Here is a 111178-nt window from a genome sequence, read left to right on the forward strand (position 1 = left end):
ACCCGGATTGCCCCTGCAACGCGGAGACCGACGCGCACCTGCGCTACCTGATCGGTCTTCATCGCAATGCCGATGTGGTGTTCTACAGCGTGCAGAAGCCGGGCAGCACAGGTGAGATCGCGCCGTTCCTGCGTGGGCGGATGCAGCCCTTGCCGGGTATCGAGGGCATGGAGTCGTTGCCGGCCAGCCCGGCGCTGGCGATCTGGGATCGCGACGGCAATCTGGCCTATGCCGGCCCTTACAGCGAAGGGCTGGTATGCAACTCAAGCAACAGCTTCGTCGAGCCGGTGCTCGAGGCACTGACTCAGGGGCGTCATGTCTCCCTGGCCAGCGGCCTGGCGGTGGGGTGTTATTGCACCTGGAAGTAGTGGCGTAGGCTGGTTGCGGGCGAGCTGGGAAAAGGCATTGCCGCGTGAAAATAGGGCGTCTTTTACAGCGTAAGAACGGATTTATCCGCGATGCTTTTCGCGGCTAAAACTCCCCACAGAAGGCGTTGCCGGCGGCAATTGCTTAGCGCATGCGGAGGCGCCTTGGATAGCAGGCGGCTACGGAAGCTGTGGGAGCGAATTTATTCTTGATCCTGGTAAGGAGCCGAACCCTATCGTGGATAAATCCGCTCCCACGGGGTTATGGCGCGGCTGTAGAACGGGTGCACGGCTCTGAATCTGTAGGAGCGAATTTATTCGCGATCATGGCCGAGGGGCGAACCCTATCGCGAATAAATTCGCTCCTACAGAAATGTTTGCCGGCCGTCATTGCGTCCTGCAGGACGCAAGGCTTCGCGGACGAGTCCGCTCCCACAAGTACAACTGTGTCAGCGCTGCGAGCGCTGTGCTTCTGTGGAGCGGACTTGTCCGCGATAACGCTTTGGATCGAGAGGTATTTGCGGGCGCAATCGCGTAGCCCGGATGCAATCCGGGGCGGACTGCGGTGAAGCCAAAGCAATCGCGGCTGAAGCGGAATGCCGCCCAGCCGCTCCTGCAGACACTGTTGCCGGCTGCCATTGCGCCTTGCAGGACGCAAGGCTTCGCGGACGAGTCCGCTCCCACAAGAATAACTATGTCAGCGCAGCGAGCGCTGTGCTTCTGTGGGAGCGGACTTGTCCGCGATAACGCTTTGGATCGAGAGGTGTCTGCGGGCGCAATCGCGTAGCCCGGATGCAATCCGGGGCGGATTGCGGTGAAGCCAAAGCAATCGCGGCTGAAGCCGCTCTTACAGAAACTAATGCCGGCCGCCATTGCGCCTTGCAGGACGCAAGGCTTCGCGGACAAGTCCGCTCCCACAAGAACAACTATGTCAACGCTGCGAGCGCTGTGCTTCTGTGGGAGCGGCTTCAGCCGCGATGCTTTTAGCCGCGCTCCAATTGCCCCGGATTGCATCCGGGCTACAACACTGTAGGAGCGAATTTATTCGCGATCATGGTCAGGAGCCGAACTCTATCTCGGATAAATCCGCTCCTACATGATCGGCCTTGGGGTCGGCTCATCCGCTTAACGAGGCGCGCTCGTATTCGGGCTGACGCCGTCTCGCTAGAGAATCGCGAATTCTCGACTCTATTTCAGTGTCAAGGGAAACCTTGCGCCGGTTGGCCGCATCTTCCGTGTCATTGATTCCTGTCAATTAGCTGACAAAAAGCGCTAAACCGGGGCTGTGGTCTTTTGTCGCACCCGTTCGTTTCTTTGCCGGCTTCTCCCGGCAAAGTGTTTCAAATCTTTGCGTATATGTTGCGAAATATGTCGAGCGAGTGCGGAAAAACGCCCCTTAAGTAGGCTGCTAACTAATTGTGCGAGGCGGTCATAGCCTGCAACATCCGCGCTTCCCACGGTTTACCGCTTCGCTTGCACGGATGCTCAAGCTCTGAGTTCTCGCTGCTGGCCTTTTACTCGATGGGCCGCACGGCAACTGAAGCCGATTGTGGGGCTCACTCAGTTGAAGGTCGTGACATGAAAGAAGAGAAATACCATCGTTGTGTGCGCTGGCTGGTGATGGCGATTGCCTTCTCGGCGCTCGGTGGATGTGACTGGGCACTGTTCAACTCGAAAGGGCAGATCGGTGTCGAGCAGGGCAACCTCATCCTGATCTCCATCGGACTCATGCTGATCGTGGTGGTACCCGTGATCATCATGACCTTCCTGTTTGGCTGGCGTTATCGCGAGTCGAACGAGAAGGCCACCTACATGCCCGACTGGGCACATTCGCACAAGATCGAGCTGGTCGTCTGGGGCGTTCCCCTGATCATCGTCGCCGTTCTGGCAGTCATCATCTGGCAAACCTCGCACTCGCTCGACCCCTATCGCCCGATCGAATCGGACAAGCCGGCGCTGAACATCGAAGTCGTCTCGCTCGACTGGAAATGGCTGTTCATCTACCCGGATCAGGGCGTGGCCGTGGTCAACGAGCTGGTGATTCCGGAGAAGACCCCGGTGACCTTCCACATCACCTCCGACACGGTGATGAACGCGCTGTCGATCCCGCAGCTCGGTGGGATGATCTACGCCATGGGCGGCCAGCATACCCAGCTCAACCTGATCGCCAACGAACAGGGTGAGTTCTTCGGCCAGTCCGGCAACTTCAGCGGCGAAGGCTTTTCGGCCATGCGCTTCACCACCCACTCGGTCAGCGACGATGCCTTCGCGCAGTGGGTCGACAAGGTCAAGCAGTCGCCCGAGGTCATGGACTTCGCCACCTTCAAGCAGGTGGGCGAGCCCGGCGAGATGGTCAACCACCGCTATCCGATCTACCCGATCCGTTACTTCGGCCAGGTCGAACCGAACCTGTTCAACAAGGTGATCGGGCAGTACGTGACCCTGAAAGATTCCCACAGCACGGCCATGCACGAAGCAGCGGAGGTGCAGGAGTGAATATGTTTGGAAAACTGACTCTGGACGCGATTCCGTACCACGAGCCAATCATCATGATCACCCTGGCCATTGTGGCGCTGGGCGGTCTGGGGCTGTTCGCGGCGGTGACCTACTTCAAGAAGTGGGGCTACCTGTGGAGCGAGTGGCTCACCTCGGTGGACCACAAGAAAATCGGCGTGATGTACATCCTCGTCGCGCTGGTCATGCTGGTGCGTGGCTTCGCCGACGCCATCATGATGCGTACCCACCTGGCGATGGCCCACGGTGACGGGCAGGGCTACCTGCCGCCCGAGCACTACGACCAGATCTTCACCGCGCACGGCATCATCATGCTGATCTTCGTGGCCATGCCACTGGTCACCGGCCTGATGAACATCGTCGTGCCGCTGCAGATTGGCGCGCGTGACGTGGCCTTCCCCTACCTGAACTCGCTGAGCTTCTGGCTGTTCGTCGGCGGCGCGCTGCTGATCAACCTGTCGCTGGGCCTGGGCGAGTTCGCCAAGACCGGCTGGGTGGCTTATCCGCCGTTATCGGGGATTCAGTACAGTCCCGGCGTGGGGATGGATTACTACATCTGGAGCATGCAGCTATCGGGCTTGGGCACGACGCTGACGGGGGTCAACTTCATCGCCACCATCCTCAAGATGCGTGCACCGGGCATGAGCCTGATGAAGATGCCGATCTTCACCTGGACCATCCTCGTTACCTGCGTGCTGATCTGCGGCGCCTTCCCTCCGCTGACCGCGACCCTGGCGATGCTGTCGCTGGACCGCTACCTGGATTTCCACTTCTTCACCAATGAACTGGGCGGCAACCCGATGATGTACGCCAACCTGTTCTGGATCTGGGGTCACCCGGAGGTGTACATCCTCATCCTGCCGGCGTTCGGCGTGTTCTCCGAAGTGGTGGCGACCTTCTCGCGCAAGACCCTGTTCGGTTATGCCTCGATGGTCTGGGCGACCGCGGCCATCGGTGTGCTGTCGTTCGTGGTGTGGCTGCACCACTTCTTCACCATGGGCTCGGGGGCCAGCGTCAACGCCTTCTTCGGCATCATGACCTCGATCATCGCCATCCCCACCGGGGTGAAGATCTTCACCTGGCTGTTCACCATCTTCCGTGGCCGTCTGCAGCTCAACGCCATGACCTGGATGACCCTGGGCTTCCTCGTGACCTTCTCCATCGGCGGCATGACCGGCGTGCTGATGGCGGTGCCAGCGGCGGACTTCGTGCTGCACAACAGCCTGTTTTTGATCGCCCACTTCCACAACGTGATCATCGGCGGTGCGGTGTTCGGCTACCTGGCCGGCATCATCTACTGGTTCCCGAAAGCCTTCGGCTTCAAGTTGCTCGATCGCTTCGGCCGTTACTCCTTCTGGTGCTGGCTGATCGGCTTCTACTTCGCCTTCATGCCGCTGTACGTGCTGGGCTTCATGGGCATGACCCGTCGTCTGAACCACTTCGACAACCCGGCCTGGGTACCTTGGGTTCAGGTTGCTGTGGTCGGTGCCGTGCTGATCGGTATCGGCATCGTCTTCACCGTCGTGCAGTTCGTTACCAGCTACATCAAGCGCAAGGAAAACGTCGACGTCACTGGCGACCCGTGGGATGGCCGTACCCTGGAGTGGGCCACTTCCTCGCCGCCGCCGTTCTACAACTTCGCCGTCATTCCGACTGCGGACAAGATCGACGCCTTCTACGAGGCGAAGAAGAACGGTGTCGAGCTGATGCCTGCGCCCGAGCACTACGAGCCGATCCACATGCCGAAGAACACCGGCAATGGCCTGATCGTGTCGATTCTCATCTTTGCCTTTGGCTTCGCCATGATCTGGCACATCTGGTGGCTGGCCATCGTTGGTCTGGTCGGTGCGGTAGCCAGCTTCATCGTGCGTTCCTACGACGATGACATCGACTACTACGTGCAGCCCGAAGAGATCGCACGCATCGAGCAGGCGCATCACCAAACCAAAGCCAACGCAGTCGTACAGGCCTGATCATGACCGCTTACGAACCTCACTATCCTCACGACGCTCATGGTCACGGCCATGAGCACCACCACGACACCAGTGGTATCAAGCTGTTCGGCTTCTGGGTCTACCTGATGACCGACCTGCTGATCTTCGCCACGGTGTTCGCCACCTTCGCGGTACTCAGCAACTCCTTCGCCGGTGGCCCCACCGCCAAGGAAATGCTCAGCCCGGGCCTGCACCTGGTGCTGGTGGAAACCTTCGCGCTGCTGTTTTCCAGTATCACCTACGGCATGGCCATGCTCGCCACCTACCGTGGTGACAAGGGCGCGGTGCTGCGCTGGCTGGGCATCACCTTCCTGTTCGGTGCGGCCTTCATCAGCATCGAGCTGTACGAGTTCCGCCACCTGATCCATGAAGGTGCTGGGCCGCAGGTCAGTGCCTACTGGTCGGCGTTCTTCACCCTGGTCGGCACCCACGGCCTGCACGTCAGTGCCGGCTTGCTGTGGATGCTGGTGCTGATGTTCCAGGTTGGCAGCCGTGGCCTGACCGACACCAACAAGACCCGTGTGGGGCTGCTCAGCCTGTTCTGGCACTTCCTCGACGTGGTGTGGATCTGCGTGTTTACCGTCGTCTACCTGATGGGGGTGCTGTAAATGGCTCACCAAGACAATCACGCCGCCCACGCCGTGGGCTTCAAGGACTACCTGACCGGTTTCATCCTGTCGGTGATCCTCACCGTGATCCCTTTCCTGCTGGTCATGCACCCTGAAGTGCTGGGCCTGAGCCGTGGCGCGACGCTGATCACCGTGGTGCTGTTCGGCCTGGTGCAGGTGCTCGTCCACCTCGTGTACTTCCTGCACATGAAGACCGACGCGGAAGGCCGCTGGAACGTCGTTTCGATGATCTTCACCGTGCTGATCATCGCGTTCGTGGTCGGCCTGTCGGTCTGGATCATGTGGAGCATGCACTATCACATGATGATCAACTGATGCTGGCGCTCCTGAAGCAGTACCTCAACCTCGCCAAGCCGGGCATCGTTTTCGGCAATCTGATTTCCGTGACGGGCGGTTTCTTCCTGGCTTCGCGCGGCGATGCGAACCTGGCGCTGTACTTCGCGACAGCGCTGGGGGTTTCGCTGGTGATCGCCTCAGGCTGCGTGTTCAACAACTACATCGATAGGGACATCGACCAGAAGATGGAGCGCACCCGTAACCGGGTGCTGGCGCAGGGGCTGGTGTCCCCTGTGCACGCCATCGTCTATGCCTGCATGCTCGGGGTGGCGGGGGTGGCGTTGCTCTACGCCGCCACCAACACCCTGGCGGTGATGCTGGTGCTGATGGGCTTCGTGGTCTACGTCGGCCTCTACAGCCTGTGGCTCAAGCGTGGCTCGGTGTATGGCACCCTGGTCGGTAGCCTGTCGGGGGCGGCACCGCCCGTGGTCGGCTACTGCGCGGTGAGCAACGAGTTCGACGCTGGCGCCGCCATCCTGTTGTTGATCTTCAGCCTGTGGCAGATGCCGCATTCCTATGCCATCGCCATCTTCCGTTTCAATGACTACCAGGCCGCGAACATCCCGGTGCTGCCCGTCATCAAGGGGATTTCGGCGGCCAAGCGGCAGATCGTGCTGTACATCGCCGCCTTCGTGGTCGCGACCCTGATGCTGACGCTCAGCGGCTACGCCGGCTACAGCTACTTCGTGGTCGCCGCGCTGAGCGGTGCCTACTGGCTGTGGATGGGCGTATCGGGCTACAAGGCTGTCGATGATCGAGTGTGGGCGCGCAAGCTGTTCACCTTCTCCATCATCAGCATCACCATGCTCAGCGTGATGATGTCGGTGGATTTCATCTCCTCGCCCGAACAGGTATTGGTGACCTCCATCAATCACCTGTGCAGCCAGTTCGCCGGCAGCGCGCAGGGCATCTGCGCGGTGGTCGCCGGTATCTGACCTCGGCCCTGTGGGAGGGGCTTCAGCCGCGACTGTCGCCGCTGAATCGCCTCCCACGGGGACTGTAATACCGCTCTTTACATTCACCACAGGTGGATCGATGAAGCGTGATCCACCCTGTGGTTGAGCGTAAGCGTGGATGGCCTTCGGGCTGTCCATGTATCTCCCTTTCTTTTCCCTTCCCCAAACCGGCAGCATTTGCATTTGTTGTGGCGACTCTGTGAGTTAGTTCGCCAGAGATGGTCTTGCTGGCAGATTGCATCTGAACTACGGTGCTCGCTCCTCGTAGGGACAGAGGCGTGCTATCTGCAAGCATGGAAAAACCATGCGTAGCGGAAGGTGCTCAGTAGATTGACAGGGAGGTTCCATGGCGTTGTTGCGTTCATTGTTGGTTGCGTTGTTGATAGTCAGCCTGATGGGCTGTGCTCAGCGACAGAACGAGCAAAAGCCGGAAGCTGTGCAGACATGCCATGAGGTAGAGAGCTGCCAGCAAGACACGCCAAAGTCAGAGCCCGGTGTGGGCGAGCAACTTGCTCTTGGCGCTGTCTCTGTGGTGGTTGCAGTTGTAGCCATTCCTGTATTTCTTATTTCCTACATGGTCATCTGTCCGTTCTCTGATGGAGGATTGTGCGGCAGCTAGGTTGATGCTTTTGGGCATCCAGGCACGAGGCTGTTTGTATGCCTCTTCATGGTAAATCGGGGTGCATTGGTTCAAGCTTTGCGGTTGATCCTCGCCAGCATAGGGAACATGTAATGGACGATCGTGGCCATCAGTATCGGCGCGAAACGGTGTGGCAGACCCAGAATGGGAGCATGCTCTGTGGCTAACCGTGATCTCGGCCGTTTTCCGCGCTTGAAGACGCTGTGCAATCTGGCATTGCTCCTGCTGCAGTTGATCACCTTGGCAGCCTACTGGGGCATGGCCAGCGCCAGGCCCAGCTACATGGCGATCAGTCAGGAGCTCTACCCGAGCAGCGAGCGACTGATGAACAGCTGGCTGGCCGACACGCTGGTCTCCATGCCGGCCATGCTCGTGGTAGGCGCCATCTTCGTGTTGAGCGTCGCCAAGGAGTTTGCCGGCCTGAGCAAGGTCCGGCGAATTCAACTCAATGCGCTGATCCTGAGCGTGCTGCTGGTCGTGCTGTATTTGGCCGCCTCGCCACTCTACGTCGCGGCCGCCTGATCAGCCTGCACTCGATTCCGTAGGAGCGGCTTTAGCCGCGATTGTCGCCGCTAAAGCGCCTCCTACCGTCTCAGATACTGTTCTGATTGACCCGCTGCATCAGCTCCTCGGCCGACTCCTTGCGTTCTGAGTAGCGATCCACCAGTTCCGGGTGGTCGCGCAGCAGCCAGGTGAAGCGCATCAGCTCTTCCATCACATCCACCAGGCGGTCGTAGTAGGGCGAGGGTTTCATGCGGTTGTCGTCGCCGAATTCGAGGAAGGCCTTCGGTACCGAGGACTGGTTGGGGATGGTGAACATGCGCATCCAGCGGCCGAGCACGCGCAGCTGGTTGACCACGTTGAACGACTGCGAGCCGCCGCACACCTGCAGCACGGCGAGGGTCTTGCCCTGGGTCGGACGCACCGCGCCCATGGCCAGCGGCACCCAGTCGATCTGCGCCTTGAACACCGCCGACATGGCGCCGTGGCGTTCCGGTGAGCACCACACCTGGCCTTCCGACCACTGCATCAGCTCGCGCAGTTCATGCACCTTGGGGTGCTCCACCGGGGCATCGTCCGGCAGGGGCAGGCCGGACGGGTCGAAGATGCGTGTCTCGGCGCCCAGGTGCTGGAGCAGGAGCGCGGCTTCTTCGATCAGCAGGCGGCTGAACGAGCGCTCGCGGTTGGAGCCGTACAGCAGCAGGATGCGCGGCGCCGGGGCGTCGCTGGGGGCGGCCGCTGGCAGCAGGTCGCTGTCGAGGTTGGGCAGATCGCTCATGCGATTCTCCTTACAATTCGCCGATCTGGTTCAGTGCCTGCTGCAGCTCGGCGCGGCTCAGGTTGCGCAACGGCAGGGCGAGGAAGGCGCGGCAGCGCCGCTCGATATGCGCCAGGGTGGCGTGGAAGGCTGCGTCGATGGTGGTCTCATCGCCTTCCACGTGGGAAGGATCTTCCAGGCCCCAGTGCGCCTTCAGCGCCGGGCCGAAATACACCGGGCAGGCCTCGCCGGCGGCCTTGTCGCAGACGGTGATGACAATGTCCGGCGGGCTATCTTCGAAGGCCTCGTTGCCCTTGCTCGACAGGCCGGCGGTGGAGATGCCGGCCGCCTCCAGGGTGCTCAGGCTGCGCGGCAGTACCTGGCCGCGGGGGAAACTGCCGGAGCTGACGGCCTGATAGCCGGGCGGGGCAATATGGTTGAACAGCGCCTCGGAGAGAATGCTGCGGCAGCTGTTGGCCGTGCACATGAACAAGACTTTCATCAGGAAGGCTCCGGGTCAGAGGCTCAGGCGCAGGGCCAGAGCGGCAAGAGTCAGCAGGAGGATCGGCAGGGTGAGGATGATGCCGACCCTGAAGTAATAGCCCCAGGTAATACGGATGCCCTTGCGGGCCAACACGTGCAGCCAGAGCAGGGTGGCCAGGCTGCCAATGGGGGTGATCTTGGGGCCGAGGTCGCAGCCAATCACATTGGCGTAGACCATTGCCTCACGTACCAGGCCGCTGGCCTGGCTGGCGTCGATGGCCAGAGCGCCGATCAGTACGCTGGGCATGTTGTTCATGATCGAGGAGAGCAGGGCGCTGAGCAGGCCGGTGCCGATGGCGGCGGCCCAGATGCCTTGCGCAGCCAGCGCGTCGAGCAGGGTGGTGAGGTCCGCCGTGAGGCCGGCGTTGCTCAGGCCGTAGACCACCAGATACATGCCCAGCGAGAACACCACCACCTGCCATGGCGCACCGCGCAGCACCTTGGCCGTGGCGATGTGATGGCCGCGCACGGCCACGCCGAACAGCACCGCCGCGCACACTGCAGCAATCGCGCTGATCGGGATGCCCAGCGGCTCCAGCGCGAACAGACCGAGCAGCAGCACCAGCAGGACGATCCAGCCGGCGATGAAGGTGTGTGGATCGCGGATCGCCTCACGCGGCGCCGGTAGGCTGCCTACGGCATAGCGCGCAGGAATGTCGCGGCGGAAGAACAGCCAGAGCATGCCCAGGGTGGCGGTCACGCTGACCAGATTCACTGGCACCATCACCGCGGCGTAGGCGCCGAAGCCTATGCCGAAGTAGTCGGCCGAGACGATGTTGACCAGGTTCGACACCACCAGTGGCAGGCTGGCGGTATCGGCAATGAAGCCGGCGGCCATGACGAAGGCCAGGGTCGAGGCCGGCGAGAAGCGCAGCGCCAGCAGCATGGAAATGACGATGGGCGTGAGGATCAGCGCGGCGCCGTCGTTGGCGAACAGCGCCGATACCGCTGCGCCGAGCAGAATGCACAGGGCGAACAGGCGTGCGCCATGGCCGCCGGCCCAGCGCGCCATGTGCAGCGCAGCCCACTCGAAGAAGCCGGCCTCATCCAGCAGCAGGCTGATGATGATCAGGGCGATGAAGGTGAAGGTCGCGTTCCACACGATGTCCCACACGGTGGGAATGTCGCCGGGGCTGACCACTCCGGTGAGCAGGGCCAGCACCGCGCCGAGCGAGGCACTCCAGCCGACGCCAAGGCCGCGCGGTTGCCAGATGACCAGAATCAGAGTGAAGACGAAGATGGCGGCGGCGATAAGCATGTGGGCTTCTCAACAGCAAGTGGCGAGGCGGGCAGGGCGGTCGCCCATGTTGGCGAGACGGCTGGCATCCTGCTGCAGCCAGGTGCGGTTGGCAGCTAGGGTGGCGGCCAGCACGTCACGCACCCATTGCGGCAGATCCGGCGCCAGGCGGTAGTACACCCATTGGCCCTGGCGGCGGTCCTGCAGCAGGCCGCTCGTGCGCAGTTGCGCCAGGTGACGTGAGATCTTCGGCTGGCTGTCGGCCAATGCGCAGACCAGCTCGCATACGCATAGCTCACCTTGCTCGACGATCAGCAGTACGGCACGTGCGCGGGTTTCGTCGGCCAGGGATTTGAACAGTGCGGGTGGGGACAGTTGATCGGACATTGGCGGAGCCCAAATATGTGGTTTGCCGAATATACGAAAATCCATATGTGTAAGGCAAACCCGGTGGAGCTCGTCGGGGCTTTGCACTACAGTCCCCGAGCCGGTCGCCGGGACGGATTTTCCCGGCCAGAGATTTCAAGGGAGGCGCTTGATGCGTTTACCGCGCATGCGCAACGTGATGGCCTGGACGCTGGTGGTGCTGTTGTTGATCCTGGTGGCCTTGCTCGGCATTCGTATCGCCGGGCTGTCGGCATTGCCCGAGTTGGAGCCCTGGCACCGCCTGGTGCCGCAGGAGCTGGAGGTCAGCGAGCTGGATGAGGGCGACTGGCAGGCCTACCTGGCTGCCGAGGCGGCCCTTTTCGAGCGCCTGCAACGTCATCTGATCGAGCCGGTCACGGTCTCCGGCACGGCGCCATACAGCCGTTATGCCAGCGACAGCCCGGTCTACCCCGGCAATCTGCCGCATGACTGGAACCGTTCCTTCATCCTGCCGCCTTCGGGCCCGGCGCGAGGCGTGGTGGTGTTGCTGCACGGCCTGACCGACTCGCCCTACAGCCTGCGCCATATCGCGCGGCATCTGAGCGAGCGGGGGCTGCTCGCCGTGGTGCCGCGCATGCCCGGCCATGGCACGGTGCCGGCGGCGCTCACCGCTGCGCATTGGGAGCAATGGCTGGCCACCACGCGCCTGGCTGTGCGCGAGGCGCGGCGTCAGGTACCGGACGGGCCGCTGTATCTGGTCGGCTACTCCAATGGCGGGGCTCTGGCGCTGCGCTACAGTCTGGCGGCGCTGGAGGATGAGCGTCTGGCCATGCCGCAACGCCTGGTACTGATCTCGCCGATGATCGGTGTCACCAGTTACGCGCGTTACGCCGGCTTGGCGGCTCTGCCAGCGGTGCTACCGGCCTTCGCCAAGTCGGCGTGGATGAACGTGCTGCCGGAGTTCAATCCGTTCAAGTACAACTCCTTCCCGGTGCAGGCGGCGCGGCAGACCTACGAGTTGACCCGCGAGGTGCAGAGCGCCTTCGATGCTGCCGAGGCCGATGGCCGTCTGTCGCGGCTGCCACCGGTGCTGGCCCTGCAATCACTGGCCGACAGCACCGTGAGCACGCCCGCGGTGGTGCGCCAGCTGTTCGCGCGCCTGCCGGCCAACGACAGCGAGCTGGTGGTGTTCGATATCAATCGCTCGCAGGCAGCCAGCTCCCTGTTGCGAGCCGATATGAGCGGATTGCTGGAGCAACTGTTGCCAACGGCTCGGCGTGACTACGACCTGACCGTGGTCGGCGTGGTCACCGAGCGGGGCCGTGCAGTCGAGGCCCGACGTATCGCCGCAGGTAGCCAGCAGGTTCAGCGTCAGCCGCTGGGCGTGGACTATCCGAGTCAGCTGTTCTCGCTGTCGCATGTGGCCTTGCCTTTCCCGCCGAGCGATCCGTTGTACGGAAGCGACCCGGCATCGGATGAATCCTATGGCGTATCGCTCGGCACCCTGGCGCCGCGTGGTGAACATGGCGTGCTGGTGGTGGGGTTGGACAGTCTGCAACGGGCAACTTCCAACCCCTTCTACGACTACCTGCTGCAGCGCATCGACGAGCACTTGGAGTGAGCGCCGAGGTGGGCGGCCAGCATGCGTTCCTGCCCCTTTTATGGGTGCGAACACCGGCCGCGGGGCGTGCCTGCCGATCGCTGCTGGCCATCGCGGCAACAGGCGCGCGTTGATAGCGGCGACCAGCGGGGCGGTGGCCGCCCACCAGGCCGGCCGTCAGCGCTCAGTCTTGCAGCAGCGCGTCCAGCTTGCCTGCACGCTCTAGCGCGGCCAGATCATCGAAGCCACCGACATGCTGCTCGCCGATGAAGATCTGCGGCACGCTGCGGCGCTTGCTGCGCTGCAGCATTTGCGCCATCAGCTCGGGCGAGCGGCTCACATCGATCTCCTCGTAGGTCACGCCCTTGCGCGTCAGCAGCGCCTTGGCATTGATGCAGTAGGGGCAGTACGCAGTGGTGTAGAGGGTGACGGCTTGCATGGTGGACCTCCGGCGTCATCAGACGGCTACTGGTGGAAAGTCGACAACGGTTTCGGCCAGGTTGTTGAGGTAATTGGTCAGCGTCATCAGGGCGACGTTGGCTACCACCTCGACGATAGCGGCCTCGCTCAGCCCGGCATCGCGCGCGGCTTGCAGCTGCGCATCGCTGATGCGGCCACGGCTGTCGATGACCTGCCGGGCCAGGCGCGCCACGGCATCGAACTCGCCATTGCGGGCGCTGCGAATGTCTGCCTCGCTCAAACCGGCCTTGCCGGCGAACAGGGTGTGTGCGGCCAGGCAGTAGTCGCAGCCGTTGACCTGCGAGCTGGCCAGCGCCACCACTTCGCGCGCCCTGGCGTTCAATGTGCCTTTGCCGAGGGCCTGGGACAGCGCCAGGTAGCCGCTCAGCGCGGCCGGGGCATTGGCCAGGGTGGCGAAGGTGTTGGGGATGAAACCGAGGCCCTTGCGGATGCCTTCCAGTTGCGCCTGGGCGCTGGCAGCGGTTTGTTCGAAGGGCAGTGCGGCGATGCGAGTCATGGTGAGTCTCCAGTCTTGATGGTGAGCTTGTCGTTCAAGCCTGGAGCCAGATTATTGAAGCGAGCTGGCCTTTCGGATTCAGATCGTCGATGTTATGCGACAGATCGTCCAAGAGTGCGAAATGACCATGGATCGCCTGTCCAGCCTGCTGCATCACTTCAATCTGCACGCCAGCACCTTCCACCGTGGTGGCTTCTGCGGCACCAGCAGCCATGGCGAGCATGAGCCGCACGGTTACATCCACCTGCTGCGTGCCGGGCGCATGAGCTTTCGCGAGGGCGATGGCCGCGAACTGCATCTGGCCGAGCCGAGCCTGATGCTGGTGGCCAGGCCGCGCCTGCACCAGATGAGCGCCAGCGAGGCCGACGGCGCCGAACTGGTCTGCGCCACCCTGGCCTTCGATGGTGGCATCGACAATCCGCTGTCGCGGTCGCTGCCCGGGGCCATCGTCAAACCCTTGCGCGAACTGCCGAGTCTGAGCGGTTGCCTGGACTGGCTGTTCGCCGAGGCGGCGGGGGAGGATTGCGGGCGTGAACTGGTGCTGAACCGCCTTTTCGAGCTGATGGTAATCCAGCTGCTGCGCCATCTGATGAACAATCGCGAACTGGCCTCGGGGATGATCGCGGGCCTTGCCGAACCGCGCCTGGCGCGCGCGCTCAATCGGATGCATGAGAAGCCGCAACATGGCTGGTCGGTGGCCGAGTTGGCTGCGCTGGCCGGCATGTCGCGGGCCAGTTTCGCTGCGTATTTTCACCAGGTGGTAGGCGCTACGCCGGCCGATTATCTGGTGGGCTGGCGTGTCAGCCTGGCGCAGAAGCGCCTGCGTGAAGGCAGGCCCATGGCACTGATCGCCGATGAGGTCGGCTACGAAAGCCCCTCGGCCCTGGCCCGCGCGTTTCGCCGCAAGGTGGGAACGAGCCCCAGTGAGTGGCTGAAGCAGGGCGGTTGAGTATCACGCGGCAGCTTTGATCTGCGGCAATCGGGCTGCTGATCGGGCTCGACCACAGTGCCCCGATAGTGCATGGTGGCGCCCCACGCTGCCTGCTTCGAGAGTCGCGCCATGTTCGAAATCCAAGCCATCGACCCCGCCTATTACCGCCAGCAGACACGCCGCAGCACGATGGTGATCGCGGTCGTCTTCGTGGCGCTGGCCATGCTCTGCGCCACGCTGAGTACGCAGGTGTTCGGCACGCCCGGTGGCGACAACTTCAAGTGGAACCTGCTCGGTGTGGCAGCGGGTCTGATGCTTACCGTCGCCCTGGTGCGCCAGCAGCTATGGTCGCGGCCATTCATGGCACCGGCCGTTTATGGCTGGCGGCTCAAACGCAGCCTGATGCGCATCACCAACGTCATGCATCACGTCAAGGCGGGTGTGGCGCAGGGGGATGAAAGCGCGATGAAACTGCTGCGTTTCTATCACCTGGGGGTCACCCAGATGCACCAGCTCGACGGCAATTCCAGTGAGCTGAGCCAGATGGTGCGCGAGATCGACGACCACCGCGAGGCGATGCAGCAGCGTGGGCTGGATATCCAGCAGACGCGGTTCGATCCTGCCTCGTTGGAGTGGGTAAAGTCCTTCAACTGAACACTTCGTTATCGAGTCACAATGACTTATTTGCTGTTATTTTGACTTTTCTTTTCTGCTGTCATTAGTACCTTTATTTTTCTATCTATTTGTTTTTAAAGATAAAAATATGTGGCACGAGATCTGACTATCTCCGGGTGCAATGCCTATTACAGGAGAAAATCAGATGAAACCCCTTGCCTTGCTCGCTTTTTCCCTTGGCCTTGCGGCCACCAGTGTCTTGCAGGCTGCCGAAGTGGTCGCCGAGCGTGAGGAAAACTCCATCGGCGCCGGCTTCGGTGGCCTGTCCGGCCTGATGCTCGGCGCTGCGGCTGGCGGCCCCGTCGGTGCGCTGGTTGGCGCTGCCGCCGGGCTTTGGTCCGGAGCTCAGGTTCAGTCCGCCAGTGGCAACAGCGGTACTGCCTATGTCGTGCGTCATGAAGACGGTCGCGAACAGTGGGTGCGCTCGCCTAATGAGCGCTTCGAGTTGGGCCAGCAAGTGGAAATGAACGGTATCCGTCTGCTGGCTCAGTAAACCGATTTGGCTGGGAGGTTACTCAGCCACCGCATTCACTTTTTCGCTTCGAGGACTTTTCATGAATACGAATTTTCAGGGCCGTCTGGCGGTCGTGACCGGGGCCAGCTCGGGTATTGGGCTGGCTGTGTGCGATCTGTTGCTGCAGCGCAGTGCGCGAGTGCTTGCCTTCTCGCGGCGCCTCGGTGCACTGGCCGCGTTGCAGGCGTCTTACCCCGAGCAGCTGCACTGGTGCGCCGGCGACGTCACCGATATCGACTCTCTGCACGCACTGGCCGAGCGGGCCGGGCGACTCGGTGCCGTGGATTATCTGGTGCCCAATGCCGGTATCGCGCGGCTCGCGCCGGGCGGCGACATGCAGGCATTCGAGCAGCAGTGGCGGATCAACGGCGCTGGCGCGGTGAATACCTTCGAGGTGATCAAGCCGCATCTGGCGCGGCCGGCGTCCGTGGTGTTCATCAGTACGTTCCTGCGCCAGCTTGGTTTCGCCGGGCTCGGTGGATACATCGCCAGCAAGGCAGCGTTGTCGGCGCTGGTGCGCAGCCTGGCACTGGAACATGCCGGCGAAGGGCTGCGGCTCAATCTGGTTTCGCCGGGACCGACGGCGACGCCGATTTGGAGCAGTCTGGGCTTGGCCGAGGATGCTCTGGCGGGTGTCGCCAGTGAAGTGAACAAGCGCCTGGTCAATGGTGAGTTCCTCGAACCGCAGGCGATCGCCGAAGTGGTGCTGTTCCAGCTGGGCAACGGAGCACGCGGCGTCTATGGTCAGGATTGGGTGGTGGACAAGGGCTATACCCTGCAGTGAGCGGTTCAGGGGCGGGCATGGCTGCCGCCCCGACTGCGCGACATATCCCCTGACATTTGCTCAACCTCGTGGCCAACGCTTAAAGGTTATTGAAAGGTTCGCCTCTTAGCCTCCCCACGCGCCTTTCGCGTGCTTACAAGAAAAAGAGGAGAAAGCGGTTTGTTGACCCTGATTGGCCTGTTGACCATTTGCAGCCTGGTTGTGCTGTTGCTCATCGGGCGCATGTCGCCTGTTCTGCCGTTGATCGTGGTGCCGCTGCTCGGCGCCTTGGCCGCGGGTTTCGGCCCGGAGGCAATTTCCGGTTTCTTCACCGATGGCATCGGCCGCGTGACGGCGATCGCCACCATGTTCGTGTTTGCCATCACCTTTTTCGGCGTGCTGCAGGACACCGGGCTGTTCCGCCCATTGATCGGCGGCATGGTGCGACTGACCCGCGGCAACGTCATCGCCGTCACCGTGGCCACGGCCATCATCGGCATGCTGGCGCACCTCGATGGCGCTGGCGCCACCACCTTCCTGCTTACCGTTCCCGCGCTGTTGCCGCTATACAAGCAGCTGCGCATGAGCCCCTATCTGATGCTGCTGTTGTTGGCGCTGGGCGCCGGTATCTTCAATATGGTGCCCTGGGCCGGGCCGTTGGGGCGCGCCGCGGCGGTTACGGGTATCGACGTCACCGAATTGTGGCGTCCGCTGATCGTCATTCAGGGCATCGGCGTGGTGCTGTTGATCGCCCTGGCTGCCTTGCTGGGCGTACGTGAACAACGCCGCATCGCCGCTGGCAACAGCAGCGACGAGGGCGTGCTGGTGGATACCAGTGGCGACCTGCATACCACGCCCAGCGACGAGGAGCGTGAACTGGAGCGCCCGCAACTGCTGTGGGTCAACGCGGCGCTGTTCCTGCTGGTACTGGTGGCGCTGTTCACCGGAATCCTGCCGGCCGGCTATGTATTCATGATCGGGCTGTCGCTGGCGCTGTTGCTCAACTACCGTGGCGGCAAGGCGCAGATGCAGCGCATCGCCGCGCATGCGCCGGCCGCCCTGAGCATGGGCATGATCATTCTGGCGGCGGGGTCGATGCTCGGCATTTTCACCGGCACCGGCATGCTCACTTCCATCGCCCAGGATCTCGCCGGCGTGCTGCCAGCCTCTCTGGTGGGCCAGATGCATATCGTGCTCGGCCTGTTCGGCCTGCCGATGGAGCTACTGCTTAGCACCGACGCCTATTACTTCGGCCTGCTGCCGGTGACCCTGGAAGTGGTTGCGGGACATGGTGTGGAGCCGGCCAGCGTGGTCTATGCGCTGATCATCGGCAATATCATCGGCACCTTCATCAGTCCGTTCTCGCCGGCGTTGTGGCTGGCTCTGGGCCTGGCCGGGCTGGATCTGGGCCGGCACATCCGTTACTCGCTGTGGTGGATGTGGGGCTTCTCACTGGTGCTGTTCGGCGCCGCCTGGGCGCTGGGCATGTTCTAGACCAAACTCAGCGTGTACTGCACGCGCCCGGGTTTGCTCGTAATGCTGTTCACTTAAGGTTGCACACGTTTGGCTCCCCTCTCCCATTTATGGGAGAGGGGTTGGGGGAGAGGGCCGCTCGGGCGTGTTGCATCTGGCGGACGGGAGGCGTTAGCTGATTTCCACCTGGTAGCGGAAGTTTTCCGCTGCCGCGCGTGACAGGCGATATTCCAGCGGGGCGCGGTCATAGCCCAGTGCGGTTCGTTCGATCACCACGCTCGGGCTGGCTTCGGCGACATCGAGAATGGCCGCGAGCTCGGCATCGGCGGCAGAAACCGTGAGGGTCTCCTTCGCCGAAGCGATGCGCTGGCCGCAGTGCTGCTCGTAAAAGGGATAGAGCAACTGCGGGAATTCATCCGGCGTGAGCTCCAGCAGCGCGCCGAAACGCGAAGCGGGTAGCCAGATGCGCTCGTGGAACAGCGGACGGCCGTCGATCAGGCGCAGGCGCTGGAGGAAGACGCAGCGTTCGCCTTCCGCCAGTTGCAATGCCTGGCGTGCTGCCGCGTCCGCAGGCTCGAGGCGGCATTCGAGGATGCGGCTCTGCGGCACCTGCGACTGGCCGCTGGCGCTGACCTGACGGAAGAAGCGAAACAGCGATCCATCGAAGTTCGGCCGCCGCACGAAGGTGCCGCGGCCCTGGGCGCGCAGCAGCAGCCCCTCCGCAACCAGGGTTTCCACCGCCTTACGCACCGTGCCCACGGCCACGCCGTACTGGCGGGTCAACTCCGCTTCGGTGGGGATGGCTTCGCCGGGTAGCCATTCGCCTGCGGCAATCTTGCCCAGCATTTCGTCTCGTAGCCGCTGATACAGCGGCAGGCGTTCATCCTGTCCCAGTGCCGTGGTGCTCATAAATCTCAAATCCGCAATTCGACCGGCCGTCACTTTACCACCGGCGGGTGCGTTGACAGCACTGGAACTCTATCTATACAGTCATCTATTCATATATATGACTATATGTGCAGAGATGGCTGCCTCACGAGCGGCCCGAACAAGAACGACAGAGGTATTGCTTCGTGACGCCCATGCCTTATGCCGGTATCACCGGCATCGACACCCATGCCCACATATTCCGTCAGGACCTGCCCATGGTCCCGGGGCGCCGCTACAGCCCCAGCTACGACGCCACCGTAGAGCAGTACCTGGCTCACCTGGATGCCTGCGGCCTGTCTCATGGCGTGCTCATCCAGCCAAGCTTTCTCGGCACCGATAACCAATTCATGGTCGAGGCGTTGCAGCGCTTCCCCGAGCGCTTGCGCGGCATAGCGGTAGTCGAGGCGCAGATCAGCGATAGCGAACTGGACGAACTGGCCGCGGCCGGGGTAGTGGGTGTGCGCCTGAACCTCATCGGCAAGGTGCTGGAGGACTACACCGGGCCGGCCTGGAATGGCCTGTTCCGGCGCCTGGCGCAACGTGGCTGGCAGGTGGAGATCCAGCGCGGCTTCGGCGATCTGGCGCTGATCCTGCCGGCGATTCTCGAGTCCGGCTTCACCGTGGTGATCGATCACTTTGGCCTGCCGGCGCCGAGCGTGCAGCTGGACGATGGCCAGCATGACGCCTTCTTCGATCTGCTCGGCCAGGCGCCGGTGTGGATCAAGCTGTCGGCAGCCTACCGCAGCCAGTCCGACCTGGCCCGAGCCCAGGCCATCGAGGCGCGCCTGCGCGAGGCCTGTGGTGGTATCGGCCGCTTCCTCTGGGGCAGCGACTGGCCCAACACTCAGTTCGAGTCGCAGACCCGCTACGATCAGCAGTTCGCGCTGCTCGAGGCCCTCTTACCCGACCCCGAGGAGCGCCGTCGCGTTCTGGTGGACAACCCCGCAACCCTGTTCGGTATCGCCTCGGCGTAAGCGCCGCTCACATCAGAACAACAAAAGGAGTCAAATCATCATGATGAGCTTGCTCGTCGTCGTCGCGATCGTTCTTGCCGTCGCGCTGGGTTACACCACCAAGATCAACATCGGCCTGTTCGCCATCGCCTTCGCCTACCTGCTCGGCTGTTTCGGCATGGGCATGAGCCCGGGTGAGATCATCAACATGTGGCCGCTGAAGATCTTCTTCGTGATCTTCTCGGTCTGCCTGTTCTACAGCTTCGCCACCGTCAACGGCACCCTGGAAAAGCTCGCTGGGCATCTGCTGTATCGCTGCCGTGGCGTGCCGCACCTGCTGCCCTATGCCATTTTGCTGACTTCGGGGGTGATCGCTGCCATGGGCGCCGGTTACTACACCGTGCTGGCCTTCATGGCACCGCTGACCCTGCTGTTGTGCCAGCGTACCGGCATGAGCCTGATTCTCGGCGGCATGGCGGTGAACTACGGTGCGCTGGCCGGGGCCAACTTCGTCTCCAGCCAGAGCGGCATCATCTTCCGCGGCCTGATGACCGGCGCCGGCATGCCCGAGAGCGAAGCCTTCGTCAATGCCCTGGCGATCTTCGCCAGCACGGCGATCATCCCGGTGCTGGTGATTTCCGCCTTCGTCTTCCTCGGTGGCCATGGCCGCAACCTGAAGAACGCGGTACTCACCGCCGATCTGCCGGAAGCCTTCAATCGCGAGCAGAAACTGACCCTGCTGCTGACTCTGCTGATGATGGTGCTGGTACTCGCTGCGCCGCTGGCGTTGCTGGCCTTCCCGGACAACGCGACGGTCAGGTTCATCAACAGCAAGGTAGACATCGGTCTGATCGCCAGCGTCTTCTCGGTCATTGCGTTGCTGCTCAAGCTCGGTGACGAGCGCAAGGCGATCGCCTCCGTGCCCTGGGCCACGCTGATCATGATCTGCGGCGTCGGCATGCTGATCTCGATCGCGATCAAGGCCGGCACCATCGATGCGCTGGCGTCCTGGATCGGCGGCAACATCCCGCCGCTGATGGTTCCAGTGGCATTCGGTGTGGTGGCGGCGCTGATGTCGATCTTCGCCAGCACCCTGGGCGTGGTAACGCCGGCATTGTTCCCGATGGTGCTGCCACTGGCGGCTTCGATGTCGATCGATCCGATGATCATCTTCGTCGCCATCGTGGTCGGTGCGCAGGCCACCTCGATCTCGCCGTTCTCTTCGGGCGGCAGCCTGCTGCTGGGCTCGTGCACCGATGACAAGGCGCGCTCGACGCTGTTCTCGCAACTGCTGCTGCGCGCTGCGCCCATCGGCTTCGTCGCCGCCATGCTGTTCAACCTGGCGCTGACCTTCCTGTTTTGATGAAAAAGGTTCTTCGCATAGTTTGGGGCTAGTGTGAGCCGATACCGGATTGGCAAGTTTGTGTGCTTACCGCTTACTGACTTAGCACTATCCATTACCGCGTGTACTGAACGTTTGGGTTGCGCCCCTTACGGGCGCCACACCTTTCTTGCTTGCCCAAGAAAGGTGTGCCAAAGAAGGGCACCCCGACATCCGGGTTTCGCTTCGCTCAACTCCCCTCGCTCCGGCGCCGCTCCGGGGGCCGGCTTACAAGGGCCGTCCATGGCCCTTTAAGCCTTTCGCCGCATCCATGCGGCTCATCCCCCTACGCAACACCTCCACTCGGCCTCCTGAAGGGGACCAGGTCGCGAGCTTGCGACATCTCCGGAAGACCAACGTCGGCAGCGTTTGGCTTTTGCTCTTGAAGCGCGATCTCACAGACGACGCCCAAGTCCCCTTCAGGAGGCCGAGTGGAATCACCGTGGAAGGGGTTGAGCGACATGGATGTCGCGAGAGCCGTGATGGGCCAGGGATGGCCCTTCGCGGCGTACCCCTGGAGCGGTGATGGAACGAGGGGACCCCGGCGCAGCCGGGGCCGTATGCAGGGGTGTGTTTCTTTGCTTACTTTCTTTGCACAAGCAAAGAAAGTGAGTCGCCCGTAAGGGGCGAAACCCATCAGGCCAGGCGGCGTGCTAATGGATAGTGCCAAGTCATCGACAGCTGACACTTAATTGCCAGTCTGGTGCCAAGCGTATCCCCCGCGAGAATGCGAAGAACCTGAAAAAAACCGGCATCGCGTGATGCCGGGGTTCTATCCCCGCAAGTCCGTATCGCTATTTCAGCCGATAACGCGCCAGTTCATCCTGGCCCAGCAGACGCAAGCGCCCCGGCTCTAGCTGATAGATGTCTTCCGCCAGACGCACGTCGACACCCATGTCGCGAAAGTACTTGGCCGGGCTGAACGACTGGCGGCCGTGGGCAGCCTGAGCCTGAGCTGAGTCCCCGGCGGGGAAGGGTGGGCGGCGCAGGGCGACGTGGCCGTTGATGGTGCGCTTGGTGCCGGCAGCGAGCAGGTAGATGCAGCTGCCCTGGCACATACCACCTGAAGGCACCAGCGCCTCGAAGCCGGTTTCGCGCAGCAGGCGGCCCATGCGTATGGCTTCCGGAGCGCTGCCGCCGATGCTGTCGAGCAGCACGACCTTGCGCTTGTGCTTACCCGGATTGGCGCGCAGGCCAGCCAGCAGTTTCTCGTAGTCGCCTGGAACGATCTCTTCGGAAATCTTCGCAGCCAGCATGCCGGCATTGGCCTCGACTTCCACCTGTGCCTGGACGCTCAGGGCGGTGAAAAGGGTGGTGGCGATCAGGGCGAAGCGTAAACGCTGAACAATCATCGGGCGGGTTCGTCGGTGGCTCGGGAGGTAGAAGATACCTTGCCCGAGTCACCTCACGCACCTGTTCAGATCGCTGCGTTTTTCTGCTGCACCTGCCACGCCCAGACGAACAACAGCAGGCCGCCGATGGCGGTCGCGGCGCCGATGTAGCCGGTCACCGTCCAGCCCATGCCGGCGCTGATGGCCAGGCCGCCGAGCCAGGGGCCGAGCGCGTTGGCGACATTGAACGCGGCGTGATTGGAAGCGGCAGCGAGGGTCTGCGCGCCAGTGGCGACGTCCATCAGGTGGGTCTGCAATGCCGGGCCGAGGGCGATCATGGTGCCGAGAGCGAAGATCGCCGGCAGGATCGTCCACAGGCTGTGCGCCGCGAACGGGAAGACCAGCAGCACCAGCGTGCTCCAGGCCAGAATCCAGGCCACGGCGCGCAGACGCAGGCGGTCGAACAACCAGCCGCCGGCGCTGTTGCCGACGATGCAGCCGGCGCCGAACACGCCCATGGCCAGCGGAATCCAGCCGGGGCCGACCTGGGTGACGTGCAGCAGGGTCGGCGCCATGTAGCTGAACACGCAGAACATCCCGGCAAAACCGATGGCGCCGATGCCCAGGGCCAGCCAGATCGGCGCGCGGTTGAATGCGCGCAGCTCGCCCGACGGGCTGCTGCGCTGCTCGTTGGGGTCTGCCGGGAGGAAGATCGCCACCATGGCGATGGTGGTGATGGCAATCACCCCGACCAGGGCGAAGGCGTAGCGCCAGCTCATGAACTGGCCGAGCCAGGTGGCCAGCGGGTTGCCGATCAGGATCGCCACGGTCAGGCCGGCCAGCACCCGGCTCACCGCCTTGGCACGTTTGTGCGGCGGCGCCATGGACGCCGCCACCAGCATGGCGATGCCGAAGTACGCGCCGTGCGGCAGGCCGGCGATGAAGCGGAAGATCAGCAGCGGCTCGTAGCTCGGCGCCAGTGCGCTGGCGAAGTTGCCGAGGGCGAAGCAGCCCATCAGCAGCAGAAGCAGGATGCGCCGTGGCAAACGCGCGCCGAGCAGGGCCAGCACCGGTGCGCCGACCACCACGCCGAGGGCGTAAGCGCTGATCACGTGGCCGACTTGCGGCTCGCTGACGCCAAGGTCGGCGGCGACGTTGGGCATCAGCCCCATGATGGCGAACTCGCCGGTGCCGATGGCGAAGCCGCCGAGGGCCAGGGCGAGTTGAATGAGAAGGATCGCGCCCGGCGACAGATGCGTCGCAGCGCTGGGGGAAGGCGTGTTCATGAGTGACCTGGAAGGGGGAAAGCAAGCGCGGAATTATAATCTCCGAGTGTCGTGCCTGGATATTGCCGCCCGCTCTATATCGGGCTTTGAGACGAATGGTCGGCGTTGTTCAGGGCTTTCACGTAATCGACGAAGGCGCGCAGCGGCGCCGGCACGTTGCGCCTGCTGTGGTAGTACAGATAGGGCCCTTCGAAGTGCTGCCACCAATCATGCAGGATGGGTTGCAACTGGCCGCTGGCGAGATGCGCGGCGATGTATTCCTCGAAGGTGTAGAGAATGCCGTGGCCGGCGCAAGCCGCGGCGATCAGCAGATCCTGCGATGAGCTGACCAACCTGCCCTCCGGGGCGATGCGCAAGGTGCGTCCATCCTGTTCGAACTCCCAGACGCCGAGCTTGCCACTGGCGAAACGGTAGCCTAGCAGGCGGTGCTCGCTCAGTTCGCAGGGATGCTGTGGCGTGCCGTGCCGCTGCAGATAGCTGGGCCCAGCGACTGCCATGAAACACTGCCGGCGCGGCCCGATGGGGATGGCGATCATGTCCTTGGCCAGGCTTTCCTCGTAGCGAATGCCGGCATCGTAACCGGCGCCGATGACGTCGATGAAGGTGTTGTCCATGTTCACCTCCAGCGCGATGCCGGGGTAACGCGCGAGAAAACCGTCTAGCAGTTGCGGCAGGATGTGCCGGGCGATCACGCCAGGCACATGCAGGCGCAGCGAGCCAACCGGATGCTGCGGGTCTTCCTGCAGGTCGTTGAGTGCGGTGTTGATTTCGTCCAGCGCCGGGCGCAGGCGCTCCAGCAGGCGCGCGCCGATTTCCGTCGGCGTCAGGCCGCGCGTGGTGCGGTTGAGCAGGCGCACGCCCAGTTCCTTTTCCAGGCGGCGGATGCAGTCGCTGAGTGACGAGGCTGACGTGCCGCGGCGCTGCGCTGCGGCACGGAAACCACCGGCCTCGACCACGGCGGCGAACAGAGCGATATCGGACAGATTCGGTTGGCGCATGGCGGCGACCGGCTAATGGCGAAGCCTTCGATAATGCGGCGCAGCGCCCGCTTTGCCAATCCTGACACGGTGCTGGGTGGCAAGCGTGGGAGCGGCTTCAGCCGCGATCTTCGCCGTAGCCGGATTGCATCCGGGCTACGGTTCGCGCCTTTGAAACCTCCGGTAACTGTACGCCTGACCGTACACCCTGTGCGGTCGTGACCGGCTTATCGAACAGTCTCTTTGCTTTCACCCTATGTCCTGCGCCGTTGCTTGCTTTGGCGCATCGAGCTAACGGACAGGAGGAAGCTGTAATGAGCAAGAGAAACGAAGCGCGGCTGGGCCATACACGCCGTGAAGCATTGAAACTGTTCGGCATGGTGGGCGGCAGTCTTGCCTTGCAAGGTGTCTTAGGCGGTGCGCCGACGTTCGCCTGGGCCGACCCTGCAACGGGCTGGCAGGCGACGGACATGCCGCCTTTGACCGGCAAGCGCATGCTGGTCACCGGTGGCACCAGCGGTATGGGCTTCGAGGATGCCCTGGCCCTGAGCGGGGCCGGAGCGCAGGTGATCATTGCCGCGCGTAACGCGCAGCGTGGCGCCGAGAGCATCGAACGCATTCGTACCCAGGTGCCGAATGCGCGGGTGCGTTTCGAACAACTAGACCTGGCCGATCTGGCCTCGGTACGCAGCCTGGCCCAGCGCGTGAATGCCGAGGGCGAGGTGCTGGATGTGCTGATCAACAACGCCGCGATCATGGCGCCGCCGCAGCGCGGCGTGTCTCGCGACGGTTTCGAGATGCAGCTGGCGACCAACTTTCTCGGCCATTTCGCCTTGACCGGTTTGCTGCTGCCATCGCTGCGCAAGTCATCCGATCCCCGCGTGGTGACGCTGGCGAGCATCGCGGTCAATCGTGGTCGGATCAATTTCGACGACCTGCAGTCCGAGCGCAGCTACGACCCCTATGCGGCTTACGCCCAGTCGAAGCTGGCCTGCCTGCTGATGGCCTTCGAGCTGCAGCGGCGCAGCCTGGCCAACAACTGGGGCGTGCGCAGCATCGCCGCGCATCCTGGTGTGGCCGTTACCGAACTGGTCGAGCGCGGTCCCGGACTGGAAAGCGAGTTCGCCCACGAGTGGGCGAAGGATCGCGAGGTCTATCACTCGGCGGCGCATGGGGCGCTGTCGTCACTGTTCGCGGCGACGGCGGCTGAAGCCGAGGGTGGTCGTTACTACGGGCCGACCGGCGAAGAGGAAAAACGCGGCCCAGTGGGGCTGGCAAGAGTGCCGGCTGCCGCGGCGGATGCCGATGATGCGGCGCGCCTGTGGTCGGTGGCCGAGCGCCTGACGGGCGTGAAATACGGCTGAATCTTGGCGCGCCTCGAGGCGCGCGCCCTTCGAGGATTTTCCCATGTCATCTTCAACGATGGCGCAGCGCGTGGCCGTGGCCATCAACGCGCAGCGCAGCGAGCTGTGGCCGGCGCTGGCCGGTTTCACTCTGTTCTTCTGCCTGTTCTCGGGCTACTTCATGCTGCGGCCGATCCGCGAAGCAATGGGCATCGTCTCCGGCGTAGAGAACCTGCAGTGGCTGTTCACCGCCACCTTCGTGGTGATGCTGATCGCAGTGCCGTTGTTCGCCTGGCTGAGTTCGCGGGTGCCGCGGCTCCATTTCATCGACTGGGTGTATGGTTTCTTCACCCTGAACCTGGCGTTGTTCGCCCTGTTGTTCTTCAGTGCGGATGAAAGCGTGTGGCTGGCGCGCAGCTTCTATGTATGGATTTCGGTCTACAACCTCTTCGTCGTCTCGGTAGCCTGGAGCCTGATGGCCGACGTGTTCGACAGCGAACAGGCCAAACGCCTGTTCGCCTTCATCGCCGCTGGTGCCAGTGTCGGCGGCTTGGTCGGCCCGGCGCTGAGTGCCTTGCTGGTGAGCACGCTCGGCCAAAGTGGCTTGATTTTGCTGGCCGCGGTGCTGCTGGCCGTGGCGCTTTCGCTCAAGCAGGTGCTGATGCGCTGGCGCGAGGAGGGTGGTGCGGGGCGTGCCGGCGCCGTGCAGGCGGAGAGCACACGGCGCCCGGTGCCGGGCAATCCGTTCAGCGGTCTGATGCGCGTGCTGTCTTCGCCCTACCTGTTTGGTATCGCCGGTTTCGTCATCCTGCTCGCGACGGCCAGCACCTTTCTCTACTTCGAGCAGGCCCGCCTGGTGGCCGAGCTGTTTCCGGATCGCGCTGCGCAGGTGCGGGTGTTCGGGGTGATCGATTTCGTGGTGCAGGCCGGTGCGCTGATCTCCCAGCTGTTCATCACCGGGCGCATCGCGCGACGCCTGGGTGTGCGCGTGCTGCTGGCCTGCGTACCGCTGCTGGTGTGCGTCGGCTTCATCGGTCTGGCCTTGATGCCGACCTTCGCCATGCTCGCAGCGCTGATGATCGTACGGCGCATCGGCGAATACGCCTTCGTGCGGCCAGGACGGGAGATGCTCTTCGCGCCGCTGGATGCCGAGAGTAAGTACAAGGCGAAGAACTTCATCGACACCGTGGTCTATCGCGCCGGCGATGCCATCAGTGGCTGGCTCAAGAGCCTGCTGGACATGCTCGCCCAAGGCGCCTTGCTGGTGGCGCTGGTGGGCGCGGCCAGTGCGGCGCTGTGGGGGCTGCTCGGCTGGTATCTGGGGACCCAGGCGGACCGCAAGGCCGCCGAGCGGCGGGAACTGGTGACCACATAGACCGAACTTGGCAGGAGCCGCAAGCACGGCTCCTGCAAGCTCGTCAGCTGCGCGCGGGGATGTTCAGGCCGCGCTGCACGGCCGGGCGCGCGAGGAAGGCGTCGAGCACGCGGCGCACGTTGCCAAAGCGTTCGAACTGCACCAGGTCGCCGGCCTCGTAGAAACCCACCAGGTTGCGAATCCAGGGGAACACGGCGATGTCGGCGATGCTGTACTCGCCGGCGATCCAGTTACGCCCCTGCAGGTGCTGGTCGAGCACGCCGAGCAGGCGAACGGACTCGGCGACGTAGCGATCACGCGGGCGCTTGTCCTCGTACTCGGCACCGGCGAACTTATGGAAGAAGCCGAGCTGGCCGAACATCGGCCCCAGGCCGCCCATTTGCCACATCAGCCATTGAATGGTCTCGTAGCGTGCGGCGGCGTCCTGTGGCAGCAACTTGCCGGTCTTTTCCGCCAGGTAGATCAGAATCGCCCCGGACTCGAACAGCGGCAGCGGGTGGCCATTCGGCCCGTCGGGATCGAGGATCGCCGGAATCTTGTTGTTCGGCGCCAGCGAAAGGAACTCGGCGCTGAACTGGTCGTTGCTCTCGAAGCTGACCAGGTGCGGCTCGTAGGGCAGGCCGATCTCCTCCAGCATGATCGAGGCCTTGACGCCGTTGGGCGTGGGCAGCGAATAGAGCTGCAGGCGCTCGGGATGCTGCGCGGGCCATTTGCGAGTGATGTGGAAGGGGCTGAGGTCGGTCATGTGCAGTTCCATGTCGAATGGGCCTAAGAGCCTGTTCACGATCTGCTGCGCGTCGGCGCTACTGCGTTAAAAACAAGCTCGGAATGCTCATGTACAAAAGTACACTCTGCTTCCTCGCTTGTTCTTGCCTTGTATCGCTCTAGCTCGCGAGATCCTGAACAGCCTCTACGAAAGGGGCGATCAGAACACGAGTGGCAGGTACGCAGGAAATCGATCCAGCAGCTACTAGTCATCGACTCGGACGATTCTGCCTGGTTCCCTGTGCGCGACCGAGGCGGTATGGTGCGGGTTTTCATCCACCCGGCACGGAGCCCATCGGCATGAGCCTGCACGGTACCTACGATTCCCAGAACATCTTCGCCCAGATCATTCGTGGCGACCTGCCTTGCTACAAACTCTACGAGGACGACGATGTGCTGGCGTTTCTCGATCTGTTCCCGCAATCCAAGGGCCACAGCCTGGTCATCCCCAAGCGCGCCGCCGCCCGCAATATCCTGGAAATCGACGAAGCCAGCCTGGCCAAGGTCATGGCCGTGGTGAAGAAAGTTACCCAGGCTGTCGTGGATGAATTGCAGCCGGCTGGCGTACAGGTGGCGCAGTTCAACGGCGCGCCTGCCGGGCAGACGGTGTTCCATATCCACATGCACGTGATCCCGCGCTTCGAGGGCGAGGGGCTGGGGATTCACGCGGCCACCAAGGCCGATCCGGCCGAGCTGGAAGCGCTGCAGGCGCGTCTGGCGAAACGTCTGCAAGGCTGAAACGACATCGCCCCGGACGAGCGTCTCGACCGGGGCATCAGGCGGGCGGTGATTTAGCCGTTCTGGCTGCTCAGACCGCCCCATTCGACGAAACGCACCGCGTGCACCTCACCCTGGCTGTCGCGGTAGACCAGTACACTCGGAACCACGCCGCTCTTCTGACTGTTGTCGGTGCGCTGCAGTACCTGGTCGATATCCAGATGCATGCCGTACTGGTACTGCTGTACTTCCACGTTGCTGATTTCAGAAGCCTTCTCACTGGCGAAAGCGATAGGAGCGAAGGCGGCGAGGAGGGTGGCGTTGAGGGCTGCGAATTTCATCTTGATAGTCTCCGATAGGTGGCGCCGGGAAGGTTGGCGCTGGGCTCGAGAGAGATGAAAACACTGTGCCCTTCATTGCAGAAATCGATGCTTCTGCTAGCGAAAATCGCCGCCATCGATACCTTGCTCACAGACGCGCCAAGCCCAATACTCAGCCGGCACTCATTTGCCCATGGAGGGCTTCATGCGTTCGATCCTCATCGCTCTACCCCTGGTGTTGCTGGCTGGCTGTTCGTCGTTTCGAGGTAACCCCGAGGATATCAAGCCGGTGCCGGAGGACCGCCTGCTGGCCTTTCAGGATGCGCAGCAAAATGGCGCGCAGATCGTGGTCAACCGCGATTTCGGCATGATGGGCGGCGGCTGCTACGTAGCCATCGAGGTGGATCGCAAGGTCGCCGCGCGCATCGGCGTCGGTGAGGTCGCAACCTTCCAGGTACGCCCGGGCACTCGCGTGGTCGGTATCACGCCGGATCGCATGGACGACACCCTGTGCGGCATGGGCCGCCTGCTGCGCGAAGTGGCCGTGCCGGTGAAAAGCGGGGAAGTCCAGCACCTGCGCATCGTCAGCCAGAACAAGGGCGGCTTCGATATACGCCCGGACAAACCTTGATGACCGCGCTGGCGCTGTGCGGGCGGTCATACCGCCAGTGATGCCAGACGGTTAGTATTCCCTGCAGCCAATCAGGGAGCACGAACGTGAATGGATTGCCAACCGCGATAGTAGGCGCAGGGACTGCCGGCCTCGCCACTGCCATATTCCTCGCCCGTCAGGGCTATGCAGTGCGGCTGCTGGAGCGGGTCGAACAGCTGCAACCGGTGGGGGCCGGTATCCTGCTGCAGCCTTCCGGCCTGGCCGTGTTGCAGCGCCTGGGCCTGCTCGCCGAATGCACCGCACTCGGCGCACCGGTCAGCCGACTGTACGGCACCAGCTGCCAGGGGCGGGTGATCCTCGATACCCGTTATCACGACTGGCAGCCCGGCAGCTTTGGCCTTGGCATTCACCGCGGTGTGCTGATGACGGCGCTGCTCAATGCGGCGCAGCGCATTGGCGTGCAGGTGCAGACCGGGGTGAGCGTCAGCCGGTTCGAACAGGCAAGCGGTCATGTCCGCCTGTTGCATCAGGACGAAGAGGGTGTTGAGCGACCTCTGGGGGATTTTGCCGCGCTGATCCTGGCCGATGGCACCCGTTCGACCCTGCGCGCGCAGATGCAGGTGCGCCAGTGGTCGCGGCCGTATCCCTGGGGCGCTTTGTGGAGCATGTTGCCGACCTCACCGGCGGCCGAAAGTGGTGAGCTGCGCCAGTGGTATCGCGGCTGCCGGGAAATGTTCGGGCTGATGCCCACCGGCTGCACCCATCAGGCGCGCGAATGTTCGCTGACCAGCCTGTTCTGGAGCCTGCCGCTCAGTGAGCACGAGAGTTGGCGAACGAGTGGCCTGGATGCCTGGAAAACCCGTGTGCGCAACCTGGCTGGCGAAGCGTCGGAGGCCTATCTGCAGCAGATCAATGATCCCGCGCAATTAACCCTGGCGGCCTATGCCGACGTGCGCATGCAGCACTGGAGCGATGGTCGCGTCCTGGCCATCGGCGACTGTGCCCACGCCATGAGTCCGCAATTGGGCCAGGGCGCCAACATGGCGCTGGTGGATGCTGCCGCGCTGGCCGATGCGCTCGACAATGCGGGTGATGAACAGCAGCATGCGCTCGACTGGAGCGCCATCTTCGTCCGTTATGGCGAAGCTCGACGGGACCACCTGCGTTACTACCGCCAGGCCAGCCGGCTGTTGACGCCTCTGTTCCAGTCCAACAGCAACACTCTCGCTGTGCTGCGCGATATCGCCCTGATGCTCGCCCGGCATAACCGCTTCGGGCGCCAGCATGCGGTCAGCACGCTGGTCGGTGCGCGCAGCGGCTGGCTATGGTCCGGCGCGCAGAAGCGCGAGCTGCATGCCTGGACCGGTGAGCGGGAGGCGTGGGAATAACCCCACGCTGTTCAGTTGCGCTGCAGATCGAGCAGCGCCTTCTGGCTCAGATCCAGCCACTCCTTGTGCAGAATCCGGTAATGCCGAGCGGAGCGGCGGGCGTGGGTATGGATCTGCTGCAACAGTTCGATGGCTTCGCGCTGGCGCCCCTGTCGGCGCAGCAGCAGGGCATAGCGATAGTTGGCTTCCGGGCCGGCGCTGTAGCTGCCAAGCGCGCGGTATTCCTCCTCAGCCTTGAGAACGTTGCCCTGGCCTTCCAGCGCACGGGCATACAGCAGGTGGCCCTCGGTGGAGCGGAAGTCCGGGTTGTGCGCGATCAGTTGGTCGAGGCTTGCCTGGCAACCGGCGAAATCGCTTAGGGCGAAACGCGCCCTGGCCAGGCCGAGGAGGATGTCCGGGGCATCGCTGTGGATACCCCGCAGAGCCGCCTGATAGTGCTGGGCCGCCTCTTCGGCCTGCCCCATGCGCAGCAGCTCGTCGGCCAGGTTGACGCGGGTATCGCGCGTGTCGCGGATTTCCAGCTCATCGCGCAGGGTGCGTAGATGGCGCTGCGGGTCGATGCTGTCGTGCAGGCGGTTGAGCGTGCGGCGCCCGCGGCGGCTGCCGAGCAGCTCAGGCAGCATGATGCCGAGAAAGTAGATCAGGCAACCAAGGCCCGGCAGGGCGATGATCAGGTACAGCCAGTAGCGATCCTGGCCGCTGCGAACCACATGCAGGCCGCAGGTAACTTGGCAGGCGATGACGAGGAGGGCGAGCAGGGGCATGGTGCGGTCCAGTCCTTTGGAGTGCGAAGGGCGCCCATGAGAGCACGGATCGGCCTGCTTGTCAGGTGAGCCATGCACGGCTGTGGCATGCGTCACGTGATAGGCTGCGCGGCTGATTCCATGTTCATCAGGATGCGTGCATGCCGTCGTCGCTGGAGATCTTCGCCAACCTTTTCTATCTGGTTTCGGTGCTGCTGGCGGCGCGCAACTCGGTGCACACCTGGGCGGTCGGGCTGGTCGGTTGCGTGCTGTTCGGCTGGTTGTTCTTCAGCGTGCAGCTGTATGCCGACGTGACCCTGCAGGGCTTCTTCATCCTAACCAGTCTGATCGGCTGGTGGAGCTGGATGCATGGCCGTGGCGGCGACGCCATGCCGATCAGCCGTACGGCCTGGCCAGGATTGTCCCTGGCACTCGCCGTGGCGGTATTGGTGGCGCTGGCCTACGGCGCGCTGCTGCACCATTTCACCGACGCCTACGCGCCCTTCATCGACTCGCTGGTGCTGACCTTCAGCGTACTGGCGCAGCTACTGCTGATGCGCCGCAAGCTGGAAACCTGGTACGGCTGGCTGCTGGTCAACACCCTCGCGGTGCCGTTGTTCGCCTCGCGTGAGCTGTACCTGACCGCCTTCATCTACCTGCTGTTCTGGTGCAATGCCTGGTATGGCCTGTACCGCTGGCGCCAGGAACTGAAGGCTGAGATGGCCTGACATGAGCAAGCGATTCGCCGCCGGCCTGGTGGTGGGCAAGTTCGCGCCGTTGCATCTGGGTCATGAATGGCTGATCCAGCAGGCTCAGGCCCAGTGCGAGCAAGTAGTGCTGCTCAGTTGGGCGCACCCCGAACTGGCAGGTTGTGAACCTGAACGGCGGGCGAACTGGCTGCGGATACGCTTTCCTGAGCTGCGCAGCTGGGTGGTGACGCCTGAGTGGGTGGCTGCCCAGCGGCAGGCGGGGCTAAGGCTGCCGGACCTACCGCACGAGTCCGAGGCGGATGCCGTGCAGCGCGAATTCGTCGCCGCGTTCTGCCTCGCCGTGCTGGGCCAGCCAGTGGATGCGGTGTTCACCAGCGAGGCCTATGGCGACGGTTTCGCTGCGCACCTGGCGGCGCGCTTTCAGCGCCCAGTGGCGCATGTCGAGGTGGACCGGGCGCGCCAGCAGGTGCCGATCTCGGCCACGCGCTTGCGCGCCGATATCCATGGCCTGCGTCACTACCTGGCGCCACAGGTCTACGGCGATTTCGTCGAGCGCATCGCCTTGCTCGGCGGTGAGTCCACTGGCAAGAGCAGCCTCGCCCTGGCGCTGGCCGAGGCACTGGGCACGCGACATGCCGCGGAATATGGCCGTGAGCTCTGGGAGGAGCAGGGCGGCGTGCTTGCCTATGACGATCTGCTGCGCATCGGCTGCACTCAGGTCGCACGTGAGCAGGCGTTGGCCGGGCAGTGCCGGCGTTACCTGGTTTGCGACACCACGCCGCTGACCACGTTGTTCTACTGCCGCGAATCTTTCGGCCGCGCCGAGGCCGAGTTGGAACAGTTGGCCGAGCGGCGTTATCACCACCTGTTCCTGTGCGCCGACGACTTCCCCTTCGTGCAGGACGGCACCCGCCAAGACGAGACCTTCCGCCGCCGGCAGAACCAGTGGTACGAGCAGCAGCTGCAGCGTCGAGGTCTGGCCTTCACCCGCCTGACCGGCTCGCTGGCGCAGCGCGTCGAGCAGGTGCTGCTGCGCTTGAGCAGTTAGTCGCGCGCAGTGGGCTCAACGATAGCGGGCGAGAATGGCGTCGAACTCGCCGTCCTCCTTCATCTGCACCAAGGCACGCAGCAACGCCTGGGTTGGTATGTCCGGTCCGTCGCGGACGAGGCAGGAGATTGGGTCGGCGCTGACCTCGGCGAGCGCATGCAGCTGTTTCTCGCGCGGTTGGTTGCGATTGAACCAGTCCAGGCTGAGCTGGCTGCTGATTGCATAGTGATAACGGCCGGCCCCGAGCTTTTCCAGGGTCAGCTGTTGGGTGCGGGCATCCTCACGCTGGATTTCGCCGCTGGCCAGTTGTGGCTCCAGGCTGGGGTAGCTAAACCCTAATACGGTACCCAGGCGCTTGCCGTGCAAACGCTCCAGGGTGAAGTCAGCTTCGGCGCTGCGCCCGACGATCAGGTCGCGTTGCACCATGAAAGGCAGGCTCCAGATGTACTGGTGATGGGGTTCGCTCAGCCAGTCCGGATTGACGTAACAGCGCACGTCGAGTTCGCCGCTGGTCAGCAGGCGCTGTACGCGCAGGCGCGGCAACACCAGCATCTCGGCGCGGCGGCCGACCTTCTGCGCCAGACGCAGCTGCAAGTCGTAGAGAATCCCGCCGCGTGCCTGGCCGTCGACGATGCTGACCATCGGCATGGCCCAGCTCTCGTTCACCGAGAAACGCAAAGGGCGTTGCTCCTGTGCTGCGCTTGTCAGACTGAGCAGAACTAACAGAAGGCAGAGCGAGAGACGCATGTAATTACCGAGTTGAAGGCGTTTGCTGTTCAGCCTAGACGACCAGCGTTCAGGCTGGCGCCGGCTCGAAACTGTCGGCGCGGGCCATGCGCCACATGCGCTGGTAGAACTCGCCGCTGACCTCACCGTTGAGCAGCTCGCCCGGTGCAAGGAATACGTGCTGCTGCGAGAACAACTTGATCTCGGTGGCCGACAGGCGCTGCACCAGGTGCTTGGCATCGATCTGCGAGGGGTGGTCGAGGCCGGCGGCGGCGAGCATCTCGGCCAGCGCTCTGAGCGTGTTGCGGTGGAAGTTGTAGACGCGCTGGGCCTTGTCCTCGACTACCAGGGCGCGCTGGCGCAGCGGGTCCTGCGTGGCGACGCCAGTGGGGCACTTGTTGGTATGGCACGACTGCGACTGGATGCAGCCGATGGCGAACATGAAACCGCGCGCCGAGTTGGCCCAGTCGGCGCCGATGGCCAGCACGCGGGCGATATCGAAGGCACTGACGATCTTGCCGCTGGCGCCGAGCTTGATCTTATCGCGCAGGCCGCTGCCGACCAGGGTGTTGTGGACGAACATCAGGCCCTCGCGCAGCGGCACGCCCAAGTGATCTGTGAACTCCAGCGGCGCCGCACCGGTGCCGCCTTCCTTGCCGTCGACGACGATGAAGTCGGGCAGGATGCCGGTCTCCAGCATGGCCTTGACGATACCCATGAACTCCCAGGGGTGACCCAGGCAGAACTTGAACCCCACCGGCTTGCCGCCGGAGAGCTCGCGCAGCTGGGCGATGAACTGCAGTAGCCCGGTCGGCGTGGAGAAGGCGCTGTGGCGTGACGGCGAGATGCAGTCCTCGCCCATGGGCACGCCACGGGTGTTGGCGATTTCCTCGGTGACCTTGTGCTTGGGCAGGATGCCGCCGTGGCCCGGCTTGGCGCCCTGGCTCAGCTTGATCTCGATCATCTTCACCTGCGGGCTGGCCGCCTGCGCGGCGAAGCGCTCGGGGTCGAAGCGGCCGTCCGAGGCGCGGCAGCCGAAGTAGCCGCTGCCCAGTTCCCAGACCAGATCGCCGCCGTGCTCGCGGTGGTAAGGGCTGATGCTGCCTTCGCCGGTGTCATGGTAGAACTCGCCGAGTTTCGCCCCTTCGTTGAGGGCGCGAATGGCGTTGGCACTGAGTGAGCCGAAGCTCATCGCCGAGATGTTGAACAGCGAGGCCGAGTACGGTTGGCTGCATTGCGGCCCGCCGATCTCCACGCGAAAGCTGCAAGGGTCGCTGAGCGGCGCCGGGCGCATCGAGTGGCTGATGAACTCGAAGCCGTTCTGGTACACGTCGCTCAGGGTGCCGAAGGGCTTGTCCGAGCCTTCGTTCTTGGCGCGGGCGTAGACCAGCGAGCGCTGGGCGCGGGAGAAGGGCAGCTGTTCGGCATCACCTTCGAGCAGGTACTGGCGGATTTCCGGGCGGATGCCTTCGACCAGATAGCGGATATTGCCCAGGATCGGGTAATTACGCCGCACTGCATGGCGGGTTTGCAGCAGATCGCCGATACCGATCAGGCTGAGCACGCCGCCGATTAGGGTTAGCGGCCATATCCATTCATGAGCGAGGAAGGGCAGGCTGGCCAGGGTGAACAGCACGCAGAACGCGAAGAATGCATAGCGGCTGAGCAAAGAGAGGTTCATGAAGATTCCCGGAACGTGAGTCAGGTGGAGATTTTAGACTAAACGGCTATAACGGGTCACGTTCTGTCCGTACAGACACTCTCAAGGGCTAAGGACGAACACCGATGCCCTGTGGCACACTCAGTGGCCCGGAGCCAACCATCGCCAGAGCTTGGCCCGCGTCTCCCGATTTTTCGGCCTGCGCCCCATTGTCGCCGGCCTACTGCCTGAGGCCGCCAGCGGCCAAGAAGAGGAATGAGCGTGCATAACGTCGTGATCAGTGGTACCGGCCTCTACACCCCGGCCAACAGCATTTCCAACGACGAGCTGGTGGCATCCTTCAATGCCTACGTGCAGCAGTTCAACGCCGATAATGCTGAAGCCATCGCCCGTGGTGAAATCGAGGCACTGAGCGAATCCAGCAGCGGCTTCATCGAGAAGGCCTCGGGTATCAAAAGCCGCTTCGTCATCGACAAGGACGGCATTCTTGATCCGCAGCGCATGGTGCCGCGCATCCCTGAGCGTTCCAACGACGAGTGGGGCATTCTCTGCCAAATGTCCGTCGCGGCGGCCCATCAGGCGCTGGAGCGTGCCGGCAAGACCGTCGCCGACATCGACGGGGTGATCGTCGCCTGCTCGAATCTGCAGCGCGCCTATCCGGCGGTAGCCATCGAAGTGCAGGCCGCGCTGGGCATCGACGGCTGGGGCTACGACATGAACGTGGCCTGCTCCTCTGCCACCTTCGGCATCCAGGCCGCGACCACCGCGATCCAGACCGGGCAGGCCCGCGCCATCCTCATGGTCAACCCGGAAATCTGCACCGGTCACCTCAACTTCCGCGACCGCGACAGCCACTTCATCTTCGGCGACGCCGCTACTGCGGTGATCATCGAGCGTGCCGACCAGGCCACCTCCAAGCACCAGTTCGATGTGGTCGGCACCAAGCTGCTGACCCAGTTCTCCAACAACATCCGCAACAACTTCGGCTTCCTCAACCGCGCCGCGGAAGAGGGCGTGGGCGCCCGTGACAAGCTGTTCGTGCAGGAAGGCCGCAAGGTGTTCAAGGACGTCTGCCCGATGGTCGCCGAACTGATCGCCGCGCACTTGGCCGAGCACCAGCTCAATGTCGCTGACATCAAGCGCTTCTGGCTGCATCAGGCCAACCTCAACATGAACCTGCTGATCGCGCGCAAGTTGCTCGGTCGCGACGCCGAGCCGCACGAAGCGCCGGTGATTCTCGACACCTACGCCAACACCAGCTCGGCCGGCTCGGTGATCGCTCTGCACAAGAACCAGGACGACCTGCCGGCGGGCAGCCTGGGTGTTCTAAGCTCCTTTGGTGCCGGTTATTCCATCGGCAGTGTAATTTTGCGCAAGCGTTGAACTCTCTGTAGGAATGCCTGACGTGCACGGGGTGTTCGGCTTCGTGCGCAGGCCTGACCTACGGGAGTTCCATGTCCGATTCCGATCTCTTGGGGCGCCTGCTCGCCGGCGAGCAGAAGGCCTACCGCGAGCTGGTGGCTCGCTATCAGGGTGCGATGCGGGCGGTGGCCTACGCCATCGTCGGCAGCCGCCATGCCGATGAGGTGGTGCAGGATGCCTGGTTCGCCGTGGTGCGCAACCTGGCAGGTTTTCAACGCCGCGCCAGCCTCAAGACCTGGCTGCTGACCATTACCGCCAACACCGCCAAGACCCGACTCAAGCACAACCGCCGCGAGGTGCTGCTCGACGACCTGCCCGCGCCCCATGGCACGGTGGGTGACGGGCGTTTCGCCGATGACGGCCACTGGCTGCTGGCGCCGCATGCCTGGCATCAGGACAGCCCCGAAGCGCTGCTGACCGAAGACGAATTGCGCCAATGCCTGGAACACACATTGGCCAGCCTGTCCGAACTGCAGGCCAGCGTGCTGGTGCTGCGTGAGCGTCAGGGGCTGGAGTTGGAGGCGATCTGTAATCTTCTCGACATCTCCCTCTCCAATGCCCGTGTGCTGCTGCACCGGGCACGCCTGAAAGTCTTCGCCACCCTGGAACATTTCGAGGAGACAGGCCAATGCTGACCTGCAAGGAACTGGTCGCTCACTCCAGCGATTATCTCGACGGCCAACTGACCCTACGCCAGCGCCTGGCCGTACGCGCCCACCTGGCCATGTGCGGCAACTGCCGACGTTTTATCCGCCAGATGAAATTGACCCAGGCGGTGATCCGGCAGATGCCGGATGAGGAGCTACCCGCGCTCGACGCCCTGGCCGAGCGCCTGGCGCAGGTTCGGCGCAATCAGGGGTAAGCCATGTGCTTGCTGGACGGCTTGGTTGCGTCCTCAGGCGTAGGGTGGATGACGCTTTTTTTCATCCACCGTTTGCGGTGGCTGTCCGGGCTACTTGCTAGCGCCCCGCAGCCAAGTTACCGCTTTTGGAGACTTGTTCCTTAAGGCCAATTTTCAACCACAAACTACCACCTGACTGTATTGAAAGCTTTTTCATCTTTTTTGCTTTGCGCTTCAATATGGATGGTTTTTCGTAATAACCAAATCTTCGCTTGTGCCAGCGCCGATCTGTCTCGTGCTTCACCTTTTTCTTGAAATTGCGTAATGCAATCTCAATTGATTCATTATCTTCTATGTTGACTGTAATTGTCATTTTTTTGCATTTTAAGGACCGACGCCTGTCCATATTTGCTTTCTAACGTTTGGTTAAGGGGCGGGCTTTAGCCCGTCCCAGTGAGCGCAGTGAACGGTTTGAACCTCTTGTTAGATTTTGCATGGCGAGTTTTCAAACATTCTTTTAATTGTTTTGGTGTGCTCATTTTTGCTGGCTGAATAAAATATTTTTCTGTCCAGAAGAATGCGTTTCATTGAGATGTTTGAAGTTAAGTGACCGGGTTTCACCTGAAGTGTAATGGCTTCTTCGATTGGCTCGCCAGTAACCTCTATCTCGTAAGCTTCAATTTCACCGTTTTCCTTTCGCATTGTGCTTTTGTGAAGGAAATGTATTTTCTGCTCTTTAATCATATGGAATATCCAACGATTGAGATAGCTGGCGGCCAAAAGCGTAACTATTACTGACCAGTAAGGGAGGCGAGGAAAAGTTGACGCATTATGAGTTCTTCAGTAGACCCTCTACCAGTTTTACCGCCTGTAAGGTTTCAGGTGGAAAATAACTGTTGTCTCGGATGTTTGCGTACATTTCCTGGAGGCTCTGCTCAAATGCGAAAATAAACTCTGGGTTCTTCTTGCCTATGGTTTGCACGAGACAGGCTGTCAAAACTGCAATTGTTTGAGTTGCTTGGTCTGGAAGCGGGTTGGACATACGTATTTCTCCGAATTAAAAAACCTAACGTTTAGTTAGGGGGCGGGCTTCAGCCTGCCCCAGTGAGCGAAGCGAGCGACTTGAACCAATTATTAGGCATGGCTATTACTCAGTGCCACCATAATTTTTCATTGCCCCAAGCTGTACTGCGGTGACTACCGATAATAGGCTAGTTCCAATCATCAGGCCTTTTCTTTCTTTATACGTATGAAATATTCCTACTAAGCGAGTAAGAGACCAGTCGTTTGAAAGTTCATGGCCGGCAGGCCAAGAAAATATCCCGCCACCGCTGACGCCACGGGGACTAAGCGGGTTCATCTTTTTGCCATCGATTGGGGAGATGGCGTTTTTCTTACGAAATCGAACGATAATACTGGAGTCACTAGTTAAATTCAGTTCATTGTATGTTTCTTTCGTAGCCGAGAGGCCACGATAGGATGCAAATTCTGAACTAAAAACATCGCCTTTTTGACGCGATTTGCTTGCTGGGTAGCCGCAAATTGAGTACATTTTTAATTAATTTGCGTTATGGGTTATTTCACATCTTGATTGATGTAAAGGCTTGAAGTGAGCAAGCAGGCTTCTAGCAAAGGTTTTGTCGAGCCTGAAGTAAGCTATATCTACGGTGTCTTCCGATCTTTTGCTTTCAGGCAACAAGTCCACATATGCCATGTATCCATCAATTTCGGATATTCCGTTTGCGGTTGGGGTCAACAAGCTCCCGTACTCAGTTATGTCTGTAACGTGCGCTGCGGTAAAAAGAAAAGGAGCTCCTTGGAACTCGATAAATATACCGGTTCCAACCTGCTCAACTTTTCCTGAGCTTAGGTGTTCTACAAATATCGGCACAAGAGAATCGTGTGGATCGATAGCGTACATATAGAGCCTAACGTTTGGTTAAGGGGCGGGCTTTAGCCCGTCCCAGTGAGCGAAGCGAACGGTTTGAACTAGTTGTTAAGCGTTTTCGCTCAGCTGAATTCTGTTCATTAGCTTTTTATATTCTCTAAATTCTTGAAGGTATCGCTTATTTTTTACTAGGTGCTCAAAGTGTAATTTTAGCCTGGCGATTTGTTGCTTTGACAGTGCTTGAGGTTTTAAAAGCCTGGCAATTCTTTCTTTTATAAAGCCTGAGTAAGAGTCAAAGTAGTCCATCTCAATATATCTTATTGCTAGTTCTATACAGGCATTGTCGCCTTTCTTGATTCCGTTGCCTATTTCATATAGTGATTTTCTATACTGTAGCCAGTTGTAGCGATCAGGCATCCAGGACGGCGCACCGGGTTCAGATGCCTCGCCAGAATCAATTTCAAAAGAGCCGCCCAGCGACTTATGCAGCGAAACGATTTCAGCTTTGGACCAGCCACTGGGAACGCCGTGATAAATGTCTAATGGCGTATTTTGTGAAGACTGACGATCCATGTTTTGCCTAACGTTTGGTTAAGGCGCGGGCTTTAGCCCGTCCCAGTGAGCGAAGCGAACGATTTGAACCATTTGTTATGTGCCTTACTCAATAGTTGTGGTGGACTTCCCATTTGGCAGGCGCACTGTATGTATGGTGTGTGGGTAGTTTTTCCCCACTGAGCGATAAATGTCAACCACATCAAATAGTGTTATCAGGTAAAGTCCAGATTTCCTTTTGTGGTCAGAGCAAAAGAAAAAGCCTATTAGATTTTTCCCATTTGGGATGAAGGGTACAAAATGGTGGCTGTGAATGAACTGATTGCAGAGGTCGTATATTGATATTTCTGTATATTTCAAATTTCTGAATTCGTACTCAGGCTCTTTAATGCGTGTGATTATGGATTCAGGATTTCCGCGATAAGGAATTTCTTGGATATTGTATTTCTTTTTCGAGATGTGATCGGATACTTTCTTTGACTCGATTAGCTTTCTGATTGAATAGAAGCCGATAAATATTTCTTTCTCTACAGTATAAAAATTTTTCTCGTCCCAGCGTGTTTGAATAAGTCTGCGCTCAAGCCTGCTTGCAAGTTTGAGGAGATCATCTTTCCAATAGCTGGATTCGTGAATCATGAGGCCCCTCAATAAGCACATAACGTTTGGTTAAGGGGCGGGCATTAGCCCGTCCTAGTGAGCGAAGCGAACGGCTTGAACCAGGTGTTAGCCGAACGCACGGAAGATATCCCCCAAATCACTAAGTCCCTCGTGGACGCGCTTTAGCTTCCCGTCTCTTAAGTAAACAGCTGCTACCAGAAACGGCACATTGATGCAGCAGAACGAGAGTATGCCCCAGAAGCCCTTGGGAAGCAGAAAGACTGCGGTAACGATAAGCACGAGCGCAGAGATGGACATATACACAACTCTGAGAGGAATAAAGCTTCTACGGTCTGTATCAATACTGCGCATTGCGAGCCTTAAGCTAACAGTGATTAGATGGATGGCGGTACTAATCCGATAGTAGAGCCTTCCATCTAGCTCCGCACCATCCCGTTTCGCTTCGCACGAAAATTCCCTTCCAATCATGGCCTTATCGCTGTGCTCCGGCAGTCCGCTGTATTCGCTTGACCTCTTCTTTTTGCTCCAGCATTGCGCTTGGCACACCGCGAGGTGGATGTTCAGGCTACTGGCTATCGAAAGCATCGCCGCTGAAGCGCCTCCCACGGTGTGGTGGATATTCCTGTCCCTGGGGGAGGGGCTTTCGGCTCTGGCATCCTGCTTCGCTCTACCTACTGCATCCATGCAGTCGTAGCCGCGACTGTAGCGGGCAAAGCGCCCCCGGATTTCATCCGGGCTACGAAAACTTTTTTCGCCCGCTGTAACGCCCGCATCCCTGCCTCGTCAATTGCTGCGAGGGCGCCAACCTGGCCCCGCATTCGAAACCGATGGAGAGATGCCATGAAACAACTCAATACCCTGACTGCCACCCTCGGCGCTGCGCTGCTTACTTCCATGGCGTTCAGTGCTCACGCGGCCAGCAACCCCTTCGCTGCGCAGGAGCTGGCCAGCGGCTACAGCCTGGCCGCTGCCGAGAAGGCGCAGGAGGGTTCCTGTGGCGAAGGCAAATGCGGTGGCGAGATGAAAGCCGACAAGGAAGGCAAGTGCGGCGAGGGCAAGTGTGGTGGCGAGAAAAAAGCCGACGCCGAAGGTAAATGCGGCGAAGGCAAGTGCGGCGGCGAGAAGAGCGAGTAAGGGCAAGGGGAGGACGGATCATGCGACTCGCAAACCTCACTGGCGCCGGTCTCGGTCTGCGTCGCGGGCTGCTCGCCGAGCTGATCGGCGATGAGGCCAGCGGCGCCGACTTTCTCGAAGTGGCGCCGGAGAACTGGATCGGTGTCGGTGGCCGGTTGGGCAAGCAGTTGCGCGCCCTGAGCGAGCGCCGGCCGTTGCTGTGTCATGGTCTGTCCCTCAACCTCGGCGGCTTCGCGCCGCTGAACCTAGAGTTGCTGCACGCCATCAAGGGCTTTCTCGACGAGCACGGCGTGCTGGCTTACAGCGAACATCTGTCGGCCTGCGCCGACGTTGGCCAGCTGTATGACCTGATGCCGCTACCGTTTTCCGACGAGTCGGTGGTGCGCATCGCCGAGCGCGTGCGCATCGTGCAGGACCTGCTGGAAAGGCCGCTGATCATCGAGAACGTCTCGGCCTACGCGCGCATGCCTGGCGAACTGGATGAGGCGGATTTCGTTCGCGCCGTGCTGGAGCGTGCCGACTGCCAGCTGCTGCTGGACGTCAACAATGTCTACGTCAACAGCCTGAACTTCGGCTTCGATGCCGAAGCCTACATCGCCGCGATGCACAGTGAGCGCATCGCCTATCTGCACGTCGCCGGTCATTACGACCAGGCGGCAGACCTGAAGATCGACACCCACGGTGCGCCGGTGATCGACCCGGTGTGGGCGCTGCTGAGCAGCGCCTACGCGCAGCATGGCGTGCGCCCGACGCTGCTGGAGCGCGACTTCAACTTCCCGCCGCTGGCCGAGCTGTATGCCGAGCTGGCGCATATCCGCAGCCTGCAACAGGCCGTGCAACCGCTGAGCAGGTACGGTACATGAGCGGCATTCAGCAGCAGCGCGATTTCGCTGCACGTATTCGCCAGCCTGAGGCGCAGTCTTTGCTGCCGGGCATCACGGCCGAGCGCATGGCGGTCTACGAGGAGCTGTTCTTCAACAACGTCGCCAGCCTGGTGGGCGGCGCCTTTCCGGTGCTGCGTGGGGTTCTCGGAGCCGAGCGCTGGCAGCGGTTGCTGCGCGCGTTCTTCGCCGAGCACCGGGCGAGCACGCCGTACTTCCTCGAGATCAGTCAGGAGTTCATTGCCTGGCTGCAGCAGGGCTATCGCGCCGAGCCTGACGACCCTGCGTTCATGCTGGAGCTGGCCCATTACGAGTGGGTCGAGCTGGCGCTGGATGTCAGCGACGCGCAGTTGCCCGAGCGCGGCTGGTCGCCACTGGCCTGGCCGCTGGCCTATCGCTGGCCGGTGCAGAGGATCGGTGCTGATCACCACCCCACGCAGCCACCGGCCGAGCCGACCTGCCTGCTGGTCTGGCGCGACCGCCAGGATCAGGTGCGCTTCATGCAACTGGCGCCGTTTGCTTATCAACTGGCGCTGCGGCTGCAGGCTGGCGAGCCGCCCGTGCAGGCGCAACAGGCGCTGGCCATCGAGCACGGCCTGGCCGCTGATCGCGCCTATTTCGCTAACGCTCGCGCGCTGCTGGATGACTGGCAGACGCGCGATATCTGGTTTCCGTATCCCGAGGACTGACCACCATGATCGCTTTACTCAATCGCTGCCAGGACGCGCTGGAGGCTTCCCGGCGCCTGGATTTTCTCGGCCCGCTGCTGCTGCGCCTGTATCTGGTGCCGGTGTTCTGGATGGCCGGCACGCAGAAGCTCAAGGACATCGACGCCACTGCCGCCTGGTTCGGCAATCCGGATTGGGGGCTCGGCCTGCCGTTTCCCGAGCTGCTGGCCTGGGCAGCGGCGCTGACCGAGGCCGGTGGCGCTATTCTGCTGCTGTTCGGATTTGCCGTGCGCTGGATCAGCATCCCGCTGATCGTCACCATGCTGGTGGCGATTTTCGCCGTGCACTGGCCCTATGGTTGGCAGGCGATTGCCGACCCGTCCGCGCCGTTCGCCAACGAGCGCGTGCTAGCGGCGGCGGAAAAGCTCGAACGGGCGCGCAGCATCCTGCGTGAGCACGGCAATTACGACTGGCTGACCGCCAGCGGCAAGTTCGTGGTGCTGAACAATGGCATCGAGTTCGCCGCCACCTACCTGGTGATGCTCGTGGCGTTGTTCTTCAGTGGGGCAGGGCGCTGGTTGAGCATCGATTACTGGTTGGCGCGACGTTTCCGAATTTCCCGTTAGCCCAATGGGTTGTCCCTGCGCCGGCTCTCGCGAAATTCGCCGGGCGTCTGCCCGGTCCAGCCCTTGAAGCTGCGGTGGAACGAGCGTGACTCGGTGAAGCCCAGGTAACAGGCGATGTCCTGGATCGCCAGGTCGCTGCGCAGCAGGTAATGCTCGGCCAGTTCCTGGCGCAGCTCGTCGAGTATCTGCTGGTAGCTGGTGCCGGCCTGCTGCAGGTGGCGCTGCAGGGTGCGCACGGTCATGTCGAACTTCTCCGCGACCCGTTCCTTGCGCGGCAGGCCGTCCTTGAGCAGCAGGCGCAGGGCGTTCTTTACCCGGCGGGGCAGCGGCTCGTTGTCGTCCAGTCCTGCCATCAGGGTCAGGGCATGTTCTTCCAGCGTGCGCAGCAGGTTGGCGTCGGCCTGGCGCAGCGGCACGCCGAGGTAGTCCAGCGGCACCAGCAGGGCGTTGCAGGGCTGTTCGAACCGCACCGGGCAGCCGAACAGCTGCTGGTATTCGGCCAGGTCGGTGGTGGCCGGTTGCGCGTGTTCGAACCAGACCTCGCGCGGCGAATGATCGGAGTCGGCGATCCAGCGGGCGTACAGCAGCCAGGAGGCGAGTACGTTCTCGACCATATGGCGGCGAACGTCCGGCGCCTGATGGCGGCAGCTCCAGATCAGCCGCACGTGATCCTCGGCTGCCTCGATACGGCTGGTGCCCATGTCGCCCACCAGTTTCTCGTAGGGCACGATGCGGCCCATGGCTTCGCCGAGGGTGGCGCAGTTCATGGCGATATAGCCAAGTACGCTCCACGAGCCGGGCTGGACGAAACGCGCCGAGTGCAGGCCGAACAAGGGATCGCCGGAAACCTCCATCAGATGCGCCAGCAGGCGTTCGTGCACCTCGCTGGGCATGCGCTTGCCATTGTCGGCCAGGTCCTGCGCGGCAATCCCGGCGGCGGCCAGGGCGCGGTCGATATCCAGGCCGAGCTGTTCGGCCTGGCGCAGGTACTTGAGCAGGGCGGGAACCGAGGTATAGCCGAGGTTTTCCATGGATTCTTCTTGTTCTGCGATGCCTGTCTTGATTGGCGATAGCGCCTGTCCCGATTCGACAGTGACGGAAATCGGCGGCTGGCTAGTATAGGCAGCCATAAGTGCTGATCGGAATGGGGGATGCGATGCGACGCTGGAACGGATGGGGTGACGAAGCGACCGAGGTGGAACTGCCGGCCCATGGCGAGGCCTTTCTCGCCGAACTGGTCGGGCCGGGCCAGCGTCTGGCCGATGCCAGCTTGCAGGATGTCCTGGCGCGTGTGCCGGCCTCGCGTCTGGCCCCGCATCCGCTGATCAGCGTTGATGCCGAAGTGCGCGTGCGCCATGCCCGTGGCCAGAGCCTGCCGGACTGGCTGGCCATGCGCTCCGGCGAGTTCGGCCTCTTCCCCGATGGCGTCGCCTGCCCGGAGAGTGCCGAGCAGATCCGCGAGCTGCTGGCCTGGGCACAGCAGCATGACGTCAGCCTGATCCCCTACGGTGGCGGCACTTCGGTGGCCGGCCACATCAACCCGCAGGCCGGGCGGCGCCCGGTGCTGACCCTGTCGCTGGAGCGCATGACGCGCCTGCTGGATATCGACGAGGACAGCCTGATCGCCACCTTCGGCCCTGGCGCCAACGGCCCGCAGGTGGAAAGCCAGCTGCGCGCGCGCGGCTATACGCTGGGCCACTTCCCGCAGTCCTGGGAGCTGTCGACCCTCGGCGGCTGGGTCGCCAGCCGCTCCAGCGGTCAGCAGTCGCTGCGCTACGGGCGCATCGAGCAACTGTTCGCCGGCGGTAAGCTGGAAACCTTCGCCGGCACTCTGGAGATTCCCACCTTCCCGGCGTCGGCCGCCGGCCCCGATCTGCGCGAGCTGGTGCTGGGTTCGGAAGGGCGCTTCGGGGTGATCTCCGAGGTGCGCGTGCGCATCAGTCGCCTGGCCGAGCAGGAGCGCTTCTATGCGGTGTTCCTGCCCAACTGGCAGCAGGCGCTGAGTGCCATTCGCAGCCTTGCGCAGGCGCGCGTGCCGCTGTCCATGCTGCGTCTGTCCAATGCCATCGAAACCCGCACCCAACTGGCCCTGGCCGGTCACCCGCAACAGATCGCGCTGCTGGAGAAATACCTGGCCCTGCGCGGCGCTCGCGATGAGAAGTGCATGCTGACCTTCGGCGTCACTGGCAGCCGGGTGCAGAACGCCGCTTCGCTGAAACAGACGCGGCGCCTGCTCAAAGGTTTTGGCGGCGTGTTCACCGGCACCCTGCTGGGCAAGAAATGGGAGCACAACCGCTTCCGCTTCCCCTATCTGCGTCACGGTCTGTGGGAGCGCGGCTATCTGGTGGACACCCTGGAAACCGCCACCGACTGGTCCAACGTCGACAACCTGTTGAACAAGGTCGAGGCAAGCCTGCGTGACGAGCTGGCCGGGGAGGGCGAGCGGGTGCACGTGTTCACCCACCTGTCGCACGTCTACGGCGAAGGTTCGAGCATCTACACCACCTACGTATTCCGCCCCGGCAGCGACTACGCCACCGCCATGGCGCGTTGGCAGCGGCTCAAGGCAGCGGCCAGTCGCACCATCGCCGGAAATCGCGGCACCATCAGCCACCAGCACGGCGTGGGGCGCGACCACGCGTCTTATCTGGCGGCGGAGAAGGGCGAGCTGGGCATGGCCACGCTGCGCAGCCTGGCCACGCACTTCGACCCGGAGCAGCGCCTGGCTCCCGGCGTGCTGTTGCAGGATTGAGCATGGAACTGTGGAACGCCCGCTGGCGCGAGCGTGCGCTGCCTGAACTGGCCGCGCGCGACTGGGATTTGCTGGTGATCGGCGGCGGCATCTGCGGCGCCGGCATCCTGCGTGAGGCGGCGCGGCGTGACTGGCGCTGCCTGTTGCTGGAGCAGCGCGACTTCGCCTGGGGCACCTCTAGCCGCTCGTCGAAGATGGTGCACGGTGGCCTGCGTTACGTTGCCAAGGGCCAGATTGGGCTAACCCGCGACTCGGTACGCGAACGCCAGCGCCTGCTCGGCGAGGCGCCGGGGCTGGTGGAACCCTTGAGTTTCGTCATGCCGCATTACCGCGGCGGCTTCCCTGGTCCCAAGGTATTTGGCGGTCTGCTCAGCCTCTACGACGCTCTGGCCGGTAAGCGCAATCATCTGTTCTATCCGCTGCAACAGCTGCGCTACCTGGCGCCGGGCATCCGCGAGGACGGCCTGCTCGGCGGCACGCGCTTCTTCGACGCAGTGACCGACGATGCCCGTCTGGTGCAGCGCGTGCTGGGCGAGGCGCGCGCCGAAGGTGCAGAGGCGCTCAATGGCATGCGCGTGGTCGAGCTGCTGCGCGAGGTGGGGCAGGTGGTTGGTGTGCTCGCCGAGGATGTGGAAACGGGCAAACAGTACCGCCTGCGCAGCCGCGCCGTGGCGCAAGCCACTGGTGCCTGGGCCGATCGTCTGCGCCAGCCCGGTAATGGCCGGGTTCGACCGCTACGCGGCAGCCACCTGCTGCTGCCGAGCTGGCGCCTGCCGGTGGCGCATGCCTTCAGTTTTATGCACGCCGCCGATGGGCGGCCGGTATTCGTTTTCCCTTGGGAGGGCGCGACGGTTATCGGCACCACTGATCTGGATCATGCGGACGATCTGGATACCGAGGCGGCGATCAGCAAGGAGGAGGTCGACTACCTGCTGGCCGCCTGCGCCCAGCAGTTCCCGTGCGCCGAAGTGACGTGCGGCGATGTGTTGTCGGCCTGGGCCGGCGTGCGCCCGGTGGTGGGCGATGGCAGCGCCGGGCTGAAACCCTCGGACGAAAAGCGCGAGCATGCGCTGTGGATCGAACCGGGCAGCGTAACCCTGGCCGGCGGCAAGCTGACCACCTTCCGCCTGCTGGCGCTGGAGGTACTGCGCGCCTGCGCAGGCTTCGTCGGCAAAGCGGTGGACCATCAGGGCGGCGCGGTCTTCGCTGCGAATACGCCGACACCGGTGCCGGCATTAAGCCCGGCGCAGCAACGCCGTCTGGCCGGTCGCCAGGGCCGCCAGCTGGGCGAGGTGCTGCGCCTGATCGACGAGGTGGGCGGCGATTGCGTCGCGGGTACAAACACCCTGTGGGCCGAACTGGCCTGGGCCGCCGAGGGCGAGCTGGTGCTGCACCTGGACGACCTGCTGTTGCGGCGCACGCGCCTGGGTTTGCTGCTGGCTGAAGGCGGCCGCGCCGAGTTGCCGCGTATCCGCGCGCTATGCCAGCCGCGCCTGGGTTGGAACGATGCGCGCTGGCAGCAGGAGGAGGCGGATTACCTGGCGCTTTGGCAGCGCTGTTACAGCCTGCCAGAGACTTAATGATGGCGCTGCCGACTTTCCGTAGGAGCGAGCTCTGCTCGCGAATGCGGTTAGCGCAAAAGCTTCGCGAGCAGAGCTCGCTCCTACACGGATTCCGCGTACAGGTTGTAGCCCGGATGCAATCCGGGGATGAACGACGATGCAGCTCCCGGATTTCATCCGGGCTACGTAGCTAGATTGCGGTAACTCCGATCAGCTCCCTCTCCCGCTTGCGGGAGAGGGTTGGGGAGAGGGAAAGCGTTTATTCGCAGGCCACCTGGCTCAGACGGAACACCCTCTCCCCCGGCCCCTCTCCCATAAATGGGAGAGGGGAGACATAACAGAAGGACCACACCTTGAGCGAACCAAGCTACCTGCTGAGCATCGACAACGGCACCCAGAGCGTCCGAGCGCTGCTGTTCGATACCAACGGCAACCTGCTCGCCAAGGGCAAGGTCGAGCTCGATCCCTATTTCTCCAGACAGCCTGGCTGGGCCGAACAGGACCCGGAGTACTACTGGGCCAGCCTCGGCGAGGCCTGCCGCTTGCTGTGGCAACAGGTGGATATCGACCGCCGCCTGATCCGCGGCGTCGCCGTTACCACCCAGCGCGGCAGCATCATTCATGTCGATGAGCAGGGCACGCCGCTGCGCCCGGCGATTCTCTGGCTCGATCAGCGTCGTGCCGAGGTGGCGGGGCGCATCAAGGGCCTGTGGGGCTGGCTGTTCAAGCTGGCACGTGCCGAGGAGGCGGTCGATCACTTTCGTGGCCAGGCCGAGGTCAACTGGGTGGCTCAGCATCAGCCGGACAACGCGGATCGCACGCACAAGGTGCTGTTGCTATCCGGGTTTCTCACCCATCGCCTGTGCGGCCGCTTCGTTGATTCCACCAGCAGTTGCGTGGCTTATCTGCCGTTCGACTACAAACGCCTGCGCTGGGCCGCGCCCGGCGACTGGAAGTGGCAGGCGCTGAAGGTACGCCGTGAGCAACTGCCCGAGTTGTTCAAGCCAGGGGAGCGACTGGGCTGCATCACGGCCGAGGCCAGCCGCCACTCCGGTATTCCCGAGGGCCTGCCGCTGATCGCTGCCGGCGCAGACAAGGCGTGCGAGGTACTGGGTTCCGGTGCGCTGGAGGCCAGCACGGCCTGCCTGTCCTACGGCACCACAGCGACCATCAACACCACGCGCAGTCGTTATCTGGAAACCGTGCGCCTGATTCCTCCCTATCCGGCGGCGCTGCCGGATCACTGCAACACCGAGGTGATGATCTATCGCGGTTTCTGGATGGTCAGCTGGTTCAAGCGCGAATTCGGTCTGCGGGAGATGCAGCGTGCCGAGGCGCTGGGCGTGTCGCCCGAAGCGCTGTTCGACGAGCTGGTCAACGCCGTCCCGCCCGGCTCAATGGGGCTGATGTTGCAGCCGTACTGGACGCCCGGCATCCGTGAGCCGGGGCTGGAGGCCAAGGGTTCGATCATCGGTTTTGGTGATGTGCACACCCGCGCGCATATCTACCGTGCCATTCTCGAAGGCCTGGCCTATGCGTTGCGTCAGGGCAAGGAACGTATCGAAAAACGCTCCGGCACCCGCATCGAGCGCCTGCGTGTGTCCGGTGGCGGTTCGCAGAGCGATGCGGCAATGCAACTGACGGCCGATATCTTCGGCCTGCCGGCCGAGCGGCCGCATCTGTACGAGACCAGCGGGCTGGGCGCGGCGATCAACTGCGCGGTGGGCCTGGGCTTGCACGCCGATTACCCGAGCGCCATCGCCGCCATGACTCGAGTAGGGCAGGTGTTCCAGCCGAACCCGGAGGCACAGCGCGTTTACCAGCAGCTCTACGGGCAGGTCTATCAGCGCATGTACCGCCAGCTCAAACCGCTGTACCAGCGCATTCGCAAGATCACCGGCTATCCGGCGTAGAGCATAGGGATGAGCACTGTGGGAGGGGCCGGGCGGCGCTCCGCTTTAGCCCCGACCGAGTAATACCAAGGTCGCGGCTAAAGCCCCTCCTACAGAAACCAGTCGCCCTCCAAATGGAGGGCGTTAGGGCGTGCTTCAAGCGACATCCACCAGCACGATTTCGCTGTCTTCCTGCGCTTCGACGCGGATCACCTCGACATCGGCAACGGCGACGCCGTCACGTGCCTTGGCTGCCACACCGTTGACGCTGAAGGCGCCGGTGGCGCCCACCAGATAGGCCTTGCGACCCGGCTGCAGCACGTACTCGGCGCTTTGTCCGGCCTTGACCGTGGCCGCTACCAGGCGTGCGTCGGTGCGGATGCGCAGGGCGTCGACATCTTCCTCGTAACCGCTGGCCAGGGTGACGAAGGCTCCGGAGCGGTCGCCTTTAGGGAAAGGCTTGGCACCCCAGGAGGGCGGCAGGCCGGCCTGGTTCGGCTGAATCCAGATCTGGAAGATCTTGGTGGTCTCATCTTCCAGGTTGTACTCGCTGTGGGCGATGCCGGTGCCGGCGCTCATCACCTGCACATCGCCGGCCTCGGTACGGCCTTTGTTGCCCAGGTTGTCCTCATGGCTGATGGCCCCTTCGCGAACGTAGGTGATGATCTCCATGTCGCGGTGCGGGTGCGGCGGGAAGCCAGAGTGCGGAGCGATCTCGTCATCGTTCCAGACGCGCAGGCGACCCCAGTTCATGCGCTCGGCGTCGTAGTATTCGGCGAAGGAAAAATGGTGACGGGCATTCAGCCAGCCGTGGTGAGCGCCACCGAGTTGTTCGAACGGACGTACATCGATCATGGTCAATCCTCCAGTCATGCACGAGGTCAGTCCCGTGCGATGTCGATGGATGAATGATCCTTTTTGATTGATCGATTTAAAAGCGCAATATTTATTGATTTTATATCTATAAATTAGATTAATTGTCCGAGGGCCACACACTAGGCTTTCGTTTACCCCTTTCAAGGAGCACCGCAATGCGCGAGCGCAAGGCCTGGTTGATCCTGCATGGCAAGCAGGCATTGAACGAAGAGGTGAGGGCGGCCGTGAACGGCCTGCGCGAGCGTGGCTGGGATCTGGCGGTGCGCCTGACCTGGGAGGGTGGCGATGCCGAGCGTCTGGTGCACGAAGGGCTGGCGGCTGGTTATCCGATCCTGATCGCTGGCGGCGGCGACGGCACCCTGCGCGATGTGGTCGAGGCCATGGTCAAGGCACGCAGTGAAGCCAGCCTGGCGCTGTTGCCACTGGGTACGGCCAATGATTTTGCTCATGCCGCCGGCGTGCCGCTGACGCCAGCTGCGGCGCTGGCTCTGCTGGAAGTGGAGCCGGTGGCGGTGGATGTGGGCATGGCGGGCGAGCGCGCCTTTCTCAATATGGCCACCGGCGGCTTCGGCTCCAATGTCACCGCCAATACCTCGGAGGAGCTTAAGAACGTCCTCGGTGGCGCCGCCTATCTGCTGACCGGGCTCAGTCGCTTTTCCCAAGTGCGCGCCGCCGCGGGGCGTTTTCATGGGCCGGAGTTCGAATGGCAGGGCGAATTTCTCGCCCTCGGTATCGGCAATGGCCGTCAGGCGGGCGGCGGGCATCTGCTCTGCCCGGAAGCGACCATCGATGATGGCCTGCTGGACGTCAGCATCGTGCCGGCGGCGCAGGACGTGGTGAGCACTCTTGGCACGCTGCTCACTGGCGGCATGCACGGTTTGCAAAGCGTTGCGATCAGCGCGCGGCTGCCCTGGCTGGAGGTGGAGGCGCTGGAGGGATTGGACCTGAACCTCGACGGCGAGCCGATGGAAAGCAAGCGGCTGCGCTTCACTGCACAACCCGGTGCCTTGCGTCTGCACCTGCCCGGGCATTCGCCGCTGCTCGCTGGCCATGCGCTTGGCGCTGAGGCATGATGGCTGCGCGCCAGCAACGCTTCAGTCTGCCGGCAGTTCGCCGATAACCCGAGCGGCAGACTAGACTCACCTCATTACCTTGGAGCGCATGATGGCCGGCATTCTCGATTCAGTGGATCAACGCACGCAACTGGTCGGCGAAAACCGTCTGGAAATTCTCATGTTCCGCCTGGCCGGCCGGCAGCTGTTCGCCATCAACGTGTTCAAGGTGCAGGAAGTCCTGCAGATGCCCAAGCTGACGCTGATGCCGCAACGCCACCGCTTCGTCTGCGGCGTGGTCAATCTGCGTGGCCAGACCCTGCCGGTGATCGACCTGTCGCAGGCCATCGGCATGCGCCCGCTGGTGCCGGATGAGCGCAGCACCATCATCGTCACCGAATACAATCGCTCGGTGCAGGCCTTCCTGGTCGGCAGCGTGGATCGCATCCTCAACCTCAACTGGGAGTCGATCCAGCCACCGCCCGGCGGTGCCGGCCGCCAGCACTACCTGACCGCCATCACCAAGGTCGACGAGCAGATCGTCGAGGTCATCGACGTGGAGAAGGTGCTGGCCGAGATCGTGCCGATGAGCACCAAGGTCTCCGAGGAAAAGCTCGCCGACCCGCTGCTGGAAAAGGCCCGTGGCCGTGAAGTGCTGCTGGTGGACGACTCCAGCGTCGCCCTCAGCCAGTTGCGCGATACCCTGTCGCAGTTGGGCATCCGCCTGCATATGGCCAGCGATGGCCTCAAAGCGCTCAACCTGCTGAAGAAGTGGGCGGACACTGGCGAAGTGATGACGGACAAGCTGCTGATGATCTTCACCGACGCCGAGATGCCGGAAATGGACGGCTACCGCCTCACCAGTGAAATTCGCAATGATCCGCGCCTCAAGGATCTTTACGTGGTGCTGCACACGTCGCTGTCCGGCAGCTTCAACGAGGCGATGGTGAAGAAGGTCGGTTGCGACAATTTCCTCTCCAAGTTCCAGCCGGACAAGCTGGTGGACGTGATCCGCCAGCGCCTGGAGCTCGACGAGCCGCGTTAGAGCACGTGTGCGGCGGGGGAGGTTCGTCGGGCACCGATGGCGGACCCGCTCTACGCCGGCCAGTCGTTATTGCCCCGCAGTGCTTGTGAGCGAGGCCGTCAGCTCGTATAACGGCGTTTTGCCAACAGGAAGCTGACCCATGCTGAGTCTCTCGGGGCTTTACCGTTACCCGCTCAAGTCCGGCCGCGGCGAGACCTTGCAGCGCAGTGCGGTCGATGGCCTTGGCCTGCATGGCGATCGGCGCTGGATGCTGGTCGACGCCGACAACGGCCGCTTCATCAGCCAGCGCCTGCTGCCGCAAATGAGCCAGTTGAGCGCGTTGTACGATGGGCGTGGCGGCCTCACCCTCAGCGCGCCGGGGCGCGACGATATTTCCGTGGCGCTGCCCGACCCTGATCAGGATCTGCGTGGCGTCATCCTGTGGCGCGACAGCTTGCGTGTGCCGGATGCCGGCGATGAAGCTGCCGAGTGGCTCAGCGCCTTGCTGGGCAAGGCCTGCCGTCTGGTGCAGGTGCCCGAAGAGCGCACCCGCCAGGTCGATACCGCCTATGCCAAGCCGGGTGATCGCGTGGCCTTCGCCGATGGTTTCCCGCTGCTGCTGATCGGCCAGGCATCGCTGGACGATCTGTCCCAGCGTGTCGGCCAGCCGCTCTCGATGCTGCGCTTTCGCCCCAATCTAGTGGTTGCCGGCAGCGAGCCTTACGCCGAAGACAGCTGGAAGCGTATCCGCATTGGCGAGGTGGAATTCGACGTGGTCAAGGGCTGCTCGCGCTGCATTCTCACCACCATCGACCCGCAGACCGGCGAGCGCAACGCTCAGCGCGAACCGCTGGCCACGCTCAAGACCTATCGTGAACGCGAGGGTGACGTGTTCTTCGGGCAGAACTTGCTGCCGCGCGGTGTCGGTGAGCTGCAGTTGGGCATGACGGTGCAGGTGCTGGAGTAGCGCGGTCTTGTAGGAGCGAATTCATTCGCGAATAAATTCGCTCCTACACCGGCTTCACTGATCGTCGAAGAAACGCTCGTTCCAGGCCACCAGCGGGTGCGGCGCATCGAGCTTCTGGCCATAGATCACCGAGTAGGACAGCACGTTCTGCACGTACTGGCGGGTTTCGTCGAACGGAATGTTCTCCACCCAGACGTCATAGCTCAGGTGATTGGCGCCGCGCAGCCACTGGCGTACCCGGCCCGGGCCGGCATTGTAGGCGGCCGAGGCGAGCACGCGGTTGCCGTTGAACTGGCCGTACACCTGGCTGAGATAAGCCGCACCCAGCTGGATATTGGTGTCCGGGTTGAGCGCCTGCTGCGGTGAGGCCAGGGGGATGCCGAACTTGCGCGCGGTTTCCTTGGCGGTGGCCGGCATCAGTTGCATCAGGCCCATGGCGCCGGCGTGGGAGCGGGCGTCGGCCATGAAGGCGCTTTCCTGGCGGGTGATGGCGAACACCCAGCTCGAATGCAGGTCGCGGCGTCTGGCTTCGCGGACCAGTTCGTTGCGATGAGCCATGGGGAAGCGTACCTCCAGATCGTCCCAGTACTGGGCCTGGCTGATGGTACGGATGGCCGGGAAGTACCACTCCATTTCGTAGGCCAGGCGCGCCTGGGCCACCAGCTCGTCGCGGCTGAACCGGCGGCTGACGTGATACCACTCGCGGCGGCCGTCGACGATCTGGCCACGCGCATGAAATTCCATGGCGCGCTTGATGCCGGGCGTGTTGCGCACCTTCTGCACGACCTTGGGGTCAAGCGCCAGCGGCTGGTTATTCAGCGCGTACGGCGCCTTGACCTGATCCGCTGCCATGAAGCCGTAGAAATCACGCTCCTTGGCCAGGGCCTGGAACAGCACCGCCGGTTGCTGGCTGTTGGGCTGCGCCAGTTGCAGGCTGCGCGCGTTCCAGTAGCGCCAGCGGTTGCTGCTGGCCAGGTCGGACGGCATCTTCTGTGTCAACTGATACGCCTCTTCCCAACGGCCGTGGCGCAGCAGCAGGCGTGCACGCCATTCGCTGACGGTGTTGTCACGCAACTGTGGGTCGTACTTGGCCATCACCTGCAGACCACGCAGATCGAAGCGTTGCGCCAGGCGCAGACCGATCTGCCGGGCGATGGCGACCTGCTCGTCGGCGGAGAACTTCATGCGCTGGGCATAGCCGTCGAGCAGGGCCAGGGCGTCTTCGGGGCTCTGCCGGGCCAGACGGCGCAGTCCGAAGCCGACCACGTCGCTCATGGCGTCATCGGCTGGGGCGAAGCGCGCGGTGTTCTTCAGCAATTGCGGTTTCTGCGCCACTTCGACCATCAGCTTGCCGCGCTCGCCGAGCGTCGGCATGCCCTTGATCAGGAAGTTGGCCAGACCGTAGTTGCCGCTTTCCACCGCCAGCTTGGTGCGCTGCCAGCGGCGCTGCTCGGTGAGTTGGCCATTGGCTGCCCAGCGCTCGAACAGCGGGTCGCAGGCATTGGGTTGGGACTTGCCCACCAGCCAGAGCTTTTCGGCGGTGGCATTGCCTTCTGCAGTCAGACCGTGGCTCAGCTGGTATTGGCCGTACAGACAGTCCAGTTCGGTGAAGTTGAGGTCCGGGTCGTAGTGATCGAGGAAGGGCTTCCAGTCGCCGCGTTCGGCAAGCCAGCGCAACCAGCGCAGCTTCATCCAGTTGGCCTGGGGCAGGTCGCCGTGCTCGGCGAGGAATTTCTCGATCTCGGCGTTGCTCGCCGACTTGAGGCGATTGGTCAGCTCGTCATAAGCCAGATAAGGCGTGAGCGGGTAATCGCGCAGCGCGCTGGCGTACTGGCGATAAGGACCGCTGTCGCCCTTGGCCAGGGCGCGTTTGGCCTCATCGTAGTACTGGCGTTGCTGGGCGAGGCTGGCGGCTTCGACGCTGGCGATGCCGGTGGTGGTAAGAATCAGACATGAAACTAAAGAGAGAAAGCGACTGCGCATGGCATTTCCAGGGGCAAGCAGAGGTGTGGGACAACGCGGTCCGTATCGTTGCATGCCTCTAGCTTAGCCTTTCATCGGGGCGCGGTGAATGCCGCCGGGCGGGATCGACACATGCAGCAAAAAAGCGCGTATGTGCGCCACCTGGAATGCTGATCCCACGGCTGCCGCTTCGGTGGAAACGGCAACAGCCGACTGGCAACTCGGGTAGAATGCGCCGCCTGTTTCTGGAGATGCCCATGACCCTGCTCAAGTTTGCCGACGTATCCCTCGCCTATGGCGCCATGCCCCTGCTGGACGGAGTGTCCTGGCAGATCGCGCGGGGCGAGCGCGTGTGCATCATTGGCCGCAACGGGACCGGCAAGTCGAGCATGCTGCGCCTGGTCAAGGGCGACCAGATGCCGGACGACGGCGAGATCTGGCGCGCACCTGGGCTGAAGATCGGCGAGTTGCCACAGGAGCTGCCGCGCGCCGATGAGCGTACCGTGTTCGACGTGGTCGCCGAAGGCCTGGCCGGTGTCGGCGAGTTGCTGGCGCGCTATCACCACTTGGCGCAGAACATCCAGGGCGATGACGACCTCGAGCAACTGATGCACGTGCAGCAGGAGCTGGAAGCCAAAGACGGCTGGCGCCTGCAGCAACTGGTCGACAGCACCCTGAGCCGCCTGCAGTTGCCGGCGGACAAGACCCTGGCCGAGCTTTCCGGTGGCTGGCGCCGTCGCGTGCTGCTGGCCCAGGCGCTGGTGTCCGAGCCGGATCTGCTGCTGCTCGACGAGCCCACCAACCACCTGGACATCGGCGCCATCGCCTGGCTGGAAGAGGCACTGAAGGATTTTGGCGGCGCCGTGCTGTTCATCACCCACGACCGTTCCTTCCTGCAGAACCTGGCCACACGCATCCTCGAACTGGACCGTGGCGGCCTGATCGACTGGAACGGCGACTACGCCAGCTTCCTGGTGCACAAGGAGCAGCAGCTCGCTGCCGAGGAAACCGCCAACGCGCTGTTCGACAAGCGTCTGGCCCAGGAGGAGGTGTGGATTCGTCAGGGCATCAAGGCCCGCCGCACCCGTAACGAAGGCCGCGTGCGTGCGCTCAAGGCGATGCGCGCCGAGCGTGCCGAGCGCCGCGAGCGTCAGGGCAAGGCGAATATCCAGCTGGAGACCGCGGACAAGTCCGGCAAGCAGGTGATGGTGGCGGAGAACGTCAGCTTCGCGCATAGCGGCGGCCCGTTCCTGGTCAAGGATTTCTCCATGGTCCTGCAGCGCGGCGACCGTATCGGCCTGCTCGGCGCCAACGGTACCGGCAAGACCACGCTGCTCAAGCTGCTGCTGGGTGATCTGCAGCCGAGCAGCGGCAGCATCGAGGTCGGCACCAAACTGGAAGTGGCGTATTTCGACCAATTGCGTCACCAGCTCGAGCCGGAAAAGACGGTGATCGACAACGTCGCCGAAGGTCGCGACTTCATCACTATCGATGGCCAGAACCGCCATGTGCTGAGCTACCTGGGCGACTTCCTGTTCAGCCCGCAACGGGCCCGTACACCGGTCAAGGCGCTATCGGGTGGCGAGCGGGCACGACTGTTGCTGGCGAAGTTGTTCAGCAAGCCGGCCAACCTTCTGGTGCTGGACGAACCGACCAACGATCTGGACGTAGAAACCCTGGAACTGCTCGAAGAAGTGCTGCTCAATTTCCCCGGCACCGTGCTGATGGTCAGCCACGACCGTGCCTTCCTCGATAACGTCGTGACCAGCACCCTGGTGTTCGAGGGTGAAGGCAAGGTGCGCGAATACGTCGGTGGCTATCAGGACTGGCTGCGCCAGGGCGGCTCGCCGCGTCTGCTTGGCGTGGGTGAAAGCAAGTCCGGCAAGGCCGAGCTGGCCACCGCCATCGTCGAAGCGCCGGCCCCAGCGGCAGCGGCCCCGGTGCAGGGGAGCGCCGAGCCGGCGAAGAAGAAACTGAGCTACAAGCTGCAGCGCGAGCTGGAGGCGATTCCCGGGCAGATCGACGCCCTGGAGCAGGAAATGGCCGCTGTGCAGGAGCAGGTATCCGATCCAGCCTTCTATCAGCAGCCGGTGCAGGTCACCACGGACGTATTGGCGCGTCTCGAGGGCTTGCAGAAGGAAATGGACGCGCTGCTCGAGCGCTGGGCAGAGCTGGAAGGCTGACGAAGGAACGACGGGCAATGGCCATCGAGTACCGCATCACTCTCGACGACAATCATCAGTTCAGCTACCGGATCGAACTGAATCGCGAATATGACCCCACTGAAGCGCAACAGGCACCTGCCTGGACCCGCCTCGAGCATCAGCAGTGCAGCAATTGCCCGCTCAGCCGCGAGCAGTTCAGCCACTGCCCGGCCGCGGTCGATCTGCAGCGGGTGATCGAGGACTTCCATGGTCTGCCGGCGTTCAAGAAGGCCAGTGTCTGGGTACGCACGCCAGAGCGTGAGTACACCAAGCATGTCGGGCTGGAGGAGGGGTTGCGGGCGCTGCTTGGAGTGATCATGGCCACCAGCGCCTGCCCGGTGCTGGCGCGCCTGAAACCCATGGCGCAGCACCATCTGCCGTTTGCCAACAACCAGGAGTTCATCCTGCGTGCGGTGTCGCTGTACCTGGCGCGGCAATACTTCAACATGCGCGAGGGGCGCCTGGCCGATTGGGAGCTAAAGGGGCTGGTGCGCTTGTTCCAGCAACTCAAGCTGGTCAACCAGGCCTTCTGGCAGCGTATTCACGACACCTGTGAAGGCGACTCCAACCTCAAGGCCTTCCTGACCTTCTTCTCGATGTCGTCGAGCATGACGGTGTCGCTGGAAACCCAGCTGCAGAAGATCCGCCCGCTGGTGATGAGCGCGGGCGAGTCGTTCGAGTAAAAGGGTGTCTACAAAATGGCTGCACTTGGCAATACTGCGTTGAAAGCGATCTCGAAATGCTCATTTACAGCACGTAAACTCCGCTTTCTCGATCGTTTTCGCCTTGTCCTGCCTTCGTTCGCCTATCTTGTAAACACCCTCTAAGGCCGAAGCCAAAAAGCTCGCCGCTGAAGCGCCTCCCACGGGCAAAGCCAACGCAGCTACTGTGTGGGAGGGGCTTCAGCCGCGACGCGATTTCAAGTGCCTTTTTCGCCTTTCTTCAGACGCACCGCGAGCACATCGCAGGGCGCGCCGTGCAGCACGTCATTGGCGGTGGAGCCCAGCAGCAGCGCAAGGCCGTGACGCCCATGGCTGCCAACCACGATCAGGTCGCAACCCTGTTCTTCGGCCAGGCGGTGGATTTCCTGGCGCGGCTGCCCGTAAGCCAGGTGGCGCTGGTCGGCGGTGAGTTCCGGGTACTTGCCGGTGAAGCTGTCCATGCGCTCGCGGGCCTGCTCGAACTGCTGTTGCTGCAGCATCGACAGATCCATCGGCACGTCGCCGCCAAAGGCCATGGCCATCGGTTCGACGATATGCACCAGGGACATCTTGGCGCCACTGGCCTGGGCCAGCTTCTGTGCACGGACCACTACGGGGTCGCATTCCTCGGTCAGGTCGACGGCGACCAGAATGTGCTGGTAGGGCATGGTGAACTCCTCCTTAAGGAAGCAAATGGCTCTGTCTCAAGTATGGCCCCATTGTGTGGGATAGAGCGACTGGTCTTGAAAAGGCAAAGAAAAGCCCGGTGTGAGCACCGGGCAATGGTTGGGCCAGGCAGGCCGGAAATATGGGCATCAGTGTTGGCCTGCAGCGTACTGGGCGGCAACGCCTTCCAGGCCCTCGATGATGCTGTCGGAATACTTGCTGATCAAAAACGGTACGGTGTTCTCGTTGTAGTTGCGCAGGGATTTCTCGATGTAACGCCACTTGGTTTCGATTGAGCCCAGCGCAGCGCTGATCTGCGGGGTGTTCTGCTGGGCGGCGCTGAGGTTGTCGAGTTGATTGGCGAACTCGCCGACCAGCTCATCGATGGCGCGCTCTTCGCCGCCGCCAAAGAAACTGGTGCCAACCGAGGCACTGCGGGAAGCATAGTCCAGGGCGATGTTTTGCATCAGCAGGCTTTGCTCGCGGCTCTTCTGCGTGAGTGGCGGGACGCTGAAACCGCTTTCTTGCTGAATCTTCTGATACAGCTCCTGACTAATGGCGATGATGTGCTGATTGCTGTCGGCCAGGTCGGCGACGGGTTGCAGGTCCGTGAAACCCTGGCTGCGCATGGCCTCCATCAGTGCCTGTAGACCGCTGCGGTAACTTTGCCAGTTGGTTTGCAACTGCGTGCGGAGCGCCTTGCTTGCGTCGCCAGGCATCTCGCCCAGGCCGTCCAGGTGCGCCTGGCCCTCCTGCAGTGACTCGCCAATCATCCGCGCGTAGCGCTGGTCGCCTTCCATGCCGTTGTACATGTAGAAGTCGCCCAGGCTCTTTTGCGTCGCCAGGCGCAACTGATGCAGGCGCAGCAGATCATCGGCCGGCGCTGCGCTGAGCAAGGAAGGGGAGAGTGACGTGAAGAGAAAAACGAGCAGGGCGCTCAGGGGAAATACAAGCGAACGGCGGCTCGACATGGGCGACTCCGTATGGCCCATCGTGGGGCTCGATTTGTTTTTTGTTACTCGCGACTGGCCCTGTGCCAGCTACGAGTGAGGCGACTGTAACCGGAGCTTGATTGTTTGGCTAGGCACCTGGCCATACCTGGAACGGCCGGTAAAACACTCGCAATGGCGCGGTATTGACGCGATTTATCGAGATCGCCTGGAGCCCGCGAATGACCGGGCCTGCAGAATTCGTCGGGAAAACGACGAAAACGGGCCAATTGACAAGTGCAGGCTTTTCCCCGAAGGTGTGCACACCCAAATCAAACGGGCGTATGAATTGAGCGTTTGCCTGGTCAGGCGCGCCGTTTACAGCCCGAATATCGCGTCGGTGGGTGTGTCGTACCGATTGGAGCTATGCTCGACGGCTGTGCCGTGAGCTGGCCTGCCGGTTGGCTCCGATGTGTACTGTTCAGCTTCCATACCGTGGAGATCAGTTGATGATTTACGAAGGTAAAGCCATCACGGTTAAGGCTCTTGAGAGCGGCATCGTCGAATTGAATTTCGACCTCAAGGGTGAGTCCGTCAACAAATTCAACCGTCTTACCCTCAACGAGCTGCGCGCCTCCGTCGACGCGATCAAGGCTGACGGTTCGATCAAGGGCGTGATTGTCACCAGTGGCAAGGACGTGTTCATCGTCGGTGCCGATATCACCGAGTTCGTCGACAACTTCAAACTGTCCGACGAAGAACTGGTGGCCGGCAACCTCGAAGCCAACAAGATCTTCAGTGATTTCGAAGACCTCGCCGTGCCGACCGTCGTCGCCATCAACGGCATCGCCCTGGGCGGCGGCTTCGAGATGTGCCTGGCCGGTGACTACCGCGTAATGAGCGAGAGCGCCAAGATCGGTCTGCCGGAAGTCAAGCTGGGTATCTACCCGGGCTTTGGCGGTACCGTGCGTTTGCCGCGTGTGATCGGTACCGACAACGCCGTCGAGTGGATCGCCTCCGGCAAGGAGAATCGCGCTGATGACGCGCTGAAAGTCGGCGCCGTCGACGCCGTGGTCGCTCCTGCCAAGCTCAAGGACGCCGCACTGGACCTGATCAAGCGCGCCATCTCCGGCGAGCTGGACTACAAGGCCAAGCGTCAGCCCAAGCTGGAAAAACTCAAGCTCAACGCCATCGAGCAGATGATGTGCTTCGAGACCGCCAAGGGCTTCGTCGCTGGCCAGGCCGGCCCGAACTACCCGGCTCCGGTCGAGGCGATCAAGACCATTCAGAAGGCTGCCAACTTCGGCCGTGACAAGGCGCTGGAAGTCGAGGCCGCCGGCTTCGTCAAGCTGGCCAAGACCTCGGTCGCCGAGAGTCTGATCGGCCTGTTCCTGAACGATCAGGAACTGAAGAAGAAGGCCAAGCACCACGACGAAATCGCGCGTGACGTGAAACTGGCAGCCGTGCTCGGTGCCGGCATCATGGGCGGCGGTATCGCCTACCAGTCGGCCTCCAAGGGCACCCCGATCCTGATGAAGGATATCCGTGAAGAGGGTATCCAGATGGGCTTGAACGAGGCTTCCAAGCTGCTCGGCAAGCGCGTCGAGAAGGGCCGTATGACCCCGGCGAAGATGGCCGAGGCGCTCAACGCCATCCGTCCGACCATGTCTTACGGTGATTTCGGCAACGTCGACATCGTCGTCGAAGCCGTGGTCGAGAACCCCAAGGTCAAGCAGATCGTGCTGGCCGAAGTGGAAGCCGTCGTGCGTGAGGATGCCATCCTGGCCTCCAACACCTCGACCATCTCCATTTCCCTGCTGGCCCAGGCGCTCAAGCGTCCGGAAAACTTCGTCGGCATGCACTTCTTCAACCCGGTGCACATGATGCCGCTGGTGGAAGTCATCCGTGGCGAGAAGTCCAGCGAAGTGGCCGTGGCCACCACCGTTGCCTACGCCAAGAAGATGGGCAAGAACCCGATCGTGGTCAACGACTGCCCGGGCTTCCTGGTCAACCGCGTGCTGTTCCCGTACTTCGGCGGCTTCTCCAAGCTGCTGGGCTTCGGCGTCGACTTCGTGCGCATCGACAAGGTGATGGAGAAGTTCGGCTGGCCCATGGGCCCGGCTTACCTCTCCGACGTGGTCGGCATCGACACTGGCCACCACGGCCGTGACGTGATGGCCGAAGGCTTCCCGGACCGCATGGCCGTGGAAGGCAAGACCGCCGTCGACGTGATGTACGAAGCGGATCGCCTGGGTCAGAAGAATGGCAAGGGCTTCTACGCCTACGAGACCGACAAGCGCGGCAAGCCGAAGAAGGTCACCGACCCGCAGGCCTACGAGCTGCTCAAGTCCATCGTGGTCGAAGAGCGTGAAGTGACCGACGAGGACATCATCAACTTCATGATGATCCCGTTGTGCCTGGAAACCGTTCGTTGCCTGGAAGACGGCATCGTCGACACCGCAGCCGAGGCCGACATGGGCCTGATCTACGGTATCGGCTTCCCTCCCTTCCGTGGCGGTGCGCTGCGCTACATCGATTCGATCGGTGTTGCTGAATTCGTCGCCCTGGCCGACAAATATGCCGAGCTGGGCGCCCTGTACCACCCGACCGCAAAACTTCGCGAAATGGCCGCCAAGGGCCAGAAGTTCTTCGGTTAATCGTGCAGCGAACAGAGCGAGAATAGATATATGAGCCTGAATCCTAGAGATGCAGTGATCGTCGACTTCGGTCGTACCCCGATGGGTCGTTCCAAGGGTGGCATGCACCGCAACACCCGTGCCGAGACCATGTCCGCGCACCTGATCAGCAAAGTGCTGGAGCGCAACGCCAAGATCGACCCGGCAGAAGTCGAGGACGTGATCTGGGGCTGCGTCAACCAGACCCTGGAGCAGGGCTGGAACATCGCGCGCATGGCGTCGCTGATGACCCAGATCCCGCACACCAGCGCCGGCCAGACCGTCAGCCGTCTGTGCGGCTCGTCCATGAGCGCGCTGCACACCGCCGTGCAGGCGATCCAGACCGGCAACGGCGACGTGTTCGTCGTCGGCGGTGTGGAGCACATGGGCCACGTCGGCATGATGCATGGTGTCGACCCGAACCCGCACCTGTCGCTGTACGCCGCCAAGGCGTCCGGCATGATGGGCCTGACCGCGGAAATGCTGGGCAAGATGCACGGCATCACCCGTGAGGCGCAGGACGCCTTCGGTGAGCGTTCGCACCGCCTGGCGCACAAGGCCACCGTCGAAGGCAAGTTCAAGGATGAAATCATCCCGATGCAGGGCTACGACGAGAACGGTTTCCTGAAGATGTACGATTTCGACGAAACCATTCGTCCGGAAACCACCGTCGAAAGCCTGGCTGCGCTGAAGCCGGCCTTCAATCCGAAAGGCGGCACCGTGACTGCAGGTACCTCCTCGCAGATCACCGACGGCGCTTCCTGCATGATCGTCATGAGCGCCCAGCGTGCTCAGGATCTGGGCATCGCCCCGATGGCCGTGGTTCGCGCGATGGCCGTTGCTGGTGTCGATCCGGCGATCATGGGTTACGGCCCGGTGCCGTCCACGCAGAAGGCGCTCAAGCGCGCTGGTCTGAGCATGGCCGATATCGATTTCGTCGAACTCAACGAAGCCTTCGCGGCCCAGGCCCTGCCTGTGCTGAAGGATCTGAAACTGCTCGACAAGATGGAAGAGAAGGTCAACCTGCACGGCGGCGCGATCGCCTTGGGTCACCCCTTCGGTTGTTCCGGGGCCCGTATCTCCGGTACCCTGCTCAACGTCATGAAACAAAACGGCGGCACCCTGGGTGTCTCCACCATGTGCGTGGGCCTTGGCCAAGGCATCACCACCGTCTTCGAACGCATTTAAGCGTCAGTGGACAGAAACCGGGGCCCAGTGCCCCGGTTTTGCTTTTTACGGCTTTTTATTTCGGGAACCGCTCAATGCAGTTGCAGCCAGGACTCTATCGCCACTACAAAGGCCCGCAGTACCGTGTATTCGGTGTGGCACGCCATTCCGAAAATGAGGAAGAGGTAGTGGTCTACCAGGCGTTGTACGGCGAGTTTGGTTTGTGGGTACGACCGCTGAGCATGTTCTGCGAAGAGATCGAGGTGGACGGCAAGCGCGTTCCACGCTTTGCTTTGATTCAGGCCGAAGTCAGCCCTATCGGCAGTTCGGAAGTCTGACTGCGCAGCCCCTGCGCTTGACCTTCGCTTGGTCGCCACTATATATAGCGGGGCCTCAAGGCTCCCTGCCTTCTATATTTCGCAATTCAGGAATTTTCTGATCCATGGGCAAATCGCTGGTCATCGTGGAATCCCCGGCCAAGGCCAAGACCATCAACAAGTACCTGGGCAGCCAGTACGTGGTGAAGTCGAGCATCGGCCATATCCGTGACCTGCCTACCAGCGGCTCGGCAAGCGCCGCCAAGGAGCCGGCCAAGCGTGGCAAGGCCGCCGCTGGTGAAGCGCCTGCGCTGTCGCCCAAGGAAAAGGCCAAGCGTCAGCTGTTCGCTCGTATGGGCGTCGATCCCGAGCACGGCTGGAAGGCCAAGTACGAGATTCTGCCCGGCAAGGAAAAGGTGATCGAAGAACTGCGCCGCCTGGCCAAGGATGCCGACACCATCTATCTCGCAACCGACTTGGACCGCGAAGGGGAAGCCATCGCCTGGCACCTGCGCGAGTCCATCGGCGGCGATGACAGCCGCTACAAGCGCGTGGTGTTCAACGAGATCACCAAGAAGGCGATTCAGGACGCCTTCTCCAGGCCCGGCGAGCTGGACATCAACCGCGTCAACGCGCAGCAGGCGCGCCGCTTCCTCGACCGCGTGGTCGGCTACATGGTTTCGCCGCTGTTGTGGGCCAAGATCGCCCGCGGCCTGTCTGCCGGTCGCGTGCAATCGGTGGCGGTGAAGCTGGTGGTGGCGCGCGAGAAAGAAATCCGCGCCTTCGTGCCGGAAGAATACTGGGAGGTGCATGCCGACCTGGGCACCGCTAAGAACGCCAAGGTGCGCTTCGAGGTGGTGCGCGAAGACGGTGCGGCCTTCAAACCGGTCAATGAAGCGCAGGCCATGGCGGCGCTGGAGAAGCTCAAGGCTTCCAGCTACAGCGTGGTCAAGCGTGAGGACCGTCCGACCAGCAGCAAGCCGTCGGCGCCGTTCATCACCTCGACCCTGCAGCAGGCAGCGAGCAACCGCCTGGGCTTTGGGGTGAAGAAGACCATGATGATGGCCCAGCGTCTCTACGAGGCCGGCTACATCACTTATATGCGTACCGACTCGACCAACCTGTCCAACGACGCGGTGGAGATGGTGCGCGGCTTTATCGGCAGCGAGTACGGCGACAAGTACCTGCCGGGCAAGCCCAACCTGTATTCGAGCAAGGAAGGCGCTCAGGAAGCGCACGAGGCGATTCGTCCGTCCGACGTCAACCTGCGCCCGACCCAGCTGTCGGGCATGGAGCGCGATGCCGAGCGTTTGTATGACCTGATCTGGCGCCAGTTCGTGGCCTGCCAGATGCCGCCGGCCGAGTACCTGTCCACCAGCGTCACCGTAGCCGCTGGCAATTTCGAGCTGCGCGCCAAGGGCCGTATTCTCAAGTTCGACGGTTACACCCGTGTACTGCCGCAGCAGAGCAAGCCGGGCGAGGATGACGTCCTGCCGGAAATGAAGGAAGGCGAGGGCCTCAAGCTGATCCAGCTCGACCCCAGCCAGCACTTCACCAAGCCACCGGCACGCTACTCCGAAGCCAGCCTGGTCAAGGAGCTGGAAAAGCGCGGCATCGGCCGCCCGTCCACTTACGCGGCGATCATCTCCACCATCCAGGATCGTGGCTACGTCACGGTGCACAACCGTCGCTTCTATGCCGAGAAGATGGGCGACATCGTCACCGAGCGTCTCGACGAGAGCTTCGCCAACCTGATGGATTACAGCTTTACCGCCACCATGGAAGAGCATCTCGACGATGTGGCCCAGGGTGGGCGCGAGTGGAAGAACCTGCTCGACGAATTCTACGGCGACTTCAAGAAGAAGCTCGAAGCGGCCGAGGCTGGCGAGGGCGGCATGCGTGCCAACCAGCCGACCCTGACCGACATCCCGTGCCGCGAGTGCGGCCGGCCGATGATGATCCGTACTGCCTCCACTGGCGTGTTCCTCGGCTGCTCCGGCTATGCGCTGCCGCCGAAGGAGCGCTGCAAGGCCACCATCAACCTGGTGCCGGGCGACGAGATCGCCGCGGACGACGAGGGTGAGTCCGAGTCCCGCGTGTTGCTCGGCAAGCATCGCTGCCCAATTTGCTCCACGGCCATGGATGCCTACCTGCTGGATGAAACCCGCAAGTTGCATATCTGCGGTAACAACCCGGACTGCACCGGCTACGAAATCGAGCAGGGCCAGTACCGCATCAAAGGCTATGAAGGCCCGAGCCTGGAGTGCGACAAGTGCGGCAGCGAAATGCAGCTCAAGACCGGCCGTTTCGGCAAGTTCTTCGGTTGCACCAACCCAAGCTGCAAGAACACCCGCAAGCTGCTCAAGAATGGCGAGGCGGCGCCGCCGAAGATGGACAAGGTAGAGATGCCCGAGCTCAAGTGCGAGAAGGTGGACGACACCTACGTGCTGCGCGACGGTGCCTCGGGTCTGTTCCTCGCCGCCAGTCAGTTCCCGAAGAATCGCGAGACGCGCGCGCCATTGGTGCTGGAGATCGTCCCGCACAAGCACGAGATCGATCCCAAGTACCACTTCCTCTGCGATGCCCCGCAAAAGGATCCGGATGGTCGCCCGGCGGTGATTCGCTATAGCCGCAAGACCAAGGAGCAGTACGTGCAGTCCGAGGTCGACGGCAAGCCGACCGGCTGGCGTGCGTTCTACGACGGCGGTAAGTGGAAGGTCGAGGACAAGCGCTAAGGCCTTGTCCATCAGTTGCCGAGCGTTGACCGGGTTTAGAGCCAGGCCGACGCTCGCGAGATTGCAAGGCTGACGAGATGCGCGTCTGGCGACTGCCAACGCGCGTATCATCAGCCGGTCTGCTGTGGAGGTCGCCGTAATGGCCAAAGAAATCTACACCCGCACCAATCAGAAGATCTTCTTCGCCGGCATTGCCCTGGACAACTGGCGCAAGGCCGAGGCGTCTTCCGCGTTCAATGTGCAGGCGCTGGTGCAGGCCGAGCGTGAGGCCGCGCTGTTTCACCTTTACGGTGGGCTCCTTGGGGTTTGCCATGAGATTGCGGGTTACTACCGCATGAGCGACGCCGCGCCTTCGCGTGTCGAGGCTTTCGTTCAGCAGGCAGTACTCGAGGGATCGCCCAGCCCGGAGCTGGCTGAGCTGGTCGAACTGGCGCAGCAGCGCGAGACCTGGCTGGCGCAGCTGCTAGCTGCCTACGCTGAGCTGTTCCAGCCTCCGCGCGAGGAGCGCAAGGCCAAGGTCGACCCGTCGATGCCGTTGATCACGGCAGTCAGCGTCGGCGAAGAGCCTGTCGAGGTGAGCCTCGACGATATCGATGCCTGGCGTCAGCAGCTCAAGGCCTTGATACTGCGTTTCCGCGAAGGCCTCAGTGAGTGCTGATTGGGTTTAACTGGACCAGTGGGCTGGGGATGACTCCGGCGGACTGTTACAATGTCGTGTTTTTGCACAGAGACTGAGCCATGCCTACATCCTTTCTGGAAATCGTCGAACTGCCCGATGGGCGCATCGCCCTGCGTCGCGCAGAGGATGAAGAGGCGTTGGTGACCCTGGACTTCTCCGCTGATGCCAAGGCTTTTCTGCAGGGGCAACATATCGAGGTGGCCAAGGCGATGCTCAATGTCGGGGTGCAGATGGCCGGGCGCATGGCCGAGGGTGATTTCAGTCACGAGGAAGAGGGGCCGCGGGTCCTGCACTGAGATCGCTGCGATACAACGCAAACGGGGCTCCAATGGAGCCCCGTTTTCATTTGCGAGCATGGTTCAGCCCAGGCTGATATTCAAACTCTGCGCGCCACCGCTACTGGCGGCCTGTGCCAGGCGCTGGCGGGTGCTGCGCTCGACCGGGTGCAGCCAGCTGATCACCGTATGGCTGCGCCCCAGCTTGAGCGCTTCCTCGGCCAGCTCCAGGGCACTTTGCCCTTGCCGTGGCTGCAGCAGCAGGATGCGTTCGCGATTGAGCCCAGCGTCACGCAGCCAGCTTTGCGTGAGGCTGGCAGGCGGCGCCACCAGGGTCAGCCAGCGCGCGTCCTGATTCTGGCTCAGCTCGCGCAGAATCGGCGCCAGCAAGTGCAGGCAGTGGCCGGCCGCGCCGCGCAGAGCCAATTCACTGAAAGCCTGTTCGGCTTCGCCAGGGGCGATGTCATCGGTAACCAATGGTTCGCCCGACGCGTTGGCAAGAAAGGCGTCGAAAAGGGGAAGTTGCGGGCGCTCGAACGACTGCTGCATTTGCATGGCGTTTCCTCAGCGGCGGATTACACCGACACTCAAACCTTCGATGACCAGGTCCTGGTGCTCCAGGTCCACTTCGATCGGGGCGAACTCGGGATTTTCGGCCAGCAGCCAGACCTTGTTGCCCTCGCGCTTGAAGCGCTTGACCGTCACCTCGTCATCGATGCGCGCAACCACGACCTGGCCGTTACGTGCCTCGCGGGTGGTATGTACGGCGAGCAGGTCACCATCGAAAATACCGATGTCCTTCATGCTCATGCCGCGTACGCGCAGCAGATAGTCGGCCTTGGGCTGAAAGAAGGCCGGGTTGATCTGGCACGATTCTTCGACATGTTGTTGTGCGAGGATCGGTGCGCCAGCGGCGACACGGCCGATCACCGGCAGGCCCTCGTCCTCGTTCGCAGCGCCCGCTTCGAAGCCGGGAATGCGAATGCCGCGCGACGCGCCTGGGGTCATCTCGATGGCGCCCTTGCGGGCGAGAGCCTTGAGGTGCTCCTCTGCCGCATTGGGTGATTTGAACCCCAGTTCCTGGGCGATCTCCGCACGGGTGGGAGGGTAGCCGTTGTCTTCCAGGCAGCGTTTGATGAAGGCGAGGATCTCGGCTTGGCGTGGCGTCAGTTTCAGCATGGCTGGGCTCTGTCTTTATATACAGTGACTGGGATTATATACAGTAAGCGGGGCTTGGCAACGATCTATTTACTGGCGCCCATCTCCAGCTTGTTATCCGTGCTGCGTAATCTTCGTCTCTGCTTGTTGTAAGCTGTGACCCGCCGGCCAAAAGACGGCTCATGCGGCTTGACAATGCGGTGAGCTGAAACGTATGTTTCAAACAAGTGTTTGTCAGGTGATAACTCATGGCTCAGTCGGAAACCGTTGAACGCATTCTCGATGCTGCGGAACAGCTGTTCGCGGAAAAAGGCTTCGCCGAGACTTCGTTGCGTCTAATCACCAGCAAGGCCGGGGTCAACCTGGCAGCCGTCAACTATCACTTCGGTTCCAAGAAGGCGCTGATCCAGGCTGTCTTCTCGCGGTTCCTCGGCCCATTCTGCGCCAGTCTGGAAAAGGAACTCGATCGCCGTCAGGCCAAGTCCGACACCCAGGTGTCTCTGGAGGAGCTGCTTGAACTGCTGGTGGAGCAGGCCCTCGCGGTGAAGCCGCGCAGCGGCAACGACCTGTCCATCTTCATGCGCCTGCTCGGCCTGGCCTTCAGTCAGAGCCAGGGGCACCTGCGCAAGTACCTCGAAGAGGTGTACGGCAAGGTATTCCGCCGCTACATGCTGCTGGTGCACGACGCCGCGCCGCGTATTCCCCCGCTTGAGCTGTTCTGGCGCGTGCACTTCATGCTTGGTGCTGCCGCATTCAGCATGTCCGGCATCAAGGCCCTGCGCGCGATGGCCGAGACCGATTTCGGCGTCAATACCTCGATCGAGCAGGTGATGCGCATGATGGTGCCGTTCCTGGCCGCGGGCATGCGCTCGGAAACCGGGGTCAACGATCCGGCGCTGGCCGGCGCGCAGCTCAAGCCGCGCAGCAAAGCGCCGAGCGCCACGCCCAAGGTCTGACCGGTCAGCCGGTGGGCTTGGCTTCGCCCTTCGGCTAAGCTAGCGGCCCATGTGCGATCTCGATCTCCTCCATATCTCCATTGCCGACCAGATGCTCTACGGCTTCAATGCCGGGCAACTGGTGGTGCGCTTGTCCGTATCCACTGCACGTAACGGCGCGGGTGAGAGCAATGGCTCGGGCTGTACCCCGCGGGGGCTGCATCAGGTGCGCGCGAAGATCGGCGCCGGTTTGCCCCTGGCCGCTGTGTTGCGCGGCCGTCGCTGGACCGGCGAGGTGTGGTCGCCGCAACTGCACGAGCAGTTCCCCGGGCGTGACTGGATTCTCACCCGCATTCTCTGGCTGAGCGGTCTCGAGCCGGGGCGTAACCGCATGGGCGAGGTCGATACCTTCCATCGCTACATCTACCTGCACGGCACGCCGGACACGGAACCCATGGGCGAGCCGCTGTCCCATGGCTGCATTCGTTTGCGTAACGTCGACATGCTGGCGCTCTTCGATCGCGTGCCGCTGCACTGCAAGGTGCGTATCGACGAGGCGCCTTGCCCGCAGTGGGCTGCAAACCAGGATTTCAAATAAGGAATACGTTCATGCAAGGCTCTTTGATGATGGACATCGCCGGTACCTGGCTGACTGCCGAGGATCGCCAGATGCTGCGCCAGCCCGAGGTGGGCGGTCTGATCATTTTCGCCCGCAACATCGAGTCGCCGCGTCAGGTACGTGAGCTGTGCCAGAGCATCCGCGCTGTGCGCCCGGATCTGCTGCTGGCTGTGGATCAGGAAGGCGGCCGCGTGCAGCGCTTGCGTCAGGGCTTTCTGCGGCTACCGGCGATGCGCGCGATTGCCGATAACCACAACGCCGAAGAGCTGGCTGAACATTGCGGCTGGCTGATGGCGACCGAGGTGCTGGCCGTCGGGCTGGATCTGAGCTTTGCCCCGGTACTGGACCTCGACCACCAGCGTAGTGCGGTGGTCGGCAGCCGCGCCTTCGAAGGCGATGCGCAGCGCGCCACCACGCTGGCTGCCGCGTTCATTCGCGGCATGCACCAAGCCGGCATGGCCGCCACCGGCAAGCACTTTCCCGGGCATGGCTGGGCCGAGGCGGACTCTCACGTGGCCATTCCGGTCGACGAGCGCAGCCTCGACGAGATTCGTGCCTGTGACATGCAGCCATTCAAGCGTCTGGCTGGCGAGCTCGATGCGGTGATGCCGGCGCACGTCATTTATCCGCAGGTCGATGAGCAGCCGGCGGGGTTCTCGCGGCGTTGGCTGCAGGACATCTTGCGCGGCGAGCTGGGCTTCGATGGGGTGATTTTCAGCGATGACCTGTCCATGGCCGGTGCGCATGTGGTTGGTGATGCCGGCAAGCGTATCGAGGCGGCGCTCGCGGCCGGTTGCGACATGGGACTGGTGTGCAATGACCGGGAGGCGGCCGAACTGGCCCTCAGCGCCTTGCAGCGCTTGCAGGTCACGCCCGCCGAGCGCCTGCAGCGCATGCGTGGGCGCGGTCATGCCTGCACCGATTACCGCCAGGCGCCGCGCTGGTCGGCGGCAGTGGCAGCGCTTAGGAGCGCGCAGTTGATTGACTGAGGGGCGGGCCTCTGCGCAAAAGTCGCTTTGCGGCGTTTTCGGCCCTCTCCAACCCCTCTTCCATGAAGGGGAGAGGGGAGCCAAGCGTGTGAAACCTTAAGTGAGCGGCACTACGCTCAAAGCGGGCTGATGCGTACCAGGGCGCCCAGGCTGCCATGATCCAGATAGGTCAGGCTGTTGTCCTTCAGGCGCTGGGCGACTTTCATGTGTTCGCTGCTTTCCAGCAGACCGTCGGCACTGAAACGATTGATCCACAGTTCCAGATCCAGATCGGCGAAGCGATCCTGAGTGAAGGCGAGGGTGCCTTCGACCGGGTAGTGGCCGAGGTGCGCCTCGCCACTGGTGACCGCGACGCGGCTCGGTGTAGTGCCCAGCGTCTGGCTCCAGGCCTTGTGCAGCAGGACCTCATAACCGTTGCCGGGATTGAGCTTGGCGGCTTCGTTGTCGAGGCTGGTGGCGCGCTCGCTGCCGCCGATCGGCAGTGCGGTGCCTGCCCAGTCGTCCGGGGCGATCTTCGGCGCGATGACTGGGTCACCCGCCTGGCGGAATACCAGCAGTTCGACCTGGTACAGGCGTTCGGCGAAGGCGCTCGGGGCGAGCAGGCAGAGCAGCAGGGCGATCAGGTGCAATGGGCGCAGCATGTGAGAGTCCTTCAGGTGGTGGGCGCGAGGCGCTCGAACAGGGCTTCCAGGGTGTTGAAGCGCTCTTCCGCGCGCTCCATCGGCACCTGGATCTTGAAGACGGTGGCGCCTTCGAACTTGTAGCGTTTTGGTTGCGCCTGGATCAGCTTGATCAGCGTCAGCGGGTCGACGCAGGTTTCCGCGGCGAACTCGATGCGGCCACCTTGCGGGCCGGCGTCGACCTTGGTGATGCCCAGCTTGTCGGCTTGCAGCTTGAGCAGGGTCAGGCGCATCAGGTGTTTGGTCGGCTCCGGCAGCAGGCCGAAGCGGTCGATCATCTCCACCTGCAGTTCCTTCAGACCGTCCTCATCGGTAGCCGAGGCGATGCGCTTGTAGAGGATCAGGCGCGCATGCACATCGGGCAGGTAGTCCTCGGGAATCAACGCCGGCACGCGCAGGTTGATCTCCGGGCCGCCGCCCAGTGGCTGGTCGAGGTTGGGTTGTTCGCCTTTCTGAATAGCCTTGACCGCGCGCTCGAGCATTTCCATATACAGGGTGAAACCGACGGCCTGGATCTGCCCGCTCTGGCCGTCGCCGAGCAGTTCGCCAGCGCCACGGATTTCCAAGTCGTGCGTTGCCAGGATAAAGCCGGCGCCGAGATCCTGCGCGCCCGCGATGGCCTCCAGGCGCTTCTGCGCATCCTCGGTCATGCTCTTGCGCGGCGGCGTCAGCAGGTAGGCGTAGGCTTGGTGGTGACTACGACCGACGCGGCCACGCAGCTGGTGCAGCTGGGCCAGGCCGAACTTGTCGGCGCGCTCGATGATGATGGTGTTGGCGCTGGGCACGTCGATACCGGTTTCGATAATGGTCGAGGCCACTAGGACGTTGAAGCGCTTGTGGTAGAAGTCGCTCATCACCTGTTCCAGCTCGCGCTCGCGCATCTGCCCGTGGCCGATGCCGATACGCGCTTCCGGCACCAGTTCGGCCAGATCGGCGGCGCATTTCTCGATGGTCTTCACATCGTTGTGCAGGTAGTAGACCTGGCCGCCGCGCAGCAATTCGCGCAGCAGTGCTTCCTTGATGGTCGGCTTGTTCTCTTCCATGACGAAGGTGCGCACCGACAGGCGCCTCGCCGGCGGCGTGGCGATGATCGACAGGTCGCGCATGCCGGCCACGGCCATGTTCAGGGTGCGCGGGATCGGCGTGGCAGTCAGGGTGAGGATATCCACCTCGCTGCGCAGCGCCTTGAGCTGCTCCTTCTGGCGCACGCCGAAGCGATGTTCCTCGTCGATGATCACCAGGCCCAGGTTGTGGAATTTCACATCGTCCTGCAGCAGCTTGTGGGTGCCGATTACGATATCCACCTTGCCTTCGGCCAGCTGCTGCACGGCGCCTTCGACTTCCTTGGCGCTCTTGAAGCGGCTCATCACCTCGACTTTCACCGGCCAGTCGGCGAAGCGGTCACGGAAGCTGTTGTAGTGCTGCTGGGCGAGCAGGGTGGTGGGCACCAGCACGGCCACCTGCTTGCCGCTGTGCACGGCGATAAAGGCGGCGCGCATGGCCACCTCGGTCTTGCCGAAGCCGACGTCGCCGCAGACCAGGCGATCCATCGGCTTGCCGGCGAGCATGTCGGCGCGCACGGCGTCGATGGCGGTCTGCTGATCCGGGGTTTCCTCGAAGGGGAAGCCGGCGCTGAAGGTGGCGTAGTCGACGGCCGGGTCCTGGAAGGCGAAGCCTTCGCGGGCTGCGCGGCGGGCGTAGATGTCGAGCAGTTCGGCGGCGACGTCGCGTACCTGTTCGGCGGCCTTGCGTTTGGCTTTCTGCCAGACTTCCGAGCCGAGACGGTGCAGTGGTGCCAGAGCGTCATCGCTGCCGCTGTAGCGGGCGATCAGGTGTAGGCTGGCCACCGGCACGTAGAGCTTGGCGTCGTCCGCATATTGCAGGGCGAGAAATTCGGCGGCCTGGCCGTCGAACTCCATGGTCACCAGGCCCAGGTAGCGGCCGACGCCGTGATCGATATGCACCACCGGCGCGCCTTCGCGCAGTTCGGTGAGGTTCTTGATCACGTTGTCGCCGCCGTCGCGTCCTTTTTCGCGACGACGACGCTGCATCACGCGCTGGCCGAACAGCGGGTTTTCCGGGATCAGCGCCAGCTCGTCGAGCAGCAGGCCTTCGTCCAGCGGCGCGATGCAGATGTTCAGGCGTTCGCCGCTTTCGACGAAGGCGGGCCAGCCGTCGACCTCCTTCGGCTTGAGCTTGAGGCGGGCGAGCAACTCCAGCAGTACCTCGCGGCGCCCGGCCGACTCGGCGCAGAACAGCACGCGGCCCTGGTATTCCTCGATGAAGCGGCGCAGTGCCGCCAGCGGCTCGCCGGCTTTGGCCTGAATCGCCAGGTCGGGCAGGACGCGGGCGTCGAAGCGGGTCTGGCCGACGCCGGGCTCGATGTCGTCCTGGTTGATCACCACACGCGGCCAGTTCTTCAGGCGGGCGAAGCAGTCCTCGACTGGCAGGAAGATGTCGGCAGGTGGCAGCAGCGGCCGTTCCGGATCGACACGGCGGTCTTCATAGCGGTTGCGCGCATCCAGCCAGAATTGCTCGGCGGCCTTCTCGATACCGGGCAGGGAGAACACCTGGGTGTCGCCCGGCAGGTAGTCGAAAAGGGTGCCGGTTTCCTCGAAGAACAGCGGCAGGTAGTACTCGATACCGGCCGGGGTGATGCCGCTGGACAGGTCCTGATAGATCGGGCAGCGGCGGAAATCCACATCGAAGCGCTCGCGGAAACGGCCGCGGAAATCGGTGACGGCTTTCTTCTCCAGCGGAAATTCGCGCGCCGGCAACAGGCGGATCGACTCGACCTTGTCCACCGAGCGTTGGTTTTCCGGGTCGAAGGTGCGCAGGGTTTCGATCTCGTCGTCGAACAGATCGATGCGATAGGGTACCTCGCTGCCCATGGGGAACAGGTCGATCAGTGCGCCGCGTACGGCGAACTCACCGTGTTCGTATACCGTGTCGACGCAGCGGTAGCCGGCTGCCTCCAGGCGCGTGCGCATCTGCTCCACGTCCAGCTTCTGGCCGACATCCAGCACCAGGCTGCTACCCAGCAGGAAGCGCTTCGGCGCCAGGCGGTGTAGGGCGGTGGCGATCGGCACTACGAGAATGCCGCGGCTCAGTTGCGGTAGCCGGTAGAGGGCGGCGATACGCTGGGAAATGATGTCCTGGTGTGGCGAGAAGACGTCGTAGGGCAGGGTTTCCCAGTCGGGGAAATGCAGCACCGGCAGGTCCGGGGCGAAGAAGGCCAGTTCTTCCTGCAGGCGCTCGGCGCTCTGGCTGCCCTCGGTCAAGACCAGGGTAAAACGCCCGGCATTGCTGGCCGCTTCGGCTATCGCCAGGGACAGGGCGGCGCCGGGCAGGTTGCCCCATTGCTGTTTGCCGGCGCTGGCCGGAAGAGACGGAAGACGCAGTACGGACACGGGCGGCTCACGATCATTACGAAGGGCCGGGAATTGTAACGGGGCTTGGCGGTCAATGTCAGTCACGACAGGCGCGCATTGCTCCCACGAGCGCACGCCGTCATAATGTAGCCCCTTTTTTCAGCCCCTACATGTGGAAGGTACTGCCCGTGACTCAGAAGCCCGACCAGTGTCTCGGTGAATGGATCGATCGTGAAGCCCTCGCGGAAGCGATGATTCCGCTGATTGGTCAGCTCTATCGCAACAACAATGTGGTGACCTCGATCTACGGCCGTGGCCTGATCAACCGTTCGGTCATCGACATCCTCAAGGCTCACCGTTTCGCCCGTCACCGCCTGGCTGAAGAAGCCGAGCTGTCGGTGCACGACACCTTCCCCATGCTCAAGGCCATGAGCGAGCTCAAGCTGGGCGCCGCTTCCGTGGATCTGGGCAAGCTGGTTGCCAAGTTCAAGGCCGAAGGCGCTGGCCGTGGCGTCGAGCAGTTCGTCAAGGACGAGCTGGCCGATGTGGTCGGCAAGCAGAACGGTTCGGCCCGTGAAGGCACCGACGTGGTGCTCTACGGCTTCGGTCGTATCGGCCGCCTGCTGGCGCGCATCCTGATCGAGAAGACCGGTGGCGGTGACGGCCTGCGTCTGCGCGCCATCGTCGTGCGCAAGGGCGCCAGCAATGACCTGGTCAAGCGTGCCAGCCTGCTGCGTCGTGACTCGGTGCACGGCAAGTTCAACGGCACCATCACCATCGATGAAGAGAACAACACCCTGACGGCCAATGGCAACCTGATCCAGGTGATCTACGCCAAGGACCCGAAGGAGGTCGACTACACCCAGTACGGCATCAAGAATGCGCTGCTGGTGGACAACACCGGTGTATGGCGTGACGCCGAGGGCCTGGGTCAGCACCTGACCTGCCCGGGTGTCGATCGCGTGGTTCTGACCGCGCCTGGCAAGGGCGCGCTGAAGAACATCGTGCACGGCATCAACCACAGCGAAATCAGCGCTGAGGACAAGATCATCTCCGCTGCTTCCTGCACCACCAACGCCATCGTGCCGGTGCTCAAGGCAGTCAATGATCAATACGGCATCGTCAACGGTCACGTCGAGACCGTTCACTCCTACACCAACGACCAGAACCTGATCGACAACTTCCACAAGGGCAGTCGTCGTGGTCGCAGTGCCGCGCTGAACATGGTCATCACCGAAACAGGCGCCGCCACCGCTGCTGCCAAGGCGCTGCCAGTGCTCAAAGGCAAGCTGACCGGCAACGCCATCCGTGTGCCGACGCCGAACGTGTCCATGGCCATCCTCAACCTGAATCTGGAAAAGGCCACCACCCGCGAAGAAATCAACGAGTACCTGCGCCAGATGGCCATGCACTCCGATCTGCAGAAGCAGATCGATTTCGTCAGCTCGCAGGAAGTGGTCTCGACCGACTTCGTCGGTTCGCGCCATGCCGGTGTGGTCGATGCCGAAGCCACCATCGCCAACGATAACCGCGTCGTGCTGTACGTCTGGTACGACAACGAGTTCGGTTACAGCTGCCAGGTTGTACGCGTGATGGAAGACATGGCTGGGGTCAACCCGCCGGCTTTCCCGCGCTGATAGCCAAATAGCGTGAAAGGAACGGGAGCCTCGGCTCCCGTTTTTTATGCGTGAGAATTGACGCGAATCAGCGCCGAGATTGTTGCGGCCTGTTACCGCACAGCCAAAAAAAGCAAGCGCTTGGGTGGTCAGTGAAGGGGGGCGTCTTTATAATTGAGCGGATTTTTTACCCAGGTTTGGCGCCTTCCTCCACGCCCATATCTTATCGGTGTGGTCGGGTCCATTAGACTTTTGGTTGCGCCGCCTGTCCTATAAAAAGCTTTCTAAATCAGTGGTTAGGCAAACCTATGATCAAACTAAAGCATGGGCTCGATTTGCCCATAACGGGTGCGCCGACACAGCGTATCGAGGCCGCCAGGCCCGTGCGTAGTGTCGCCGTCATCGGCTTCGACTATCACGGGATGAAGCCGACGATGGAAGTGCAGGTCGGTGACCGGGTCAAGCTCGGTCAATTGCTGTTCACCGACAAGAAGACACCCGGCGTGCGTTACACCGCTCCCGCTGGTGGCGTGATCAGCGCCATTCACCGCGGCGAGAAGCGTGTTCTGCAATCCGTGGTCATCGATATCGATGGCGACGAGCAGGAGACCTTCGCCCAGTACGCTGCCGATCAGCTCGAAACGCTGAGTGACGAGCAGGTTCGCGAAAATCTGCAGCAGTCAGGCCTTTGGACCGCGCTACGTACGCGTCCGTTCAGCAAAGTGCCGGCGCTCGATGCCGTGCCCAACTCGATCTTCGTCACCGCCATCGATACGCACCCGCTCGCCGCCGATCCTGCGGTGATCATCGGTGAATATGCCGCTGATTTCGAAAATGGCCTGAAGGTTCTCGGCAACCTGGCCAAAGTGTTCCTGTGCAAGGCCGATGGCGCCAACCTGCCTGGCGAGAAACTGGCCAAGGTGCAGAGCGAAGCCTTTGCCGGCCCGCACCCGGCAGGTCTGCCGGGCACTCACATTCACTTCCTCGATCCGGTCAGCACCAGCAAGAGCGTATGGCAGATCGGCTATCAGGACGTGATCGCGGTGGGCAAACTGTTCACCACCGGTCAGCTGTTCGTCGAGCGCGTGATTGCCCTCGGCGGCCCGGTTGCCGAGCAGCCACGTCTGCTGCGTACCCGTCTGGGCGCCAGCCTGGAGGAGCTCACCGCCGGTGAACTCAAGCCCGGCTTCAATCGGGTGATTTCCGGCTCGGTGTTCGGCGGTCGTACCGCGCAGGGCGCTTTCGCTTTCCTCGGTCGCTACCACAACCAGGTGTCCTGCCTGAGCGAAGGTAACGAGCGCGAGATGATGCACTACCTGCGTGCCGGCGTTAACAAGCACTCGGTCCTCAACGTCTTCGTCTCCAAGCTCGCTGGCGCCAGGCTGTTCAACTTCACCACCACCACCAATGGCAGCCCGCGCGCCATGGTGCCGGTAGGCAACTACGAGGCGGTGATGCCACTGGATATCCTGCCGACTCAACTGCTGCGCTACCTGATCGTCGGTGACACCGAGATGGCCCAGAAACTGGGTTGCCTGGAGCTCGATGAAGAAGACCTGGCGCTGTGCACCTATGTCTGTGCCGGCAAGTATGAATATGGCCCGATCCTGCGGGACAACCTCACCCGCATCGAGAAGGAGGGTTAATCCGTGGGCATTCGTGCATTTCTCGACAAGATCGAGCACAACTTCGAAAAGGGCGGCAAGTACGAAAAGTGGTACGCCCTTTACGAAGCCATCGACACTTTCTTCTACCGTCCTGGCAGCGTGACCAAGACCACCGCTCACGTGCGTGATGGCATCGACCTCAAGCGCATGATGATCACCGTGTGGCTGTGCACCTTCCCGGCCATGTTCTTCGGTATGTGGAACACCGGCTACCAGGCCAACCTGATCTTCGCCCAGAGCCCCGAGCTGCTGGCGAACCAGGATGGCTGGCGCTTCGCCCTGATCGGCTCGCTGGCCGGTTTCGATCCGAGCAGCCTGTGGGACAACTTCATCCAGGGTGCGGCCTACTTCCTGCCTGTCTACGCGGTGACCTTCATCGTCGGCGGCTTCTGGGAAGTGCTGTTCGCCTCGATCCGCAAGCATGAAGTCAACGAAGGCTTCTTCGTCACCTCCGTGCTGTTCGCCCTGATCCTGCCGCCGAGCATTCCGCTGTGGCAGGTGGCCCTGGGCATCAGCTTCGGCGTGGTGATCGGCAAGGAAGTGTTCGGTGGTACCGGCAAGAACTTCCTCAACCCGGCGCTGACCGGCCGTGCCTTCCTGTTCTTCGCCTATCCGGCGCAGATGTCGGGCGACGCGGTCTGGACTGCGGTCGATGGTTTCGCCGGCGCCACTTCGCTGAGCCTGGCGGCTTCCGGCGGTGTCGAGAACGTGATCAACAGCGGCATCACCTGGATGGACGCCTTCATCGGCACCATTCATGGCTCGCTCGGCGAAACCAGCACCCTGGCCATCGCCCTCGGCGGCCTGGTCCTGCTGATCACCAAGATCGCCTCCTGGCGCATCGTCGCTGGCGTGATGCTGGGCATGATCGGCCTGAGCCTGCTGCTCAACACGATCGGCTCCACCACCAACCCGATGTTCGCCATGCCCTGGTACTGGCATCTGGTAGTGGGCGGCTTCGCCTTCGGCATGTTCTTCATGGCCACCGACCCGGTTTCGGCCTCCATGACCAACACCGGCAAGTGGATCTTCGGCGCCCTGATCGGCGTGATGGTCGTACTGATCCGTGTGGTCAACCCGGCCTTCCCCGAGGGCATGATGCTGGCGATCCTGTTCGCCAACCTGTTTGCACCGCTGATCGACCACTTCGTCGTTCAAGCCAATATCAAGCGGAGGCTGGCACGCAATGTCTAGTCAAAAAGAATCCACCGTCCGCACCCTGACGGTGGCCGTGCTGGTGTGTCTGGTGTGCTCGGTGTTCGTCGCCGGCGCCGCCATCGCACTGAAGCCGACTCAGGTTGAAAACCGTCTGCTGGACAAGCAGCGCAGTATCTTGGCCATCGCCGGCCTGGGTGAGCCCGGCATGTCCAGTGCCAAGGTCAAGGAAGTATTCGACAGCACCATCACCGCCAAGCTGGTGGATCTGGAGAGCGGCACGTTCTCCGATGCGTTCGATCCGATCACCTTCGACCCGCTCAAGGCTGCCAAGGACCCGAAAACCTCCGAGGCCCTGAAGGGCAGCGAAGACATCGCCGGGATCAAGCGCCAGGAGCAGTACACCACCGTTTATATGGTGGAGAAGGACGGCGAGCTCGAAACCCTGATCCTGCCGGTGCGTGGTTATGGCCTGTGGTCGACACTGCACGGCTTTATCGCGGTGAAAGGGGATCTGAACACCGTCGTGGGCATGGGCTTCTACCAGCATGGCGAGACCCCGGGTCTCGGCGGCGAGGTGGACAACCCGAAATGGAAAGGCCAGTGGCCAGGCAAGACCCTGTTCGATGACAACGGCGATCTTGCCGTGCAGATCGTCAAGGGCGGTGTCGATCCGCAGAGCCCGCGAGCCACTCACCAGGTCGATGGCCTGGCAGGCGCCACCCTGACCAGCGTCGGCGTGGATAACCTGCTGAAGTTCTGGCTCGGCCAGAACGGCTTCGGTCCGTTTATCGCTAACCTGCGTGCAGGGGAGGCCTGATCATGTCGCAGCCGACTATTAAAGAAGTCCTGCTCAACCCGATCTTCAATAACAACCCCATCGGCCTGCAGATCCTCGGGATCTGCTCGGCCCTGGCGGTCACCTCGAACCTGCAGACTGCGCTGGTGATGTCCGCCGCGCTGACGCTGGTGACCGGTTTCTCCAACCTGTTCATCTCCATGATCCGCAGCCAGATCCCTGGCTCGATTCGCATGATCGTGCAGATGGTGATCATCGCCTCGCTGGTGATCGTGGTCGATCAGGTGCTCAAGGCCTACGCCTTCAGCCTGTCCAAACAGCTGTCGGTGTTCGTCGGCCTGATCATCACCAACTGCATCGTGATGGGGCGTGCCGAAGCGTTCGCCATGCAGAACCCGCCCGTGCTGTCGTTCTTCGACGGTATCGGTAACGGTTTGGGTTACAGCGCCATGCTGATCGCCCTGGGCATCATTCGCGAGCTGTTCGGTGCCGGCAAACTGATGGGCTACGAGATCCTGTCGGTGGTCAACGATGGGGGCTGGTACCAGCCCAACGGCATGCTGCTGCTGCCGCCATCGGCATTCTTCCTGATCGGTCTGTTCATCTGGGGCATCCGTAGCTGGAAGAAGGATCAGATCGAGGCCAATGCCTACAAGATGGCGCCTCAGGTATCCAGCAAGGAGGCCTATTAATGGAACATTACATCAGCCTGTTCGTCCGTGCGGTGTTCGTCGAGAACATGGCGCTGGCGTTCTTCCTCGGCATGTGTACCTTCATCGCCATCTCCAAGAAGGTGGAAACCGCCATCGGTCTTGGCGTCGCGGTGATCGTGGTACTGGGTATCACCATGCCGGTGAACAACCTGATCTATGCCAACATCCTCAAGGATGGCGCCCTGGCCTGGGCCGGTCTGCCTGAAGTGGACCTGTCGTTCCTTGGCTTGCTGACCTTCATCGGAGTGATCGCGGCGCTGGTACAGATCCTGGAAATGACCCTGGATAAGTACGTACCGTCGCTGTACAACGCCCTCGGCGTGTTCCTGCCGCTGATCACCGTGAACTGCGCCATCATGGGTGGCTCGCTGTTCATGGTCGAGCGTGACTACAACCTGGCCGAAAGCACCGTCTACGGTGTTGGCGCGGGCGTGTCCTGGGCGCTGGCCATCGCCGCGCTGGCAGGTATCCGCGAGAAGCTCAAGTACAGCGATGTACCGGCTGGTCTGCAGGGTCTGGGCATCACCTTCATCACCATCGGTCTGATGTCGCTGGGCTTCATGTCCTTCTCCGGCGTGCAGCTGTAAGGAAAGGATGAACAGATGAATTACGAAATCTTCCTCGCCATCGGCATGTTCACCGCCATCGTTCTCGCGCTGGTGCTGATCATCCTCGCCGCTCGCGCCAAGCTGGTCTCCAGCGGTGACGTGAGCATCGAGATCAACGGCGAAAAAACCATCGTGGTACCAGCTGGCGGCAAGCTGCTGCAGACCCTGGCCGACAACAACATCTTCCTGTCCTCCGCCTGCGGTGGCGGCGGCACCTGCGCCCAGTGCAAGTGCGTCGTTGAAAGCGGTGGCGGCGAGATGCTGTCCACCGAAGAATCGCACTTCACCAAGCGCGAGGCCCGCGAGGGCTGGCGCCTGTCCTGCCAGACCCCGGTCAAGCAGGACATGAAGATCGAAGTTCCGGAAGAGGTCTTCGGCGTCAAGAAGTGGGAGTGCACCGTCGAGTCCAACCCGAACGTCGCTACCTTCATCAAGGAGCTGACGCTGAAGCTGCCGGAAGGCGAGAACGTCGACTTCCGCGCTGGCGGTTACGTGCAGCTGGAATGCCCGCCGCACACCGTCAACTACAAGGACTTCGACATTCAGGAGGAGTATCGCGGCGACTGGGACAAGTTCAACCAGTGGAAGTACGTGTCCAAGGTCGACGAGACCGTGATCCGTGCCTATTCCATGGCCAACTACCCGGAAGAGCGCGGTCTGGTGAAGTTCAACATCCGTATCGCCTCGCCGCCTCCCGGCAAGGACGATCTGCCGCCGGGCAAGATGTCTTCCTACGTGTTCAGCCTCAAGCCGGGCGACAAGATCACCGTGTACGGACCGTTCGGTGAGTTCTTCGCCAAGGACACCGACGCCGAGATGGTCTTCATCGGTGGTGGCGCCGGCATGGCGCCGATGCGTTCGCACATCTTCGACCAGCTCAAGCGCCTGAAGTCCAAGCGCAAGATCAGCTTCTGGTACGGTGCGCGTTCCATGCGCGAGTCGTTCTACAACGAAGAGTACGATCAGCTGGCCGCGGAAAACCCGAACTTCGAATGGCACCTGGCGCTGTCCGATCCGCAGCCGGAAGACAACTGGACCGGTCTCAAGGGTTTCATCCACAACGTGCTGTATGAGAACTACCTGAAGGACCACCCGGCTCCTGAGGATTGCGAGTTCTACATGTGCGGCCCACCCATGATGAACGCCGCAGTGATCAAGATGCTGACCGACCTGGGTGTCGAGCCGGAGAACATCCTCCTTGACGACTTCGGCGGTTAACGCATGAGGTCTGCTGTACTCCAGCCCGTTATCGCTGTCGCCCTGGCGGCAGCCCTAACGGGCTGCTTGCATTCTGAACGGATCGAAGAGTTCGGTGGCCCGACCATGGGCAGCACCTATTCGATCAAATACGTCCGCAGTGAAGGTGTCGCGCCGCAAGCCGAACTCAAGGCCGCGACCGAGGCGATCCTCGCCGAGATCGATCTGCAGATGTCCACCTATCGCGATGATTCGCTGATCGAGCAATTCAACCTGGCGCCGGCCGGCACCTGTCAGGCCATGCCCAAGGGTGTGCTGGATCTGGTGCGCGCCGGTGATCGCCTGCATGAAGAGAGTCAGGGCTATTTTGACCTGACTATCGAACCTCTGCTCGACCTCTGGGGTTTCGGACCCAAAGGGCAGGGCGAGGCCGTGCCGGACGCCGAGCGCCTGGCTGAAGTGCGCCAGCGAGTCGGTCAGCAGCATCTGCGAATCGAAGGCGAGCAACTGTGCAAGGACGTCGACGTGGAAGTCGACTTCAACAGCATCGCTGCGGGCTACGCTGTCGATCAGATCGTCGCGCGCCTGGGCGAGTTGGGTGTCACCAGTTACTTGGTCGAGGCCACCGGTGAACTCAAGGCAGCCGGCTTCAAGCCCGATGGCAGCCACTGGCGTATCGGGCTGGAAGCGCCGCGCGATGATCAGCGCATTGCCCAGCGCATCCTGCAACTCGATGGTTACGGTATCTCCACTTCGGGTGACTATCGCAACTACTTCGAAGAGAACGGCCAGCGTTATTCGCATACGCTCGACCCGCTGTCGGGTATGCCGGTCAATCACAAGCTGGCAGCTGTCACGGTGGCAGATCCATCGACCTTGCGCGCTGATGGCTTGTCTACCCTATTGATGGTGCTTGGGCCGGATGCCGGCATGGCCTTCGCCGAGCGCAACGATATCGCGGCGTTTTTCGTGACGCGTGAGGGCGAGGGCTTCGTCACACAGGGCACGGTCGCATTCGAGCAGCTATTCGCTGCAGGAGATGAGCAATGACTTTTCTGGTTGTATTTCTGGCCATGATTCTGGTCGTCGGCATGATGGCCGTCGGCGTGATCATGGGGCGCAAACCCATCGCCGGTTCCTGCGGCGGTATCGCCAACCTGGGCATCGAGAAGGAATGTTCGATCTGTGGCGGTAGCCGTGAGAAGTGCGAAGAGGTCAATCGCGACAAGAGCGAGGCGCCGAACACCGACCTGGCCTACGACGCGAGCAAGCGCTAAGCCAGGCGGCATGCTTTGAAAGCCGGCGGCGCTATCCGCTGCCGGCCCTGCCGAGGGTGCGCCACAAGCGCTCCGGCCTGATCTGAAGGAGTAAACATGGCGGTCTACAATTACGATGTGGTGGTGCTGGGCTCCGGCCCGGCAGGCGAGGGCGCGGCGATGAACGCGGCCAAGGCCGGGCGCAAGGTGGCCGTGGTGGACAACCGTCCGCTGGTCGGCGGCAACTGCACCCACCTGGGCACCATTCCCTCCAAGGCGCTGCGCCACTCGGTGCGGCAGATCATGCAGTTCAACACCAACCCGATGTTCCGCCAGATCGGCGAGCCGCGCTGGTTCTCGTTCCCCGACGTGCTCAAGAGTGCGGAGAAGGTGATCGCCAAGCAGGTCACCTCGCGCACCGGCTACTACGCGCGCAACCGCATCGACACCTACTTCGGTACCGCCAGCTTCGCCGACGAGCAAACGGTGGAAGTGGTCTGTCTCAATGGCGTGGTGGAGAAACTGGTGGCCAAGCAGGTCGTCGTCGCCACGGGTTCGCGCCCCTACCGCCCGGCTGATGTCGACTTCACTCACCCACGCATCTACGATAGCGATACCATTCTCAGCCTCGGCCACACGCCGCGCCGTCTGATCATCTACGGAGCCGGGGTCATCGGCTGCGAGTACGCCTCGATCTTCAGTGGCCTGGGTGTGCTGGTCGACCTGATCGACAACCGCGATCAACTGCTCAGCTTCCTTGATTCAGAGATCTCCGATGCGCTCTCCTATCACCTGCGCAACAACAATGTGCTGATTCGTCACAACGAAGAGTACGAGCGCATCGAAGGTGTGGAAAACGGTGTGGTCCTGCACCTGAAGTCGGGCAAGAAGATCAAGGCCGATGCGCTGCTGTGGTGTAACGGCCGTACCGGCAACACCGATCAGCTGGGCCTGGAGAACATCGGCATCGCGGTCAACAGTCGTGGCCAGATTCAGGTCGACGAACACTACCGCACCGAGGTCAGCAACATCTACGCCGCCGGTGACGTGATCGGTTGGCCGAGCCTGGCCAGTGCCGCCTCCGACCAGGGGCGATCGGCTGCCGGCAGCATCGTCGACAACGGCAGCTGGCGCTTCGTCGATGATGTGCCGACCGGCATCTACACCATTCCGGAGATCAGCTCGATCGGCAAGACCGAGCGTGAGTTGACCCAGGCCAAGGTGCCTTACGAAGTCGGCAAGGCGTTCTTCAAGGGCATGGCCCGTGCCCAGATCTCGGTCGAACCGGTGGGCATGCTGAAGATCCTCTTCCACCGCGAAACTCTGGAAGTGCTGGGTGTGCACTGCTTCGGCTATCAGGCTTCGGAGATCGTTCACATCGGTCAGGCGATCATGAACCAGAAGGGTGAAGCCAACAGCATCAAGTACTTCATCAACACCACCTTCAACTACCCGACCATGGCCGAGGCCTATCGGGTTGCCGCGTTCGACGGCCTCAACCGGCTTTTTTGAGCGGCTCCGGCCGGCGGCCTGAGCCGGTCGGGGAGACAGGCTGGGTAGCGGCTTCCGAGTGGCGCTGGCCGAATCGGGAGAGCTTCTAGCGTCTCAGGCGGCAGCAACGACAAAACCGGCTCTTGGGCCGGTTTTGTTGTTATAGGGCGTTGTGTTCGTAGCCTGGATGCCATTCGGGTACAGGCGCGAAGACAAACCCGGATTGCATCCGGGCTACATGGGTTCTGGTGTAGGAGCGAATTTATTCGCGATGCTGGTGCGCTCGGTGTTGGCTGCATATCGCGGATAAATCCGCTCCTACAAAGGCTAATCGCCTCAGCCCGTAGGGTGTGCCGTGCGCACCGCTTGGCCCCGCCTGTTCGAGCGACGCTATGTGCGCATGGTGCACCCTACAAGTTTCATCCGCGCAGCGTCTGCACCGCCAGTTCGTAGCCCGGATGCAATCCGGAAATGCTCTCTCTGCATCCCTCGAATTGCATCCGAACGTCGCGCGAGCTGTTCTGGCTTGCTCCCCTCTCCCGCTTGCGGGAGAGGGGCCGGGGGAGAGGGCGATGAGTCTCAGCCGCGTAACGTCTGCACCGCTATGCCGGGGAAGTCGGTGATGATGCTGTCGGCGCCAAAGTCGGCCAGGCGGCGCATCAGCGCCGGTTCGTTGACCGTCCAGACCGACACGTGCAGCCCCTGCTTCTGCGCCTTGAGCAGGCGCTCCGGAGTGCATAGGGTCCAGTTCAGCGCCAGCAGGTGGCACTCATAGTGCGCCGCCACTTTCAGCGGATCGAGCCAGGCATACTCGGCGACCAGGCCCAGTTGAAGTTGCGGAGTCAGCTCGCGTGCGGCCTTGAGCACTTCGCGCGAGCTGGAGGTGATGGTGATCCGATCGCGCAGGCCGAAGCGCTCGACCAGCTCGGCGATGGCCAGTACGGTGCGCGCGGCACGCACTTTCGAGGCGCTTTTCACTTCCAGTTGCCAGTGCTCGAACTGACACTGCTCGAACAGATCTTGCAGGCGCGGAATGGGGCAGGGGCGCACCCAGCCCGGGCCGCCCTTGCGCGCGTCATACTTGATCAGATCGGCGGCATCATGTTCGACCACCTTGCCGCGCACGCCGGTGGTGCGCTTCAGGGTTGGATCGTGAATCACCATCAACTCGCCGTCGCGTGACAGGTGCAGATCCAGCTCGCAGCGATTGACGCCATGCTCCAGGCAGCGCTGGAAGCTGGCGAGGGTATTTTCCGGGGCTTCGCCCTTGGCGCCGCGATGGCCGTAGATGAGAGTCACTGTTGCTCCTTGACGGTGTCGAGGTGGTGCGGCTGATGGTGGCGCACGCTGTTGATCACGTGATCGTATTCGAAATAAACGCTGAACTCGCGGTAGTCCCAGCGGGTGATCGGCGGCTGGCCGACCGGCTTGTGTTCTTCATCGGCCAGGCCGAAGCGCTCGAGTACCGAGCGTTTCGACTCGCCTTTCTGGGGCAGGTTGCGGGCATCGATATCCGCACCCTGGTTGCCCAACGGAATATTCAGGGTGTCAGCGAACGAGGCAGTAGGGGCGAGCAGGGCGAGTAGCAGGGCGAGGCGATACATGGCGATTCCTTGACGTTCATTCGCGGGCCTGGCGACGTTCCAGGGCCTGTCTCTGCAGGATATGCCGGGCCAGCAACTGGCGCTGTGCGTCGGTCAACGCTTCGAACTCGGTGCCGATATCGTACTGGCCGTCGCTGCGTGCGCTGCAGTGCACCACTTGGGCGCGCAGCATCAGACCGAGTGCTTGTGGCATCAATACCATCTTGATCGCCAGGTGGCTGCCCGGTGCCACGGCCTGAGCATGGCTGAAGCTGATACCGCCCTCGGACAGCGATACCTGGCGCGGGGCCCCGATATCACGTAGCAGGCTCTGCGCCACTGCCTGGCCGAGCAGGTCGATGCGCTTGTTGATCACTTTCAGGTAGTTGGCCAGGGTGCGATCACGCTCGCTGATGTGGCGCAGCAGATGCTGCGACTCGAAGTCCATCAGGTGCAGATCGCTGAGCAGATTGAACAGCGGCGACGGGTCGTGAAGCACGTCGCTGGCCTGGGCTTCGGCCCCTGACAGTAGGCTGAATTCCAGTGCGATCGTATCCTCGATACGGTAGTATTCGCGGCGATCATCTACATCGTTAGTCGACATGGCGAACCCATGAAAGCAGTGGTGGTCGAAGAGCCTGTTGAAGGCTTCGCGAACGGTATGCGAGCCGGGCGAACATCGCTGGGCAAGCGCCGGTTACGAATGGTAAACGAGCAATTCTCGCTTCGCTCGCCCCTTCGGGGTCACACTGATGTGTGATAGCCATAAGTGGCTTTCCAAGTGTTTTTAACGCAGCAGGCCCGTTACGCAGCCGACTTCGAGTTGCTTCTGAGTGTAAGGCCGCTGACCGGGCCCTGCCACATGGACGTTTTTCTTTCCCCCGAATCTCTCCGACATGTTCAGACCTCTGTTCGTATTCATCGGCACGCGCTACACGCGGGCCAAGCGCCGCAACCACTTCGTCTCCTTCATTTCCCTGACGTCCATGCTCGGCCTCACCCTGGGGGTGATGGTGATGATCCTGGTGCTGTCGGTCATGAACGGTTTCGACCACGAGATGCGCACCCGTGTGCTGGGGATGATCCCTCACGCCACGGTCGAGTCGCCGACCCCGGTCAGTGACTGGTCGGCACTGGCGCGCCAGGTCGAGCGCCACCCGCGTGTCGAGGCGCTGGCTCCCTTCACCCAGATGCAGGGCTTGCTGACGCACGACGGCAAGGTGCAGAAGGTACTGATCAATGCCATCGATCCCGAGCAGGAGCGCAAGGTTTCGATCATCGATGACTTCTTCCAGCAGGGCAGTCTCGACAGCCTGCAGCCAGGTGATTTCGCCATGGTCATCGGCGACAAGGCCGCCGCCAAGCTGGGCCTCAAACTCGGTGACAAGGTCACCTTCGTCGCGCCCGAAGTTACCGTGACCCCGGCCGGTATGTTCCCGCGCCTGAAGCGTTTTACCGTCACCGGTATCTTTCATGTCGGTGCCGGCGAGATCGATGGTGCCCTGGCGCTGGCCAACATCAGTGATCTGGCGCGCCTGCAGCGCTGGAAGCCGGATCAGGTGCAGGGCCTGCGCCTGAAATTCGACGACCTGTTCCAGGCGCCGCGCAGCGCCTGGGAGATCGCCCAGACCCTCGACGGTGATTTCTACGCACGCGACTGGACGCGCACTCACGGCAACCTGTACCAGGCCATCCGCATGGAGAAGACCATGATCGGTCTGCTGTTGCTGCTGATCGTCGCGGTGGCCGCCTTCAATATCATTTCCACCCTGGTGATGGTGGTGACCGACAAGAAGGGCGATATCGCCATCCTGCGTACCCTTGGCGCCACGCCGCGGCAGATCATGGCCATCTTCATGGTGCAGGGCACCGTGATCGGCGTGGTCGGTACTTTCATAGGCGCCGTGCTGGGGATTCTCGCGGCGCTTAATGTCAGTAGTCTGATCGCCGGCATCGAGCGCCTGTTGGGCATCAAGTTTCTCAATGCCGATGTCTATTTCATCGATTACCTGCCTTCGCAACTGCAGAGCGCCGACGTGGTGATGGTTTGTACCGCGGCGCTGCTGCTGAGCTTCTTCGCTACCCTGTATCCGGCCTGGCGCGCCGCGCGCACCCAGCCCGCCGAGGCCCTGCGCTATGAGTGAACCCATGAACCAGAACGCCATGAAACAGCAGAATGCCGTGCTCAGCTGCCGCAACCTGAGCAAGCGTTACGACGAGGGCCCCGAGTCGGTGGTCGTGCTCGACGGGCTCGAACTGGAACTCTTTCCCGGCGAGCGCGTGGCCATCGTCGGCAGCTCCGGTTCCGGCAAGAGCACTCTGCTGAACATGCTCGGCGGCCTGGATACGCCCAGCGAGGGCAGTGTGTGGCTGGCCGGTGAGCAACTGTCGGCGCTGAGCGAGACCGCCCGTGGGTTGCTGCGTAATCGGGCGCTGGGTTTCGTCTATCAGTTCCATCACCTGCTGGCTGAATTCACTGCGCTGGAGAATGCCTGCATGCCGCTGCTGATCGGCAAGACGTCGATCGCCGAAGCGCGCCAGCGCGCGACTGCATTGCTGGAGCGCGTGGGGCTGGGGCATCGCCTCAATCACAAGCCGTCAGAACTGTCTGGTGGCGAGCGCCAGCGTGTGGCCATCGCCCGCGCGCTGGTCAATCGCCCGGGGCTGGTGCTGCTTGACGAGCCAACCGGCAACCTCGATCAGCACACCGCCGAAGGTATTCAGGAGCTGATGCGCGAGCTCAGCCGTGACTCCAATACCGCATTCCTGGTGGTGACTCACGACATGCAGCTGGCGCGGCAGATGGATCGCGTGCTGAGCCTGCAGGACGGCAAGCTGGTGGCCCTCTGATGTTTCGTCCGCTGAGTATCTTCATCGGCGCTCGCTACACACGGGCCAAGCGCCGCAATCACTTCATTTCCTTCATTTCGCTGACTTCGATGATCGGCCTGGCGCTCGGCGTACTGGCGATGATCGTGGTGCTGTCGGTGATGAACGGCTTCCAGAAGGAAATGAGCTCACGGATTCTCGGTATGGTGCCGCACGCCATGGTCTATGGCGCCGAGCCGGTTGCCGACTGGCGCGCCCTGGCGGAAAAGGCCAAGGCCAATCCGCAGGTGCAGGCGGCCGCGCCTTATGCCGAGTTGGAGGGCATGCTTTCGCATCGCGGGCTGATGCAGCCGATCCAGATCCACGGCATCGATCCGGCGGAGGAGGGCAAGGTGTCGATCCTGCCCGACCATATCCGTCAGGGCAGCCTGAACAACCTGCAACCCGGTGAGTTCGGCGTGGTGATCGGTGATATCACTGCACGGCGCTTCGGTCTGCAGGTGGGCGACAAGCTGACGCTGATCATTCCCGAGCTGAGCAATGCTCCTGGTGGTGTCACGCCGCGCATGCAGCGCCTGAACGTGGCAGCGGTGTTCAAGGTTGGTGCCGAGCTGGACAGCTCGCTGGCGCTGATCAACGTCGCCGATGCCGCAGCCATGCAGCGCCTGCCGGAGGGCACGGTGCCGGGCATCCGCCTGGCGCTGAAGGATCTCTACCAGGCGCCGCAGGTGTCCAAGGCGCTGCTTACCGAGCTGGGCGCCGATTACCGCGCCGATGACTGGACCCATACCCAAGGCAGCCTGTTCAGCGCGATGAAGATGGAAAAGACCATGATCGGCCTGCTTCTGCTGCTGATCGTCGCAGTCGCTGCCTTCAATATCATCGCCACCCTGATCATGGTGGTCGCCGACAAGGGCGGTGATATCGCCATCCTGCGCACCCTGGGCGCTACGCCACGGCAGATCATGGCCATCTTCATGGTGCAGGGCTCGGTGATCGGCCTGGTCGGCACCCTGATCGGCACGGTACTTGGCGTGCTGGCGGCGCTGAATGTCAGTGCGCTGGTGGCCTGGCTGGAATCCTTCGCCGGACAGCAGGTGCTGAGCTCCGACGTGTACTTCATCAGCAGCCTGCCATCGGACCTGCAGTGGCTGGATGTGGCGCTGATCTGCTCGGCGGCATTGATCCTGAGCTTCCTCGCCACGCTCTACCCATCCTGGCGCGCGGCGCAGGTACAACCGGCCGAAGCGCTGCGCTACGAGTAAGAACGAAAAGCCGTCGAACCAGGCTGTGCGAAAACTACTGCGCTCGGTCATGCTGCGTTAAAAGCAGGCTGGAACGCCAGCCCGGTCGAATGCTCATTTACCACTTGTAAACTGCGCTTCTTCGCCTGCTTTTGCCTTGCCTGACCTTCGCTCGCTACGTTTTCACACGGCCTGGTATTCGACGGCTTTTTCTTTTCAGGGGCGTTGCTGGCGGCGCTTTTCCTGACGCTTGCGCCAACTGCGCTGGACCCACCAGCGCCAGTAGAGCATGGTCAGCACATAGGCCAGTGCGGCGAGCACCAGACCGGAGATGAAAGAGCCGAGGTACAGCGGCTTCCACAGGATGGCGACCTCGGCCGTGATCCATTCCAGGCTCAGGGTTTGCGGCATGCGCACCGGCGGTGTCTGCATGATCCATGCACCGAGTTTGTAGGTGCAGTAGAAGATCGGCGGCATGGTGATGGGGTTGGTCAGCCAGACCAGGCCGATGGAGATCGGCAGGTTGGCGCGCAGCGGAATGGCGACGGCGGCGGCGGCCAGCATCTGCATCGGCATGGGGATCATCGCCCAGAACAGGCCGATGGCCATGCCGCGCGCTACAGAGTGACGGTTGAGGTGCCAGAGATTGGGATCATGAATCAGCTTGCCGAGAAAGCGCAGGGACTTGTTACCCTTGATGCTGTCGGGGGTGGGCATGTAGCGCTTGAATAAACGACGCGGCATGAAGAGTCTCTGGGCAGGCAAAAGCGCCGATATTATGCACGGATTCGGCTCGGCCAGCGTTTTCATATTGTGACCGAAGGTGAGCGCCGGACGCGTTCGCTGTAGCTCGATGAGCAGGGAGGATGGATGCGAACAGGGATGTTGGCGCTGGCCTTGGGGCTGCTCAGCTTGCGCTTTCTGCCGAGCCTGCCGCCAGGCTGGCTGTTGCTGGTTGCAGCTTGTGTCGGCATGGCTTCGCTGCTCTCGCGTCTCTATCCGCTGGGGTTCTTTTTGCTGGGGCTGGCCTGCGCCTGCGGTTCTGCGCAGTGGGCGCTGGACGATCGCCTCGCCCCTGAGCTCGACGGCCGCACGCTATGGCTGGAAGGACGGGTGGTCGGATTGCCCGAGGTATCCGATGGTGTGGTGCGCTTCCTGCTGGAGGATGCGCAATCGCGTCGCGCCGAGCTGCCAAAAAGGTTGCGGGTGGCCTGGTATGGCGGGCCGACTGTGCAGGGCGGCGAGCGCTGGCGTCTGGCGGTCAACCTGAAGCGGCCGCATGGCCTGGTCAATCCGCAGAGCTTCGACTACGAAGCCTGGTTGCTGGCGCAGCGTATCGGCGCCACGGGCACGATCAAGTCCGGTCAGCGCCTTGCTCCAGCTTCGGGCCTGGGTAGTTGGCGCGACAGCCTGCGCCAACGCTTGTTGGCGGCGCCAGCTGTTGAGCGCGAAGGCGCCATCGCCGCTTTGGTTCTGGGCGACGGTTCTGGCTTGAGCAGCGAAGATTGGCGCCTGTTGCAACACACCGGCACGGTGCACCTGATGGTCATTTCCGGGCAGCACATCGGACTGCTGGCCGGCTTTCTCTACGGTTTGGTGGCCTTGCTGGCGAAGCTCGGCGCATGGCCGGCGCGCTGGCCATGGTTACCTTGCGCCTGTGCGCTGGCCCTGGGCGGGGCCTTGACCTATGGCTTGCTGGCGGGCTTTGAGGTGCCGGTGCGCAGGGCCTGCGTGATGGTCGCGTTGGTGCTGCTGTGGCGCATGCGCTTTCGCCATCTGGGCGCGTGGTGGCCATTGTTGCTGGCCTTGATCGTGGTTCTGCTGCTGGAGCCGCTGGCGTCCTTGCAGCCGGGTTTCTGGTTGTCGTTTTCGGCGGTGGCGATTCTGGCTCTGGTGTTTGGCGGTCGGCTCGGCGTCTGGGGTTGGTGGCGCGGGCTCACGCGTGCGCAATGGACCATGGCCATCGGCCTGTTGCCGATGATGTTGATCCTCGGCCTGCCGGTCAGCAGCAGCGGGCCGTTGGCCAATCTGATCGCCGTGCCCTGGGTCGGGTTGGTAGTCGTGCCTCTGGCCTTGCTGGGCACCTTGCTGTTGCCTATACCGATGCTGGGCGAAGGGCTGTTGTGGCTGGCCGGTGGTGCGCTGCACCTCCTGTTCGAGTTGCTCGGCATCATCGCCGGCTGGCTACCCGCCTGGCTGCCGAGCGTTATGCCGCTGTGGGCATGGTTGCTGGCGGCAGCCGGTGCTCTGCTGCTCCTTTTACCGGCCGGAGTGCCGCTGCGTCTGCCCGGTCTTGCGCTGTTGTTGCCCGCATTGCTGTTGCCAGCGCCGCATCTGGATGATGGTCGCGCCGACATCTGGGTGCTGGATGTGGGGCAGGGGCTGGCGGTGCTGGTGCGTACCCGAGAGCACGCTCTGCTGTATGACGCCGGGCCGCGCTTCGGTGATTTCGATACCGGTGAGCGAATCGTCCTGCCCTCGTTGCGGGCGCTGAACCTCAGGCAGCTCGACTTGATGCTGCTCAGCCATGCCGATAACGATCATGCCGGCGGCGCGGCCGCGATCAAGGCCGGGATGCCGGTGTCGAGGGTGGTCAGCGGTGAACCGCAAAGGCTGGCCGATGCGCTTGGCGCCGAAGCGTGCGAGTCAGGACAAAGCTGGCAATGGAACGCGGTGACCTTTAGGTTGTGGCAGTGGGAGCGGGCCAGTTCCGGCAACCAGCTGTCTTGTGTTCTGCAGATAGAGGCTGCGGGCGAGCGCCTGCTGTTGACCGGCGATATCGACGTACAGGCCGAACGGGCGCTGATGCAGGCCGACTTTCCCCTGGCTTCTCAGTGGCTGCTGGCGCCTCATCATGGCAGTCGCACCTCGTCCAGCCAGGCGTTCATCGACGCGGTCGGGGCGCAGCATGTGCTGATCACCCGCAGCCGCCACAATGCCTTCGGTCATCCTCATCCGCAGGTGCTAGAGCGTTATCGGGCAGCGGGCGTTCAGGTGCACGACACCGCGCTCGATGGCGCGCTGCATCTGCGCCTGGGTGAGCATGGCGCAGCGCAGGCATTGCGACGCGAGGCACGTTTCTGGCGGGAAAAATGAGAACGGCGGCGGTCGGCGGGCGTTGCCCCCTGTGCTAGAGTGGCGCCACTTTTTCGAGGGGGATTCTCTACCGTGTGGGAACTGGTCAAAGCTGGCGGCTGGATGATGCTGCCGATCATTCTCTGTTCCATCGCTGCTGCCGGTATCGTTGCCGAGCGCCTGTGGACCCTGCGGCCCGCCCGCGTCACCCCGGCCAATCTGCTGGCCCAGGTATGGCGCTGGATCAAGGACAAGAAACTCAACAACCAGAAGCTCAAGGAGCTGCGTGAGGATTCGCCGCTGGGGCAGATTCTCGCCGCCGGCCTGGCCAACTCCAAGCATGGTCGCGAGATCATGAAAGAGTGCATCGAGGAGGCTGCCGCGCGCGTCATCCATGATCTGGAGCGCTACCTCAACGCCCTCGGTACCATCGCCGGCATCGCACCGCTGCTCGGCCTGCTTGGCACCGTGCTGGGTATGATCGAGATCTTCAGCTCCTTCATGGGCTCGGGCATGGCCAACGCGCCGATGCTCGCCGGAGGCATCTCCAAGGCGCTGATCACCACCGCAGCCGGCCTGATGGTGGCGATTCCGGCACTGTTCTTCCATCGCTACCTGCAGCGTCGCGTCGACGAGCTGGTGGTGGGCATGGAGCAGGAAGCGATCAAACTGGTGGAAATGGTCCAGGGTGATCGCGACGTCGACCTGGGCGAGGGCAAGGCGTGAAATTCCGGCGTAAACCGCGGGAGAACGTCGAGATCAACCTGGCCTCGTTGATCGACGTGGTATTCATCCTGCTGCTGTTCTTCGTGGTCACCACCACCTTCACCCGCGAAACCCAGCTCAAGGTCGACCTGCCCGAGGCGGCCAGCGGCACGCCGCCGGAGCAGACCGAGCTGAAGCAGGTCGAGGTGCTGATCGGTGCCGATGGCGCGTTTTCGGTCAACGGCAAGGCGCTGCTGGAGAGCAACCTGAGCAATCTCATGGCTGCGCTGCAGAAGGAGTCCGAGGGCGACAACAGCCTGCCGCTGATCATCAGCGCCGATGGCAAGACGCCGCATCAGGCGGTGATCACTGCCATGGACGCCGCTGGCAAGTTGGGCTTCTCGCACCTGCGCATCACCACGGTGGAAGCACAGGAAAATCCTTAAGTGAGCGCTGCTGATCGCCTGCTCGAGGCCTGGTATCGCGGCCACCCGGCGCTGGCGCTGCTGCGTCCGCTGGAGTGGCTGTATCGCCGCGTGGTACAGGGCAAGCGCAAGCGTTTTCTCGCCGGCCAGGGTGACATCTACCGTGCGCCGGTGCCGGTGCTGGTGGTGGGCAACATCACCATCGGCGGCACCGGCAAGACGCCGCTGATCCTCTTTCTGATCGAACACTGCCGGGCTCGTGGCCTCAAGGTCGGCGTGGTCAGTCGCGGCTATGGCGCCACGCCGCCGAGCCTGCCTTGGCGCGTGCGTGCCGAGCAGCCCGCGAGCCAGGCCGGTGACGAGCCGCTGCTGATCGTCCAGCGCACGGGCGTGCCGCTGATGATCGATCCGGACCGCAGCCGCGCGGTGCGTGCACTGCTGGCCGAGGAGCCATTGGATCTGATCCTCTGCGACGACGGCCTGCAGCACTACCGTCTGGCGCGCGACCTGGAGCTGGTGCTGATCGATGCCGCGCGCGGCCTGGGCAATCGCCGCTGCCTGCCCGCCGGGCCGCTGCGTGAGCCGGCCGAGCGTCTACGTGAGGTGGATGCGGTGCTGTTCAACGGCGCCGAAGTCGACCGCGGCGACGGTTACGCTTTTGGCCTGCAGCCGACCGCACTGGTCAACCTGGCCACTGGCGAGCGGGTAGGGCTGGAGCATTTCCCCTCGGGCCAACCCGTGCATGCGGTCGCCGGCATCGGCAACCCGCAACGTTTCTTCAATACCCTCGAAGCGCTAAACTGGCGGCCGGTTCCGCACCCCTTTGCCGACCATGCCCAGTACGATGCCGCGCAGCTCAGTTTCGAGCCGGCGCTGCCGCTGCTGATGACGGAAAAGGATGCGGTGAAATGCCGGGCCTTCGCCGCCGCCGACTGGTGGTACCTGGCCGTCGACGCCGTGCCTACGCCGGCTTTCGTCGACTGGCTGGACAAGGAGCTGGCTCGCCTCATACCGGGGTCTTGATGACCCCATCAAGGACTGCGCCATGGACCTTAAACTGCTCGACATTCTCGCCTGCCCGATCTGCAAGGGCCCGCTGCAGCTTTCCGAAGACAAGACCGAACTGATCAGCAAGGGCGCCGGCGTGGCCTACCCGATCCGCGATGGCATCCCGGTGATGCTGGAAAGCGAAGCACGCACCCTGAACACCGACGAGCGCCTGGACAAGTAAATGAGTGCAGCCTTCACCGTCGTCATTCCCGCCCGTTACGCCTCCACTCGTCTGCCCGGCAAGCCGCTGCAGGACATCGCCGGCAAGCCGATGGTGCAGCATGTCTGGGAGCAGGCGAAGAAGAGTTCGGCCAGCCAGGTCGTGATCGCCACCGACGATGCGCGCATCGTCGACGCCTGTCAGGCGTTCGGCGCCGAGGTGCTGCTGACTCGCGAGGATCACAACTCCGGCACCGACCGCCTGGCCGAAGTTGCCACCCAGCTTGGTCTGCCGGCCGATGCCATCGTGGTCAACGTGCAGGGCGACGAGCCATTGATTCCGCCGATGATCATCGATCAGGTGGCGGCTAACCTGGCGGCCAATCCGCAGGCGGGTATCGCCACCCTGGCCGAGCCCATCGAAGACGTCACCGCGTTGTTCAACCCCAACGTGGTCAAGGTGGTCGCCGACAAGAACGGCTTGGCCCTGACCTTCAGCCGTGCGCCGCTGGCTTGGGCGCGCGATGCCTTCGCCAAGAGCCGCGATGTGTTACCGCAAGGTGTGCCGTACCGCCGCCATATCGGCATCTACGCCTACCGCGCGGGCTTCCTGCATGACTTCGTGGCCTGGGGCCCATGCTGGCTGGAAGATACCGAGTGCCTGGAGCAATTGCGTGCGCTGTATAACGGTGTGCGCATCCATGTTGCCGATGCGCTCGAAGCGCCGGCTGCTGGCGTGGATACCGCCGAAGACCTGGAGCGGGTGCGCCGCCTGCTGGGTGGCTGATGAAGGTCCTGTTCGTTTGTCTGGGCAACATCTGCCGTTCGCCCACGGCTGAAGGCGTGTTTCGCCACAAGCTGCGCGCGGCGGGGCTGGAGGATCGCGTGCAGGTGGATTCCGCCGGCACCGGCGACTGGCATGTCGGCAAAACGCCGGACAGCCGCACGCGTCAGGCTGCCCTGAGCCGTGGTTATGACCTGTCCGCGCAGCGTGCGCGTCAGGTGGAAGCCGCCGATTTCCAGCGCTTCGACCTGATCCTGGCCATGGATCAGAGCAACTTGCTCAACCTCAAGGCGCTGCGCCCAGCCGATGCCCGCGCCGATCTGGATCTGTACCTGCGTCGCTATGACCTGGCACTGGATGAGGTGCCCGACCCGTACTACGGCGGCGAAGAGGGCTTCGAGCAGGTGCTGGACCTGATCGAGCAGGCCAGCGATGCGCTGCTGAGCGAAATCAAGGGGCGCCTGTGAGCCTGAATCTGCAGAGCGACGTTTCGCTCAAGGCCTTCAACAGCTTTGGTGTCGACGTGCGTGCACGGCGTTTCGCCGAAGCCTACAACGATGACGATGTGCGCGAGGCGCTGCGTCTGGCTGGGCAGCAGAGCTTGCCGCTGCTGGTGATCGGCGGTGGCAGCAACCTGTTGCTGACTCGCGATGTCGAGGCGCTGGTGCTACGCATGGCCAGCCGTGGTATTCGCATTCTCGAAGAGGATGGCGATCAGGTACTGGTCGAGGCGGAGGCAGGTGAACCCTGGCATCCCTTCGTGCAGTGGAGTCTGGCGCAGGGCCTGAGCGGCCTGGAAAACCTCAGCCTGATCCCCGGCACCGTCGGCGCGGCGCCGATGCAGAACATCGGTGCCTATGGCGTGGAGATCAAGGACCTGTTCGCCGGCCTGACCGCACTGGATCGGCATACCGGTGAGCTGCGCGATTTCGCGCTAGAGGAGTGCGCCTTCGCCTATCGCGACAGCCTGTTCAAGCGTGAAGCCGGACGTTGGTTGATCCTGCGAGTGCGCTTTCGCTTGAGCCGCCTGGCTTCGCTGCGACTGGATTACGGTCCGGTGCGCCAGCGCCTCGCCGAGATGGGTGTGGAAGCGCCGACCGCCAGCGACGTCAGCCAGGCTATCTGTGCCATTCGCAGCGAAAAGCTGCCGAATCCCGTCGAGCTGGGTAATGCCGGCAGTTTCTTCAAGAATCCGGTGGTGTCGTTCGAGCTGGCCGAGCACATCCGCGCCGAGCATGCTGACCTGGTCAGCTATCCGGCGGGCGATGGCCTGGTGAAGCTGGCAGCCGGCTGGCTGATCGAGCGGGCAGGGTGGAAGGGGGTACGCGAGGGTGATGCCGGCGTTCACCGCCTGCAGGCGTTGGTGCTGGTCAACTACGGCCAAGCGACGGGTGCGCAGCTGCTGCAGCTGGCGCAGCGCATCCAGAGCGATATCTTGCAGCGTTTCGGCGTTACGCTGGAAATCGAACCGAACGTGCTTTGATCTGCGGGGCGGACGTGATCCGACGACCGCCATTCCCGGATTGCATCCGGGCTATCAGTGACGGACATGAAAAAGGGGATGCCTAGGCATCCCCTTTTTAGTTACCGCAGGAGGATCAAGCCTGAGGCTTGACCTCTTCCTTGTCGGCTGGCGTCTCTTCTTCCGGCTGCGCTTGCTCTACCGCTTCGCTCACGTTTTGCTCGCGGACGATAGGAGTGGCTTCGGCTTCGGCGACTGGCTCGACCGCAGGAGCGGTTTCGACTGCAGTGGCTTCGGTTTCTGCCAGGGGGCTCGCTTCAGCGGCCGGAGCGGCTTCGACTACCGGAGCAGCCTCTACAGCCGGGGCTGCAGCAGCGGCCTGGGCAGCTTCGCGAGCCAGGCGCTCGGCTTCACGCTGACGACGACGCACTTCACGCGGATCGTTCGGTGCACGGCCAGTGGCATTTGCCGGAACCGGTGCGGCAGCAGGCGCTTGCTCGACCGGCGCCGGAGCAGGCTCCTGGGCGACTTCGACCGTCGGCTCAGCTTGAGTGGCCGGCTCGGCGAGTGGCACTTCAACGGCAGCAGGGGTTGCGACTGCGGCCGGGGCTGCTTCAGCTTGCTTCTCTACGACCGGAGCGGTTTCGATCACTTCGCTTACGCTAGCCTCGGCTTGCGCCTCGACCGCTTGAGCGGCAGGGGTCTCTTCAGCCTGGGCAGTCGGTGCTGCAACGGCCGGGACTTCGCTGATCGGAGCTTCGCTGGCAACGGCTTCGCTGCTGTCGACGCTTTCTGCGACCACGGCGGCAGCAGTCGCTACGGCAGCTGGAGCGGCTGCTTGAGCTTCGTTACCTGCGGCTTCGCTGTTCTCGGCGCTTTCGATCAGGTTGCCATCGGCATCACGCTGACGCTCGCGACGGTTGCTGCGGCGACGCTGACCACGGGAACGGCGACGCGGACGTTCACCGTCGTTGTTGTCCTGCTCGTCATCCTGCAGCTGTTCTTCGTTTGGCAGGGCTTCGTCCTGCAGAGCCTCGGCCTGCTCGGCACGCGGCTGACGCTCTTCGCGCGGCGGGCGTTGACGCTCCTGGCGCTCGCCACGGGGCTGACGCTCGGCGCGCTCTTCGCGTTGCTCGTTACCGGCGGCGTCCAGCGGCTCACGCAGCTCGCGCACGCGCTCTTCACGCGGAGCACGCTCTTCGCGTGGCTTGCGCTCGCGGCGGTTCTCCTGGCCTTCACGCGGCTCGCGCGGGGCACGTTCTTCACGCGGCTGACGCTCTTCACGCGGCTGGCGTTCTTCGCGTGGCTCGCGAGTCTGGCGCTCTTCGCGCGGGGCGCGCTCTTCGCGGGACTTGCGCTCGTCATCGCGGCGACCGCCACGGTTGCGGCTCTGCTGACGACCGTTGCGGCGTTCTTCGCGCGGCGGGCGCTCGCTGCTCTTTTTCTCGGCCACGGCTGGCTGAGCTTCTTCTTCCTTGCCGGCAAACAGGCTGACCAGGGACTTCACCAGGCCTTTGAACAGGCTCGGCTCAGGTGCCTTGGTCGGAGCCAGTGGAGCCGGTTGCGGCTCGGCGGCGACCGGAGCGCTGCTGCGCGGGGCGGCCTTGATCGCGGCTTCCTGGCGAACCAGGGTGCGCGTGGCGGCGGCCGGGTGAGCGGCAGCTTCTTCGTTTTCTGCGGTGGCGGCGATTTCGTAGCTGGTCTGGCCGCTCAGCGCTTCCGGGCTGTCGTCACGCAGGCGCTGCACTTCGAAGTGCGGGGTTTCCAGGTGATCGTTCGGCAGGATCACGATGCGCGCACGGGTGCGCAGTTCGATCTTGGTGATCGAGTTGCGCTTCTCGTTGAGCAGGAAGGCGGCGACCGGGATCGGCACCTGGGCACGAACTTCGGCGGTGCGGTCCTTCAGCGCTTCTTCTTCGATCAGGCGCAGGATGGCCAGCGACAGGGATTCGACGTCGCGGATGATGCCTTGACCGTTGCAGCGCGGGCAGACGATGCCGCTGGTCTCGCCCAGGGACGGACGCAGACGCTGACGGGACATTTCCAGCAGGCCGAAGCGCGAGATGCGACCGACCTGAACGCGGGCACGGTCGGCTTCCAGGGCTTCACGCACCTTCTCTTCGACGGCGCGCTGGTTCTTGGCCGGGGTCATGTCGATGAAGTCGATGACTATCAGGCCGCCGATGTCGCGCAGGCGCAGTTGGCGGGCGATTTCCTCGGCTGCTTCCAGGTTGGTCTGCAGCGCGGTTTCCTCGATGTCGCTGCCCTTGGTGGCACGCGCCGAGTTAATGTCGATGGAAACCAGGGCTTCGGTCGGGTCGATGACGATGGAGCCGCCGGACGGCAGCTTCACTTCACGCTGGAAGGCGGTTTCGATCTGGCTTTCGATCTGGAAGCGGTTGAACAGCGGCACGCTGTCTTCGTACAGCTTGATCTTGCTGGCGTACTGCGGCATCACCTGCTGGATGAAGCTCAGGGCTTCTTCCTGGGCTTCGACGCTGTCGACCAGCACTTCGCCGATGTCCTGGCGCAGGTAGTCGCGGATGGCGCGGATGATGACATTGGATTCTTGGTAGATCAGGAAGGGGGCAGGGCGGCTGGTGGAGGCTTCCTTGATGGCGCTCCACAGTTGCAGCAGGTAATCGAGGTCCCACTGCATTTCTTCGCTGGAGCGACCGAGGCCGGCGGTGCGGACGATCAGGCCCATGTCGGCCGGAGCGTTGAGGCCGTTCAGCGCTTCGCGCAGTTCGTTGCGCTCTTCGCCTTCAATGCGACGGGAGATGCCACCGGCGCGCGGGTTGTTCGGCATCAGCACCAGGTAACGACCGGCCAGGCTGATGAAGGTGGTCAGGGCTGCGCCCTTGTTGCCGCGCTCTTCCTTCTCGACCTGGACGATGACTTCCTGGCCTTCCTTGAGCACGTCCTTGATGTTGACGCGGCCGCCTTCGGGGGCCTTGGAGAAGTATTCGCGGGAGATTTCTTTGAGGGGGAGGAAACCGTGACGTTCGGAGCCGAAGTCGACGAAGGCTGCTTCAAGGCTGGGTTCGACGCGGGTGATGCGGCCTTTGTAGATATTGGCCTTCTTCTGTTCGCGGGCGCCGGACTCGATGTCCAGATCGTAGAGTTTTTGGCCATCTACCAGGGCAACACGCAACTCTTCGGGCTGAGTTGCGTTAATCAGCATTCTTTTCATGTGGTACCAATGGGTTCCGGGGCTGCCGGAAGCCACGTTAGGCACACACGACTCTCAGGGTCGGTGTCAGGCGCGTCAGAAACGGTCGTAAATCGTTCCACTGTCTAGCGACGGCCAGCCATATCAGGCCGCGGTCGCGACGGACGTCTCCTGCTTGCTGTGGTGACAGAAGCACTCAGTCAGGAAGAGGAATCAACTGGCGGTAGCGGACGAGATGAGGCGTCTTTGATCAAGCGATGTGCTACGCAGTCCGACAGTTGTACATCTCCACCCTACACGTATCGCTGAAAATCGGGTGCCGCGCGCGGATTCCGCAGCGGTTGTCATTTACCGCGACCGCCCTGCGGGCGAATCGCGCATCATACTCAAGGCTTTATTTCCGAAGTCTTCGTGGCCTTTTGCGGCCTTTCTAACCTGAAGAATCCGTGGGACGGCCTCACGTCCAAGTAAGGTTTGCGCGGGCAGGGGATGGCAAGTTTGGCGATCATCCGCAAGCCAGGCCGCTTTTGGCGGCGTTCGCGACTATAGCAGCAATGATTAAGTGCTTCAATTCCATAAAAAATTGTTATGATTGCGCGATGACTACTCCTGCCTCTCCAACCTCCGGCGTCCAGCTGATCGAGGTTGCACCGGAACTCGCCGGCCAACGCATCGACAATTTCCTCCGGGCGCAGCTCAAGGGCGTGCCCAAGACTCTGATCTACCGCATCCTGCGCAAGGGCGAAGTGCGTGTCAACAAGGGGCGGATCAAGCCCGAATACAAACTCCAGGCTGGCGATGTGGTGCGTGTGCCGCCGTTGCGCCTTGCTGAGCGCGACGAGCCCGAGCCGCTGGCGCAGGGGCTGCTCGAGCGTCTCGAGGCGGCCATCGTTTACGAGGACAAAGCACTGATCGTGCTGAACAAACCGGCCGGCATCGCCGTGCATGGTGGCAGTGGCTTGAATTACGGGGTGATCGAGGCCTTCCGTCAGCTGCGCCCTGATGCCAAGGATCTGGAGCTTGTTCATCGCCTGGATCGCGATACGTCCGGTCTTCTGATGATCGCCAAGAAGCGCAGCATGTTGCGTCATCTGCATGAGCAGCTGCGAGGCGATGGCGTCGACAAGCGCTACATGGCGCTGGTGCGCGGCCACTGGGCGACAGCCAAGAAGCAGGTCAATGCGCCGCTGCAGAAGAGCAACCTGCGCTCCGGTGAGCGCATGGTCGAGGTCGATGGCGAGGGCAAGGAGGCACTGACGCTGTTCCGCGTGCTGCGCCGCTTCGGTGATTTCGCCACGCTGGTCGAGGCCAAGCCGGTAACCGGTCGCACCCACCAGATTCGTGTGCATGCCAAGCATGCCGGGCACTCCATCGCTGGCGACTCCAAGTACGGTGATGACGACTTCACCCGTGAGATTCGCGAGCTGGGCGGCAAGCGCCTGTTTCTGCATGCCTACGAATTGCATGTGCCGCTGCCTGAAGGTGGGGTGCTGAAGCTCGAGGCGCCAGTGGACGAAGTGTGGGCCAAGACCCTGGAGCGGCTCAGTGCCTGACTATCAACTGCTGATCTTCGACTGGGACGGCACGCTGGTGGATTCCATCGGCCGTATCGTCGAGGCCATGCACCGTGCTGCTGATGTGGTGGGTGTGCCACGCTGCACCGATGTCGCGGTGCGCGGCATTATCGGGCTGGAGCTGGGCGTGGCGATTCGCACGCTCTATCCGGAACTCGATGAATCGTTGCGTATCGAAGCCATCCGTAGCGCCTACAGTGAGCAGTATCTGGCTCTGGAAACCGAGCCGTCGCCGTTGTTCGATGGTGTGAGCGAGTCGCTCGAAGCCTTTCGCGAGCAGGGTTATCAATTGGCTGTCGCGACTGGCAAGGGGCGCAAGGGGCTGCATCGGGTGCTGGCCGACAAGGGTTGGCTGGATTATTTCGATATCACCCGTTGCGCTGACGAGACGGCGAGCAAGCCCGATCCGCTGATGCTGCACGAGATTCTTGCGCATTGCCGGGTGCAGCCTGAGCACGCGCTGATGGTCGGAGATTCGACCTTCGATCTCTTGATGGCGCGCAATGCGGGGATGGACGCGGTTGCGGTGGGTTTTGGTGCGCAGCCGCTGTCACTGTTGCGTGACTGTTCGCCGCGCCTGGCGATCAACGAATTCAATGAGCTGCGTACATGGCTGGATGGCCATCGCGCGCAGCGTTCTGCAGAGGTGAGTGAGCATGTCGGATGAGTGGAAGTCATCGTCTTCTTCGGGCGAGGATGCCAAGAGCTGGAAGCTGCTGGAAAAAGCCCTGCTGTCCAGTGTTCAGGAGCAGCGCCGCTCGCGTCGCTGGGGCATTTTTTTCAAGCTGCTGACCTTTATCTATCTGTTCGGTGCATTGGCACTGGTGTTGCCGGCGCTTGATCTGAAATCGGCCTCGACCACCACCGCCCATACGGCGCTGATCGAAATTCGCGGCATGATCGCTGATCGCGAGGAGGCCAGTGCCGACAAGGTCGTGGGTAGCCTGCGTGCGGCTTTCGAAGATGCCAATACTAAGGGCGTGATCCTGCGCATCAACAGCCCGGGCGGTAGTCCGGTGCAGTCCGGCTATATCTATGACGAGATTCGCCGCCTGCGCGGCGAGCACCCGCAGACCAAGGTCTATGCGGTGATCAGTGACCTCGGTGCTTCCGGGGCTTACTACATCGCCAGTGCGGCCGATGAGATCTATGCCGACAAGGCCAGCTTGGTCGGTTCCATTGGTGTTACTGCGGCCAGTTTCGGCTTCGTCGAGACCATGGAGAAGCTGGGTGTCGAGCGTCGCGTCTACACCTCGGGTGAGCACAAGGCATTCCTCGATCCGTTCCAGCCGCAGAAGGAAGAGGAAACCCGCTTCTGGAAAACCGTGCTCGATACCACTCATCGTCAGTTCATCGACAGTGTGAAGAAGGGGCGTGGTGATCGTCTCAAGGTAGACGAGCATCCCGAGTTGTTCTCGGGGTTGGTCTGGTCTGGCGAGCAGGCGCTGCAGCTTGGATTGGTCGACGCGCTGGGCAGTGCCAGCTACGTGGCGCGTGAAGTGATCGGCGAGAAGGAAATGGTCGATTTCACCCAGCGTGACACGCCGTTCGACCGCTTCGCCAAACGTCTGGGCACCAGCGTGGCCGATCGCATTGCGTTGTGGATGGGCTTCCAGGGGCCGACGCTGCGCTGATTCTGTAGGAGCGAATTTATTCACGAATAAAATCGCTCCTGGCAGATATTGGCGGGTTGCACCCGCCCTACGGAATCTCCACGCCTTCGTTCAGCAGCATATTCACCAGGCGGATCAGTGGCAGGCCGATCAGGCTGGTGGAATCTTCCCCTTCGGTGCTGCGGAACAGGGTGATGCCCAGACCTTCTGACTTGAAACTGCCAGCGCAATCGAATGGCTGCTCGCGCTGCAGGTAGCGCAGGATCTGCTCGTCGCTCATTGAGCGGAAATGTACGGTAAAAGGCACGCAGTCGACCTGGCACTCGCCGCTGCTGGCGTTGAGTAATGCCAGGCCGGTCAGGAAGGTGACACTGCTGCCGCTGGCGGCGCGCAGTTGCTGCTGGGCTCTTGGCAGGTCGTGGGGTTTACCGAGTATTTCGCCGCTGCCGAGCACGGCGACCTGGTCCGAGCCGATGATCAAATGGTCTGGGTGGCTATCGGCGAGAGCGCGGGCCTTTTCTTCGGCCAGGCGTTTGACCAGATCGATGGCCGCTTCGTCCTTTCGTCGGCTTTCATCAATGCTAGGCGACTGCCAGCTAAAGGGCAGTTGCAGGCGTTCGAGCAGCTCGCGGCGATAGGGTGAGCTGGAGGCGAGCAGCAGCGCGGGCATGTTCTCTTCCTTTATATAGGTGGGTGGGAAATTCTACTGATCCGCTACTTGTGGGTGCCTCTAAAAACGTAGGCGAGGCAGTCGGCGCAAGGCAAAAAGCAGGCGAAAAAGCGCAGTTTACGCGCTGTAAATGAGCATTTTGAGCCTGTTTTTAACGCCGCGATAACAACGCAGGTAGTTTTTAGAGGTGCCCCTGAAGACAGGCCGAATTTCCTTTGACATGGGCAGGGCGCATCCCTAGAATGCTGCGCCTATGTTGAATGGGCCGATTCCACCTCACGTTGATCCGCGCAAGCTCGCCGACCGCGAAGCTACCCTCGAAGGGCAGCTCGAGCTGGCCAGCCTGCCGCGTCTCTGCGACCCGCTTGCCGATACGGCGGGCACGGTGCAGGCGAAATTTCATTTCGCGCGTGACGAGCAGAAAACTGTGGTGATCCGCAGTGAGCTCGAGGTTGAGGTCAAAATGGTCTGCCAGCGTTGTCTGGAGCTGGTCGCGCTACCCATCCGCAGCGAATGTGAATACGCGGTGGTTCGGGTTGGAGCGAACACTCAGTCCTTGCCGAAGGGCTACGACGTGCTGGAAGTGGGTGAAGAGCCGCTGGAACTGCTTGGTCTGGTCGAGGATGAATTGCTTCTCGCCCTGCCGATCGTTCCTGCTCATGCCCCAGGTGATTGCCAGCAGCCGGACGGTCTCGATGAGCCCGAGCCGGGCGAGGACGAGGTATCGCGGTCCAACCCGTTCAGTGTATTGGCGCAGTTAAAGCGTGACCCAAACGTTTAGGAGTTAATGAGTTATGGCTGTTCAGCAGAACAAAAAATCCCGTTCCGCCCGCGACATGCGTCGTTCGCACGACGCTCTCGAGGCCAGCACCCTGTCCGTAGAGAAGAGCACCGGTGAAGTTCACCTGCGCCACCACGTTTCTCCGGAAGGCGTGTACCGCGGTCGCAAAGTGATCGACAAGGGCGCTGACGAGTAATCCTTGTCCGCCTCGATCATCGCGATTGATGCAATGGGTGGGGACTTCGGTCCCCACTGCATTGTTCCGGCCTGCATTTCTGCGCTGGCCGAATTCCCCTCGCTGCACCTGGCCCTCGTCGGCCAAGCTCCCCTCATCGAAGAACAGCTCGCTCGCCAGTCCGGCGTCGATCGCTCGCGCCTGCAGGTTCATCACGCCAGTGAAGTGATCGCCATGGACGAGCGTCCGGCCCAGGCCTTGCGCGGCAAGCCGGATGCCTCAATGCGTGTGGCGCTTGAGCTGGTGCGCCAGCGTCAGGCACATGCCTGCGTCAGTGCCGGCAATACCGGTGCGCTGATGGCGTTGTCGCGTTATGTGCTCAAGACCCTGCCGGGGATTGATCGACCGGCGATGGTCAGCCCGATTCCGACCGAGCGTAGTCACTGCTACCTGCTGGATCTGGGTGCCAACGTCGACTGCAGTGCCGAGCACCTTTACCAGTTCGCGATTATGGGCGCCGTTGCCGCGGAAACGCTGGGCATCAATCGACCTCGGGTCGCCTTGCTCAATGTCGGTACCGAGGACATCAAGGGCAATCAGCAGGTCAAGCTGGCGGCCAGTCTGTTGCAGCAGGCGAGCGGGCTGAATTTCATCGGCTATATAGAAGGCGACGGGGTGTACCGTGGCGAAGCCGACGTGGTGGTGTGCGACGGCTTCGTCGGCAACATCCTGCTCAAGTCCAGCGAAGGTCTGGCGAAGATGATCACCGGGCGGGTCGAGACGCTGTTCAATGATGGCCTGTTCGCTCAGGCCATCGGTGCGTTGGCGATGCCTTTGTTGCGCCGTCTCAAGGCCGACCTGGCGCCGGCCCGGCATAACGGCGCGAGCTTTCTCGGGCTGCAGGGCATCGTGGTCAAGAGTCACGGCGCGGCGGGGCTGGAGAGCTTTCAGAGCGCGATCCGCTGTGCGCTGCGTGAGGTGCAGGAAAATTTGCCGCAGCGACTGCATGGTCGACTTGAGAACTTGTTGCTGTAGACTCGTCGCGTTTTCAGGGCGCCTCTAAAAACTACCTGCGTTGCCATCGCGGCGTTAAAAACAGGCTCAAAATGCTCATTTACAGCGCGTAAACTGCGCTTTTTCGCCTGTTTTTTGCCTTGCGCTGGCAGCCTCGCCTACGTTTTTAGAGGCGCCCTTCAGGGTATGGGCTGCGGCGGAATGTGACCGCGGCACGCAGCCTGTCATCCAACTGTCAGTTTGCTGCGCCAGGCTCGCCTGGCGCTGGTTTTTCGACTCAAGGGACTTATTCATGTCTGCATCCCTCGCATTCGTCTTTCCCGGTCAGGGTTCGCAAGCCCTGGCCATGCTCGCCGATCACGGTGCCCAGCAGAAGCTGGTGCTCGATACCTTCGGTGAAGCCTCTGAAGCACTCGGCTACGACCTCTGGGCACTGACCCAGCAAGGCCCGGAAGAGCAACTGAACCAGACCGACAAGACTCAGCCGGCCATCCTCACCGCTTCCATCGCCCTATGGCGCCTGTGGCAGGCCGAGGGCGGCGCCAAGCCGGCGTTCGTCGCCGGCCACAGCCTGGGTGAGTACTCCGCTTTGGTCGCTGCTGGCAGTATCGGCTTTGCTGACGCCGTGAAGCTGGTGGAGCGTCGTGGTCAGCTGATGCAGCAAGCTGTCCCGGCCGGGCAGGGCGGTATGGCCGCTATCCTCGGCCTTGAAGATGCCGACGTGCTGGCCGCCTGCGCCGAAGCGGCGCAAGGTGATGTGGTCAGTGCAGTGAACTTCAATGCCCCCGGCCAGGTGGTGATCGCTGGTAGCGCCGCTGCCGTCGAGCGTGCCATCGAGGCGTGCAAGGCCCGTGGTGCCAAGCGCGCCATGGCGCTGCCGGTCAGCGTGCCGTCGCACTGCGCGCTGATGAAGCCGGCCGCCGAGCGTTTCGCCGAATCGGTCGAGGCGCTGAACTGGCAGGCGCCGCAAATCCCGCTGGTACAGAATGTCAGTGCGGCCGTGGTATCCGACCTGGCCACCCTGAAGGCCGACCTGTTGGCGCAGCTATACAGCCCGGTTCGCTGGGTAGAGTCGATGGTGCGTCTGTCCGAGCAGGGCGTGACCGATCTGGTCGAGTGCGGCCCGGGCAAGGTGCTCAGCGGCCTGAACAAGCGCTGCGTCAAAGGCATCAACACTTACAACCTGGATACCCCCGATGCTTTCGCCGCTGCTCGTGCTGCGTTGGCTTGAGAAAGGAGAACGAACATGAGTCTGCAAGGTAAGGTCGCGCTGGTCACTGGCGCCAGCCGTGGTATCGGCCAGGCAATCGCCCTGGAGCTGGGCCGTCAGGGCGCCATCGTCATCGGCACTGCCACTTCGGCATCCGGCGCCGAGCGCATCGCTGCCACGCTGAAAGAACACGGCATCAACGGTACCGGTATGGAGCTGAACGTGACCAGTGCCGAGTCCGTCGAGGCCGTGCTGGGCGCCATCGCCGAGCAGTTCGGTGCGCCGGCGATTCTGGTCA

Annotated in this window: 114 protein-coding genes (2 of these 114 running past the window's edge); 76 read left to right on the forward strand and 38 right to left on the reverse strand. The window is 62.5% G+C overall.

The window, feature by feature from the left end; translation table 11 throughout:
- From P3C50_RS00830 to P3C50_RS00865, 8 genes are all read left to right on the forward strand, one after another.
- Positions 1-368, forward strand: the 3' portion of a protein-coding gene (locus P3C50_RS00830; protein WP_275544527.1) for a DUF6436 domain-containing protein. 208 nt of this gene lie to the left of the window's left edge; only the last 368 of its 576 coding nucleotides appear in the window; its start codon lies off the left edge, out of view; it ends in the stop codon at positions 366-368.
- A 1575-nt stretch (positions 369-1943) separates the two neighbouring features.
- Entirely contained in the window at positions 1944-2861 is a 918-nt protein-coding gene (gene cyoA / locus P3C50_RS00835; protein WP_013714710.1) for a ubiquinol oxidase subunit II, read from the forward strand.
- A 2-nt stretch (positions 2862-2863) separates the two neighbouring features.
- The gene (gene cyoB, locus P3C50_RS00840; protein WP_275544528.1) at positions 2864-4852 is read left to right on the forward strand and encodes a cytochrome o ubiquinol oxidase subunit I; all 1989 of its coding nucleotides are present in this window, start codon (positions 2864-2866) and stop codon (positions 4850-4852) included.
- Between the two features lie 2 nt (positions 4853-4854).
- The gene (cyoC, locus tag P3C50_RS00845) at positions 4855-5481 is read left to right on the forward strand and encodes a cytochrome o ubiquinol oxidase subunit III (protein WP_017361578.1); all 627 of its coding nucleotides are present in this window, start codon (positions 4855-4857) and stop codon (positions 5479-5481) included.
- Positions 5482-5817, forward strand: a complete 336-nt coding sequence (cyoD, locus tag P3C50_RS00850) for a cytochrome o ubiquinol oxidase subunit IV (RefSeq protein WP_275544529.1) — start codon at positions 5482-5484, stop codon at positions 5815-5817.
- Complete coding sequence (cyoE, locus tag P3C50_RS00855; protein WP_275544530.1) at positions 5817-6773, forward strand: heme o synthase; 957 nt, start codon at positions 5817-5819, stop codon at positions 6771-6773. Before cyoD ends, cyoE begins: the two co-directional genes overlap by 1 nt.
- A gap of 367 nt (positions 6774-7140) precedes the next feature.
- The gene (locus P3C50_RS00860; RefSeq protein WP_275544531.1) at positions 7141-7413 is read left to right on the forward strand and encodes a hypothetical protein; all 273 of its coding nucleotides are present in this window, start codon (positions 7141-7143) and stop codon (positions 7411-7413) included.
- Between the two features lie 180 nt (positions 7414-7593).
- Positions 7594-7956, forward strand: a complete 363-nt coding sequence (locus P3C50_RS00865; protein WP_275544532.1) for a hypothetical protein — start codon at positions 7594-7596, stop codon at positions 7954-7956.
- Between the two features lie 70 nt (positions 7957-8026).
- Here the strand turns inward: P3C50_RS00865 and arsH are convergent, their stop codons facing one another.
- Genes arsH through P3C50_RS00885 form a run of 4 tightly spaced genes read right to left on the reverse strand, consistent with a single transcriptional unit; the run spans position 8027 to position 10859 of the window.
- Positions 8027-8713, reverse strand: a complete 687-nt coding sequence (arsH, locus tag P3C50_RS00870) for an arsenical resistance protein ArsH (protein ID WP_275544533.1) — start codon at positions 8711-8713, stop codon at positions 8027-8029.
- 10 nt (positions 8714-8723) lie between these two features.
- Positions 8724-9194, reverse strand: coding sequence for an arsenate reductase ArsC (locus P3C50_RS00875; protein ID WP_275544534.1), 471 nt, complete (start codon positions 9192-9194; stop codon positions 8724-8726).
- 15 nt (positions 9195-9209) lie between these two features.
- Complete coding sequence (locus tag P3C50_RS00880) at positions 9210-10493, reverse strand: arsenic transporter (RefSeq protein ID WP_212630117.1); 1284 nt, start codon at positions 10491-10493, stop codon at positions 9210-9212.
- A 9-nt stretch (positions 10494-10502) separates the two neighbouring features.
- On the reverse strand, positions 10503-10859 hold the full coding sequence (locus P3C50_RS00885) for a metalloregulator ArsR/SmtB family transcription factor (protein WP_161866542.1): 357 nt from the start codon (positions 10857-10859) through the stop codon (positions 10503-10505).
- 151 nt (positions 10860-11010) lie between these two features.
- On the opposite strand from P3C50_RS00885, the gene P3C50_RS00890 reads away from it, so the two are divergent.
- Positions 11011-12459: an alpha/beta hydrolase gene (locus tag P3C50_RS00890; RefSeq protein ID WP_275544535.1), complete on the forward strand. Its 1449-nt coding sequence runs from the start codon at positions 11011-11013 to the stop codon at positions 12457-12459.
- Between the two features lie 163 nt (positions 12460-12622).
- Here P3C50_RS00890 and grxC read toward each other — a convergent pair whose 3' ends face one another.
- Both grxC and P3C50_RS00900 read right to left on the reverse strand, forming a co-directional pair.
- Positions 12623-12877, reverse strand: a complete 255-nt coding sequence (grxC, locus tag P3C50_RS00895) for a glutaredoxin 3 (RefSeq protein ID WP_161866540.1) — start codon at positions 12875-12877, stop codon at positions 12623-12625.
- An 18-nt stretch (positions 12878-12895) separates the two neighbouring features.
- Positions 12896-13414: a carboxymuconolactone decarboxylase family protein gene (locus tag P3C50_RS00900; protein WP_212630119.1), complete on the reverse strand. Its 519-nt coding sequence runs from the start codon at positions 13412-13414 to the stop codon at positions 12896-12898.
- A gap of 121 nt (positions 13415-13535) precedes the next feature.
- On the opposite strand from P3C50_RS00900, the gene P3C50_RS00905 reads away from it, so the two are divergent.
- From P3C50_RS00905 to P3C50_RS00925, 5 genes are all read left to right on the forward strand, one after another.
- The gene (locus tag P3C50_RS00905) at positions 13536-14363 is read left to right on the forward strand and encodes an AraC family transcriptional regulator (protein WP_161866538.1); all 828 of its coding nucleotides are present in this window, start codon (positions 13536-13538) and stop codon (positions 14361-14363) included.
- A 111-nt stretch (positions 14364-14474) separates the two neighbouring features.
- Complete coding sequence (locus tag P3C50_RS00910) at positions 14475-14999, forward strand: DUF3087 domain-containing protein (RefSeq protein WP_275544536.1); 525 nt, start codon at positions 14475-14477, stop codon at positions 14997-14999.
- A gap of 166 nt (positions 15000-15165) precedes the next feature.
- Positions 15166-15513 (forward strand): hypothetical protein, encoded by a 348-nt coding sequence (locus P3C50_RS00915; RefSeq protein WP_275544537.1) that lies wholly within the window; start codon positions 15166-15168, stop codon positions 15511-15513.
- Positions 15514-15574: 61 nt separating this feature from the next.
- Positions 15575-16318 carry an SDR family NAD(P)-dependent oxidoreductase gene (locus P3C50_RS00920; RefSeq protein WP_275544538.1) on the forward strand — a complete coding sequence of 248 codons (744 nt, stop codon included), beginning with the start codon at positions 15575-15577 and terminating at the stop codon, positions 16316-16318.
- Between the two features lie 159 nt (positions 16319-16477).
- Positions 16478-17791, forward strand: a complete 1314-nt coding sequence (locus P3C50_RS00925; RefSeq protein WP_212630123.1) for a CitMHS family transporter — start codon at positions 16478-16480, stop codon at positions 17789-17791.
- A 150-nt stretch (positions 17792-17941) separates the two neighbouring features.
- Here P3C50_RS00925 and P3C50_RS00930 read toward each other — a convergent pair whose 3' ends face one another.
- On the reverse strand, positions 17942-18679 hold the full coding sequence (locus tag P3C50_RS00930; protein WP_275544539.1) for a GntR family transcriptional regulator: 738 nt from the start codon (positions 18677-18679) through the stop codon (positions 17942-17944).
- Positions 18680-18852: 173 nt separating this feature from the next.
- On the opposite strand from P3C50_RS00930, the gene P3C50_RS00935 reads away from it, so the two are divergent.
- Positions 18853-19674: an amidohydrolase family protein gene (locus tag P3C50_RS00935; protein ID WP_275545320.1), complete on the forward strand. Its 822-nt coding sequence runs from the start codon at positions 18853-18855 to the stop codon at positions 19672-19674.
- 40 nt (positions 19675-19714) lie between these two features.
- Entirely contained in the window at positions 19715-21016 is a 1302-nt protein-coding gene (locus P3C50_RS00940) for an SLC13 family permease (protein WP_161866531.1), read from the forward strand.
- 812 nt (positions 21017-21828) lie between these two features.
- On the opposite strand, the gene P3C50_RS00945 is transcribed toward P3C50_RS00940, so the two are convergent.
- The 3 genes from P3C50_RS00945 to P3C50_RS00955 form a co-directional block, all read right to left on the reverse strand.
- Positions 21829-22386 (reverse strand): hypothetical protein, encoded by a 558-nt coding sequence (locus P3C50_RS00945; protein WP_275544540.1) that lies wholly within the window; start codon positions 22384-22386, stop codon positions 21829-21831.
- A gap of 65 nt (positions 22387-22451) precedes the next feature.
- Entirely contained in the window at positions 22452-23651 is a 1200-nt protein-coding gene (locus P3C50_RS00950; RefSeq protein WP_275544541.1) for an MFS transporter, read from the reverse strand.
- Between the two features lie 74 nt (positions 23652-23725).
- Positions 23726-24649, reverse strand: a complete 924-nt coding sequence (locus P3C50_RS00955; RefSeq protein WP_275544542.1) for a LysR family transcriptional regulator — start codon at positions 24647-24649, stop codon at positions 23726-23728.
- Positions 24650-24942: 293 nt separating this feature from the next.
- Here P3C50_RS00955 and P3C50_RS00960 point away from each other — a divergent pair, with 293 nt between their 5' ends.
- Both P3C50_RS00960 and P3C50_RS00965 read left to right on the forward strand, forming a co-directional pair.
- Positions 24943-25992, forward strand: coding sequence for an SDR family oxidoreductase (locus P3C50_RS00960; protein ID WP_275544543.1), 1050 nt, complete (start codon positions 24943-24945; stop codon positions 25990-25992).
- A gap of 43 nt (positions 25993-26035) precedes the next feature.
- Positions 26036-27346, forward strand: a complete 1311-nt coding sequence (locus P3C50_RS00965; protein ID WP_275544544.1) for an NTP/NDP exchange transporter — start codon at positions 26036-26038, stop codon at positions 27344-27346.
- Positions 27347-27389: 43 nt separating this feature from the next.
- Here P3C50_RS00965 and P3C50_RS00970 read toward each other — a convergent pair whose 3' ends face one another.
- The gene (locus P3C50_RS00970) at positions 27390-28091 is read right to left on the reverse strand and encodes a glutathione S-transferase N-terminal domain-containing protein (protein WP_275544545.1); all 702 of its coding nucleotides are present in this window, start codon (positions 28089-28091) and stop codon (positions 27390-27392) included.
- 320 nt (positions 28092-28411) lie between these two features.
- On the opposite strand from P3C50_RS00970, the gene P3C50_RS00975 reads away from it, so the two are divergent.
- Positions 28412-28849 (forward strand): HIT family protein, encoded by a 438-nt coding sequence (locus P3C50_RS00975; RefSeq protein ID WP_197855979.1) that lies wholly within the window; start codon positions 28412-28414, stop codon positions 28847-28849.
- Positions 28850-28902: 53 nt separating this feature from the next.
- Here P3C50_RS00975 and P3C50_RS00980 read toward each other — a convergent pair whose 3' ends face one another.
- A complete protein-coding gene (locus P3C50_RS00980) occupies positions 28903-29169 on the reverse strand; it encodes a DUF2790 domain-containing protein (RefSeq protein WP_197855978.1) in 267 nt (88 codons plus the stop codon).
- Positions 29170-29353: 184 nt separating this feature from the next.
- On the opposite strand from P3C50_RS00980, the gene P3C50_RS00985 reads away from it, so the two are divergent.
- Both P3C50_RS00985 and P3C50_RS00990 read left to right on the forward strand, forming a co-directional pair.
- Positions 29354-29779 (forward strand): 3-isopropylmalate dehydratase, encoded by a 426-nt coding sequence (locus tag P3C50_RS00985; RefSeq protein ID WP_275544546.1) that lies wholly within the window; start codon positions 29354-29356, stop codon positions 29777-29779.
- A gap of 86 nt (positions 29780-29865) precedes the next feature.
- Positions 29866-31149 (forward strand): FAD-dependent oxidoreductase, encoded by a 1284-nt coding sequence (locus tag P3C50_RS00990; RefSeq protein WP_275544547.1) that lies wholly within the window; start codon positions 29866-29868, stop codon positions 31147-31149.
- Between the two features lie 11 nt (positions 31150-31160).
- Here P3C50_RS00990 and P3C50_RS00995 read toward each other — a convergent pair whose 3' ends face one another.
- The gene (locus P3C50_RS00995) at positions 31161-31913 is read right to left on the reverse strand and encodes a tetratricopeptide repeat protein (protein ID WP_275544548.1); all 753 of its coding nucleotides are present in this window, start codon (positions 31911-31913) and stop codon (positions 31161-31163) included.
- A 140-nt stretch (positions 31914-32053) separates the two neighbouring features.
- On the opposite strand from P3C50_RS00995, the gene pnuC reads away from it, so the two are divergent.
- Both pnuC and P3C50_RS01005 read left to right on the forward strand, forming a co-directional pair.
- A complete protein-coding gene (pnuC, locus tag P3C50_RS01000; RefSeq protein WP_275544549.1) occupies positions 32054-32620 on the forward strand; it encodes a nicotinamide riboside transporter PnuC in 567 nt (188 codons plus the stop codon).
- Position 32621: 1 nt separating this feature from the next.
- Entirely contained in the window at positions 32622-33650 is a 1029-nt protein-coding gene (locus tag P3C50_RS01005) for an AAA family ATPase (protein WP_275544550.1), read from the forward strand.
- A 15-nt stretch (positions 33651-33665) separates the two neighbouring features.
- Here P3C50_RS01005 and P3C50_RS01010 read toward each other — a convergent pair whose 3' ends face one another.
- Both P3C50_RS01010 and P3C50_RS01015 read right to left on the reverse strand, forming a co-directional pair.
- Positions 33666-34328, reverse strand: coding sequence for a substrate-binding periplasmic protein (locus tag P3C50_RS01010; RefSeq protein ID WP_275544551.1), 663 nt, complete (start codon positions 34326-34328; stop codon positions 33666-33668).
- A 118-nt stretch (positions 34329-34446) separates the two neighbouring features.
- The gene (locus P3C50_RS01015) at positions 34447-36057 is read right to left on the reverse strand and encodes an FMN-binding glutamate synthase family protein (RefSeq protein WP_275544552.1); all 1611 of its coding nucleotides are present in this window, start codon (positions 36055-36057) and stop codon (positions 34447-34449) included.
- A gap of 240 nt (positions 36058-36297) precedes the next feature.
- Here P3C50_RS01015 and P3C50_RS01020 point away from each other — a divergent pair, with 240 nt between their 5' ends.
- The 3 genes from P3C50_RS01020 (at position 36298) to P3C50_RS01030 (ending at position 38320) form a co-directional block, all read left to right on the forward strand.
- Positions 36298-37419 (forward strand): beta-ketoacyl-ACP synthase III, encoded by a 1122-nt coding sequence (locus tag P3C50_RS01020; RefSeq protein WP_275545321.1) that lies wholly within the window; start codon positions 36298-36300, stop codon positions 37417-37419.
- Between the two features lie 71 nt (positions 37420-37490).
- A complete protein-coding gene (locus P3C50_RS01025; protein ID WP_275544553.1) occupies positions 37491-38093 on the forward strand; it encodes an RNA polymerase sigma factor in 603 nt (200 codons plus the stop codon).
- Positions 38087-38320: an anti-sigma factor family protein gene (locus tag P3C50_RS01030; protein WP_275544554.1), complete on the forward strand. Its 234-nt coding sequence runs from the start codon at positions 38087-38089 to the stop codon at positions 38318-38320. Before P3C50_RS01025 ends, P3C50_RS01030 begins: the two co-directional genes overlap by 7 nt.
- Before the next feature lie 97 nt (positions 38321-38417).
- Here the strand turns inward: P3C50_RS01030 and rpsU are convergent, their stop codons facing one another.
- The 7 genes from rpsU to P3C50_RS01065 all read right to left on the reverse strand — a co-directional run bounded on the left by rpsU (position 38418) and on the right by P3C50_RS01065 (position 42041).
- Complete coding sequence (rpsU, locus tag P3C50_RS01035) at positions 38418-38672, reverse strand: 30S ribosomal protein S21 (protein ID WP_275544555.1); 255 nt, start codon at positions 38670-38672, stop codon at positions 38418-38420.
- Positions 38673-38782: 110 nt separating this feature from the next.
- Positions 38783-39043, reverse strand: a complete 261-nt coding sequence (locus P3C50_RS01040; RefSeq protein WP_275544556.1) for a hypothetical protein — start codon at positions 39041-39043, stop codon at positions 38783-38785.
- A 403-nt stretch (positions 39044-39446) separates the two neighbouring features.
- Positions 39447-39851: a hypothetical protein gene (locus tag P3C50_RS01045; RefSeq protein ID WP_275544557.1), complete on the reverse strand. Its 405-nt coding sequence runs from the start codon at positions 39849-39851 to the stop codon at positions 39447-39449.
- A 6-nt stretch (positions 39852-39857) separates the two neighbouring features.
- Entirely contained in the window at positions 39858-40220 is a 363-nt protein-coding gene (locus P3C50_RS01050) for a hypothetical protein (protein ID WP_275544558.1), read from the reverse strand.
- Between the two features lie 75 nt (positions 40221-40295).
- Positions 40296-40760, reverse strand: a complete 465-nt coding sequence (locus P3C50_RS01055) for a hypothetical protein (protein ID WP_275544559.1) — start codon at positions 40758-40760, stop codon at positions 40296-40298.
- Between the two features lie 84 nt (positions 40761-40844).
- Positions 40845-41375 carry a hypothetical protein gene (locus P3C50_RS01060; RefSeq protein WP_275544560.1) on the reverse strand — a complete coding sequence of 177 codons (531 nt, stop codon included), beginning with the start codon at positions 41373-41375 and terminating at the stop codon, positions 40845-40847.
- A gap of 87 nt (positions 41376-41462) precedes the next feature.
- The gene (locus P3C50_RS01065) at positions 41463-42041 is read right to left on the reverse strand and encodes a hypothetical protein (protein ID WP_275544561.1); all 579 of its coding nucleotides are present in this window, start codon (positions 42039-42041) and stop codon (positions 41463-41465) included.
- A gap of 156 nt (positions 42042-42197) precedes the next feature.
- On the opposite strand from P3C50_RS01065, the gene P3C50_RS01070 reads away from it, so the two are divergent.
- The 4 genes from P3C50_RS01070 to P3C50_RS01085 are packed head-to-tail and all read left to right on the forward strand — an operon-like array spanning position 42198 to position 44666.
- A complete protein-coding gene (locus tag P3C50_RS01070) occupies positions 42198-42491 on the forward strand; it encodes a hypothetical protein (RefSeq protein ID WP_275544562.1) in 294 nt (97 codons plus the stop codon).
- Positions 42492-42511: 20 nt separating this feature from the next.
- Entirely contained in the window at positions 42512-43354 is an 843-nt protein-coding gene (locus P3C50_RS01075; RefSeq protein WP_275544563.1) for a DUF692 domain-containing protein, read from the forward strand.
- The gene (locus tag P3C50_RS01080) at positions 43351-44061 is read left to right on the forward strand and encodes a DNA-binding domain-containing protein (RefSeq protein WP_275544564.1); all 711 of its coding nucleotides are present in this window, start codon (positions 43351-43353) and stop codon (positions 44059-44061) included. The genes P3C50_RS01075 and P3C50_RS01080 overlap by 4 nt, the downstream gene beginning before the upstream one ends.
- Before the next feature lie 5 nt (positions 44062-44066).
- Entirely contained in the window at positions 44067-44666 is a 600-nt protein-coding gene (locus P3C50_RS01085; RefSeq protein ID WP_275544565.1) for a DoxX family protein, read from the forward strand.
- Here P3C50_RS01085 and P3C50_RS01090 read toward each other — a convergent pair.
- Complete coding sequence (locus P3C50_RS01090; RefSeq protein WP_275544566.1) at positions 44663-45697, reverse strand: AraC family transcriptional regulator; 1035 nt, start codon at positions 45695-45697, stop codon at positions 44663-44665. The genes P3C50_RS01085 and P3C50_RS01090 overlap by 4 nt on opposite strands.
- Before the next feature lie 125 nt (positions 45698-45822).
- Here P3C50_RS01090 and P3C50_RS01095 point away from each other — a divergent pair, with 125 nt between their 5' ends.
- The 3 genes from P3C50_RS01095 to P3C50_RS01105 all read left to right on the forward strand — a co-directional run bounded on the left by P3C50_RS01095 (position 45823) and on the right by P3C50_RS01105 (position 50893).
- Entirely contained in the window at positions 45823-47418 is a 1596-nt protein-coding gene (locus P3C50_RS01095) for an FAD-binding oxidoreductase (protein ID WP_275544567.1), read from the forward strand.
- Positions 47419-47420: 2 nt separating this feature from the next.
- Entirely contained in the window at positions 47421-48998 is a 1578-nt protein-coding gene (locus P3C50_RS01100; RefSeq protein ID WP_275544568.1) for a glycerol-3-phosphate dehydrogenase/oxidase, read from the forward strand.
- A gap of 335 nt (positions 48999-49333) precedes the next feature.
- Complete coding sequence (locus tag P3C50_RS01105) at positions 49334-50893, forward strand: FGGY-family carbohydrate kinase (RefSeq protein ID WP_275544569.1); 1560 nt, start codon at positions 49334-49336, stop codon at positions 50891-50893.
- A 135-nt stretch (positions 50894-51028) separates the two neighbouring features.
- Here P3C50_RS01105 and P3C50_RS01110 read toward each other — a convergent pair whose 3' ends face one another.
- Positions 51029-51727 carry a pirin family protein gene (locus tag P3C50_RS01110; protein ID WP_275544570.1) on the reverse strand — a complete coding sequence of 233 codons (699 nt, stop codon included), beginning with the start codon at positions 51725-51727 and terminating at the stop codon, positions 51029-51031.
- Between the two features lie 176 nt (positions 51728-51903).
- Between P3C50_RS01110 and yegS the strand changes: the two genes are divergently transcribed.
- From yegS to P3C50_RS01125, 3 genes are all read left to right on the forward strand, one after another.
- On the forward strand, positions 51904-52821 hold the full coding sequence (yegS, locus tag P3C50_RS01115) for a lipid kinase YegS (protein WP_275544571.1): 918 nt from the start codon (positions 51904-51906) through the stop codon (positions 52819-52821).
- 91 nt (positions 52822-52912) lie between these two features.
- Positions 52913-53845 (forward strand): chemotaxis protein CheV, encoded by a 933-nt coding sequence (locus P3C50_RS01120; protein ID WP_197855957.1) that lies wholly within the window; start codon positions 52913-52915, stop codon positions 53843-53845.
- Between the two features lie 139 nt (positions 53846-53984).
- Positions 53985-54791 carry an MOSC domain-containing protein gene (locus tag P3C50_RS01125; RefSeq protein ID WP_275544572.1) on the forward strand — a complete coding sequence of 269 codons (807 nt, stop codon included), beginning with the start codon at positions 53985-53987 and terminating at the stop codon, positions 54789-54791.
- A 54-nt stretch (positions 54792-54845) separates the two neighbouring features.
- Here P3C50_RS01125 and P3C50_RS01130 read toward each other — a convergent pair whose 3' ends face one another.
- The gene (locus P3C50_RS01130) at positions 54846-56774 is read right to left on the reverse strand and encodes a transglycosylase SLT domain-containing protein (RefSeq protein ID WP_275544573.1); all 1929 of its coding nucleotides are present in this window, start codon (positions 56772-56774) and stop codon (positions 54846-54848) included.
- Between the two features lie 236 nt (positions 56775-57010).
- On the opposite strand from P3C50_RS01130, the gene P3C50_RS01135 reads away from it, so the two are divergent.
- Together P3C50_RS01135 and P3C50_RS01140 are read left to right on the forward strand one after the other, a co-directional pair.
- Positions 57011-58936, forward strand: a complete 1926-nt coding sequence (locus P3C50_RS01135) for an ATP-binding cassette domain-containing protein (protein WP_275544574.1) — start codon at positions 57011-57013, stop codon at positions 58934-58936.
- Between the two features lie 17 nt (positions 58937-58953).
- Positions 58954-59640 carry a DUF6901 family protein gene (locus P3C50_RS01140; RefSeq protein WP_197855953.1) on the forward strand — a complete coding sequence of 229 codons (687 nt, stop codon included), beginning with the start codon at positions 58954-58956 and terminating at the stop codon, positions 59638-59640.
- A 236-nt stretch (positions 59641-59876) separates the two neighbouring features.
- Here P3C50_RS01140 and P3C50_RS01145 read toward each other — a convergent pair whose 3' ends face one another.
- Positions 59877-60326 (reverse strand): universal stress protein, encoded by a 450-nt coding sequence (locus tag P3C50_RS01145; RefSeq protein ID WP_275544575.1) that lies wholly within the window; start codon positions 60324-60326, stop codon positions 59877-59879.
- A gap of 147 nt (positions 60327-60473) precedes the next feature.
- Positions 60474-61295 carry a hypothetical protein gene (locus tag P3C50_RS01150; protein WP_275544576.1) on the reverse strand — a complete coding sequence of 274 codons (822 nt, stop codon included), beginning with the start codon at positions 61293-61295 and terminating at the stop codon, positions 60474-60476.
- Positions 61296-61762: 467 nt separating this feature from the next.
- On the opposite strand from P3C50_RS01150, the gene fadB reads away from it, so the two are divergent.
- The 6 genes from fadB (at position 61763) to P3C50_RS01180 (ending at position 69122) form a co-directional block, all read left to right on the forward strand.
- The gene (gene fadB, locus P3C50_RS01155) at positions 61763-63910 is read left to right on the forward strand and encodes a fatty acid oxidation complex subunit alpha FadB (RefSeq protein ID WP_275544577.1); all 2148 of its coding nucleotides are present in this window, start codon (positions 61763-61765) and stop codon (positions 63908-63910) included.
- A 30-nt stretch (positions 63911-63940) separates the two neighbouring features.
- Positions 63941-65116, forward strand: a complete 1176-nt coding sequence (gene fadA / locus P3C50_RS01160) for an acetyl-CoA C-acyltransferase FadA (protein WP_197855949.1) — start codon at positions 63941-63943, stop codon at positions 65114-65116.
- A 74-nt stretch (positions 65117-65190) separates the two neighbouring features.
- Complete coding sequence (locus P3C50_RS01165; protein WP_179590019.1) at positions 65191-65433, forward strand: DUF1653 domain-containing protein; 243 nt, start codon at positions 65191-65193, stop codon at positions 65431-65433.
- Between the two features lie 104 nt (positions 65434-65537).
- Positions 65538-68147 carry a type I DNA topoisomerase gene (gene topA / locus P3C50_RS01170; protein ID WP_275544578.1) on the forward strand — a complete coding sequence of 870 codons (2610 nt, stop codon included), beginning with the start codon at positions 65538-65540 and terminating at the stop codon, positions 68145-68147.
- 139 nt (positions 68148-68286) lie between these two features.
- A complete protein-coding gene (locus P3C50_RS01175) occupies positions 68287-68805 on the forward strand; it encodes a DUF6586 family protein (protein WP_275544579.1) in 519 nt (172 codons plus the stop codon).
- Between the two features lie 80 nt (positions 68806-68885).
- Positions 68886-69122 carry a hypothetical protein gene (locus P3C50_RS01180; RefSeq protein WP_197855945.1) on the forward strand — a complete coding sequence of 79 codons (237 nt, stop codon included), beginning with the start codon at positions 68886-68888 and terminating at the stop codon, positions 69120-69122.
- Between the two features lie 63 nt (positions 69123-69185).
- Here P3C50_RS01180 and sulA read toward each other — a convergent pair whose 3' ends face one another.
- Positions 69186-69656 carry an SOS-induced cell division inhibitor SulA gene (gene sulA / locus P3C50_RS01185; protein ID WP_275544580.1) on the reverse strand — a complete coding sequence of 157 codons (471 nt, stop codon included), beginning with the start codon at positions 69654-69656 and terminating at the stop codon, positions 69186-69188.
- Positions 69657-69665: 9 nt separating this feature from the next.
- Positions 69666-70280, reverse strand: coding sequence for a transcriptional repressor LexA (lexA, locus tag P3C50_RS01190; protein ID WP_197855943.1), 615 nt, complete (start codon positions 70278-70280; stop codon positions 69666-69668).
- 227 nt (positions 70281-70507) lie between these two features.
- Between lexA and P3C50_RS01195 the strand changes: the two genes are divergently transcribed.
- From P3C50_RS01195 to nagZ, 3 genes are read left to right on the forward strand one after another with little or no spacing between them, the layout of a single operon-like run.
- Complete coding sequence (locus tag P3C50_RS01195) at positions 70508-71215, forward strand: TetR/AcrR family transcriptional regulator (protein ID WP_275544581.1); 708 nt, start codon at positions 70508-70510, stop codon at positions 71213-71215.
- A 49-nt stretch (positions 71216-71264) separates the two neighbouring features.
- The gene (locus P3C50_RS01200) at positions 71265-71792 is read left to right on the forward strand and encodes a L,D-transpeptidase (RefSeq protein WP_275544582.1); all 528 of its coding nucleotides are present in this window, start codon (positions 71265-71267) and stop codon (positions 71790-71792) included.
- Positions 71793-71803: 11 nt separating this feature from the next.
- Positions 71804-72802: a beta-N-acetylhexosaminidase gene (gene nagZ / locus P3C50_RS01205; protein ID WP_275544583.1), complete on the forward strand. Its 999-nt coding sequence runs from the start codon at positions 71804-71806 to the stop codon at positions 72800-72802.
- Positions 72803-72918: 116 nt separating this feature from the next.
- On the opposite strand, the gene P3C50_RS01210 is transcribed toward nagZ, so the two are convergent.
- Together P3C50_RS01210 and mfd are read right to left on the reverse strand one after the other, a co-directional pair.
- Positions 72919-73443 (reverse strand): CsiV family protein, encoded by a 525-nt coding sequence (locus P3C50_RS01210; RefSeq protein WP_275544584.1) that lies wholly within the window; start codon positions 73441-73443, stop codon positions 72919-72921.
- Positions 73444-73454: 11 nt separating this feature from the next.
- Entirely contained in the window at positions 73455-76892 is a 3438-nt protein-coding gene (mfd, locus tag P3C50_RS01215; protein WP_275544585.1) for a transcription-repair coupling factor, read from the reverse strand.
- A gap of 131 nt (positions 76893-77023) precedes the next feature.
- On the opposite strand from mfd, the gene P3C50_RS01220 reads away from it, so the two are divergent.
- The 10 genes from P3C50_RS01220 (at position 77024) to sthA (ending at position 87376) form a co-directional block, all read left to right on the forward strand.
- Positions 77024-78490, forward strand: coding sequence for a glyceraldehyde-3-phosphate dehydrogenase (locus P3C50_RS01220; RefSeq protein ID WP_275544586.1), 1467 nt, complete (start codon positions 77024-77026; stop codon positions 78488-78490).
- Between the two features lie 287 nt (positions 78491-78777).
- Positions 78778-80115 carry a Na(+)-translocating NADH-quinone reductase subunit A gene (locus P3C50_RS01225; RefSeq protein WP_275544587.1) on the forward strand — a complete coding sequence of 446 codons (1338 nt, stop codon included), beginning with the start codon at positions 78778-78780 and terminating at the stop codon, positions 80113-80115.
- A 3-nt stretch (positions 80116-80118) separates the two neighbouring features.
- A complete protein-coding gene (locus P3C50_RS01230) occupies positions 80119-81330 on the forward strand; it encodes an NADH:ubiquinone reductase (Na(+)-transporting) subunit B (protein WP_275544588.1) in 1212 nt (403 codons plus the stop codon).
- Positions 81323-82111, forward strand: coding sequence for a Na(+)-translocating NADH-quinone reductase subunit C (locus P3C50_RS01235; RefSeq protein ID WP_275544589.1), 789 nt, complete (start codon positions 81323-81325; stop codon positions 82109-82111). The genes P3C50_RS01230 and P3C50_RS01235 overlap by 8 nt, the downstream gene beginning before the upstream one ends.
- On the forward strand, positions 82108-82782 hold the full coding sequence (locus P3C50_RS01240; RefSeq protein WP_197856076.1) for an NADH:ubiquinone reductase (Na(+)-transporting) subunit D: 675 nt from the start codon (positions 82108-82110) through the stop codon (positions 82780-82782). The genes P3C50_RS01235 and P3C50_RS01240 overlap by 4 nt, the downstream gene beginning before the upstream one ends.
- Entirely contained in the window at positions 82782-83390 is a 609-nt protein-coding gene (gene nqrE, locus P3C50_RS01245; protein WP_161866469.1) for an NADH:ubiquinone reductase (Na(+)-transporting) subunit E, read from the forward strand. Before P3C50_RS01240 ends, nqrE begins: the two co-directional genes overlap by 1 nt.
- Before the next feature lie 15 nt (positions 83391-83405).
- Positions 83406-84629 carry an NADH:ubiquinone reductase (Na(+)-transporting) subunit F gene (nqrF, locus tag P3C50_RS01250; RefSeq protein ID WP_197855933.1) on the forward strand — a complete coding sequence of 408 codons (1224 nt, stop codon included), beginning with the start codon at positions 83406-83408 and terminating at the stop codon, positions 84627-84629.
- Between the two features lie 105 nt (positions 84630-84734).
- Positions 84735-85658, forward strand: coding sequence for an FAD:protein FMN transferase (locus P3C50_RS01255; RefSeq protein WP_275545322.1), 924 nt, complete (start codon positions 84735-84737; stop codon positions 85656-85658).
- Entirely contained in the window at positions 85655-85885 is a 231-nt protein-coding gene (gene nqrM / locus P3C50_RS01260; protein ID WP_024307556.1) for a (Na+)-NQR maturation NqrM, read from the forward strand. Before P3C50_RS01255 ends, nqrM begins: the two co-directional genes overlap by 4 nt.
- A 96-nt stretch (positions 85886-85981) precedes the next feature.
- A complete protein-coding gene (gene sthA / locus P3C50_RS01265; RefSeq protein ID WP_197855931.1) occupies positions 85982-87376 on the forward strand; it encodes a Si-specific NAD(P)(+) transhydrogenase in 1395 nt (464 codons plus the stop codon).
- A gap of 558 nt (positions 87377-87934) precedes the next feature.
- Here sthA and P3C50_RS01270 read toward each other — a convergent pair.
- The 3 genes from P3C50_RS01270 to P3C50_RS01280 are packed head-to-tail and all read right to left on the reverse strand — an operon-like array spanning position 87935 to position 89542.
- Entirely contained in the window at positions 87935-88654 is a 720-nt protein-coding gene (locus tag P3C50_RS01270) for a glycerophosphodiester phosphodiesterase (RefSeq protein ID WP_275544590.1), read from the reverse strand.
- Entirely contained in the window at positions 88651-88959 is a 309-nt protein-coding gene (locus P3C50_RS01275) for a phosphodiesterase (RefSeq protein WP_275544591.1), read from the reverse strand. Before P3C50_RS01275 ends, P3C50_RS01270 begins: the two co-directional genes overlap by 4 nt.
- A 16-nt stretch (positions 88960-88975) precedes the next feature.
- A complete protein-coding gene (locus P3C50_RS01280) occupies positions 88976-89542 on the reverse strand; it encodes a PilZ domain-containing protein (RefSeq protein WP_197855928.1) in 567 nt (188 codons plus the stop codon).
- 292 nt (positions 89543-89834) lie between these two features.
- Here P3C50_RS01280 and P3C50_RS01285 point away from each other — a divergent pair, with 292 nt between their 5' ends.
- The 3 genes from P3C50_RS01285 to P3C50_RS01295 are packed head-to-tail and all read left to right on the forward strand — an operon-like array spanning position 89835 to position 93032.
- Positions 89835-91082, forward strand: coding sequence for a lipoprotein-releasing ABC transporter permease subunit (locus P3C50_RS01285; protein ID WP_275544592.1), 1248 nt, complete (start codon positions 89835-89837; stop codon positions 91080-91082).
- Between the two features lie 4 nt (positions 91083-91086).
- Positions 91087-91788, forward strand: coding sequence for a lipoprotein-releasing ABC transporter ATP-binding protein LolD (gene lolD / locus P3C50_RS01290; protein ID WP_197855926.1), 702 nt, complete (start codon positions 91087-91089; stop codon positions 91786-91788).
- The gene (locus P3C50_RS01295; RefSeq protein ID WP_275544593.1) at positions 91788-93032 is read left to right on the forward strand and encodes a lipoprotein-releasing ABC transporter permease subunit; all 1245 of its coding nucleotides are present in this window, start codon (positions 91788-91790) and stop codon (positions 93030-93032) included. The genes lolD and P3C50_RS01295 overlap by 1 nt, the downstream gene beginning before the upstream one ends.
- Positions 93033-93227: 195 nt before the next feature.
- Here P3C50_RS01295 and P3C50_RS01300 read toward each other — a convergent pair whose 3' ends face one another.
- Positions 93228-93755 carry a DUF2062 domain-containing protein gene (locus tag P3C50_RS01300; protein WP_197855924.1) on the reverse strand — a complete coding sequence of 176 codons (528 nt, stop codon included), beginning with the start codon at positions 93753-93755 and terminating at the stop codon, positions 93228-93230.
- A 138-nt stretch (positions 93756-93893) separates the two neighbouring features.
- Between P3C50_RS01300 and P3C50_RS01305 the strand changes: the two genes are divergently transcribed.
- The 8 genes from P3C50_RS01305 (at position 93894) to murB (ending at position 100692) form a co-directional block, all read left to right on the forward strand.
- Entirely contained in the window at positions 93894-96107 is a 2214-nt protein-coding gene (locus tag P3C50_RS01305; protein WP_275545323.1) for a DNA internalization-related competence protein ComEC/Rec2, read from the forward strand.
- Positions 96108-96179: 72 nt separating this feature from the next.
- Positions 96180-96812 (forward strand): MotA/TolQ/ExbB proton channel family protein, encoded by a 633-nt coding sequence (locus tag P3C50_RS01310; RefSeq protein ID WP_013714801.1) that lies wholly within the window; start codon positions 96180-96182, stop codon positions 96810-96812.
- Positions 96809-97237, forward strand: coding sequence for an ExbD/TolR family protein (locus P3C50_RS01315; RefSeq protein WP_275544594.1), 429 nt, complete (start codon positions 96809-96811; stop codon positions 97235-97237). Before P3C50_RS01310 ends, P3C50_RS01315 begins: the two co-directional genes overlap by 4 nt.
- Entirely contained in the window at positions 97238-98239 is a 1002-nt protein-coding gene (gene lpxK / locus P3C50_RS01320) for a tetraacyldisaccharide 4'-kinase (RefSeq protein ID WP_275544595.1), read from the forward strand.
- 22 nt (positions 98240-98261) lie between these two features.
- On the forward strand, positions 98262-98447 hold the full coding sequence (locus P3C50_RS01325) for a Trm112 family protein (protein WP_013714804.1): 186 nt from the start codon (positions 98262-98264) through the stop codon (positions 98445-98447).
- Positions 98448-99212 (forward strand): 3-deoxy-manno-octulosonate cytidylyltransferase, encoded by a 765-nt coding sequence (gene kdsB / locus P3C50_RS01330; RefSeq protein ID WP_275544596.1) that lies wholly within the window; start codon positions 98448-98450, stop codon positions 99210-99212. It begins immediately after the preceding gene.
- Positions 99212-99676: a low molecular weight protein-tyrosine-phosphatase gene (locus P3C50_RS01335; protein WP_275544597.1), complete on the forward strand. Its 465-nt coding sequence runs from the start codon at positions 99212-99214 to the stop codon at positions 99674-99676. Before kdsB ends, P3C50_RS01335 begins: the two co-directional genes overlap by 1 nt.
- Positions 99673-100692 carry a UDP-N-acetylmuramate dehydrogenase gene (gene murB, locus P3C50_RS01340; protein WP_275544599.1) on the forward strand — a complete coding sequence of 340 codons (1020 nt, stop codon included), beginning with the start codon at positions 99673-99675 and terminating at the stop codon, positions 100690-100692. Before P3C50_RS01335 ends, murB begins: the two co-directional genes overlap by 4 nt.
- 115 nt (positions 100693-100807) lie before the next feature.
- On the opposite strand, the gene rne is transcribed toward murB, so the two are convergent.
- Positions 100808-103864, reverse strand: a complete 3057-nt coding sequence (gene rne / locus P3C50_RS01345; protein WP_275544600.1) for a ribonuclease E — start codon at positions 103862-103864, stop codon at positions 100808-100810.
- 578 nt (positions 103865-104442) lie between these two features.
- On the opposite strand from rne, the gene rluC reads away from it, so the two are divergent.
- Genes rluC through sppA form a run of 3 tightly spaced genes read left to right on the forward strand, consistent with a single transcriptional unit; the run spans position 104443 to position 107051 of the window.
- The gene (gene rluC / locus P3C50_RS01350; RefSeq protein ID WP_275544601.1) at positions 104443-105396 is read left to right on the forward strand and encodes a 23S rRNA pseudouridine(955/2504/2580) synthase RluC; all 954 of its coding nucleotides are present in this window, start codon (positions 104443-104445) and stop codon (positions 105394-105396) included.
- Entirely contained in the window at positions 105389-106084 is a 696-nt protein-coding gene (locus P3C50_RS01355) for an HAD-IA family hydrolase (protein ID WP_197855917.1), read from the forward strand. Before rluC ends, P3C50_RS01355 begins: the two co-directional genes overlap by 8 nt.
- Positions 106074-107051 carry a signal peptide peptidase SppA gene (sppA, locus tag P3C50_RS01360; RefSeq protein ID WP_275544602.1) on the forward strand — a complete coding sequence of 326 codons (978 nt, stop codon included), beginning with the start codon at positions 106074-106076 and terminating at the stop codon, positions 107049-107051. The genes P3C50_RS01355 and sppA overlap by 11 nt, the downstream gene beginning before the upstream one ends.
- A 67-nt stretch (positions 107052-107118) precedes the next feature.
- Here sppA and P3C50_RS01365 read toward each other — a convergent pair whose 3' ends face one another.
- A complete protein-coding gene (locus tag P3C50_RS01365) occupies positions 107119-107700 on the reverse strand; it encodes a Maf family protein (RefSeq protein WP_275544603.1) in 582 nt (193 codons plus the stop codon).
- A 253-nt stretch (positions 107701-107953) separates the two neighbouring features.
- On the opposite strand from P3C50_RS01365, the gene P3C50_RS01370 reads away from it, so the two are divergent.
- The 3 genes from P3C50_RS01370 to plsX are packed head-to-tail and all read left to right on the forward strand — an operon-like array spanning position 107954 to position 109691.
- Complete coding sequence (locus P3C50_RS01370) at positions 107954-108481, forward strand: YceD family protein (RefSeq protein WP_013714813.1); 528 nt, start codon at positions 107954-107956, stop codon at positions 108479-108481.
- 13 nt (positions 108482-108494) lie between these two features.
- On the forward strand, positions 108495-108677 hold the full coding sequence (gene rpmF, locus P3C50_RS01375; RefSeq protein ID WP_003245185.1) for a 50S ribosomal protein L32: 183 nt from the start codon (positions 108495-108497) through the stop codon (positions 108675-108677).
- Between the two features lie 3 nt (positions 108678-108680).
- Complete coding sequence (gene plsX / locus P3C50_RS01380; protein ID WP_275544604.1) at positions 108681-109691, forward strand: phosphate acyltransferase PlsX; 1011 nt, start codon at positions 108681-108683, stop codon at positions 109689-109691.
- A gap of 75 nt (positions 109692-109766) precedes the next feature.
- Here plsX and P3C50_RS01385 read toward each other — a convergent pair whose 3' ends face one another.
- Entirely contained in the window at positions 109767-109964 is a 198-nt protein-coding gene (locus tag P3C50_RS01385) for a hypothetical protein (RefSeq protein WP_275544605.1), read from the reverse strand.
- On the opposite strand from P3C50_RS01385, the gene fabD reads away from it, so the two are divergent.
- Together fabD and fabG are read left to right on the forward strand one after the other, a co-directional pair.
- Positions 109963-110901 carry an ACP S-malonyltransferase gene (gene fabD, locus P3C50_RS01390; protein WP_275544606.1) on the forward strand — a complete coding sequence of 313 codons (939 nt, stop codon included), beginning with the start codon at positions 109963-109965 and terminating at the stop codon, positions 110899-110901. The two genes, P3C50_RS01385 and fabD, sit on opposite strands and share 2 nt — an antisense overlap.
- Positions 110902-110916: 15 nt before the next feature.
- Positions 110917-111178: the beginning of a 3-oxoacyl-ACP reductase FabG gene (gene fabG / locus P3C50_RS01395; protein ID WP_197855912.1), read on the forward strand. The gene runs 482 nt beyond the window's last position; 262 of the gene's 744 nt are visible here — the first part of the coding sequence; it begins with the start codon at positions 110917-110919; its stop codon lies off the right edge, out of view.

This window comes from Pseudomonas sp. Marseille-Q0931 (assembly GCF_940789645.1).
Classification (GTDB): Bacteria; Pseudomonadota; Gammaproteobacteria; order Pseudomonadales; family Pseudomonadaceae; genus Aquipseudomonas.

Coding starts and splice junctions, on each gene's coding strand:
- cyoA (WP_013714710.1), top strand. CDS start 1,944: ATGAAAGAAGAGAAATACCATCGTTGTGTGCGCTGGCTGGTGATGGCG.
- cyoB (WP_275544528.1), top strand. CDS start 2,864: ATGTTTGGAAAACTGACTCTGGACGCGATTCCGTACCACGAGCCAATC.
- cyoC (WP_017361578.1), top strand. CDS start 4,855: ATGACCGCTTACGAACCTCACTATCCTCACGACGCTCATGGTCACGGC.
- cyoD (WP_275544529.1), top strand. CDS start 5,482: ATGGCTCACCAAGACAATCACGCCGCCCACGCCGTGGGCTTCAAGGAC.
- cyoE (WP_275544530.1), top strand. CDS start 5,817: ATGCTGGCGCTCCTGAAGCAGTACCTCAACCTCGCCAAGCCGGGCATC.
- P3C50_RS00860 (WP_275544531.1), top strand. CDS start 7,141: ATGGCGTTGTTGCGTTCATTGTTGGTTGCGTTGTTGATAGTCAGCCTG.
- arsH (WP_275544533.1), bottom strand. CDS start 8,713: ATGAGCGATCTGCCCAACCTCGACAGCGACCTGCTGCCAGCGGCCGCC.
- P3C50_RS00875 (WP_275544534.1), bottom strand. CDS start 9,194: ATGAAAGTCTTGTTCATGTGCACGGCCAACAGCTGCCGCAGCATTCTC.
- P3C50_RS00880 (WP_212630117.1), bottom strand. CDS start 10,493: ATGCTTATCGCCGCCGCCATCTTCGTCTTCACTCTGATTCTGGTCATC.
- P3C50_RS00885 (WP_161866542.1), bottom strand. CDS start 10,859: ATGTCCGATCAACTGTCCCCACCCGCACTGTTCAAATCCCTGGCCGAC.
- P3C50_RS00890 (WP_275544535.1), top strand. CDS start 11,011: ATGCGTTTACCGCGCATGCGCAACGTGATGGCCTGGACGCTGGTGGTG.
- grxC (WP_161866540.1), bottom strand. CDS start 12,877: ATGCAAGCCGTCACCCTCTACACCACTGCGTACTGCCCCTACTGCATC.
- P3C50_RS00900 (WP_212630119.1), bottom strand. CDS start 13,414: ATGACTCGCATCGCCGCACTGCCCTTCGAACAAACCGCTGCCAGCGCC.
- P3C50_RS00905 (WP_161866538.1), top strand. CDS start 13,536: ATGACCATGGATCGCCTGTCCAGCCTGCTGCATCACTTCAATCTGCAC.
- P3C50_RS00910 (WP_275544536.1), top strand. CDS start 14,475: ATGTTCGAAATCCAAGCCATCGACCCCGCCTATTACCGCCAGCAGACA.
- P3C50_RS00915 (WP_275544537.1), top strand. CDS start 15,166: ATGAAACCCCTTGCCTTGCTCGCTTTTTCCCTTGGCCTTGCGGCCACC.
- P3C50_RS00920 (WP_275544538.1), top strand. CDS start 15,575: ATGAATACGAATTTTCAGGGCCGTCTGGCGGTCGTGACCGGGGCCAGC.
- P3C50_RS00930 (WP_275544539.1), bottom strand. CDS start 18,679: ATGAGCACCACGGCACTGGGACAGGATGAACGCCTGCCGCTGTATCAG.
- P3C50_RS00935 (WP_275545320.1), top strand. CDS start 18,853: ATGCCTTATGCCGGTATCACCGGCATCGACACCCATGCCCACATATTC.
- P3C50_RS00940 (WP_161866531.1), top strand. CDS start 19,715: ATGATGAGCTTGCTCGTCGTCGTCGCGATCGTTCTTGCCGTCGCGCTG.
- P3C50_RS00945 (WP_275544540.1), bottom strand. CDS start 22,386: ATGATTGTTCAGCGTTTACGCTTCGCCCTGATCGCCACCACCCTTTTC.
- P3C50_RS00950 (WP_275544541.1), bottom strand. CDS start 23,651: ATGAACACGCCTTCCCCCAGCGCTGCGACGCATCTGTCGCCGGGCGCG.
- P3C50_RS00955 (WP_275544542.1), bottom strand. CDS start 24,649: ATGCGCCAACCGAATCTGTCCGATATCGCTCTGTTCGCCGCCGTGGTC.
- P3C50_RS00960 (WP_275544543.1), top strand. CDS start 24,943: ATGAGCAAGAGAAACGAAGCGCGGCTGGGCCATACACGCCGTGAAGCA.
- P3C50_RS00965 (WP_275544544.1), top strand. CDS start 26,036: ATGTCATCTTCAACGATGGCGCAGCGCGTGGCCGTGGCCATCAACGCG.
- P3C50_RS00970 (WP_275544545.1), bottom strand. CDS start 28,091: ATGACCGACCTCAGCCCCTTCCACATCACTCGCAAATGGCCCGCGCAG.
- P3C50_RS00975 (WP_197855979.1), top strand. CDS start 28,412: ATGAGCCTGCACGGTACCTACGATTCCCAGAACATCTTCGCCCAGATC.
- P3C50_RS00980 (WP_197855978.1), bottom strand. CDS start 29,169: ATGAAATTCGCAGCCCTCAACGCCACCCTCCTCGCCGCCTTCGCTCCT.
- P3C50_RS00985 (WP_275544546.1), top strand. CDS start 29,354: ATGCGTTCGATCCTCATCGCTCTACCCCTGGTGTTGCTGGCTGGCTGT.
- P3C50_RS00995 (WP_275544548.1), bottom strand. CDS start 31,913: ATGCCCCTGCTCGCCCTCCTCGTCATCGCCTGCCAAGTTACCTGCGGC.
- pnuC (WP_275544549.1), top strand. CDS start 32,054: ATGCCGTCGTCGCTGGAGATCTTCGCCAACCTTTTCTATCTGGTTTCG.
- P3C50_RS01005 (WP_275544550.1), top strand. CDS start 32,622: ATGAGCAAGCGATTCGCCGCCGGCCTGGTGGTGGGCAAGTTCGCGCCG.
- P3C50_RS01015 (WP_275544552.1), bottom strand. CDS start 36,057: ATGAACCTCTCTTTGCTCAGCCGCTATGCATTCTTCGCGTTCTGCGTG.
- P3C50_RS01025 (WP_275544553.1), top strand. CDS start 37,491: ATGTCCGATTCCGATCTCTTGGGGCGCCTGCTCGCCGGCGAGCAGAAG.
- P3C50_RS01030 (WP_275544554.1), top strand. CDS start 38,087: ATGCTGACCTGCAAGGAACTGGTCGCTCACTCCAGCGATTATCTCGAC.
- rpsU (WP_275544555.1), bottom strand. CDS start 38,672: ATGACAATTACAGTCAACATAGAAGATAATGAATCAATTGAGATTGCA.
- P3C50_RS01040 (WP_275544556.1), bottom strand. CDS start 39,043: ATGATTAAAGAGCAGAAAATACATTTCCTTCACAAAAGCACAATGCGA.
- P3C50_RS01045 (WP_275544557.1), bottom strand. CDS start 39,851: ATGTACTCAATTTGCGGCTACCCAGCAAGCAAATCGCGTCAAAAAGGC.
- P3C50_RS01050 (WP_275544558.1), bottom strand. CDS start 40,220: ATGTACGCTATCGATCCACACGATTCTCTTGTGCCGATATTTGTAGAA.
- P3C50_RS01055 (WP_275544559.1), bottom strand. CDS start 40,760: ATGGATCGTCAGTCTTCACAAAATACGCCATTAGACATTTATCACGGC.
- P3C50_RS01060 (WP_275544560.1), bottom strand. CDS start 41,375: ATGATTCACGAATCCAGCTATTGGAAAGATGATCTCCTCAAACTTGCA.
- P3C50_RS01065 (WP_275544561.1), bottom strand. CDS start 42,041: ATGGATGCAGTAGGTAGAGCGAAGCAGGATGCCAGAGCCGAAAGCCCC.
- P3C50_RS01070 (WP_275544562.1), top strand. CDS start 42,198: ATGAAACAACTCAATACCCTGACTGCCACCCTCGGCGCTGCGCTGCTT.
- P3C50_RS01075 (WP_275544563.1), top strand. CDS start 42,512: ATGCGACTCGCAAACCTCACTGGCGCCGGTCTCGGTCTGCGTCGCGGG.
- P3C50_RS01080 (WP_275544564.1), top strand. CDS start 43,351: ATGAGCGGCATTCAGCAGCAGCGCGATTTCGCTGCACGTATTCGCCAG.
- P3C50_RS01085 (WP_275544565.1), top strand. CDS start 44,067: ATGATCGCTTTACTCAATCGCTGCCAGGACGCGCTGGAGGCTTCCCGG.
- P3C50_RS01090 (WP_275544566.1), bottom strand. CDS start 45,697: ATGGAAAACCTCGGCTATACCTCGGTTCCCGCCCTGCTCAAGTACCTG.
- P3C50_RS01095 (WP_275544567.1), top strand. CDS start 45,823: ATGCGACGCTGGAACGGATGGGGTGACGAAGCGACCGAGGTGGAACTG.
- P3C50_RS01100 (WP_275544568.1), top strand. CDS start 47,421: ATGGAACTGTGGAACGCCCGCTGGCGCGAGCGTGCGCTGCCTGAACTG.
- P3C50_RS01110 (WP_275544570.1), bottom strand. CDS start 51,727: ATGATCGATGTACGTCCGTTCGAACAACTCGGTGGCGCTCACCACGGC.
- yegS (WP_275544571.1), top strand. CDS start 51,904: ATGCGCGAGCGCAAGGCCTGGTTGATCCTGCATGGCAAGCAGGCATTG.
- P3C50_RS01120 (WP_197855957.1), top strand. CDS start 52,913: ATGGCCGGCATTCTCGATTCAGTGGATCAACGCACGCAACTGGTCGGC.
- P3C50_RS01125 (WP_275544572.1), top strand. CDS start 53,985: ATGCTGAGTCTCTCGGGGCTTTACCGTTACCCGCTCAAGTCCGGCCGC.
- P3C50_RS01130 (WP_275544573.1), bottom strand. CDS start 56,774: ATGCGCAGTCGCTTTCTCTCTTTAGTTTCATGTCTGATTCTTACCACC.
- P3C50_RS01135 (WP_275544574.1), top strand. CDS start 57,011: ATGACCCTGCTCAAGTTTGCCGACGTATCCCTCGCCTATGGCGCCATG.
- P3C50_RS01140 (WP_197855953.1), top strand. CDS start 58,954: ATGGCCATCGAGTACCGCATCACTCTCGACGACAATCATCAGTTCAGC.
- P3C50_RS01145 (WP_275544575.1), bottom strand. CDS start 60,326: ATGCCCTACCAGCACATTCTGGTCGCCGTCGACCTGACCGAGGAATGC.
- P3C50_RS01150 (WP_275544576.1), bottom strand. CDS start 61,295: ATGTCGAGCCGCCGTTCGCTTGTATTTCCCCTGAGCGCCCTGCTCGTT.
- fadB (WP_275544577.1), top strand. CDS start 61,763: ATGATTTACGAAGGTAAAGCCATCACGGTTAAGGCTCTTGAGAGCGGC.
- fadA (WP_197855949.1), top strand. CDS start 63,941: ATGAGCCTGAATCCTAGAGATGCAGTGATCGTCGACTTCGGTCGTACC.
- P3C50_RS01165 (WP_179590019.1), top strand. CDS start 65,191: ATGCAGTTGCAGCCAGGACTCTATCGCCACTACAAAGGCCCGCAGTAC.
- topA (WP_275544578.1), top strand. CDS start 65,538: ATGGGCAAATCGCTGGTCATCGTGGAATCCCCGGCCAAGGCCAAGACC.
- P3C50_RS01175 (WP_275544579.1), top strand. CDS start 68,287: ATGGCCAAAGAAATCTACACCCGCACCAATCAGAAGATCTTCTTCGCC.
- P3C50_RS01180 (WP_197855945.1), top strand. CDS start 68,886: ATGCCTACATCCTTTCTGGAAATCGTCGAACTGCCCGATGGGCGCATC.
- sulA (WP_275544580.1), bottom strand. CDS start 69,656: ATGCAAATGCAGCAGTCGTTCGAGCGCCCGCAACTTCCCCTTTTCGAC.
- lexA (WP_197855943.1), bottom strand. CDS start 70,280: ATGCTGAAACTGACGCCACGCCAAGCCGAGATCCTCGCCTTCATCAAA.
- P3C50_RS01195 (WP_275544581.1), top strand. CDS start 70,508: ATGGCTCAGTCGGAAACCGTTGAACGCATTCTCGATGCTGCGGAACAG.
- P3C50_RS01200 (WP_275544582.1), top strand. CDS start 71,265: ATGTGCGATCTCGATCTCCTCCATATCTCCATTGCCGACCAGATGCTC.
- nagZ (WP_275544583.1), top strand. CDS start 71,804: ATGCAAGGCTCTTTGATGATGGACATCGCCGGTACCTGGCTGACTGCC.
- P3C50_RS01210 (WP_275544584.1), bottom strand. CDS start 73,443: ATGCTGCGCCCATTGCACCTGATCGCCCTGCTGCTCTGCCTGCTCGCC.
- P3C50_RS01220 (WP_275544586.1), top strand. CDS start 77,024: ATGTGGAAGGTACTGCCCGTGACTCAGAAGCCCGACCAGTGTCTCGGT.
- P3C50_RS01225 (WP_275544587.1), top strand. CDS start 78,778: ATGATCAAACTAAAGCATGGGCTCGATTTGCCCATAACGGGTGCGCCG.
- P3C50_RS01235 (WP_275544589.1), top strand. CDS start 81,323: ATGTCTAGTCAAAAAGAATCCACCGTCCGCACCCTGACGGTGGCCGTG.
- nqrE (WP_161866469.1), top strand. CDS start 82,782: ATGGAACATTACATCAGCCTGTTCGTCCGTGCGGTGTTCGTCGAGAAC.
- nqrF (WP_197855933.1), top strand. CDS start 83,406: ATGAATTACGAAATCTTCCTCGCCATCGGCATGTTCACCGCCATCGTT.
- P3C50_RS01255 (WP_275545322.1), top strand. CDS start 84,735: ATGGGCAGCACCTATTCGATCAAATACGTCCGCAGTGAAGGTGTCGCG.
- nqrM (WP_024307556.1), top strand. CDS start 85,655: ATGACTTTTCTGGTTGTATTTCTGGCCATGATTCTGGTCGTCGGCATG.
- sthA (WP_197855931.1), top strand. CDS start 85,982: ATGGCGGTCTACAATTACGATGTGGTGGTGCTGGGCTCCGGCCCGGCA.
- P3C50_RS01275 (WP_275544591.1), bottom strand. CDS start 88,959: ATGTATCGCCTCGCCCTGCTACTCGCCCTGCTCGCCCCTACTGCCTCG.
- P3C50_RS01280 (WP_197855928.1), bottom strand. CDS start 89,542: ATGTCGACTAACGATGTAGATGATCGCCGCGAATACTACCGTATCGAG.
- P3C50_RS01285 (WP_275544592.1), top strand. CDS start 89,835: ATGTTCAGACCTCTGTTCGTATTCATCGGCACGCGCTACACGCGGGCC.
- lolD (WP_197855926.1), top strand. CDS start 91,087: ATGAACCAGAACGCCATGAAACAGCAGAATGCCGTGCTCAGCTGCCGC.
- P3C50_RS01295 (WP_275544593.1), top strand. CDS start 91,788: ATGTTTCGTCCGCTGAGTATCTTCATCGGCGCTCGCTACACACGGGCC.
- P3C50_RS01300 (WP_197855924.1), bottom strand. CDS start 93,755: ATGCCGCGTCGTTTATTCAAGCGCTACATGCCCACCCCCGACAGCATC.
- P3C50_RS01305 (WP_275545323.1), top strand. CDS start 93,894: ATGTTGGCGCTGGCCTTGGGGCTGCTCAGCTTGCGCTTTCTGCCGAGC.
- P3C50_RS01325 (WP_013714804.1), top strand. CDS start 98,262: ATGGACCTTAAACTGCTCGACATTCTCGCCTGCCCGATCTGCAAGGGC.
- kdsB (WP_275544596.1), top strand. CDS start 98,448: ATGAGTGCAGCCTTCACCGTCGTCATTCCCGCCCGTTACGCCTCCACT.
- P3C50_RS01335 (WP_275544597.1), top strand. CDS start 99,212: ATGAAGGTCCTGTTCGTTTGTCTGGGCAACATCTGCCGTTCGCCCACG.
- rne (WP_275544600.1), bottom strand. CDS start 103,864: ATGAAAAGAATGCTGATTAACGCAACTCAGCCCGAAGAGTTGCGTGTT.
- rluC (WP_275544601.1), top strand. CDS start 104,443: ATGACTACTCCTGCCTCTCCAACCTCCGGCGTCCAGCTGATCGAGGTT.
- sppA (WP_275544602.1), top strand. CDS start 106,074: ATGTCGGATGAGTGGAAGTCATCGTCTTCTTCGGGCGAGGATGCCAAG.
- P3C50_RS01365 (WP_275544603.1), bottom strand. CDS start 107,700: ATGCCCGCGCTGCTGCTCGCCTCCAGCTCACCCTATCGCCGCGAGCTG.
- P3C50_RS01370 (WP_013714813.1), top strand. CDS start 107,954: ATGTTGAATGGGCCGATTCCACCTCACGTTGATCCGCGCAAGCTCGCC.
- rpmF (WP_003245185.1), top strand. CDS start 108,495: ATGGCTGTTCAGCAGAACAAAAAATCCCGTTCCGCCCGCGACATGCGT.
- fabD (WP_275544606.1), top strand. CDS start 109,963: ATGTCTGCATCCCTCGCATTCGTCTTTCCCGGTCAGGGTTCGCAAGCC.
- P3C50_RS01385 (WP_275544605.1), bottom strand. CDS start 109,964: ATGAATAAGTCCCTTGAGTCGAAAAACCAGCGCCAGGCGAGCCTGGCG.